The sequence below is a fragment of the Streptomyces sp. NPDC001599 genome (assembly GCF_042893535.1).
Classification (GTDB): Bacteria; Actinomycetota; Actinomycetes; order Streptomycetales; family Streptomycetaceae; genus Streptomyces.
In genome coordinates this window covers 281,006-393,998 of sequence record NZ_JBIAVA010000007.1, presented here as the reverse complement: position 1 = coordinate 393,998, position 112,993 = coordinate 281,006, and the positions used below count along the sequence as shown (strand labels likewise).

Sequence of the window (112,993 nt, the reverse complement as noted above, 5' to 3'; positions counted from 1 at the left end):
CGGTGGACCAGACGCGCTGGGTGATGAGGAGACACGGTGCGTGCACGGCGAGTATCGGCATGCGGTGGTAGTCGCTGAGCCTGCGCAGCGCCTCGATGTCCTGGCTGACCGGGTCCGTCCAGACCATCACCTCCACGCCGTCGTAACCGAGGCGGGCGGCGATCTCGAAGGCCGTCGCCGTCGACTCCGGGTAGACGGAAGCCGTCGACAGGGCGACCTTCGTGTCCGGGGTGCGGACGGCGTCGCTTGGTTTTGCCACGGGGGTCAGGTTACGGGGTGGGCTCGGGTGGGTGCGGGGTGCCCGTTCGGCGTTGTGGTGAGTGCCATAGGTGCGGGGCCGGGGGGTGAGTGCCATAGGTGTGGGGCCGAGGGGTGGGGTCGGGGGTGGGGGTGGGGGCGGGTCGCGTTGTGGTTGCTCGCGCGTCATCCCTGGCCCATGTGATCCAGCCTGCGCAGGATCACGCCCTCCCGGAGCGCCCACGGGCAGATCTCCAGGCTCTCCACGCGGAAGAGGTCCATCGCGGCCTCGGCCACCAGGGCGCCGGCCAGGAGCTGGTGCGCCCGGCCCTCGGAGACGCCGGGGAGCTCGGCGCGCTCGGTGCTGGTCATGGCGGCCAGGCGGGGAACCCAGGCCTCCAGCGAGGCACGCTTCAGCTCGCGCTGGACGTAGAGGCCCTCGGCGGAGCGGGCGGCGCCGGTGATGCGGGCCAGCTGCCGGAAGGTCTTCGAGGTGGCGACCACGTGGTCGGGGGCACCGAGGCGGCTGAACTCGCCGACCGTCCGGGCGATCTCCGTACGGACGTGGCGGCGCAGCGCCCTGACGTCGTCCGGGTGGGGCGGGTCGTCGGGCAGCCGGGCCGCGGTCAGCCGGCCCGCGCCGAGCGGCAGCGACACGGCGGCGTCCGGTTCCTCGTCCATGCCGTACGCGATCTCCAGGGAGCCGCCGCCGATGTCCAGGACCAGCAGCCTGCCCGCGGACCAGCCGAACCAGCGGCGGGCGGCGAGGAAGGTGAGCCGGGCCTCCTCGGCGCCGGTGAGTACGGTCAGCTCGACGCCGGTCTCGGCACGCACGCGCGCGAGGACGTCGTCGGCGTTGCTCGCCTCGCGCACGGCCGAGGTGGCGAACGGCAGGAGGTCCTCGACGCCCTTGTCCTCGGCCGCCTGGAGCGCCTCGCGGACGACCGCGGCCAGCTGGTCGACACCGTCGGGGCCGATCGCCCCGTGCTCGTCCAGGAGCTGGGCGAGGCGCAGTTCCACCTTGTGCGAGTGGGCGGGCAGCGGGCGGGCGCCGGGGTGCGCGTCGACCACCAGCAGATGCACCGTGTTCGAACCCACGTCGAGGACACCGAGTCTCATGTACGGAACGCTACTGCGGGCGGGGCCCGCCGTGGTCCCGTCCTTCCGCTCCGGCGACTTACCCTGGAGCCGTGCCAAAGACGAAAAAGGCGAAGGACGAAAAGTCGGCCAAGAAGGACAAGAAGCACATCGCGGGCGACGAGAAGGGGCTCGACTTCGCGCGCGCGTGGGTGGAGTTTCCGGATCCGGCGGACGACGAGCAGGTCTTCCGGTGCGATCTGACATGGCTGACCTCCCGCTGGAACTGCATCTTCGGCAGCGGCTGCCAGGGCATTCAGGCGGGCCGCGCGGACGACGGGTGCTGCTCGCTGGGCGCGCACTTCTCCGACGAGGACGACGAGAAGCGGGTCGCCGGGCACGTGGCGCGGCTCACGCCGGACATCTGGCAGCACCACGCCGAGGGCACGCGGAACGGCTGGACCTCCGAGGACGACGAAGGCTCCCGGCAGACCCGGCCCTTCCAGGGCTCGTGCATCTTCCAGAACCGGCCCGGATTCTCCGGGGGTGCGGGCTGCTCGCTGCACATCCTGGCGCTGAAGGAGGGCCGGGAGCCGCTGGAGACCAAGCCGGACGTGTGCTGGCAGCTGCCGGTCCGGCGGACGTACGAGTGGATCGACCGGCCCGACGACACGCGCGTGCTGCAGGTGTCGATCGGTGAGTACGACCGGCGGGGGTGGGGGCCCGGCGGGCACGACCTGCACTGGTGGTGCACGTCGGCGACCTCGGCGCACGGCGCGGGCGACCCGGTGTACGTCTCCTACCGGCCGGAGCTGGTCGAGCTGATGGGCAAGGCGGGGTACGACCGGCTGGTCGAGCTGTGCGAGGAGCGGCTGGCCTCGCAGCTGCCGTTGCTGGCTCCGCATCCGGCGGATCCCGCCGGTCGCTGAGGCCGGGGGCCGGTTCCGGCTCCGGTGCCGGGTCCAGTACCGGTGCCGGTTCCGTGCCGGTCTACGAGTCCGACGGGCTCGGGGCGCCGCTGTCACTGTTGCCCGGTGGTGGGGACGAGCCGTCCGTGCCGCCGGTCGGGGACGGTTCGTTCGTCGTCGGGTCCGGGTCGGGCGGCGTCGGCGACGGGTCGCCGGTCGGCGTGGGGTCGGGCGGCTGCGACGTGGACGGCGACGGGTCCGGGTCCGGGTCACCGCCCGGGTGGGACGGGGACGACGTGTCGTCCGGCGGGCCGGGGCGCGGCCCCGGGCGGGTCGGGGCGGGTGCGGTGCCGTAGCCCTCGATCGCCACGACGGCGCCGGCGGGCGAGACGGCCACCCGTGCGCTCCACCGGCCGGACGGCTCGCGCAGGTGGTCGACGTACACCCTGACCGTCACGGCCTCGCCGGGGCGCAGAGTCCCCGAGGACTGGCTCAGGTAGAGCCAGGAGGCGCCGACGGACGCGGACCAGTGCACCGGGGCGTCGCCGGTCGCGGTCAGGGTGACCAGCGTGGTGTCCCCGTCGTGGCCCGCCGTCACCTCCAGGTGACCGGCCCCCTTCCCGCCGGTGCCGGAGACGCCGACGACCTCCACGGAGACGTCGGCCTCGCCCTTCTCGCCGAAGCCGGTGCCCGGGGTGGTGCTCGCGTTGCCGGCGTTTTCGTACCCGTAGGCGCCGCCCGCCGACTCGCCTTCCAGGGCGTCCGGGTCCTGCGCCTCGCTGGCGCTGGCCGAGCGGCCCTCCTCGCCCTCGACGACGGGGGTGCCCCGGTAGGCCGCCCACAGGGCGAGCACTGGGGCGGCCACGACCGTGGCGACGACGGTGGTGGTGACGGCACGGGCGCGCAGACGGTCCCGCCGGGCCGCGCGATCCTTGGGGTCCATGGGGAAACCGCGCCGGTCGAAGCGGGGGGCGGCGCCCCGCGCGCGCGGGGTGTGGGCCAGGGCGACGTGCAGTGCGGTGCGGGGGGCCTCCAGGACGGGCAGTTCGGCGGGGGTGACGCTGGTGCCGGGCCAGCGGCCGGGGATCGCGCGCTCGGCGGTCCGGCGGCAGCGCGGGCAGTCGTCGACGTGCCGGACCAGCTCGCGGCGCAGGGCGCTGCTGAGGACGTAGCGGTTGTCGCCGGTGAGGCGGGCGACGCCCGTGCAGGTGCCGGTCTCCACGACGGCCAGGGCGGCTCGGGTGCGTTCCACCTCGCAGGCGGCCGAGGCGAGCAGTTCCCTGGTGGCGGCGAGGTCCATGCCGAGGACGGCGGCGACCTCGTGGGGGGCGAGGTGGTGGCGCACGGCGAGCTCGAGGGCCTCGCGCTGCTCGGGGCTGGTGCCGGCGGCCTCCGGCCAGGCGAGGAGGGCGAGTTCGCTGCGGTGGCGCTGGTGCGTCTCGTCGGTTGCGGGCGTGGTGGGGGCGCTGGGGTTGGTGGCGGTGGCGGGAGTGGCGGAAGGGGCGGGGCGGCCCGCCGCGTGGCTGCTCGGACGTTTCTGCTTGGCCTCGGCCAGCTTGCGCAGGCAGGCCCAGCGGGCCAGCGCGTACAGCCAGGCCCTGCGGTCGGCCGCGGGGCCGGGGCCGCGGTGGCCTCGGCGCTCGGCGATGGCGAGGACGTCGCCCAGGGCGGCGGTCGCGGTGTCGTGGTCGCAGAGCACGGACAGGCAGTACGTGAACAGGCCGTCCAGATACGCGTCGTACGCGGCGTAACGCGCGGGTGGGCGCTGCGCCGGCGGCTGCGCCAGGGCCCTGGCCGCGGTGCGGTCACGCGCTTCCCGGTGCGCCCGGTGTGCGCCGGTCGTGCGGGTCGTGGTTTCCGGACTGCTCCTCATCACTCGGCGACCGTAGGGGGCTATGGGTGGCGCGAACTGGCGCGTTGGGCACTTTTAATCCGTACGGGTGAAACGATCCCTCATAAGGGGACAGGAAGCCGTTCTTCCGTGGCCGGGGCGGGGCGGGAGTCGTCCGTTCGGGGTGCCTGCGGCGGCCTGTGCGGGTTCGGTGGGGGTGCGCGTAGCGCGGTGCGTGCGGTGGGTGGGTCGGGGCCGCGCCGGGGGGTGTCCGTCCTCGGAACGGCGCGAAATCGGTTCCTTGAAAAGGCTCGGGGCGTTGACGCGCCAACCGCTGCGGGCGGACACCCCCCGACACGCCCCCTCAGCGCCGTACGCGGCTTCCCCCGCCAACGCCCCGCGTCCCGCCCCTCGCCGTACGCGGCTTTCCCCGATCCTGCCGCCGGTCCTGTTACGCCGCCGCAGCTGCGGGCAGTCGTGCCGCTGGGGCGGCACGGGTGGGCGCAGCGGCACCCCGCAACGCCGGGCCGCGTCACCCCGCGCCCGCACCCACCCCGGGGCCCCGGTAACACCGGGCCGCCCCCCCGGTGCCGGAGCGCGGACCGCGGGGTCGGTTGTCAGTGGGGGCGGTTACCGTTCGTGCATGGCTGCCCGTACGAAGTCCGCCAAGGAACGGCCCTCCTACCGCTGCACCGAGTGCGGCTGGCAGACGGCCAAGTGGCTCGGCCGCTGCCCCGAATGCCAGGCCTGGGGCACGGTCGAGGAGTACGGCACGCCCGCCGTGCGTACGACCACGCCGGGGCGAGTGACCACGTCCGCGGTGCCGATCGGTCAGGTGGACGGGCGTCAGGCGACCGCCCGCTCCACCGGCGTGCCCGAGCTGGACCGGGTGCTCGGCGGCGGTCTGGTGCCCGGCGCCGTGGTGCTCGTCGCGGGTGAGCCGGGCGTCGGGAAGTCCACGCTGCTGCTTGACGTTGCGGCCAAGTCCGCGAGCGACGAGCACCGGACGTTGTATGTCACCGGTGAGGAGTCGGCCAGCCAGGTGCGGCTGCGGGCCGACCGGATCCACGCCATCGACGACCATCTCTATCTCGCCGCAGAGACCGACCTCGCGGCGGTGCTCGGGCACCTCGACGCCGTCAAGCCGTCGCTGTTGATTCTGGACTCGGTGCAGACCGTCGCCTCGCCCGAGATCGACGGCGCCCCGGGTGGCATGGCGCAGGTGCGGGAGGTGGCGGGGGCGCTGATCCGGGCCTCCAAGGAACGCGGCATGTCCACGCTGCTGGTGGGCCACGTCACCAAGGACGGGGCCATCGCGGGCCCGCGGCTGCTCGAGCACCTCGTGGACGTCGTGCTGCATTTCGAGGGCGACCGGCATGCGCGGCTGAGGCTGGTGCGGGGGGTCAAGAACCGGTACGGGACGACCGATGAAGTCGGCTGTTTCGAGCTGCATGACGAGGGGATCACGGGGCTCGCCGATCCCAGCGGGCTCTTTCTCACGCGGCGGGCCGAGCCCGTGCCCGGGACCTGTCTGACCGTCACCCTGGAGGGACGCCGGCCGCTGGTCGCCGAGGTGCAGGCGCTGACCGTGGACTCGCAGATCCCGTCGCCGCGGCGTACGACCTCGGGGCTCGAGACCTCGCGGGTGTCGATGATGCTGGCCGTGCTGGAGCAGCGCGGGCGCATCAGCGCGCTGGGGAAGAGGGACATCTACAGCGCGACGGTGGGCGGGGTGAAGCTCTCCGAGCCGGCCGCCGACCTCGCCGTCGCGCTGGCGTTGGCGAGTGCGGCCAGTGACACTCCGCTGCCCAAGAACCTCGTCGCGATCGGCGAAGTCGGGCTCGCGGGAGAGGTGAGACGGGTCACGGGGGTGCAGCGCAGGCTCTCCGAAGCGCATCGGCTGGGGTTCACGCACGCCCTGGTCCCGGCCGATCCGGGCCGGGTCCCCGACGGCATGAAGGTCCTGGAAGTCGCGGACATGGGGGACGCCCTGCGGGTGCTTCCGCGCTCGCGTCGGCGAGAGGCCACACGGGAGGAGGAGGACCGCCGGTAGACTTTGCCCTGGTCTCGCCCGTCCGTACGACCGAGTGTGCGACACGGGAGCGCCAGAAGAACCTGCGACCGGAGGAGTGCAGTGGCAGCCAACGACCGGGCAGCAGCTCCCGGAAAGTCCGGTGGGAGTGCCGGTGCCGATGGCCTGATGCGCGCCTCACTCAGCGCCGTGGCGCCCGGCACCTCGCTGCGCGACGGCCTGGAGCGGGTCCTGCGCGGCAACACCGGCGGTCTGATCGTGCTGGGTTCCGACAAGACCGTCGAGTCGATGTGCACGGGCGGTTTCGTGCTGGATGTCGAGTTCACCGCGACCCGGCTGCGCGAGCTGTGCAAGCTCGACGGCGGCATCGTGCTGTCCTCGGACCTGTCGAAGATCCTGCGGGCGGGGGTGCAGCTCCTTCCGGATCCGACCATTCCGACGGAGGAGACCGGTACCCGGCACCGGACCGCCGACCGGGTCAGCAAGCAGGTCGGGTTCCCCGTCGTGTCGGTGTCGCAGTCGATGCGGCTGATCGCCCTGTACGTGGACGGGCAGCGGCGGGTGCTGGAGGACTCGGCCGCGATCCTGTCGCGGGCCAATCAGGCGCTGGCGACCCTGGAGCGGTACAAGCTGCGCCTCGACGAGGTCGCGGGCACGCTGTCGGCGTTGGAGATCGAGGACCTGGTGACGGTGCGGGACGTCTCGGCGGTCGCTCAGCGGCTCGAGATGGTGCGCCGGATCGCCACCGAGATCGCCGAGTACGTGGTGGAGCTGGGGACGGACGGGCGGCTGCTGGCGCTGCAGTTGGACGAGTTGATCGCCGGTGTGGAGCCGGAGCGCGAGCTGGTCGTGCGGGACTACGTGCCCGAGCCGACCGCCAAGCGGTCCCGCACGGTCGACGAGGCGCTCGCCGAGCTGGACAAGCTCAGCCATGCCGAGCTGTTGGAACTGTCCACGGTGGCGCGGGCCCTGGGGTACACCGGGTCGCCCGAAACGCTGGACTCCGCGGTGTCGCCGCGCGGTTTCCGGCTGCTGGCCAAGGTGCCGCGGCTGCCGGGCGCGATCATCGACCGGCTGGTGGAGCACTTCGGTGGTCTGCAGAAGCTGCTCGCGGCGAGTGTGGACGACCTCCAGACGGTGGACGGTGTCGGCGAGGCGCGGGCGCGCAGCGTGCGGGAGGGGCTGTCGCGGCTGGCGGAGTCGTCGATCCTGGAGCGTTACGTCTGACGCGCGGCGGTCCCGAGGGGGCGGCCGCGCGTCGTGTCAGTCGTTCTTGAGGACGAAGGACGTCTGGACCTTCTCGAAGCCGGGTGCCTTGGCCTCCACCAGGTAGGTGCCCGCCTTGGCCGAACCCGCCGGCGGCGTCCCGCACTCGGGGGCGCTGGGCTTGCGGTCCCACTTGGTGGTGTAGGTGATGCCGCTGCCTGCGGCGACCCGGTAGCGCAGGCTGCCCGTGCCCTTGACGCAGTCGTCCGAGGCCCAGTAGGCGTCGTCGCCGTCGGCCGGGGTGATGGTGAACACCGCGTTCTTCGGGCCGAGATCGACCTTGCAGTCGCTGCCGGACGTGTTCCGCGCGGTCAGTTCGAACGCGGGGGTCTGTCCGGGCGAGTAGCTGTTGCGGACGCTGCGCAGGCTCAACTTCACGGCGCCCGGCGTGCAGTTGGGCAGGCTCGACCCGGCCGGCAGCGCGTCGCCCGCGCCGACGCCGGTCACCGCGCCGCCCCCGCCGCCTCCGGCGCTTCCCGACCCGGCCGATCCACCGCCGGACGCTTCGTCGCCGGACCCGGAACCGTTGCCGGAGCCTTCGCCGCCGGAACTCGAGCCGGAACCCGAGCCGTTGGAGTCGCCGCTGCCCGACTCGTCGCGTCCGCCCGGCGCCTGGCTGATCGCCGGGCCGGACCCCGAGGGGCCCGGAGTGATCGACGGTGCGGGGTTCTTGCCGTTGGCCCCGTCCTCGCGGCCCTTGCCGCCGTCCCCGCCGCCGGAGACCACGATCCACGTGATCAATAGCGCCAACAGGGCGAAAAGAGACAGCAGTACGGCCCTCCGTCGCCAGTAGATGGTGGAGGGAAGCGGCCCGACCGGATTGCGCAGAGATCCCACGGCGCAAACTGTACGAGAGATCGACGCGTTCCCTTGTCCCACCCGCCGTTTGGGCCCGCAACTTTTACGGATCATCATTCCGGAGACCGTCCAGAAGCCCCTTTCGGCGGCCGGATGACGTCCGCGACGGTCTCCGGGTGGCGGTGTTCCCGTGCGGCGGTCCTCCCGTGGCAGGATCGGAGGGACATGACTGCGCCCACGAAGCCCTCGCCAGGCGGACCCTCCGACCCCGCCGCGTCCGGTGTGCCGCTGCACGCCCCCGTCATCGACTGGTTCGACGAGCACGCCCGCGATCTGCCGTGGCGGCGCCCCGAGGCCGGGGCCTGGGGCGTGATGGTCAGCGAGTTCATGCTCCAGCAGACGCCGGTCAGCCGCGTCCAGCCCGTCTACGAGCAGTGGCTGGCCCGCTGGCCGCGCCCCGCCGACCTCGCCGCCGAGGCGCCCGGCGAGGCCGTGCGCGCCTGGGGCCGGCTCGGCTACCCGCGCCGCGCCCTGCGCCTGCACGGCGCGGCGGCGGCCATAACGGAACGGCACGGCGGCGACGTACCCGCCGACCACGCCCAGCTGCTGGCACTGCCCGGCATCGGCGAGTACACGGCCGCCGCGGTCGCCTCCTTCGCCTACGGCCAGCGGCATGCCGTGCTGGACACCAACGTCCGCCGGGTCCTCGCCCGCGCGGTCACCGGTGTGCAGTACCCGCCGAACGCCACCACCGCCGCCGAGCGGAAGCTGGCGCGGGCGCTGCTGCCCGAGGAGCAGGCGAGTGCCGCCCGCTGGGCCGCCGCCTCCATGGAGCTGGGCGCGCTGGTCTGCACGGCGAAGAACGAGTCGTGCCACCGCTGCCCGATCGCGGCCCAGTGCGCCTGGCGGCTGGCCGGCAAGCCCGCCCACGACGGTCCGCCACGGCGCGGGCAGACGTACGCGGGCACCGACCGGCAGGTACGCGGACGGCTGCTGGCGGTGCTGCGGGACGCGGCCGGGCCGGTGCCGCAGGCGGCCCTCGACCAGGTCTGGCAGGAGCCGGTCCAGCGGGCCCGTGCCCTGGACGGTCTGGTGGCCGACGGTCTGGTGGAGCCGCTGGCGGACGGTCTGTACCGGCTGCCGCTGAGCTGACGCACAGCCCGCTTGTTCTCGTGACAGCTCCGGCGGCATCTCCGTGACAGCCGCCCCGCCGGACAAATCGCCCAATGTCGCCATCAAGTGGGCTGCCGGTTTACCCGGTTCCTACTTCCGTTACACAACCGACGGACAGCCGAGGGTTTGCCGCAGGCTGCATCGCACAGCGCCGTGACAACGCTTCCCTACCTTCGTTTGTGTGCCCCCCGGGCACAGCACGACTACGGACCACAGGCAGTGGGCCGGCGGTGACCACCGTCGGAGTACGGGGATCGGAAGGCGGTTGACATGGGCGAGGTGCTCGAGTTCGAGGAGTACGTCCGCACCCGGCAGGACGCGCTGCTGCGCAGCGCCAGGCGCCTGGTCCCCGACCCCGTCGACGCCCAGGACCTGTTGCAGACCGCGCTGGCGCGGACGTACGGGCGCTGGGAGACCATCGAGGACAAGCGGCTCGCGGACGCCTACCTGCGCCGGGTGATGATCAACACCCGGACCGAGTGGTGGCGGGCGCGGAAGCTGGAGGAGGTGCCGACCGAGCAGCTCCCCGAGTCCCCCATGGACGACGCCACCGAGCAGCACGCGGACCGCGCCCTGCTGATGGACGTCCTGAAGGTGCTCGCCCCGAAGCAGCGCAGCGTCGTCGTGCTGCGACACTGGGAGCAGATGTCAACGGAGGAGACCGCCGCCGCCCTCGGCATGTCGGCGGGAACGGTCAAGAGCACGCTGCACCGGGCGCTCGCCCGGCTCCGCGAGGAGCTGGTCGCCCGCGATCTGGACGCACGGGCGCTGGAGCGTGAGGAGCGGGAGCGTTGCGCGGCCTGACCGACGGTCGGACACCCGGGGGGACCCGGAGAACCACGCAGGCGGCGAGTACGGCGGTGGCCGTGTTCGTCGCCCTCGGCGTTTCCCTGGCCGGCTGCGGGACCGGGGGCACCGGCGCCCGGGACGAGGGGCCGGCCCACGCGGACACGGTGGGCGGCGGGGCCTCGTCGTCCCCCGCGCCCGCGGCGAAGGCGTCCCCCTCGCCCTCGAAGGCCCCCGACCGCGTCGACGCGGTGCGGCTCGTCAAGGCCGACCCCAAGGTGTCCCCGGAGGTCAAGCGCGAGCTGAAGCCGTGCGTCGCCGACGAGTACCCGGTCGACGTGTCGTACGGGAAGGTGACGGGCGGCTCGGCGGACGACGTCGTCGTCAACGTGCTGACGTGCGGTGACGCGGTGGGTGTGGGCAGTTACGTGTACCGCGAGGAGGACGGCGCGTACCAGAATGTGTTCAAGGCCGAGGAGCCCCCGGTCTACGCGGAGATCGACCGCGGCGACCTGGTGGTGACCAAGCAGGTGTACGACAAGGGCGACCCGGTGTCGAGTCCGTCCGGCGAGAACGTGATCACTTACCGCTGGGCGTCGGACCGGTTCACCGAGGAGTACCGCACGCACAACGACTACAGCAAGGCCGCGGGCAACGCGCCCACCCCGGCTCCGGAGCCGGACAGCTGAACCGTCGGCCGCCCCGACCGCCGTGAACCGACCGGGCCGCTCGCACCGATGACCCAGTGAGCGCGGTACGCGTAGCGGCGGCCCGTTCGACCGTTCGACCCGACCACACCCTGAGGACTGAGAGCACCGGGATGGCAGATCAGACCCACGTCCTGTTCGTCGAGGACGACGATGTCATCCGCGAGGCCACCCAGCTCGCCCTCGAGCGGGACGGCTTCGCGGTCACCGCGATGCCCGACGGACTCTCCGGCCTGGAGTCCTTCCGGGCCGACCGTCCCGACATCGCCCTCCTCGACGTCATGCTCCCCGGCCTCGACGGCGTCAGCCTGTGCCGCCGGATCCGGGACGAGTCCACGGTGCCGGTGATCATGCTGTCGGCGCGGGCGGACTCCATCGACGTGGTGCTCGGCCTGGAGGCGGGCGCCGACGACTACGTCACCAAGCCGTTCGACGGGGCCGTGCTGGTCGCCCGGATCCGGGCGGTGCTGCGCCGCTTCGGGCACGCCGGGGGCAGCGACCGGTCGGAGGCGGCCGACGCCGCGGGCAACGGGGGCGTGCTCACCTTCGGCGACCTGGAGGTGGACACCGACGGCATGGAGGTGCGCCGGGCCGGGCGGCCGGTGGGTCTCACGCCGACCGAGATGCGGCTGCTGCTGGAGTTCTCCTCCGCGCCGGGCACCGTCCTCTCGCGCGACAAGCTGTTGGAACGGGTGTGGGACTACGGCTGGGGCGGGGACACCCGGGTCGTCGACGTGCACGTGCAGCGGCTGCGGACCAAGATCGGCCAGGACCGGATCGAGACGGTCCGCGGCTTCGGCTACAAGTTGAAGGCCTGAGCGGGGATACAGGGATATGCGGGGGTTCTTCCGACAACGCCGGAGCGTCTCACCGCCGGGGCACCCGTACGACCGCACGGGGCCGGGCGGTCATGCGGGGCCCGGCGAGCACGCAGGACCGGGCGAGCACGCCGGACCGGACGGGCGTGGGCGGGTCTTCGGTGTGCGCGGGCTGCGTGCCCGGGGTATCCGCACCGGGCTGCGCTGGAAGCTGAGCGCGGCCATCGCGCTGGTCGGCGCTCTGGTGGCGGTCGCGCTGAGCCTGGTCGTGCACAACGCCGCCCGGGTGTCGATGCTCGACAACGCCCGCGACCTCGCCGACGACCGGGTCCTGATCGCCCAGCGCAACTACGAGCTGTCCGGGCGGCAGAACTTCCCCAACGCCCAGATCGACGACCCCGCCCTGCCGCCGGAGCTGCGCCGCAAGATCGACGCGGGGCGGCGGGCCACCTACGTCTCCGAGCGGCCGGACGGTGTGACGGACATCTGGGCGGCCGTGCCGCTCAAGGACGGGCACGTGATGTCCCTGCACTCCGGTTTCACCGACCGCAGCGCGGACATCCTCAGCGACCTGGACCAGGCCCTGGTCATCGGTTCCATCGCGGTCGTCCTCGGCGGCAGCGCGCTGGGCGTGCTCATCGGCGGTCAGCTGTCGCGCCGGCTGCGCGAGGCCGCCGCCGCGGCGAACCGGGTCGCGGGTGGTGAGGCGGACGTCCGGGTGCGGGACGCCATCGGCGGCGTCGTGCGGGACGAGACGGACGACGTCGCGCGTGCCGTGGACGCGATGGCTGACGCCTTGCAGCAGCGCATCGAGGCCGAGCGCCGGGTCACCGCGGACATCGCGCACGAGCTGCGCACCCCGGTCACCGGTCTGCTCACGGCCGCCGAGCTGCTGCCGCCGGGCCGGCCGACCGAGCTGGTCCTCGACCGGGCGAAGGCGATGCGCACCCTCGTCGAGGACGTCCTGGAGGTGGCCCGGCTCGACGGGGCCTCGGAGCGGGCCGAGTTGCAGGACATCATGCTGGGCGACTTCGTGTCCCGGCGGGTCGCCGCCAAGGACCCCGGCGTCGAGGTGCGGGTGATCCACGAGTCGGAGGTCACCACCGACCCGCGCCGCCTGGAGCGCGTGCTGTTCAACCTGCTCGCCAACGCCGCCCGGCACGGCCGCTCGCCCGTCGAGGTCAGCGTCGAGGGCCGGGTGATCCGGGTCCGCGACCACGGGCCGGGCTTCCCCGAGGACCTGCTGGCCGAGGGCCCGAGCCGGTTCCGCACCGGCAGCACGGACCGGGCCGGCCGCGGGCACGGGCTCGGCCTGACCATCGCGGCCGGTCAGGCCCGCGTCCTGGGCGCCCGGCTCACCTTCCGCAACGTACGCCCGGCCGGCGCCCCCGCGCACGTACCGGCCGAGGGTGCGGTCGCCGTCCTGTGGCTCCCGGAGCACGCACCGACCAACACGGGGAGCTACCCGATGCTGCCGGACCGGTCGAAGGGCGGGGCGTCGTCGTCGGCCCGGGACATGTCCCGGGAGGCCTCCCAGGGGGCTGCCCGGAAGCCGTGACGCCGGGCTCGGCGCTCAGGTCCCAGGTCCCAGATCTCAGGTCTCAGATTCGGTCGAGTGCGGCTCGGACCCGGTCGAGCCCTTCCGCCCGCCAGTGGTCCCGGTCGGGCATCTGGTCGTCCCGGCGCCAGCGCCAGGCGGAGAACAGCGCCCAGTTCAGCGCGCGGCACCGGAGTGTCAGCGTGTGATCGGCGCCCGCGTAGTGCTCCGCCACTTCCTCGGGCCCATGGGCGAGGTCGAACTCGACCGGCCCGCGGCAGCACGTGGCGAGGTCGACGAAGAGCGGGCCTTGGCGTGTGTTCAGGAGGTTTCCCGGGTGCGGCTCGCCGTGCAGCAGTTGGTCGCCTGCTCGGTCGGCGCCGATCTCGGCACTCAGGCCGCCGAGTGTGTCGCGGAGGAATCCCCGGTCGGAGTCGGACAGCTCCGGTGACCGCTCCGGGTCGTCCACGCCTGCCAGTGCCACGGCCACTCGACCGGTGAAGTGCGGTGCGTCCACGTCGATCCGGCGCAGGGCGGCGTGGTGCCGCATGAGCGCGTCCGCGTAGTCGGCCGGCGCGATGTCCCGCCCCACGGGGGCGTAGTAGGTCCAGAGCGAGACGGCGAAGGTGTCCCGCACCTGGACCTTGGGGTCGGTCCGCGGGTGGAGCGCGCCCACTGGAGCGTCGGCGTCGGCGAGCCGGTGGGCGACCTCCACTTCGAAGGCGGAGTCGGTCAGATGCCCCGAGGGCGCGACCCGGGCGAGAACGTCGCAGGGCAGCAGGCGCAGGACGACGCGGTCCGAGTTGTGGACGACGACCACGTCGTCGGCCCGGAGCCCCTGGTCCGAAGCGGCCGTCCGTCCGGCCTCGACTGCGCGGCGGAGTTCAGCCGGCTCCACACCATCCTCCTTCGTGGGGTCGGTGCCCATGATTCCGGCGCGGGTCGTACCGGTCGAGTGGTTTTACTCCCGGGGCCCGTCCCTAGCAGGCGAAGTCCTGGTCCATGTCGAGGCCGCCCTCGCGGGGCTGCGTGAAGGAGAACCAGTTGCCCGAGTCGTCGCGGAACAGGGCCTCCGTGCCGTACGGGCGTTCCTGGGGCTCCTGGAGGAACTCGACGCCGCGGTCCTTGAGCTTCTTGTAGTCGCCGTGGATGTCGTCGGTGGTCAGGACGCCGGCGCCGAGGGCGCCCTTGGACACCAGCTTCTTGATCATCTCGGCGGACTCGGGGTCCATCGCGGGGCCGCTCGGCAGCATCAGCGTCAACTCGACATCGGGCTGGCCCGGGGAGCCGACGGTGAGCCAGCGCATGCCGCCCTCGCCCATGGTCATGTCGGTGCGGACCTCCAGGCCCAGCTTCCGCGTGTAGAACTCCTTGGCCCGGTCCTGGTCGAGGACCCAGACGGTCGAGATGGCGAGGCCCTTGATCATGACGTACTCCCGTCGTCCGCGTTTCCGCTCTTTCCGCGGCCCTTGCGGCCCGCTCTGCCACGGTAGGCAGCGGCGGCGTCAGTCCGCTTCTCCGGAATTGCGGCGCACCCCGCCCGCCCAGTGCATGACGTAACAGCCCGGGATGAGGGCGGTGCCCCGGCCCACGTGCTTGGTCCGGTACTCGCTCGGGGTCAGGCCGGTGCGGGCCTTGAACCGGGTGGAGAAGGTGCCCAGGCTGCTGAAGCCGACCAGGTGGCAGATCTCGGTGACGGACAGGTCGGCGGTGCGCAGCATGTCCTCGGCGCGCTCGATGCGGCGGCGGGTGAGGTACTGGCCGGGGGTCTCGCCGTACGTCTCCTTGAAAGCCCGTAGGAAGTGGTACCGGGAGTACCCGGCGTGCGCGGCCACCGCGCCCAGGTCGAGCGCCGGGTCGGCCCAGTCGCGGTCCATGGCGTCCTTCGCCAGCCGCAACTGCCGCAGCTTGTCCATGTGCCGATGGTGGCACGGGGCACCGACAGCGAACCGACGCCGGAGGTCACAGGGGCAGCGGGCGGGCCTCGACCAGGTTGGCCATGACGAGGGTGGAGCTGAGGCGCTGGACGCCGGGGAGGGAGGCGAGGCGTTCGTCGTAGAGCCGTCGGTACGCCTCCAGGTCGCGGGTGACGACGCGCAGGAGGTAGTCGGGGTCGCCGAACAGCCGCTGGGCCTGGAGGACGTGGGGGTTCTCGGCCACGGCCGCTTCGAAGGCGGCCACGGTCTGGCGGTCCTCGTACCGCATGGTGACGAAGACCAGCGCCTCGAAGCCCAGGCCGAGCGCGGGGGCGTTCAGTGCGGCGTGGTAGCCGGTGATCGCCCCGGAGCGCTCCAGCGCACGCAGGCGCCGGTGGCAGGGGGAGACGCTGAGGCGGACCCGCTCGGCGAGTTCGGTCAGGGTCAGCCGGCCGTCCTTCTGCAACTCCGCAAGAATCTGCCGGTCCACGTCGTCCATGGAGCAGATCTTTCCACGGGCGGGGCACGACGAGGGAAAAGTTGAAAGCACCTTTCGGACAATCTTTCCTAATCTTCCTCGGGAGAGCCGGAAGAAGTGTCCGGAAGAAGTGTGAGGTGGAGACGGTGGAGATGGCCGGCATCGGGGCCTTCTGGTCGGTGTCCTTCCTGCTGGTGCTCGTGCCGGGAGCGGACTGGGCCTACGCGATCACGGCGGGGCTGCGCCACCGGTCGGTGCTGCCCGCGGTCGGCGGCATGCTGGGCGGGTACGTGCTGCTGACCGCCGTGGTCGCCGCGGGCCTGGCGACCGCGGTCGCCGGTTCGCCGACGGTGCTGACCGCGCTGACGGCCGCCGGCGCGGCCTATCTGATCTGGCTCGGCGCCACGACCCTGGCCCGCCCCGCGGCGCCCCGGGCCGAGGAGGGCGGCGACGGAGGCGGCTCCGCCTCCTGGGTGGGCCGTGCGGCCAGGGGGGCGGGCATCAGCGGCCTCAACCCCAAGGCGCTGCTGCTGTTCCTCGCCCTGCTGCCGCAGTTCGCCGCCCGGGACGCGGACTGGCCCTTCGCCGCGCAGATCGTCGCGCTCGGCCTGGTGCACACGGCCAACTGCGCCGTGGTCTACACGGGCGTCGGCGCCACGGCACGCCGGATCCTGGGCGCCCGCCCGGCCGTCGCCACGGCGGTGTCCCGCTGCTCGGGCGCGGCGATGATCCTGGTCGGCGCCCTGCTGCTGGTGGAGCGACTGCTCGCCCAGGGGCCGACACATTAGTCTGACGATCATGGCGGACTGGGGAGTGCGACCGGCCTCGGCGGGGGACGTCGAGGCGGTGGCCGAGTTGCGCGCCCTGGTGCTGCGGGCGGACCTGGAGCGGCTCGGGCGGTACGACGCGCGGCGGGTGCGGCAGCGGCTGCGGGACGGGTTCGTCCCGGCGCACACCCGGGTGATCGAGGTGGGCGGCGCGTTCGCCGGGTGCGTGGCACTGCGGCCGGCCGGGGACGCCCACTGGCTGGAGCACTTCTACCTGGACCCGCGGGTGCAGGGCGGCGGCATCGGTACGGCCGTGCTGCGCGGGCTGCTGGAGCGGTGCGACCGCGAGGGCACGGTGGTCCGGCTGAACGTGCTGCGGGGCAGTCCGGCCCGGCGGCTGTACGAACGGCACGGGTTCGCCGTGGAGAGCGAGGATCCGGTGGACGTGTTCATGGTGCGCCCCGCACGGCCGTAGCCTGACGCGCCATGGGGTGTACGGATCCAGGCAGAGGTCGGCTTCCCGGTCAACGGCCCAGTCGCCGGTACCGGGCGACCGCCGCCGCGGCCTCGGCGACGCGGAGCTTGGGGATGACGTCCTCGTCCATGACGTCCTCTCCATGACGCCCTCTGCATGACGTCCTCGTCGCACCGGGGCTCGGCCGGGCCACGGCCCCGCCGCCACGACGAGGCCCCCGGGTGGTCGGAACCATCCGGGGGCCTGGTCAGGAGGAAGGCGGTGGTCCGCCGCGAGGTCACACGGTCTCGGTCACCGGTGTCTTCGCCGCGGCCGGGTCGCCGTCACCGTCGGCCGGGGCGTCGGCCGCCTTCGGGCCCGCGCCCTTGAGCGGGACCTCCTTCACGAAGACCGACGCGACCAGCGCGAGGACGGCCACCGCGGAGCCCAGCAGGAACGCGGTGTGGGTGCCGGCGGACACCGCGTGCTGGTAGGCGTCGCGGATCGCCGCCGGCAGCGCGTTCAGCGCGTCCGCCGTCAGCGTCGCCGACTGCTCCGTCGCCTTGGCGCCCGAGCCCGCGGCCCGCTCGGCCATGACGTCCTGGACGCGGTTGTTGAACAGCGCGCCCATGATCGCCACTCCGAAGGACGAGCCGAGGGTGCGGAAGAGGGTGGTGGAGGAGGACGCGACGCCCATGTCCTTCATCTCCACGCTGTTCTGCGCCACCAGCATGGTGATCTGCATCAGGCAGCCCATGCCGAGACCGACGACGGCCATGTACAGGCCGGAGGTGAAGCGGGTGGTGTCGGTGTCCATGGTCGACAGCAGGTACAGGCCGACCGTCATCAGCGCGCCGCCCGCCACCGGGAAGATCTTGTAGCGGCCGGTGCTGGTGGTGACGCGACCGGCGACCATCGACGTGACGAGCATCGCGCCCAGCATGGGCAGGAGCAGCAGCCCGGAGTTGGTGGCGGACGCGCCCTGCACCGACTGCTGGTACAGCGGCAGGAAGAGGGTGGCGCCGAACATCACGAAGCCGACGATGAAGCCGATGACGGACATCAGCGTGAAGTTGCGGCTGCGGAAGATGTGCAGCGGCAGGATCGGCTCGGCGGCCCTGGTCTGCCAGAACACGAACCCGACCAGGGCGGCGACGCCGATACCGATCAGCTCCATGATCCGCGCGGAGGTCCAGGCGTACTCGGTGCCGCCCCAGGTGGTGACGAGCACGATGGCGGTGATGCCGATGGTCAGCAGTGCGGCGCCCAGGTAGTCGATCCGGGCCTCGCTGCGCTTCTTCGGCAGGTGCAGTACGGCGCTGATGGCGATCAGCGCGATCACGCCGAGCGGAATGTTGATGTAGAAGGACCAGCGCCAGCCCCAGTGGTCGGTGATGGTGCCGCCGACCAGCGGTCCGCCGATCATCGAAAGCGCCATGACACCGGCGATCATGCCCTGGTACTTGCCGCGCTCCCTGGGCGGTATCAGGTCGCCGATGATGGCCATGACGCCGACCATCAGACCGCCGGCGCCCAGGCCCTGGATCGCCCGGAAGCCGATGAGCTGGCCCATGTCCTGGGCCATGCCGCTGAGCGCCGAGCCGACCAGGAAGATCACGATCGACGTCATGAACGAGCCCTTGCGCCCGTACATGTCGCCGAGCTTGCCCCACAACGGCGTGGAGGCCGCGGTGGCCAGGGTGTAGGCGGTGACGACCCAGGACAGGTGCTCCAGGCCGCCCAGTTCGCCCACGATCGTCGGCATCGCGGTGCCGATGATCATGTTGTCGAGCATCGCGAGCATCATCGCGATCATGAGGGCGAGCAGGACGACCCGCACGCTCCTCGGCTGCTTTCCGGCGTCGGCCCCGGCCGCCGCCTCCGTTTTCTCGGCCATCTCTCCTACTCCCCCAGCTACCGCTGTGCCGCTTCCCACTTACTTGCCGCCCGGCAAGTTGTCTACACTGGGAAAGGTAGGCGCGTAACTAGCCGGGCGTCAAGTAAGTTTTTCGGAAAGTGCGCGGGGCAGGAGGTGCGTAGGAGGATGGGCGGCACAATGAACGGCACCAAGCAGCAGCGACGCCGCGGGGACACCCGCCAGCGCATCCAGGACGTGGCGCTCGGGCTCTTCGCGGAGCAGGGGTACGAGAAGACCTCTCTGCGCGAGATCGCCGAGCGCCTGGACGTCACCAAGGCCGCGCTCTACTACCACTTCAAGACCAAGGAAGAGATCCTCGTCAGCATCTTCGAGGACCTCTCCCGGCCGCTGGAGGACCTGATCGAGTGGGGGCGGGAGCAGCCGCACACCCTGGAGACGAAGCAGGAGATCATCCGGCGCTACAGCGAGGCGCTGGCCGGCGCGGCGCCGCTGTTCCGCTTCATGCAGGAGAACCAGGCCACCGTGCGTGACCTGCGGATCGGCGAGCTGTTCAAGCATCGGATGTTCGGCCTGCGCGACATCCTCATGGACCCCGAGGCGGACCTGGTCGACCAGGTCCGCTGCATCACCGCGCTGTTCACGCTGCACGCCGGGATGTTCGTGCTCCGGGACCTCGAAGGCGACCCCGAGGAACAGCGTGCTGCCGTTCTCGAGGTCGCCATCGATCTGGTGACCCAGGCCCACCGGGGAGCCGAGGGCGCGTAGGGGTGCCGTCACGGCACCCCCTGGCCCCGTCCGTCAGACGGTCACGCCCTTGCCGCGCAGGAAGGCGACCGGGTCCACGGCCGAGCCGTAGTTCGGGGTGGTGCGGATCTCGAAGTGCAGGTGCGGACCGCTGGAGTTGCCGGTGTTGCCGGACTTGGCGATCGACTGGCCCGTCTTCACGATCTGGCCGATCTTCACGTTGATCTTGGACAGGTGCGCGTACTGGGAGTACGTGCCGTTGCCGTGCTTGATGACGATGGCGTTGCCGTAGGCGGGGCCGTCGCCGGCGCCGTTGCCGCCGGCCTTGACCACGGTGCCGCCGTGGGCGGCGACGACGTTGGTGCCGATCGGCACGGCGAAGTCCTGACCGCTGTGCTTGTGCGCCCACATGCCGCCGTTCTGGGCGAAGCTGGCGCTCAGCTCGTACTTCTTGACCGGGTCGACCCAGGAGGCGGCCTTCTTCTTGGTGGCCGTCTTCTTGGCGGTGGTGCTCTTCTTGGCGCTCGCGGCGGCCTTCTCGGCCTTCGCCGCCTTGGCCTGCGCCGCGGCCTGGGCCTCTACGGCGCTCGCGGCGGCGGTGGTGCTGGAGGCCGCCGTGGTGCCGGTGGCGGCCGCGACCCCGGCTCCCAGTGCGACCGAGGCTCCGAGGCCTGCGGCCATCACCGCGGCGCGGGTGCGGATGGTCGTACGGGAAGAACGGGACGTGACACGCGGAAACATTCGAACCTCATGGGGACGGGTGCAGAGGAATGCCCACCGGCGGGACGCACAAGGCGCTCACCGGGCGGGCTCAACCTTGGTAACCCGGCGACCCCGAACCGCACAAAGGTGTGACCTACGACCCTATTTAGTACTTCAGGCTGAAACTTCACCACTCCCACCAGAGCGGCCATTTTGGACAAAACCAGCTCAGAGCCCCGGAAAGCCCCCTGCCGGGTGCTCCGGTATGTCCGTTTTCGTAGTTCTTGTGGCGGCCACTATTCCCCGTAGTACACGGCAATCGGCCTGTGCGGCACATCACCGGCGGCCATGATCGAAGAGCCGGTGATTGTGACGGGGGCTACTCCCGTCCCGGCTAACCCGCCCCCCGCACAAGGGGGTTCACCTAGGCTCGGAGCATGGTCGACGTCACAGCACTCGGGGCCCGTGTCGCCTCCAGCGCGGTCGCACCGCTCGTCCGCCGGCTCTTCGTCCGGGACGGGCCGGGAGCGGGGCTCGTGGACCGGCCGGTGCGGATATCGGCGCTGGTGTCCTTCCGGGGCGAGAAGCGGAACGTCACCCCCAAGGACGTCGACAAGATCGCCTCGGAGCTGGTCCGCAGGGCGCTGACCTCGGCCGGACCCGGCGAGGAGCCCGTGGACGCCGCGGAGGCGGCGGCCGTCAAGGACGCCCTGGCCCGCACGCTCTCCCGGCTCGGCGAGATCACCGTCGAGGACTACGAGGCCGTCGGCCTCGGCCCCGAGCGCTTCGCCCGCGAGCTGGGCGCCGGCGTGTCCCTGGCCCCGTACGGGCTCGGCGAGGGCGGCACCCTGCTGTACGAGCGGCTGCTGCACACCGCCTCGCTGCACATCCTGAACTTCCTCACCCAGCGCTCCACCTACGTCGCCCGCCGGCAGACCGTCCAGACGCAGCAGCTGGCCCGGCTGGTCCAGGCCGTCGACGTCCTGCTGGAACGGCTGCCGTCCCAGTCGGCCGAGGACGCCGGGTTCGAGGAGCGCTACGCGGACCACGTCGCCGCCCGGTACGGCACGCTCACCATCTACGGGCTGGACGCCGGGACCCGGGAGTGGCCGCTGGACACGGCGTACCTGAGCCTGGAGGCGACCCGGCCGCGGGCGGGGCGGAACGGGCGCCGGGACCCGGAGTCCGCGGTCGTGGCCGCCGAGCAGGTGCTCGCCGGTCACGACCAGGTGTTCCTGCGCGGCGTCGCCGGGTCCGGCAAGACGACGCTCGTGCAATGGCTCGCGGTCACGGCGGCCGGCCGGGTCTACGACCACGGGCTGACCCACCTCATCGGGCGGGTGCCGTTCGTGCTGCCGATGCGCCGGATCGTACGGCCGGGTGCCGAGCTGCCCGTTCCCGGCGACTTCCTGCGCGCGGTCGGCTGCCCCGTCGCCGGGGAGCAGCCGCCTGGGTGGGTGGAGCGCGTCCTGCGGGCCCGGCGCGGGGTACTGCTGGTCGACGGCATCGACGAGATCGCCGGGGACCGCCGTGCCGCCGCCCGGCGCTGGCTGCGCGAGCTGGTGCGGGCCTTCCCCGGGAACCTGTGGCTGGTCACCTCGCGGCCCTCGGCCGTACCGGAGGACTGGCTGGCCGCCGAGGGCTTCAGCGAACTCGTCCTCGCCCCGATGGGCCGTGACGGCGTCGCCACCTTCGTACGGCGCTGGCACCGGGCGGCCGAGGTGACCGAGTCCGTCGGCGAGTCCCTGCTGGCCTCCGTGCGCAGCACCTCGGAGCTGAACGGGCTCGCCACCAATCCGCTCATGTGCGGCATGCTGTGCGCCCTGCACCGCGACCGGCGGGGTTTCCTGCCCCAGGACCGCAGGTCGCTCTACGAGGCCGCCCTGACCATGCTCCTGGAACGCCGGGACCGGGAAAGGGAACTGCACGGCTCCGACGGCGTGCGCCTCGCGTACGCCACGCAGGTGCAGCTGCTGCAGAAGCTGGCGTGGTGGCTGATCCGCAACAGCCGGCAGGAGATGGACCGGGACGAGGCGCTCGGCATCGTGGACCGGGCGCTGCCCGCGCTGAACCTGGCCGACGCCGGTGGGGAGGAGGTCTACCGCGCGCTGCTGCTGCGCTCCGGGCTGCTGCGCGAGCCCGCCGAGGGCCGGGTGGACTTCCTGCACCGCACCTTCCAGGACTATCTGGGGGCCCGGCTCGCCGTGCAGGAGATGGACTTCGACCTGCTGGTCAACCACGCCCACCTGGACGAGTGGGACGACGTGATCCTGCTCGCCCTCGCCCATGCCCGGCCGAAGGAGGCGGAGCAGATGCTGCGCCGGCTCACGGAGCTGGGAACCCCGCGCGGGACCCTGCTGGCGGCGGCCGGGCTGCGGTACGCGGCCGAGGTCGCGCCGACGGTGCGGGGGCGGGTGGAGGACGGGCTGGCCACCCATGTTCCGCCGACCACCTTCGAGGCGGCGCGGGAAGTGGCGCGGGCCGGTGGTGATCTGGTGCTGGGGCTGCTGCCCGGGCCGGAGGACGGCATCGACGACAGCACCGCGGCCAGGGTGGTGCACACGGCGGTCAGCGTGGGCAGCGAGGCGGCGCTGCAGTTCCTGTCCCGGTTCCGGGAGCACACCGGCGCCGACGTCCAGGAGTTCCTCGCCACGTCCTGGAACCGATTCGACCGGGAACAGTACGCCAGGGAGATCCTCGCGCACCTGCCCCGGCAGAGGGCCGTCGAGGTGACCACGACCGACGACCTCCACGTGCTGCGCTCGCTCGGCGGCTGGGAGCACATATTCGTCCGCGGCGCGTACCGGGTGGACGACCTGACGGAACTGGTCGTCCCCGAGCGCCTCACGCACCTGACGCTCGAGGCTCCGCACCCCGTCGAGGGGCTGGCCTGGCTCACGGCCTTCCCCCGGCTGCGAACGGTGTCGGTGCTCGCGGACCTGGACGAGGCCGTGGCCCGGCAGGTGCCGGACGGAGTGGAGCTCCAGGGCCCGTTCGCCTCTTTGTCCTCCCAACCCCAGGGGTAACCCACCTTCATGGATGCCGTCGTCCGCACGCCCTCCCGTCTCGCCGCCCCCCTCGTCCACCGGCTCTTCCGCGACCCCGCCCGCCCACCGGTCTTCTCCGAACCGGTCCCCGGCCTCGTCTCCTGGCGCGGTGCCAGGGCCGCGGCCACCCCGGACGACGTCCACCGCACCGCCGCCGACCTGGTGCACCTCGCCGCCGAGCGGCATGCCGCGCCCACCGCCGAACTGGCCCCGGTCGTCGACGTCCTGGCCCGCACCCTGCTCGCCATCGCCGAGGTCGACGTCACCGACGCCGACGCCGTACGGCTGGGTCCGCAGGACTACGCGCGGCGGCTGCGGGGCGCGGTGCAGGGCGCCGACCGGGAACTGTCGCCGGACGCGGCCTGGTTCCACGACGCGCTGCTGGTGTCGGTGTGCCTGCACGTCCTGCACCACCTGGTGCGGCGCTCCGCCTACCTCCAGCGGCAACTGCCGGGGCGGGCGAGCCGGATCGCCCAGCTGGTCGACCTGGGGGACGCCGAGGCGGCGGCCCGGCACGCCGAACGACCGGAGGAGGACGTGGCGTTCGAGGCCGAGTACGCCGAGTGGGTGGCCCGGCGGCACGGCTGGCTGACCATCGTCGGCGTGGACTTCCCCAACGCGCCCGACCGTTGGCCGCTGGAGGAGACCTACCTGAGCCTGGAGGCGGAGGAGCGCAGCGGCGGGGTGGGCGGAACCGAGGACGAGCAGCGCACCGTGCTGCTCGCGGACCGCGCCCTGGAGGACCACGACCGGGTGCTGCTGCGCGGCGGCGCGGGTTCGGGCAAGACGACCCTGGTGCAGTGGCTGGCCGTGGCCGCCGCCCGGGAGGGCTCCCGGATCCCCTTCGTGCTGCCCGTGCGCCGCTTCGCCCGCGAGGGCTTCCCGGCCCCGGACGACTTCCTGCACGCGGTCCGGCACCCGCTCGCCGACCGGGCCCCGGAGGGGTGGGTGGTGCGCACCCTGCTCGCGGGCCGGGCCCTGCTGCTGGTCGACGGCATCGACGAGGCGCCGGAGAAGACCCGCGGCGAGCTGCGCGACCGGCTCCGCCGGCTGCTGCGCGTCTTCTCCGGCAACGGCTGCCTGGTCACCTCCCGGCCGTCCGCCGTCGCCGACGGCTGGCTGTCGGGCGGCGGGCTGGCCGAGGAGGACTTCGTCGAGCTGTCGCTGGCGCCCATGTCCCGGGACCGGGTGACCCGGTTCATCCGGGACTGGCACTCGGCGGCCCGCCTCGACGAGCAGAGCCGCTCCCCCGGCCCGCGGGAACGCGAGCGGGAGCGCCGCACGCTGGACGAGTACGAGCAGCGGCTGCTGCACTCCGTACGGATCTACCGCGAACTGCGCCAGCTCGCCACCAACCCCTTGATGTGCGGCCTGATATGCGCCCTCAACCGGGACCGGGCGGGCTCCCTGCCCAGCGGCCGCAAGGAGCTGTACGACGCCGCCCTGGAGATGCTGCTCCAGCGCCGCGACCCCGAACGGGACGTCCTGTACGCCGACGACGTGCGGCTCCAGCAGAGCACCAGGGAACGGCTGTTGCAGAAGCTGGCCCACGCCATGCTGGAGGAGGACGCCTCCGAGCTGACCCGGGAGCGGGCGGTCGGCATCCTGGACGCCGCGCTGCCCGCGATGCCCGCCGCCCGCGCACAGGGGGACGGTGCGGAGATCTTCCGGCATCTGCTGCACCGTACGGGCCTGTTGCGCGAACGGTCGGGCGAGTCGGTCGACTTCGTCCACCGCACCTTCCAGGACTACCTGGCCGCCAAGGAGATCGTGGCCCGCGGCCGCTTCCCCACGCTGGTGGACCACGCCCACCAGTCCGAGTGGGAGGAGGTCATCCGCATGGCCGCCGCCCACGCCCGCCCCGAGGAGTGCGCCCAGTTCCTGGAACGGCTGCTGGCGCCCGCGCCGGGACTGCGCCGCCCGCAGATCAACCACCGCAGGCTGATGGCCGCGGCCTGCCTGGACCACGTCACCGAGCTCGACCCGGCCGTCCAGCGGCTCGTCCACGACCGCACCAAGAACCTGGTGCGCCCGACGACGGAGCTGGCCGCCCGGGGGCTCGGCTGGGTCGGCCCGATCGTGCTCGAGCTGCTGCCCGACCCGGGTCAGGTGCCCGACGACCGGCAGGCCCTGCTGCTCGCCTCCACCGCGACCCGCGTCCAGGACGACGCGGCCATCGACTACCTGGTCCGGCTGCGCACCCGTGCCGCCCTGCCGGTGCGCACCGAACTGGCCCGGGGCTGGCGGCACTTCGACACCGAGCGGTACGCCCAGGAGATCATCGCCCACCTGGACCCGGACGGCCTCTACTTCCCGGTCGCCGACACCGCCGAGCTGGCGGCGCTGCGCGAACTCGGCGGGCGTCCGCGCATCCAGGTGGCCGGGGTGATGCGGGCCGAGGAGCTGCTGGCGGGACTGCTGCCCGACCAGCTGACCCACCTGTGGCTCAACGCGGAGCTGCCCGACACGGACGTCTCGTGGCTCTCCGGCTTCCCCCGGCTGCGGGTGCTGCGGGTCAATCCCCGGCTGCCGCGGGTGCGGAACGTGCCGGACGGGGTGGAGATCACGGCGTAGGCGCAGGCGCGGACGCAGGTGCGGACGCGCAGGTCGGACGGCTGACTACTGCTCAGTAACCCAATCGTTGCCGTCCGGCCACTTGCTGGGGCAAGCATGCACGCGACAACTTTGCCGTCAGGCATCCGCGCAGGCAGGCATGAGAGGACCCCACCCCCCATGACCGTTCAGAACGGACAGACCAGACAGACCCGGCGCCGCACCTGGACCCGGGCCGCCGGCACGGCCGCCGTGGTCGCGGCGGCGCTCACCGCGACCGTCACGCCGTCCGTCGCCGCCCCGGCCGAGACCCCGCCCGCGGCGGTGACGGCGGCCGCCGCCGACGTCGACTACGCCACCTGGCAGCGGGACTGCCGGGCCGTCATGGACGCGGCGCTGCCGTACCTGAAGGAGCGGATCGCCGACTCCGTCCCCGGTGAGAAGCAGGCCGTCGTCCTCGACATCGACAACACCTCCCTGGAGACGGACTTCGGCTTCAGCTACCCCCAGCCCGCCAACCGGCCGGTCCTGGAGGTCGCCGAGTACGCCCAGGAGCACGGCGTCGCCCTGTTCTTCGTGACCGCCCGCCCCGGCATCATCGAGGCGCCCACCGAGTGGAACCTCGCCCACGCCGGGTACGAGTCCTCGGGGCTGTACGTCCGGGGCTTCCTGGACCTGTTCAAGGACGTCGCCGAGTACAAGACCGAACAGCGCGCCGAGATCGAGTCGAAGGGCTACACGATCATCGCGAACATCGGCAACAGCGCCACCGACCTGTCGGGCGGCCACGCCGAGAAGACGTTCAAGCTCCCGGACTACGACGGCCAGTTGTCCTGACGCTCGACGGCCGACGGCCGACGGCCGACGCGGAAAGGGGCTGCTCCGGGACCGAAGTCCCGGAGCAGCCCCTTTCCCGGCTCACCCCGGAGGGCTACGCCTCCTTGCTCAGGTTCGGACCCGCGCCGCCCCCGGCCGCCTGCTCGATCGGCGGGACGTCGGGGAGGGTCGACTTCTCCTCGCCCCGGAAGGTGAAGGTCGCCGTGTCGCCCTCGCCCTCGGTGTCCACCACCACGATGTGACCGGGACGCAGCTCGCCGAAGAGGATCTTCTCCGACAGCGAGTCCTCGACCTCGCGCTGGATCGTGCGGCGCAGCGGACGCGCACCCAGCACCGGGTCGTAGCCCCGCTTGGACAGCAGCTCCTTGGCGGACTGGGAGAGCTCGATGCCCATGTCCCGGTCCTTGAGGCGCTCGTCCACCTTGTCGATCATCAGGTCGACGATCTTCAGGATGTCGTCCTGGCTGAGCTGCGGGAAGACGACCACGTCGTCGACACGGTTGAGGAACTCGGGCCGGAAGTGCTGCTTCAGCTCGTCCTGGACCTTGTTCTTCATGCGCTCGTAGTTGGACTTCGTGTCACCCGCGGCGGCGAAGCCGAGGTTGAAGCCCTTGGAGATGTCCCGGGTGCCGAGGTTGGTCGTCATGATGATGACCGTGTTCTTGAAGTCCACGACCCGGCCCTGGGAGTCGGTCAGGCGACCGTCCTCCAGGATCTGCAGAAGGCTGTTGAAGATGTCCGGGTGGGCCTTCTCGACCTCGTCGAAGAGGACGACCGAGAACGGCTTGCGGCGGACCTTCTCCGTCAGCTGGCCGCCCTCCTCGTAGCCCACGTAGCCGGGGGGCGAACCGAAGAGACGCGAGACCGTGTGCTTCTCGCTGAACTCCGACATGTCGAGGGAGATCAGCGCGTCCTCGTCACCGAAGAGGAACTCGGCGAGCGCCTTGGACAGCTCGGTCTTACCGACACCGGACGGGCCGGCGAAGATGAACGAGCCACCGGGACGCTTCGGGTCCTTCAGGCCGGCACGGGTACGGCGGATCGCCTTGGAGAGCGCCTTGACGGCGTCCTTCTGACCGATGACCCGCTTGTGGAGCTCGTCCTCCATGCGCAGCAGGCGGGACGACTCCTCCTCCGTGAGCTTGAAGACCGGGATGCCCGTCGCCGTGGCGAGGACCTCGGCGATCAGCTCGCCGTCGACCTCGGCCACGACGTCCATGTCGCCGGCCTTCCACTCCTTCTCCCGCTTGGCCTTGGCGGCCAGGAGCTGCTTCTCCTTGTCACGCAGGGAGGCGGCCTTCTCGAAGTCCTGCGAGTCGATCGCGGACTCCTTGTCGCGGCGGACGCCGGCGATCTTCTCGTCGAACTCGCGGAGGTCCGGCGGCGCGGTCATCCGGCGGATGCGCATCCGGGAACCGGCCTCGTCGATCAGGTCGATCGCCTTGTCCGGCAGGAAGCGGTCCGAGATGTAGCGGTCGGCGAGCGTCGCCGCCTGGACGAGGGCCTCGTCCGTGATGGAGACGCGGTGGTGGGCCTCGTAGCGGTCGCGCAGGCCCTTGAGGATCTCGATCGTGTGCGGCAGCGACGGCTCCGCGACCTGGATCGGCTGGAAACGGCGCTCGAGGGCCGCGTCCTTCTCCAGGTGCTTGCGGTACTCGTCCAGCGTGGTCGCACCGATGGTCTGCAGCTCACCGCGGGCCAGCATCGGCTTGAGGATCGACGCGGCGTCGATGGCGCCCTCGGCGGCACCCGCACCGACCAGCGTGTGCAGCTCGTCGATGAACAGGATGATGTCGCCGCGGGTGCGGATCTCCTTGAGCACCTTCTTCAGGCGCTCCTCGAAGTCACCGCGGTAGCGGGAGCCGGCGACCAGGGCGCCGAGGTCCAGGGTGTAGAGGTGCTTGTCCTTGAGGGTCTCGGGCACCTCGCCCTTGACGATGGCCTGCGCGAGGCCCTCGACGACGGCGGTCTTGCCGACGCCGGGCTCACCGATCAGCACCGGGTTGTTCTTCGTACGGCGGGACAGCACCTGCATGACCCGCTCGATCTCCTTCTCGCGCCCGATGACCGGGTCGAGCTTGGACTCACGAGCGGCCTGGGTGAGGTTCCGGCCGAACTGGTCGAGGACCAGGGACGTGGAGGGGGTGCCCTCCGCAGGACCGCCGGCGGTGGCGGTCTCCTTGCCCTGGTAACCGGAGAGCAGCTGGATGACCTGCTGCCGCACCCGGTTCAGATCTGCGCCCAGCTTGACCAGGACCTGGGCGGCGACGCCCTCGCCCTCGCGGATCAGGCCGAGCAGGATGTGCTCCGTGCCGATGTAGTTGTGGCCCAGCTGGAGGGCCTCGCGGAGCGACAGCTCCAGAACCTTCTTGGCACGGGGGGTGAAGGGGATGTGGCCGGACGGGGCCTGCTGGCCCTGGCCGATGATCTCCTCCACCTGCTGGCGGACCGCCTCGAGCGAAATCCCGAGGCTCTCAAGGGCCTTGGCGGCGACACCCTCACCCTCGTGGATCAGGCCCAGGAGGATGTGCTCGGTGCCGATGTAGTTGTGGTTGAGCATCCGGGCTTCTTCCTGAGCCAGGACGACAACCCGCCGCGCGCGGTCGGTGAACCTCTCGAACATCGTTAATCGCTCCTCAGAGCGGTCAGGCAGTGGGGGGAACTTCCCCTCCCTGTCCTTCCGCAGCTTAGTCCCGCAAGCGGGGACCGCTCATTCCAACTGCCGACACCGTCGATGGCCTCCTGACCCCTGACGCCGACATCTGCCACAACCCGATGGTGCGAGACGATGTTCCCGCAGGCCAGGCACTTACCCCACTCGCCAGTACGCCGATGGCGAACGCGAGACGGCCCGATCTGCATGTCGCCCCCTCCCACTAGGGATGTCTTACCCGCGGGGACTGACACTCCATGCCGCGCGCACCGGTTCCCTCCGCTACGGGCGAACAACCTTGCGCCTCCCCGCACCCCCGCACGCCCCCTTTTGACGCCCTCCTCCGACACTCTGTGCACTCATGTCACCACCCAGCGTAACCCGAGTGCTCTTTCGACTGTTGCACTTGGCATGGTTGGCGCCTCGCACCCGGTCCCCCTCGCTCCCGCGTCCGCCGTCGTGCCGTCGCCCCGCCGGCCCACCGGGGACGGCGGATCGGCGTGGGAGCGGACACGGTGGTGGTACGAGAGCGTGCTCGGGTGGCCGACGGCGCCCGGGGAGCCGGTGCGGCTGCGCACGGGCGTCCGCTTCGACGTCCTGGACGTGCCGGCCGCCGCGGGGTACGCGACGCTGGAGCGGCTCCGCCGGCCCGGACGGGGCCCGCTGGGGTTCCCGGTGGCCGTCCGGGGCGAGCGGATGCAGCTGCTCGTGGCGGCGGGCGGCGCGGAGGAGCTGCCCGGGCTGCTGGAGTGGCTGGAGTGGGGCTCGCTGGCGCTCGACCTGACGGCGGTCGGAGCGGGCGGCCTCGTGGAGGCGCCCCTTGTCCCGGTCGTCACGGTCGTCCCGGAGCCCGGCCCGGCCGGGCCGCCGCCGCGTCCCCCGGAGCGCGACGGCGTGCGGGGGGCCGCCGTCTGGCTGCGACCCCCGGAGCCGGGGTGCGAGGCGGGGTCCTCGCTGCCGGCGCTGTCGGCCCTCGGCCGCGCCGGAACCGTCCTGGATCTCGCCCGGCTGGTCCGCACACTGGCCACGCAGTGCCACCGGGTCCGGCTCACCGCCGGCCGCCCGCCGCCGGCGCGGCCGGTGGCGTAGCCCGTGGCGTGGGTCATGGCGCGGGGCGTGGCGCGGGGCGGGTGATCAGCCGTTGGCCTGCTCGTACGCCTCGCGGACCTTCGCCGGGACGCGGCCCCGGTCGTTGACGTCCCAGCCGTTCTCCTTGGCCCAGGCGCGGATCGCCGCGGTGTCCTGGCTGCCCCCGGAAGCGGCGCGCGCCTTGCCGCGGCCGCCCGAGGCACGGCCCCCGGTACGACGGCCACCCTTCAAGTACGGATCGAGAAGACCGCGGAGCTTGTCCGCGTTGGCGGTGGTGAGGTCGATCTCGTAGGTCTTGCCGTCCAGTGCGAACGTCACGGTCTCGTCTGCCTCGCCGCCGTCGAGGTCGTCGACAAGAAGGACCTGAACCTTCTGTGCCACCGGATTTCCTTTCATCGATAACGTGAGGGCCGGGGGTCCGTCGGCGTCCGCCGTATCGCCGTCCCTTGTTATATGCAGTACTGCAGTACGCCGGAAAGCAAACCGCTTTTGCCGGAAAAACACAAACCCCCGGCAGAGACCGGTAGCTCGACTCCGGGCCGGAAACATGCGCGTTTCGGACATAGGGAACCCATGAAGGGCACGTCGGTGGAATAAACCTCGAACGACTGCGAAGGGCTGCCCAGGGGCGTGGATGCCTACCGCCGGGCGGCGATCACAGATGCAGAAGCATCCGGCTGTTGCCCAAGGTGTTCGGTTTCACTCGTTCGAGCCCCAGGAACTCCGCAACGCCCTCGTCATAGGAACGCAGCAGCTCCGCGTACACATCGGGGTCAACAGGTGTCTCCCCGATCTCCACGAAGCCGTGCTTGACGAAGAAGTCCACTTCGAAGGTCAGACAGAAAACGCGGCGAACACCGAGCAGGCGGGCCGTGTCCAGCAACTTCTCCAGCAGCTTGTGGCCGACGCCCGCGCCCTTCAGGCCGGGCTTCACCGCGAGAGTCCGCACTTCCGCCAGGTCTTCCCACATCACGTGCAGCGCGCCGCAGCCGACCACCTCGGCGTTGTCGTCCCGTTCCGCGACCCAGAACTCCTGGATGCTCTCGTAAAGCGTCACCATCGCTTTGTCGAGCAGGATGCGGTCACCGACGTACGTGTCGAGGAGTCGGCGTACGTCCGGGACATCCCTGGTGCGGGCCCGCCGGACGCTGATGGCATTTGGCATGTGGGGACGCTATCGCTCGCCGCCGTCCGCTACCGCGCCGGGTCCCGGCGCGGGGGTTTCCGGTCCCTGCACGATGCGGATGGCGTCTCCGAGCGCCTGGCGCTGTTCCTCGCTCATCATGCCGAAGAAGGCGACGAGGGCGGCGGCGGGGTTGTCGCTCTGGGACCAGGCGTCGTTCATGAGGGCGGCGGCGTAGGCGGCGCGAGTGGAGACCGCCTCATATCGATAGGCCCGGCCTTCGGACTCGCGGCGCACCCAGCCCTTCTGATGGAGATTGTCCAAAACGGTCATCACGGTGGTGTACGCGATGGACCGTTCCTGTTGCAGGTCTTCCAGGACTTCTCGAACGGTCACGGGGCGGTTCCACTTCCACACCCTCGTCATGACCGAGTCTTCGAGTTCTCCCAATGGGCGAGGCACGCTTCGAACGATAGTGGGAGATCGGAGCGATCGCGTGCCGGACGTGCGCCTTCGCCGGAAAACGGGCACAAAAGGGGCGTACGGCTCCTCGGGAGAGTGAGCCGTACGCGGGAGCCGTACGCCGGGTTCGCCGGCCGGTCAGGCCTCGGGGTGGGGCGACTGCTGTCGGGCGCCCTCCGCCCGTGCGAGGGCGGCGTCGACGACCGCGTCCTCCTTGGCCTTGTTGGCGCCGCCCTGGGTCTTCACGATCACCCGGATCAAGCCGATGAAGAAGACGGCCATGACGGCCGGGGGCAGGAGCGCGGAGACGTAGTCCATGGGACCAGGGTAGCCAGGCGCCGTCAGCCGGCGGCCAGGTGGTACCGGGTGTCCGGGGCGGGCGGGGCCGGCGGGGCGGGCTTGCGGGGCGGGAAGACCTCGCCTGGGGTGGGGACGGGGCGCTTGGGGGCGGCGGGGGCGGGGGTGGGACGGGGGGCCGGTTTCGCGGCGGGCTTCTGCGGGGGCTCCTTGCCGGACTGGCGGCCGCCGGGGACGGCGTGGAGGTGGGTGCGGGCGGCGGGGAGGGTGACGGTGGACACGACGGACGGGGTGGACGTCTCGGGGGCGCAGCGGGCCAGGAGGGCGGCTGCGGCGGGGTTGCCGCGCAGGGCCCCCAGGGCGGCCAGGTCGTCCGCCCCGGGGCGGTGGCCCGCGCCCAGCGCCTCGTCCAGGAGTGCGAGGTAGCCGCTTGCGGTGCCGGGGAGGGCGGCGCGGTACCGGGCCAGGTCGGCCGTCAGGAAGGCGTTCAGCCGGGCGCCCTCCCGCATCGCCTCGTCGAGCGAGTCTGCGAGGTGGAGGCAGTCCTGGGCCTCCTGGGCCGAGACCGGGCTGGGGTTCAGGGCGAGGGCGAGGGCTCGCCGGAGCACGCGAAGCTCCTGAGCACCGAACGCCATGCCGCCGCGGGGTCCGTAGGGCGTGGGCATGCGGCGACGATACGCGCTAATCAGACAAACCCCGCATAGGGTGCGCGGGTGTGGCGCATACCCCCACCCGGATGCGGGTGCCTGCGGCGGCCTGCGCGGGTGTGGTGGAGGTGCGGGTAGCGGCAGTCGCCGCGGGCAGTCGCCGCGCCCCGCCGCCGCTGCGGGCAGTCGTGCCGCTGGGGCGGCACGGGTGGGCGGTGGGGGTACCTCCCAGGCCGTTCAGGCACTGGGGGAGGCACCCCGCTACGCCGGGCCGCGTCACCCTCGCGCCCGCACCCACCCCGGGGTGCCTACATGCGCGACACGTTGCGCTCGTACACCAGCCGCAGACCCATCAGCGTCAGCCACGGCTCGTGCTCGTCGATGACCGAGGACTCGCCCAGCACCATCGGCGCCAGCCCTCCCGTCGCGATGACCGTCACGTCGTCCGGGTCGTCGGCCAGCTCCCGCGCCATGCGGTTGACGACACCGTCGACCTGGCCTGCGAAGCCGTACACGATGCCGGACTGCATCGCCTCGACCGTGTTCTTGCCGATCACGCTGCGGGGGCGCGCCACCTCGATCTTGCGGAGCTGGGCGCCCTTGACGCCGAGCGCCTCGACCGAGATCTCGATGCCGGGGGCGATGACGCCGCCGATGTACTCCCCGCGCGCGCTGACCGCGTCGAACGTCGTCGCCGTGCCGAAGTCCACGACGATCGCCGGGCCGCCGTAGAGCTCGACGGCCGCGACCGCGTTGATGATGCGGTCCGCGCCGACCTCCTTGGGGTGGTCGGTGAGGATCGGGACGCCGGTCTTGACGCCCGGTTCGACGAGGACCGCGGGGACGTCGCCGTAGTAGCGGCGGGTGACCTCGCGGAGTTCGTGGAGGACGGAGGGGACCGTCGCGCAGATGGCGATGCCGTCGATGCCGTCGCCCAGCTCGTCGCCGAGGAGGGGGTGCATGCCCATGAGGCCCTGGAGGAGGACCGCCAGTTCGTCGGCCGTGCGGCGCGAGTCCGTGGAGATGCGCCAGTGCTCGACGATGTCCTCGCCGTCGAAGAGGCCGAGGACGGTGTGCGTGTTGCCTACGTCGATCGTCAGCAGCATGGCGTCTACTCCGCCGCTCGCAGGTCCAGGCCGATGTCCAGGATCGGGGAGCTGTGGGTGAGAGCGCCCACGGCCAGGTAGTCGACGCCCGTGGCCGCGTACGCCTTGGCGTTGGTGAGGGTCAGGCGGCCCGAGGCCTCCAGCGCGGCGCGGCCGGCGACCAGGGCGACCGCCTCCTCGCACTCGTCCGGGGTGAAGTTGTCCAGGAGGATGAGGTCGGCGCCCGCGTCCACCACCTCGCGCAGCTGGTGCAGGGTGTCGACCTCGACCTCGATGGGCACCTCGGGGAAGCTCTCGCGCACGGCGTTGAAGGCCTCGGCGACGCCGCCCGCGGCGACCACGTGGTTGTCCTTGACCAGGGCCGCGTCCGAGAGGGACATGCGGTGGTTGACCCCGCCGCCGCAGCGGACCGCGAACTTCTCCAGACCGCGCAGGCCCGGCGTCGTCTTGCGGGTGTCGCGGACCTTGGTCTTCGTGCCGTCCAGGGCGTCCGCCCACGCGCGCGTGGCCGACGCGATGCCGGACATGCGGCACAGGAGGTTCAGCGCGCTGCGCTCCGCGGTCAGGATGTCGCGGGTGCGGGTGGTGACGGAGAGGAGCTTCTGGCCCTCCTCCACGCGGTCGCCGTCCTCGACGTGGCGCTCCACCTCGAACTCGTCCGTGCAGACGACCGACAGCACCGCCTCGGCGACCCTGAGGCCCGCCACGACGCCCGCCTCGCGGGCGGTGAAGTCGGCCGTGGCCACGGCGTCCTCGGGGATGGTCGCCACCGTCGTCACGTCCACGCCGCCGGCCAGGTCCTCCTGGATGGCGACGTTCGCGATGTCCTCGACCTCGACGGGGTCGAGTCCGGAGTCCAGCAGGAGTGCCGCGAGGGCGGGGTCGAGGCCGCACTCCATGAAGGTTTCTTCTTCGGTCTCCGCGCCGCAGGCGCAGCCGTCGCCGCAGCCTCCGTCGGAGGCGAGGGGGAGTTCGGTGGGGTCGGAGGGGTTCACTGCTGTCACTGCTCCTGGGGACGGTGCGTCGGCTGGGCGCCGTGGACGGTCGGGGGGAATTCTGGCGTGTCCGTGGTATGCACGGCGAGGGTGCGATCCGGGTTCAGCCGTACGACGACGTGGCGGCGCCACGTGGTGTCGTCGCGGTCCGCGTGGTCCTCGCGCCAGTGGCAGCCGCGGGTCTCCTCACGCCGTGCCGCCGCGGCGACCAGGACGCGGGCCACGCACAGGAGGTTGGTGGCCTCCCAGGTGTCGACACCGGGCTCGGAGGTCTTGCCGTGCTCGTGCAGGGCCTCGCGGGCCTCGGTGTGGAGGCCGTGCAGCCGGTCGGCCGCGCGCGCGAGGGAGTCCGCCGAGCGCAGGACCCCGGCGCCCTCCGTCATGATCCGCTGGATGGTGAGGCGCGTCTCGGGAGGGAGGAGGGGGTGTCGCGGGTGGTCCGAGTGCGGGACGGGGGCCGGTACGCGCGCGTGGAGGGTGCCGGCCGTGTGGGCGGCCGCTATGTCGGCCGCGATGCGTTCGGCGTAGACCAGGCCCTCGAGGAGGGAGTTGGAGGCCAGTCGGTTGGCGCCGTGCACGCCCGTGCAGGCGACCTCGCCGCAGGCGTACAGGCCGGGGACCGTCGTACGGCCGTGGGCGTCGGTGCGGACGCCGCCCGAGGCGTAGTGGGCGGCCGGGGCGACGGGGACCGGTTCGGTGACCGGGTCGATGCCGTGGGCGCGGCAGGCGGCGAGGATCGTGGGGAAGCGCTGCTCCCACATCGTCCTGCCGAAGTGGCGGGCGTCCAGGTACATGTGGTCGGCGCCGTGCTCCTGCATGCGGCGTGTGATGGCCTTCGCGACGATGTCCCGCGGGGCGAGTTCCGCCAGTTCGTGCTGCCCCTGCATGAAGCGCACGCCGTCCGCGTCGACCAGGTGGGCGCCCTCGCCGCGTACCGCCTCGGAGACCAGGGGCTGCTGGCCCTCGGCGTCCGCGCCCAGGAAGAGGACGGTGGGGTGGAACTGGACGAATTCGAGATCGCTCACCTCGGCGCCGGCGCGCAGGGCGAGGGCCACTCCGTCGCCCGTGGAGACGGAGGGGTTCGTCGTCGCCGAGAAGACCTGGCCCATGCCGCCGGTGGCGAGGACGACCGCGGGGGCGTGGACCGCCCCGACGCCGTCGTGCTGACCCTCGCCCATGACGTGCAGGGTGACGCCCGCGGTGCGGCCCTCGGCGTCCGTGAGGAGGTCCAGTACGAGGGCGTTCTCGACGGTGCGGATGCTTCGCGCGCGTACCGCCTCGACCAGGGCGCGGGAGATCTCGGCGCCCGTGGCGTCGCCGCCCGCGTGGGCGATGCGGCGGCGGTGGTGGCCGCCCTCGCGGGTGAGGGCCAGGCCGCCCTCGGTGGACTCGTCGAAGTGCGCGCCGGTCGCGATGAGCCGGCGTACGGCGTCGGGGCCCTCGGTGACCAGGATGCGGACCGCTTCCTCGTCGCACAGGCCGGCACCGGCGACCAGGGTGTCGTCCAGGTGCTGCTCGGGGGTGTCGCCCTCGCCGAGGGCCGCGGCGACGCCGCCCTGGGCCCAGCGGGTGGAGCCGTCGTCCAGGCGGGCCTTGGTGACGACGACGGTCCGCAGACCGGCGGACTCGCAGCGCAGGGCCGCGGTCAGGCCCGCGACGCCGGAGCCGACGACCACCACGTCCGCGGCGATGGCCCAGCCGGGCGCGGGGGCGTGCAGTCGTATGCCTGTGCTGGTCACGAGGCGGCTCCGAGGGGTCCGAAGGTGAGGTGGACGTTGTCGATCAGGCGGGTCGCGCCGACCCGGGCGGCGACGGCGAGGACGGCCTCGCCGGTGTGGTCGTCGCCGATCTCGGTGAAGTCGGACGGGTCGACCAGGGCGAGGTAGTCCAGCTCCAGGGGCGGGGTGGCCCGGGCGGCGTCGTCCAGCACCAGGCGCGCGGCGTCCCGGACGGCCGTGGCGCTGCCGGGGGCGGAGGTGGCGACGGCGTGGGCGTCGGCCGCCGCGCGGGACTCGCCCAGGGCGCTGAGCGCCTCGGCGCGGGCCTGGGTGGCGGGCACCTCGCGGGCCCGGGCGCACAGCGCCTCCTGGGCGGCATGCCGGTCCAGCCCTGCGAAGAGGGCCTGCGAGAGTGCCAGGGCGGTGCGGCGCTCCGGCGTCGAGAGGTAGCGGTTGCGGCTGGACAGGGCGAGGCCGTCCTCCTCCCGCACGGTGGGGACGCCGACGATCTCCATGCCGAAGTTCAGGTCGCGGACCATGCGGCGGATCAGCGCCAGCTGCTGGGCGTCCTTCTGTCCGTAGAGGGCGAGGTCGGGGCGGGTGAGGTGGAGGAGCTTGGCGACGACGGTGAGCATGCCGTCGAAGTGGCCGGGCCGGGAGGCGCCCTCCAGGCGTTCGCCCATGGGGCCCGCGGTGATGCGCACCTGGGGTTCGCCGCCCGGGTAGACCTCGTCGACCGCGGGGGCGAAGACGGCGTCGGCACCCGCGCCTCCGGCGATCTCCAGGTCGGCGTCCAGGGTGCGCGGGTAGCGGTCGAGGTCCTCGCCTGCGCCGAACTGGAGCGGGTTCACGAAGACCGTGACGACGACCTCGCCGTCCGGTCCGGCGAGGTCGCGCGCCGTGCGGATCAGGGTGGCGTGGCCCTCGTGCAGGGCACCCATGGTCATCACGACGGCCCGGCGGCCGCGGCGCACGCGCGCGTGCAGCTCGTCGGCGGTGCGCAGGAGGACGGGAGCGGTGGGGATCGTCATCGGGCGTCTCCGTCGTCGGTGCCGGTGGGGCCGTCGGGCCTCGGGGGGTCCTCCGGACCGGGGGTGCCCTCGGCGTCGGAGACCGTGTTTCCGCCGGGCGTGCGTTCCGGGCCGGGGGGTCCGTCCGCGACCGGGCCTCCCGTGACGTCGGCGGGGCCGCCGGTGCTGTCGGGGCCGGTGGGGTCCGTGCCCGTGGAGCCCTCGGCGAGGACACCGAGCAGGTCCTCGGCGAGTTCGGCCTTCAGCAGGCCGTGGTCCAGGGCGCGGTCGGCGGTCGCGCGGGCCATCGCCAGGTAGCCGGCGACGGCCTGCGGGGCGTGTTCGCGCAGCTCCACGATGTGCGCGGCGACCGTGCCCGCGTCGCCGCGCGCGACGGGGCCGGTGAGGGCCGCGTCGCCGGAGCGCAGCGCGTTGTCGAGGGAGGCGCCGAGCAGCGGGCCGAGCATCCGGTCGGGGGCCGCCACGCCGGCCGTGCGCAGCAGCTCCATGGACTGGGCGACCAGGGTGATCAGGTGGTTGGAGCCCAGGGCCAGCGCCGCGTGGTACAGCGGGCGCCTGTCCTCGGCGATCCACTCCGGCTCGCCACCCATCTCGATGACCAGGGCCTCGGCGGCCAGCCGCAGCTCCTCGGGCGCGGTGACGCCGAACGAGCAGCCGGCCAGGCGCTGGACGTCCACCGGGGTGCCGGTGAAGGTCATCGCCGGGTGCAGGGCCAGCGGCAGGGCGCCGGCGCGCAGCGCGGGGTCCAGGACCCTCGCTCCGTACCGCCCGGAGGTGTGCACCAGCAGTTGGCCCGGACGCACCGCCCCCGTCTCGGCGAGCCCGGTCACCAGCCCGGGCAGGGCGTCGTCGGGAACGGTCAGCAGGACCAGCTCGGCGTGCCGGAGGACCTCCGCGGGCGTCATGAGCGGCACGTCGGGGAGGAGGGCGGCGGCACGCCTTCTGGAGGCGTCGGAGACCCCGGAGACGGCCACCGGACGGTGGCCGGCGAGTTGGAGGGACGCGGCCAGCGCGGGGCCCACCCGCCCGGCGCCGACGACGCCTACGGTGAGCCGCGCGGGGCGGTCCTTGGGGTCTGCCTGTGGGGTTGTGTTCACGCGACGACGGCCTTCCCGTTCCAGTCCGCTCGGGGTACCGGACGATTTCTCGTCATGTTAACGCGATCGGTCCGGGCGACGTCCGGTTGTCCACAGGCTGTGGGTTTCCGTGCGGCGCCGGAGCACACACCCCGCGCGCGTGTCGGAAAGTGAGCGGAAACCGGGTGCCCCGCGCGCGGAACGCGCGACATGATCCCTGCATGAGCGACACGGCAGAACAGGAAGAGCCGGCGGCACTGGCCGGACCGGAAGCGTCGGCAGCACAGGACGAGTCGGAGGAGCAGCGGAACAGGCGCAGCCGGGCGCGACGCGTGGCCGCCCTCAGCGGCGCGCGGCGCGTACTCGCCCGCCCTGGCTTCATCACGACCCTGCGCGAGCGCATCGCCCTGCTCGACGGGGCCGAGGAGCTGTACGACCTCGACGAGCCCTCCGACATGTACGGCAACGGCGTCGTGGCGGCCCTGGAGGAGAGGACCGCCGCCCTGCTCGGCACGGAGGCCGCCGCCTTCTTCCCGACCGGGACCATGGCCCAGCAGGTGGCCCTGCGCTGCTGGGCGGGCCGCACCGGCAACCCGGTCGTCGCCCTGCACGGGCTCGCCCATCCCGAAGTGCACGAGCGCGACGCCCTCAGCCGGGTCAGCGGCCTGCGTCCCGTACGGCTGACCGACGCGCCACGGCCGCCGACCGCAGACGAGGTACGCGGTTTCGAGGAGCCGTTCGGCGCGCTCATGCTGGAACTGCCGCTCAGGGAGCCCGGATACCTGCTGCCCACCTGGGAGGAGCTCACCGAGGTCGTCGAGGCAGCCCGGGAGCGCGACGCGGTGGTCCACTTCGACGGGGCCCGCCTGTGGGAGTGCACCGTCCACTTCGGCCGCCCCCTGGCCGAGATCGCGGGCCTGGCGGACAGCGTGTACGTCTCGTTCTACAAGTCCCTCAAGGGCTACGGCGGCGCCGCCCTGGCCGGTCCCCGGACGCTGGTCGAGGAGGCGAAGGCCTGGCGCCACCGGTACGGCGGCCAGGTGTTCCAGCAGTTCCCCACGGCGCTGTCCGCCCTGGCCGGCCTGGAGCGCGAGCTGCCCCGGCTGCCCTCGTACGTGGCCCACGCGCGCGTGGTGGCGGCCGCGCTGCGCGAGGGACTCGCGGCGGCCGGGCTGCCGTGGGCGCGGGTGCACCCCGAGGTGCCGCACACGCACGAGTTCCAGGTCTGGCTGCCCTGCGACCCCGACGCCGCGAGCGAGGCGGCGCTCCGGCAGGCCGAGGAGACCGGAACGATGCTGTTCTCCCAGCCCTGGGACGCGAGGGGCCCCGGGATCGCCCTCACCGAGGTCGGGGTGGGCGAGTCGGGACTGGAGTGGACGGCCGAGGAGGTGCGGGCGGCGGTCGCCGACTTCGCCGCCCGGCTGACGGCCTGACGCGGGCCGCCCGGCCGGTCAGCCCAGGGTGCGCGGCCACCGGGACCACCACCGGCGCAGGGCCCGCCGTACCCGCCCGCGCGCCGGGCGGCCGGCGAGCACGGCCTGGAACCGGCGGCGGTCGTGCCACGCGCGCACGACGCGCCGGTCGTGGGTGCCGGGCGCGGGCGGCGGGGGCTCGCCGTGCTGCCGGGCCCGGTAGGTGTCCAGGAGGTACTGCTGCGTGATGCTCATGGCGGATCGCCTTCGACGTGGAGACGCGAACGTGAGGATGTGAGGAGGTCGGGGCGAGGACGCGGGACGGAAAGAGCCCCCCGGCTCCCCCGACGGTCCCGACGGTCCCGACGGTCCCGACGGGTCCAGCCTGCTCCCGTCCGCGTCCGCCGTCGCGACGATTGACGACGGCGGTCAATCGGCGGCGGCGTTGTCGGTGGCGGCGTGCACCATGGGGGCATGAGCGTGCGCATCGACATCACGGGGCTGCGGCCGGAGCGGGTCGCCGTCGTGCCCTCTCCGCTGGCCGAGCTGGGTATGGCGCTGCACGCGCTGTCCGAGCCGGGGCACCACCCCGGGCTTCAGGGCTGGGTGACGGGCGTGACCGCCCGGCTCGACTCGCACCTGGCGGACCGGATGTGCGAGGCCGACTTCCTGTGGCGGACGACGTTCTCGGACCTGTTCATGCCGTTCGCCGGGGTGCCGGGCCGCAGCACCCTGCCCGGTGCCACCCTCGCCGACGACCTGGACCTGCTCGACAAGCTGTCCGACGAGCAGTTCGTCGACGCGGCCCTGGAGTTCACCTGCGCGCTGCCGTACAGCACCGGTGGGGTCTCGGCGCTCGACGACCCCGAGGTGCGCCGGCGCGCGCTGGACCTGGCCGCCGCGCGGGGACCGCAGCAGCTGCGTTTCAGCGAGCGGCTGCTGGCCGATCCGCCGCGGATCCGGGACTGGCTGCGGCAGTTCGCCCGGGACTGCGACGAGGCGTTCTTCGCCGAGGCCTGGTCCCGGCTGCGCCACCAGCTCGCGGCCGACGCCCGCCGCAAGACGGACCTGCTGCGCCACAAGGGCCTCGCCGAGGCGCTGACCGCCGTGTCCCCGGCGGTGGCCCTGGACGAGGGCGCCGCCCGCATCACCGTCGACAAGCTGGGCGACGGGCGTTCCGCGACGGCGGACGGCGGCCTGCTGCTGGTCCCGACCAGCCTGGGCTGGCCGCACCTGATGGTCCTGCACCGGCACGACTGGCAGCCCGTGCTGCACTACCCGGTCGGCTCCCCCGAGTTGGCCTCGCCGCCGTCGGTCGAGCAGCTCACGATGCGGATGACGGCGCTGTCCCACCCCGTCCGGATGCGCATCTGCCGGTACCTGGCCCGCAGTGCGTACACCACGGGCGAGCTGGCGCAGGTGCACGGCATGACGGCGCCCGAGATATCCCGGCACCTGGGCGTGCTGAAGAAGGCCGGACTGGTCACCACCCGCCGCCGCGGCCGGTACGTCCTGCACCAGCTGGACGTCACGGTGGTGGCCCGGCTGGGCAGCGACTTCCTGGAGGGGATACTGCGCTAGGGCCGCCCGCTCCAGGGGGCGGTGTCAGTCGACCCGGATGTGCCGGATCCCGACGCCCGCCTGCCGCATCCGGGTGCGCAGCGCGCCCTCGTTGTTGGGCCTCAGGGTGAGCCCCGCGAGGACGGCGATGCGGTCGGCGGTCTTCGGGACGGTCGTGTGGTCCGTCCACAGGTGCTCGGCGAACTCCGGCTCGGCCAGCCGCTCCAGGCAGTGGTCGAGCTGTCGCACGGCCCAGCTCTCCCGGCGCGGCCCGCTCCCCTGCCCCGTCCTCCCCGTCACGTACCGCAGGGCGTGCCCGAGGCCGCGCTCGCGCAGCCGCCGCAGGACGGTCTCGCGTTCGGCGAGGAGGCTGAAGTGGTGGACGTCGTGGCCCAGTTCGCGCAGTCGCCCGACGGTCTCGGCGAAGTACCCGGGGTCGGTGACCGTCATGGGCGCGATCACCACGCCGTCGTGCTTGGTCAGCGCCAGGTCCAGCACCTCCACGACACCCTGCCGCCAGGAGACCAGGTCCTGGAAGTTGTCGATCAGCGGCCTCCGGCCGCGGGCGTCCCGCAGCTCGGGCGGCAGCATGCGGCGCAGCCCGAAGCCCGCGTGCTCGGGGTCGCAGACGACGCTGCCGGGGAGCCGACGCCGTATCTCGTGCGCGGTCTGTGTTTTTCCGCCCCCGAAGGGGCCGTTGATCCACAGGAGCATGCGCAGACCCTATCGACGCGCGGCCCGACGCGGAGCCCTCCGCACAGGCCCGTCAGTGTCCGCCGCCGGCCCGCACCAGCCCGGTCTCGTAGGCGAGGACCACCACCTGTACGCGGTCGCGCAGGCCCAGCTTGGTCAGGATGCGGCCCACATGGGTCTTGACGGTCGCCTCGGACAGCACGAGCCGCGCCGCGATCTCGCCGTTGGACATGCCCTGCGCCACCAGCACCATCACCTCGCGCTCCCGCTCGGTGAGCCGCTGGAGCTCCTTCTGCCGGGGCTCCTGCCCGGTGGCCGGCAGCATCGGCGCGAACCGGTCCAGGAGCCGCCGGGTGGTGGACGGGGCGACCACCGCGTCGCCGCTGTGCACGGAGCGGATCGCGGCGAGCAGCTCGCCGGGCGGCACGTCCTTGAGCATGAAGCCGGAGGCGCCCGCCTTCAGCGCCGAGAACGCGTACTCGTCGAGGTCGAAGGTGGTCAGGATCAGCACCTTCGGCGCGTTCGGGTCCACACAGATCCGGCTGGTGGTCTCCACGCCGTCGAGCTTGGGCATACGGACGTCCATCAGGACGACGTCCACGGCGGTCGAGCGCAGCACCTGGAGCGCCTCGACGCCGTCGCCCGCCTCGGCGACGACCTCCATGTCCGGCTGGGCCGCCAGCACCATCCGGAACCCGGTGCGCAGCAGCACCTGGTCGTCGACGAGCATCACGCGGATCGCCATCGGGGCCTCTTCTTCCTTCTCTTCCTTACAGGTGTCAATGCGGTACGTGCGTGGGGGCCCGGTGGTCAGGGCGCGGGTTTCAGCGGCAGCAGCGCACTGATGCGGAATCCTCCGCCCGGACGCGGGCCCGCGTCCAGGGTTCCGCCGACCATGCCGATCCGCTCGCGCATGCCGATCAGCCCGTGGCCCTGGCCGTCGAAGCCGCCCTCCTCGTACAGCTCGTGCGGGGCGCCCTTGCCGTCGTCCTCGATGAGCAGTCCGAGTCCGTCGTCGAAGTAGACCAGGCGTACGCTCGCGCCCGCGTTCTCGCCGCCGTGCTTGCGCGTGTTGGTCAGCGCCTCCTGCACGATGCGGTACGCGGTCAGCTCCACGCCGCTGGGCAGCTGCCGGGGGGTGCCCTCGATCTTGAAGTCGACCGGCAGCCCGGAGGTGCGGCACTGCTCGACGAGGTCCTCGATCTGCTCGACGTCGGGCTGCGGCACGTACTCCCCGGCCTCCTTGTGCTCGCCGGTGCGCAGCACGCCGAGCAGGCGGCGCATCTCCGCGAGCGCCTGCCGGCCGGTGGAGGAGATGGTCTCCAGCGCCTTCTTCGCCTGGTCGGGCGCCGCGTCCAGGACGTAGGCGGCGCCGTCGGCCTGCACCACCATGACGGAGACGTTGTGCGCGACCACGTCGTGCAGCTCGCGCGCGATCCGGGCGCGTTCGGCGGCGACCGCGACCTTGGCCTGGGCCTCGCGCTCCTTCTCCAGCCGGGTCGCGCGCTCCTCCAGCTGCGCGAAGTAGGCGCGCCGGGTGCGGATGGAGTCGCCGAGCACCCAGGCGAGGGCGAAGGGGACCGCCTGGAAGACCGTCACCGCGATGGTGGTGCCCATGCCCAGCTCGCTGTCGGACCAGCGCAGCGCGGCAAGGGGCGCCGCGCACAGGCCCGTGGCCAGCGCGGTCCGGGAGGCCCAGCGGGCGCCGATCGCCGCGACGGTGTAGATGATCACCAGGAAGGCGAAGTCGGCCGGCATCGTCGAGACGTCGAAGACCAGTTGGCCCACGCCCAGCGCGACGGCGAGCAGCAGCATCCGCTCCGGCATCCGCTGGCGCTGCGCGATCACGACGCTGAGCAGCACCACGAAGGGGATGATCAGCGCCAGGCTGTCCGTGCCGTCCGCCCGCGTCCCCGGGGTCGCCGCGGAGACCAGGGAGACTCCGAGCACGACGAAGGCCCAGAACGAGTCGACACCGGTCGGGTGTCGGCGGAGGAAGTCGTAGAGGCGCTGCACGTAACCCAGCGTAGGGAAGCGGAATAGGTGCAGGGGTCAACCGGAGGGCCGATCCGCATCGCCCGCGCATACTCCGCAAGGTGGAGGGACCGCTCTTCTGTGCCCCTAGCCTGGGCCTGTGACACCAGGAACGGCAGGGCTCAGAGGGGCTCCCGAGACGCGGGGGGACTGGCGGGGCTGGCGGGAGGCCACCCACGAGGCCCTCTACGGACCGGAGGGGTTCTACCGCGCGGCGACGGCGGGCCCCGCGGGGCACTTTCGCACGTCCGTGCACGCGTCGCCCCTGTTCGCGGGGGCCGTGGCGCGGCTGCTGTGCCGGGTCGACGAGGCGCTGGGGCGCCCTGCCTCGCTGGACTTCGTGGACATGGCGGCCGGCCGGGGCGAGCTGGTCGCCGGGGTGCTGGCGGCCCTGCCCGCCGACGTGGCCGCCCGCACGCGCGCGTACGCCGTCGAGGTCGCCGCCCGCCCCGAAGGCCTCGACCGGCGGGTACGGTGGCTCGCTCGGCCGCCGGACGGCGTCACCGGGCTGCTGTTCGCCAACGAGTGGCTGGACAACGTACCGGTGGACGTGGCGGAGGTGGACGCCGCGGGCGTGGTGCGCCGGGTGCTCGTGCGGGGCGACGGGGCCGAGCGGCTCGGGGAGCCGGTGGCCGGGGCGGAGGCCGAGTGGCTGGCCCGGTGGTGGCCGCTGCCCGCCGAGGAGGGGCGGCGCGCGGAGATCGGGCTCCCCCGCGACGAGGCCTGGGCGTCGGCCGTGGCGGCGCTGGATGCCGGGCTCGCGGTGGCCGCCGACTACGCGCACACCTCGGCCGCCCGCCCCCCGTTCGGAACGCTCACGGGCTTCCGGGAGGGGCGGGAGACGGAGCCGGTGCCGGACGGGTCGTGCGACATCACCGCACACGTGGCTCTGGACGCGTGCGCGGCCGCCCACACCGCGAGGTGCACTCCGGAGCACGCGCCCCCGAATGCGCTCACGCGCCCCCAGCGCGAGGCCCTGCACGCGCTCGGTGTCACCGGCGCACGCCCCCCGCTCGCGCTGGCCTCCACCGATCCGGCTGCCTACGTGCGCGCCCTCGCGAGCGCGTCCCAGGCCGCCGAGCTGACCGCGCGCGGCGGCCTGGGCGACTTCTGGTGGCTGCTCCAGCCGGTGGGGCCGGTCGACGCCGAGGCGCTACTTGTCGATGTCGCCGACCACGAAGAACAGTGACCCGAGGATCGCCACCATGTCCGCGACCAGCGTCCCGGGCAACAGCTCGGCGAGCGCCTGGATGTTGTTGTACGACGCCGAGCGCAGCTTCAGCCGGTACGGGGTCTTCTCGCCCTTGCTGACCAGGTAGTACCCGTTGATGCCGAGCGGGTTCTCGGTCCAGGCGTACGTGTGGCCCTCGGGCGCCTTCAGCACCTTCGGGAGCCGCTGGTTCACCGGCCCCGGCGCCAGCTCGGCCAGGCGGTCCAGGCAGGCGTCGGCGAGGTCGAGGGCGTTGTGCGTCTGCTCCAGGAGGCACTCGAAGCGCGCCAGGCAGTCGCCCTCGGTGCGGGTGACGACCCTGAGGGTGTCCTGGAGTTCGCCGTAGGCGAGGTACGGCTCGTCGCGGCGCAGGTCGAAGTCGACGCCGGAGGCGCGCGCGATGGGACCGCTGACGCCGTAGGCGTGCACGGCCTCGGCGGACAGGGCGCCCACGCCCCGCGTACGCCCGCGGAAGATCTCGTTGCCCAGGACCAGGTCGTCGAAGACGTCCATGCGCGAGCGCACGGCGGCGACGGCGGCACGCGCGCGCGTGGTCCAGCCCGCCGGGAGGTCCTCCTTGAGACCGCCGACGCGGTTGAACATGTAGTGCATGCGCCCGCCGGAGACCTCCTCCATCACGTTCTGGAGGACCTCCCGCTCCCGGAAGGCGTAGAAGACCGGGGTGATGCCGCCCAGCTCCAGCGGATACGAACCGAGGAACATCAGGTGGTTGAGCACCCGGTTCAGCTCGGCGAGGAGCGTCCGCGTCCACACCGCGCGCGTGGGGACCTCCATGCCGAGCATCCGCTCGACGGCGAGGACGACGCCCAGCTCGTTGGAGAACGCCGACAGCCAGTCGTGGCGGTTGGCGAGCATGATGATCTGACGGTAGTCACGGGCCTCGAACAGCTTCTCCGCGCCGCGGTGCATGTAGCCGATCACCGGCTCCGCGCTCGTGATGCGCTCGCCGTCCAGAACCAGCTTGAGCCGCAGCACGCCGTGGGTGGACGGGTGCTGGGGCCCGATGTTGAGCACCATGTCGGTGCTCTCCGCGGCACCGCCGATTCCGACCGTGGTCTCCGTCGTAGGAGTCATGAACACAGTCTCCCCTACGTACGCTGGCCCCATGGAGACGGGGAGCCCGGACGACGCGGGCACGGCGGGCACAGCGGGCACGGCGGAAGCGACCGGGCGGGCGGCTCCGTCCGACCCGTCGGCCGCGCCGAGGGACGAGCCGGTGTGGACCGGCCTGCCGCCGGGGCTGCTGCACCTGCGCCGCCTGTTGCTGGTGGTGTGGCTGGGACTGCTGGCGGTCGCCGCCGGTGTGCTGCCCGCCCTGTTCCTCGACCCGGCCTGGGCCGCCCCGGCCCTCCTGCCGCTGGCGCTGCTGGCCTGGGGCTGGGTGATGCTGGAGCGCAACTGGCGCTCCTGGAGGTACGCCGAGCGCGCCGACGACCTGCTGATCAGCCGGGGTGTGCTGTGGCGGGAGGAGACCGTCGTCCCGTACGGGCGCATGCAGCTGGTGGAGGTGACCTCCGGGCCGGTCGAGCGCCACTTCGGCCTGGCCAGCGTGCAGCTGCACACGGCCGCCGCCGCGACCGACGCGACCATCCCCGGCCTCGACCCGGCCGAGGCGGAACGCCTCCGCGACCGCCTCACCGAGCTGGGCGAGGCCCGATCGGCGGGCCTGTGACCGGGCCCGGGGCAGGGAGGGGTGCGACCGAGGGCGGTACCGCGGGGCGCGCGGGCGGCGCAGGCGGACCGGCGGAGTACACGAGCGAGCCCCGCCGGGCGGCCCCCGACCGAGACGGGGACGCCCCCCTGCGCGATCCGAACCACGACCCGGCCGAGCCCGCGAACCACACGGCAGCCCCCGCTCCCGAGACCCCCGACGCCGGCGGCACGCCGACGAACAGCACAAGCGAACCCGACCGGACCGACCTCGACGGCCCAAACGGGGACAGCCCACTGAGGAAGCCACGTCACGACGACGCGGCCGAGCCCTCGGGCCACACGGCAGCCCCCGCACCCGAAGCGACCGGCTCCGACCGCGAGACCCCCGGCGCGGGCGCCGGCGGAACGCCGGCGAGGGGAGACGGCGCGAGCCGGGACCGGGGCGGCGACGTCGTGGAGCGGCGCCTGCACCCCGTCACGCCCCTGCGGCGGGCGTGGGCGCCGGTCGCGGTGCTCGTCGGGTGGGCCGTGCACGACCCCGACCAGGCGCAGCGCCAGCTGACCCGGCTGACCACCACCCACCTGCTGATCGGCTTCGCCGTACTGATCCCGGCCGCCGCCCTGTACGGCTTCCTCACCTGGTGGTTCACGCACTACGCGGTGACCGACACCGAACTGCGGATCCGCACCGGCCTGCTGTTCCGCCGCACCGCGCACATCCGCCTCGAACGCATCCAGGCGATCGACGTCACCCAGCCCCTGCTGGCCCGGGTCGCGGGCGTAGCCAAGCTCAAGCTCGACGTCATAGGCACCGGCAAGAAGGACGAGCTGGCCTTCCTCGGCGCCGACGAGGCGCGGACGCTGCGGGCCGAGCTCCTCGCGCGCGCGGCGGGCTTCGCGCCCGAGACCGCGCACGAGGTCGGCGAGGCCCCCGCGCGGCAGCTGCTGCGGGTGCCGCCCGGCGTCCTCGCTGTCTCCCTCCTGCTGACCGGCGCGACCTGGGGCACACTGCTCGCCGCCGCCGTCGTACCGACGCTGCTGTGGCTGGCCACCCACAACCTGTGGACAGTGCTGGCGACCGCCCTGCCGCTGGTGGGCGCCGCTGGCGCGAGCAGCGCCGGCCGGTTCGTCGGGGAGTACGACTGGACGGTGGCCGAGTCCCCGGACGGGCTCCGCATCGACCACGGCCTGCTCGACCGCGCCCACGAGACGGTGCCGCCGGGCCGGGTGCAGACCGTGCGCCTCGTGGAGCCGCTGCTGTGGCGGCGCCGCCGCTGGGTGCGGGTGGAGCTGGACGTGGCCGGGTCGTCGAACTCCGTGCTGCTGCCGGTCGCCCCGCGCGAGATCGCCGAGTCGGTCGTCGCGCGCGTGCTGCCCGGCGTGACCGTGCCGGCGGGACCCGAGCTGTCGCGCCCGCCGCGCCGGGCGGCACGGTGCAGACCGCTGTGGTGGCGCGGCCACGGGCTCGCCGTCACCGACGCGGTCTTCGCCGCCCGGTACGGCCTGCTGCGCCGCAGCCTGGCGCTCGTGCCGCACGCCAAGGTCCAGAGCGTCCGCCTGACGCAGGGCCCCTGGCGGCGCGCCCTGCGGCTGGCGGACGTCCACGTGGACACGGGGGCGAACAAGACCGTGACCGCCCGCCTGCGCGACGCCGAAGAGGCCGCGGAACTGCTGCGGAGCCAGGCGGAACGCTCCCGGACCGGCCGCCGCGACGCCCCGCCGGACCGCTGGATGGCCTGAGACCCCCCCCGCCCCACGGCGTCCGGAGGAGACGGTCAGGCGGTCAGGAGACCGCGCTGCGCAGCCCCTGTACGTCGATCTGCTCGGTCTCGTCGTGGGCCGTCAGGTCGATCACCTGGCCCACGCCCCGGGACTCCTCGCCGGCCGCCTTGAAGGAGACCTCGGCCTCCGCCTTGTGCAGGGCGAGCGCCTCCTGGCCGACCACGTCGGCCAGGTCCTCGTTCTGCACGGTCTCCAGAGCGGCGTCGGACGCACCCGCCCCGCCCGTCGCGCCCGTCGTGTTTTCGACGGGCTTGGTGCCGAAGAAGTCGAAGCCGCCCTCGACCACCGGACGCCGCGCCGGGGCCGCCGGTACGACGGCCACCGCGGTCGGCACCGTGAAGTGCCCGTCGGCCCGCCGGGTGGACTGGGTGGGCTGCGCGGGCCGCTCGTCGGACGTCGTGGTCGGGGAGGCGGCGGCGGTGCGCTCATGGCCGTCGGCCGCCTCGGGCTGCCCCTGCGCCTCGTCCTCCTGCCCCGCGTCGGTCGCGGGCACGCCCTCGCCGCCGCCGTCGTCGTCACCGTCGGAGCCGTCCGGGGCGTCGGCGGCCACAGCCCGGTCGCCACCGTCCGGGTCGGCGGGCGCGCCGCCGTCGAAGCGGGCCAGGGCCGCGTTCGCGCGCAGGAACAGCCGGGACCCCTCGGGCGAGAAGACCGCGGGAGCGGAGGCCTCTTCGGCCCCCGTGTCCTCGTCGCCGGGCACCTCATCGGCCCCCGCGTCCGACCCCGGCGCTTCCACTCCGGGCGTCTCCTGCTCCCGCGACTCCTGCTCCCGGGTCTCCTGCACCGGCGTCTCCTCCGCCGGGGCGGTGCGGGCCGCCGGCAGCGCGGGTGCCTGCGGCGCGGCCTCTATCTCCAGCAGCCGGCGGCCCTCCAGCGCGCTGGCACGCTCGGTCTCCGCCGTGGCGTAGCGCCGCAGCAGCGAGGCGTGCTCGTTGCGCAGCCCCGCCAGCTCGGTGCGCTTGGCCCGCAGCCGGTGCTCCAGCTTCTGCCGCAGCTCGCGCGACTCCTCCAGGTCGGACTCCAGTTCGGCGACCCGTTCCTCGAAGCGCCACTCGTCGCTCGCACGCGCGCGTGTGAGGTCGGCGACCTGCCGGCCCGCCTGCGCGTCCCAGTGCCGCATGACGACCGCGCCGACCACAGCCGTCACCGCGGCGGCCGCGGCCAGCACGCGAAGGATCATGGTCTCGCTGAACAACCAGGGCCCGAGGGCGCAGACGACCGAAACACCTGCGATCGCCGACGGAGGAAGCAGCCTGTGCAGAGGCGGGGAATGGCGATGACGTCCACGTGGCATGGCCAGAAACTTACCGCGCGTAGGCGAATCTTGGCGCCCCGCCCCGTAAAAACAGGGCCATCTCCGACGTGTTCACAGGGAACGGGGAATCCACACCCCCGACGACGGACGAATTACCCCCGGATTCCAAGATCATTCAAGAGTCCCGTCCTCCACCCAGCCGCTCATCCAGCCACCGCAGCGTCGCGGGAATCTCCCGCCGCCAGGTATTGAAGTTGTGCCCGCCGCTTTCCAGGATGATCGACGAGATCCGGGTCGGCCTCTTGCCCTTCACCAGATCAATGAACTTCAGCGTGTCCTTGTAGTTCGTCTCGCCGGTCCTGCTGCTGGTGACGAGCAGTGAAGTGTCGGGCGCGGGCGCGTTCTTGAGATACCACCACAGACTGGCCCGCTTCTCGAGCCCCTCGTCCCCCTGGAAGAGGTCGCCCGTGGTGGGGTCGTTCGGCGCGTCGTAGTACGGCGACAGCCCCGCCCCGGCGGCGTACACCTCCGGATGGTGCGCGGCGAGTTTCAGGGCGCAGTAGCCGCCGGTCGAGTTGCCGACGACGCCCCAGCTCCGCGGCCCCTTGGCCACCCGGTAGTGGGCACCCACGGCCTCGGGCAGGTCCTTGGCGAAGAACGTCTCCGTCCGCGGCCCGCCCGGTACGTCCACGCACTCCGTGTCGCGCGGCGGTGCCACCGTGGGCCGCAGCATCACCAGGATCATCGGCCGCATCCGACCGGCCTTCGCCAGCTCCAGCGCCGTACGCGGGTAGTGAAGTTTCTCCACCAGCGCCTCCGCCGTCCCCGGATAACCGGTCAGGACCACGGCCGCGGGAAACGTACGGCCACGGTGCCGCACCTGAAAGTACTCCGGCGGCAAATAGACATACGCCGGTGACGCGATCCGCGACGTACGCCCGACGACCCGTATCTCCTCCACTCGCCCCGAGACGTCCGGCCGCGCCCCGCCCGCCTGCGTCACCCGCCGGTCCCCGACGACCCGCAGCGGCCCGCCGCCCGCGCCGGCCGAGTGGTCCACGACCACGCCCTGCCCGTCCTCCCGCCCGAACAGGTCGGCCCAACTGCCGTAGAACCCGAAGGACTGATTGGCGACCAGTCCCACCGCCGCGAAGACCGCCACCTGGGTGGCGAGCAGCAGACCGACCCTCCCCAGAACGGCCCGCACACCCCGCCCGGCCAGCCGCGGCCACAACCACACCGTCCCGGCGAACAGCAGCACGCCGGCCACCACCGCCAACACCAGCACCTTGTTGCTCGTGAGACCCATGCCTTGCTACCCGCCCGCGCTTTCCGTTGATCAGGGGAGTGAACCTCTCCCTCCGAGACACCGTCCTAGAGGGCGCAATGTCGCCGGATGCCCGGAACGGGCCCGGGATCCACGATCTCTCGCAGAACCACAGGTGCGATGTCTGTCAGGACAGATGAGGAAATGTCGGGCGAGGTTCCGACGAGGCCCACCCGCATACCCCGCGCCCTGCGCGGCCCCCGCCCGGACCGGATCCCCCTCCTCGTCGGCCGCGCCTGCGTGCTCGTCGGCCTGCTGGACATCGCGGCCGGGTCCTTCCCGCGCTTCCGCCACAGCCGGATGCACGCGCTCGCCGAGGTCCTGCCCGGCGCCTTCGGCCCCTTCGCCGCCGCCCTCTCGCTCAGCGCGGGCGTCCTGCTCCTCCTGCTCGCCCACGGCCTCAAACGCCGCAAGCGCCGGGCCTGGCGGGCGGCGGTCGCCCTGCTGCCACTGGGAGCCGTCGCCCAGTTCACATACCGCCACTCCCTCCTCGGGGCAGTGATCTCCGTGGCCCTGCTGATCCCCCTCCTCCGCCACCGCGACGAGTTCGCCGCCCTCCCCGACCCCCGCAGCCGCTGGCGGGCCCTGGCCAACTTCGTCCTCATGAGCGCCGGTTCCGTCCTGCTGGGCCTGCTCGTCGTCAACGCCCACCCGCACCGCATGCTCGGCGACCCGAGTCTGGCCGACCGCCTCACCCACGTCCTCTACGGCCTGTTCGGCGTCGAGGGCCCGGTGGACTACCGCGGCAACACCTCCTGGACGGTCGCGTTCTCCCTCGGCGCCCTCGGCCTCCTGACCGCCGTCACCACCATCTACCTGGCCTTCCGCCCCGAACACCCCGCGGCCCGCCTCACCGAGGACGACGAGACCCGCCTGCGCGCCCTCCTCGCCCGGCACGGCGGCCGCGACTCCCTCGGCCACTTCGCGCTGCGCCGCGACAAGGCCGTCGTCTTCTCCCCCAGCGGCAAGGCCGCCGTCACCTACCGGGTCGTCTCCGGCGTGATGCTGGCCAGCGGCGACCCGATCGGCGACGTCGAGGCCTGGCCGGGCGCCATCGAACGCTTCATGGACGAGGCCCGGGCCCACTCCTGGACCCCGGCCGTCATGGGCTGCTCGGAGACCGGCGGCGAGGTCTGGACCCGCGAAACGGGTCTCGACGCCCTCGAACTGGGCGACGAGGCGGTGGTGGACGTGGCGGATTTCTCCCTCGCCGGCCGCGCGATGCGCAACGTACGCCAGATGGTCAAGCGCATCGAGCGCGCCGGTTACGAGACCCGGGTACGGCGCGTGGCTGACCTGTCCGACGCCGAACTGAACCGGGTGCGCCGCGCCGCCGACGCGTGGCGCGGCACGGACACCGAGCGCGGCTTCTCCATGGCCCTGGGCCGCGTCGGCGACCCGGCCGACGGCGACTGCCTGATCGCGACGGCGCACAAGCAGGACGCCGAGCCGGGCGAGTACGGCGACCTGAAGGCGATCCTGCACTTCGTGCCCTGGGGCACGGACGGCGTGTCCCTGGACCTCATGCGCCGCGACCGCACGGCCGACCCCGGCATGAACGAACTCCTGATCGTGGCCGCGCTCCAGGCGGCCCCGAAACTGGGCATCGCCCGCGTGTCCCTGAACTTCGCGATGTTCCGCGCGGCGCTCGCGCGCGGCGAGAAGATCGGCGCGGGCCCGGTCCTCCGCGCGTGGCGCGGACTGCTGGTCTTCCTCTCCCGCTGGTTCCAGATCGAGTCGTTGTACAAGTTCAACGCGAAGTTCCGGCCCCGGTGGGAGCCGCGCTTCGTCGTGTACCGCCGCTCGGCCGACCTCCCGCGCATCGGCTTCGCCGCGATGCAGGCGGAGGGCTTCGTCACGATTTCCCTCCCCCGCTTCCTCCAGCGCCGGACGCCCTCGCGCCGCCCCTGCGCCCACCAGGCGCCGGCGCGGGCGGCGTAACGGTCACTGGGCCGGCGTCCTTTTCGGCACCCGGGGTGGGTGCGGGCGCGAGGGTGACGCGGCCCGGCGTTGCGGGGTGCCGCTGCGCCCACCCGTGCCGCCCCAGCGGCACGACTGCCCGCAGCGGCGGCGGGGCGCGGCGACTGCCCGCAGCGGCGGTGGCGGCGCGGCGACTGGCCACAGCGGCGGTGGCGGCGTAGCGACTGCCGACAGCGACGGCGGGGGAAGCCGCGTACGGCGAGGGGTGGGACGCGGAGCGTTGGCGGGGAAAGCCGCGTACGGCGGTGAGGGGGCGTGTCGGGGGGTGTCCGCCCGCAGCGGTTGGCGCGTCAACGCCCCGAGCCTTTTCAAGGAACCGATTTCGCGCCGTTCCGAGGACGGACACCCCCCGGCGCGGCCCCGACCCACCCACCGCACGCACCGCGCAACGCGCACCCCCACCGAACCCGCACAGGCCGCCGCAGGCACCCGCAGGCACCCGGTACAGCCGCCGCAGGCACCCCGCGCACCCGCCGCAGCCCACCGCCTACGCTGAACACATGAGCAAGCAGACCGGCCGCCGCCGACGCCATCTCGCGGGACTGACCGCATGGGACCGCTGCGCGGTCATGGGAGTCGTCAACGTGACCCCCGACTCCTTCTCCGACGGCGGCCGCTTCTTCGACACCACGGCAGCCATCAAGCACGGCCTGGACCTGGTCGCCCAGGGCGCCGACCTCGTGGACGTCGGCGGCGAGTCCACCCGCCCCGGCGCCACCCGCGTGGACGAGGACGAGGAACTCAGGCGCGTCGTCCCGGTCGTGCGCGGCCTCGCCTCCGAGGGCGTGACCGTCTCCGTCGACACCATGCGCGCCTCCGTCGCCGAGCAGGCCCTCGCCGCCGGCGCCGCCCTGGTCAACGACGTCAGCGGCGGCCTCGCCGACCCCCGGATGATCCCGGTCGTCGCCGACACGGGCGCCCCCTTCGTCGTCATGCACTGGCGCGGCCTCCTGAAGGACGGCAACGTCAAAGGCACCTACACCGACGTCGTGAAAGAGGTCGTCGACGAACTGCACGCGCGCGTGGAGGCCGTCCTCGACGGCGGCATCGCCCCCGACCGCGTGATCGTCGACCCCGGCCTCGGCTTCTCCAAGGACGCCGAGCACGACCTCGTCCTCCTCGCCCACCTCGACCGCCTCCTCGCCCTCGGCCACCCCCTCCTCGTCGCCGCCTCCCGCAAACGCTTCCTCGGCCGCGTCCTCGCCGGCCCCGACGCCGCCCCGCCCCCCGCGCGCGAGCGCGACGCCGCCACCGCCGCGGTCTCCGCGCTCGCCGCGCAGGCCGGCGCGTGGGCGGTCCGCGTCCACGAGGTCCGCGCCACGGCCGACGCCGTCCGCGTCGCCCGCGCCGTCGAAGGCGCCCGGTGAACGCGCCGCACCTCGACGTCGAACAGGTCGAGGCCGCGAACACCGCCTTCTACGAGGCACTGGAGGAGGGCGACTTCGAGAAGGTCTCCGAGTTCTGGCTCACCCCCTCCGACCTGGGCATCGACGAGTCGTACCACGACCCGGCCGACGCCGGCGTCGTCTCCTGCGTACACCCGGGCTGGCCGGTACTCACCGGCCGCGGCGAGGTCCTCCGCTCGTACGCCCTGATCATGGCGAACACCGACTACATCCAGTTTTTCCTCACCGACGTGCACGTCTCCGTCACCGGCGACACCGCCCTGGTCACCTGCACCGAGAACATCCTCAGCGGCGGCCCCGCCCCCGACGGCGGCGAGGAGCTCGGCCCGCTGGTCGGCCAGCTCGTCGTCGCCACCAACACCTTCCGGCGCACGCCCGCCGGCTGGAAGCTCTGGTCCCACCACGCCTCCCCCGTACTCGCGGAAACCGAGGACGAGGACGGCGAGGACACACCGCCCTGACCCGGCCGGCGGCCACCGGCACCCGGGAAGTGGTTGGAATCACGGACCGGCGGGTAGGGGCGGCTACCAACCCGTGATCCACCGGGACCGCCAGGGAGAACGCACGGTGAAAACCTGCCCGCTCCCCACCCAGCCCCGCCCCCCGCGGCCCGGCACTGTCGGTGCACGCGGGTAGATTCGACTGGGGCCGCCGTACCACCCGCACGTGGTACGACCGGCCGAGACCGACGACTGCAGGAGTGATTCGCGTGGATCGTGTCGCGCTGCGCGGCCTGAAGGCCCGCGGGCACCACGGTGTGTTCCCCAAGGAGCGCGAGGACGGCCAGACCTTCCTCGTGGACATCGTCCTTGGCCTGGACACCCGCCCGGCCGCGGCCGACGACGACCTGGCGAAGACCGTGCACTACGGCATCGTGGCCGAGGAGGTCGTGGCCGTCGTCGAGGGCGAGCCGGTCAACCTCGTCGAGACCCTCGCCGAGCGCATCGCCCAGGTCTGTCTGAAGCACGAAGGGGTCGAGGAGGTCGAGGTCTGCGTCCACAAGCCGGACGCGCCGATCACCGTCCCCTTCGACGACGTGACCGTCACCATCATCCGGAGCCGTGTATGAGCGCCCCCTTCGCCAAGGGTCCGAGCGACCCGACCGTACAGCCCGTGCCCGCCTCCGTCATCGAGCAGGTCGACGCCGCGGACACCACCCTGTCCAACCCCAAGCGCGCGGTGGTCGCTCTCGGCGCCAACCTCGGCAACCGCCTGGAGACCCTCCAGGGCGCGATCGACGCCCTGGAGGACACCCCGGGCCTGCGCGTCAAAGGAGTCTCGCGCGTCTACGAGACAGAGCCGTGGGGGGTGGCCCCCGACAGCCAGCCCTCGTACTTCAACGCGGTCGTGATCGTGAAGACGACGCTGCCCCCGTCCTCGCTCCTGGAGCGGGCGCACGCGGTCGAGGAGGCCTTCCACCGGGTCCGCGACGAGCGCTGGGGCCCGCGCACCCTGGACGTCGACATCGTCGCCTACGCCGAGGTCGTCTCCGACGACCCGCACCTCACCCTCCCCCACCCGCGCGCCCACGAACGCGCCTTCGTGCTGGCCCCCTGGCTGGACGTCGAACCGGAGGCCGCCCTGCCCGGCCGGGGCAGGATCGCCGACCTCCTGGCCGCCGTCACCCGAGACGGCGTCGCGCCCCGCGCCGACCTGGAACTCCGGCTGCCCGAGTAGTCGTTAAGGTCGACGAGGACGACGAGGTCGGGACGACCGCGCCGGGGAGCCGAAGGGACACCGGAACACCGTGAAAGAGTTGCGCATCAGGGTGCTGGTCGGCGTGTTCGTCGTCGCCGGGATCCTGTCCTGGGCCGGCGCCCGCCTGTGGAACTCGGTGGGGACCCTCCCGAGCGTCCCCCTGGCCGCCCCCGTCGTCCTCGCCCTGATCGCGGTGATCCTGCTGGCCACGGCGCTCTCGATCCGCGCCCGCCTCAAGGCCCAGCGGGACCGCGTCCCCGGCGCCAAGGGCGTCGACCCGATGATGGCGGCCCGCGCGGTCGTCTTCGGCCAGGCCAGCGCCCTGGTGGCCGCCCTCGTCGCCGGCATGTACGGCGGCACGGGCGCCTTCCTGCTGGAGTACCTCGACATCCCGGCCCGCCGCGACCAGGCCATCTACGCGGGCGCCTCGGTCGTCGCGGGCATCGCCGTCATAGCGGCCGCCCTCTTCATGGAGCGAGTCTGCAGACTCCCGGAAGACGAGGACGACGACCACCCGGGCGCCGCCTCAGCGGCGTGACCCGCACCCGCGAACTCAGCGAGCCATGATCAGACTCATGGCCTCGTTGCGCGTGGCGACATCCCGCAGCTGACCCCGCACGGCCGAGGTGAGGGTCTTCGCCCCGGGCTTGCGGATGCCCCGCATGGACATGCACATGTGCTCGCACTCGACCACGACGATCACCCCGCGCGGTTCGAGGATCTCCATCAGCGAGTCCGCGATCTGCGTGGTGAGACGTTCCTGCACCTGCGGGCGGCGCGCATAGACGTCCACGAGCCGGGCCAGCTTCGACAGACCGGTGATCTTCCCACTGGTGGACGGGATGTATCCGACGTGCGCCACCCCGCGGAACGGCACCAGATGATGCTCACAGGTGGAGAACACTTCAATGTCCTTCACCAGGACCATCTCGTCGTGCCCTAGGTCGAACGTCGTTGTCAGGACATCCTCCGGCTCCTGCCACAAGCCGGCGAATATCTCCTTGTACGCCCGTGCCACGCGCGCCGGAGTCTCCTTCAGGCCCTCGCGGTCCGGGTCCTCGCCGACCGCGATCAGCAGTTCGCGTACGGCGTTCTCGGCCCGCTTCTCGTCGAACTCGCCGATCTGGCCCTCGCCGTCCAGCGTCACGGGGTCGGTCATGTGATGCCTCGTTCCTGATCCGTCCTGCGACGGCATACGAAAATGCCGCACCCCCCAAGGCTAGAACCTGGGGGGCGCGGCATACATTCCGGGCCTGGTCGGGCCGCCGGGGCGGTCCGAGGCGACCGGGGTCAGCTCTCCGGGCGGTCCTCCGGTGCTCGCTCCGGTGCCGGAGCGGGCTCCACCGTGGTGCTCTTGGCGGTGGAGATCGCCGCCGTAGCGCCGTTCGCCCCGTTCGTCAGTGCGAGCTCCTTCGGGGAGAGCACCGGCGGACGCGTCGAGGGCGTACGGCGGGAGGAACCGGTCCAGGCGGGCCGGGCCGGACGCTTGACGATCTGGGCGAAGACCTCGGCGATCTCCTCCTTGCCCAGCGTCTCCTTCTCCAGCAGCGCGAGGACGAGGTTGTCGAGGACGTCGCGGTTCTCGACCAGGATCTCCCAGGCCTCGTTGTGCGCCGTCTCGATGAGCTTCTTGACCTCTTCGTCGACCAGCGCGGCGACCTCTTCCGAGTAGTCGCGCTGGTGCGCCATCTCACGTCCGAGGAACGGCTCGCTGTTGTCGCCGCCGAACTTGATGGCGCCGAGGCGCTCGGTCATGCCGTACTGCGTGACCATCGCCCGGGCCAGGCCGGTGGCCTTCTCGATGTCGTTGGCCGCGCCGGTCGTCGGGTCGTGGAAGACCAGCTCCTCGGCCGCGCGGCCGCCCAGCATGTAGGCGAGCTGGTCGAGCATCTCGTTGCGCGTGGTCGAGTACTTGTCCTCGTCCGGGAGCACCATCGTGTAGCCGAGGGCCCGGCCTCTGGACAGGATCGTGATCTTGTGGACCGGGTCGGAGTTCGGTGAGGCCGCCGCGACCAGGGCGTGTCCGCCCTCGTGGTACGCGGTGATCTTCTTCTCCTTGTCCGACATGATCCGGGTCCGCTTCTGCGGGCCCGCGACCACGCGGTCGATCGCCTCGTCCAGCATGTGGTTGTCGATCAGCTTCTGGTCGCTGCGGGCCGTCAGCAGGGCGGCTTCGTTCAGCACGTTGGCCAGGTCGGCACCGGTCATGCCGGGCGTACGGCGGGCGACGGCCGACAGGTCGACGTCGGGCGCGACCGGCTTGCCCTTCTGGTGGACCTTGAGGATCTCCAGACGGCCCTGCATGTCCGGGCGGTCGACGGCGATCTGCCGGTCGAAGCGGCCGGGGCGCAGCAGCGCCGGGTCGAGGATGTCGGGCCGGTTCGTCGCGGCGATGAGGATCACGCCGCCCTTGACGTCGAAGCCGTCCATCTCGACGAGCAGCTGGTTCAGGGTCTGCTCGCGCTCGTCGTGACCGCCGCCGAGGCCGGCGCCGCGGTGGCGGCCGACCGCGTCGATCTCGTCGACGAAGACGATGGCCGGGGCGTTCGCCTTGGCCTGCTCGAACAGGTCGCGCACTCGGGAGGCACCGACACCGACGAACATCTCGACGAAGTCGGAACCGGAGATCGAGTAGAACGGCACGCCCGCCTCGCCCGCGACGGCACGCGCGAGCAGGGTCTTGCCGGTGCCGGGCGGGCCGTACAGCAGCACGCCCTTGGGGATCTTGGCACCGACGGCCTGGAACTTGGCCGGCTCCTGGAGGAACTCCTTGATCTCGTGGAGCTCCTCGACGGCCTCGTCCGACCCGGCGACGTCGGAGAACGTCGTCTTCGGGGTGTCCTTGGTGATGAGCTTCGCCTTGGACTTGCCGAAGTTCATGACCCGGGAGCCGCCACCCTGCATCTGATTCATCAGGAACAGGAAGACGACCACGATGAGGACGAACGGGAGCAGGGAGAGCAGAATCCCGACGAACGGGTTCTGCTTCGACGGCGACACGGTGTAGCCGTCGGAGATCTGCTTGTCCTGGTACTTGTTCTGAAGTGTGTTGGCGAGGGTCACGCCCTGGTCGCCGATGTAGCTCGCCTGGATCTTCGAGCTGCCCTCGACCTTTTCGCCGTCCTTGAGCTGGACCTTGATGGTCTGCTCGTCACCGGTGGTCAGCTTGGCCGACTCGACCCGGTTGTCGTTGATCGCCTGGACGACCTGGCCCGTGTCCACCGTCTTGTAGCCACCGGACGAGCCCACGACCTGCATCAACACGACCACGGCAAGGACGGCCAGCACGATCCACATGATTGGCCCACGGAAGTATCGCTTCACGTCCATCCACACGGAGCGGTGTCGCCCCGTCCCTCCTGCCATAGTGAGTTTGATAAGACAGTTCTTCTGACGGTACCCCAGCGTGGCGGCCCTCAGCCGCACGGGCGGGCCGACGTCCCGTCTGCATGCTCCAACGGCGCGGCGGCCCGAGGGGTTCCCGGGTGACCCGCCCAAACACCGTGAAGCCCGTTACAGGGGTGCGTCAGCCGCCGTACACGTGGGGCGCGAGCGTACCGACGAACGGGAGGTTGCGGTACTTCTCGGCGTAGTCGAGGCCGTAGCCGACGACGAACTCGTTGGGGATGTCGAAGCCGACCCACTCCACGTCGATGGCGACCTTCGCGGCGTCCGGCTTGCGCAGCAGGGTGCACACCTTGAGGGAGGCGGGCTCGCGCGAGCCGAGGTTGGAGATCAGCCAGGACAGGGTCAGGCCGGAGTCGATGATGTCCTCGACGATCAGGACGTGGCGCCCCTTGATGTCGGTGTCGAGGTCCTTGAGGATCCGCACCACACCGGAGGACTGGGTGCCCGCGCCGTACGAGGACACCGCCATCCAGTCCATCGTGACGGGGGTGGACAGCGTGCGCGCCAGGTCGGCCATGACCATCACGGCGCCCTTGAGCACGCCGACGATGAGCAGGTCCTTGCCCGCGTACTCCGCGTCGATCTTCGCGGCCAGCTCGGCCAGCTTCGCGTCGATCTCTTCCTTGGTGATGAGTACCTTCTCGAGGTCGGCACCCATGTCGTTCGCGTCCACCCGCATCACTTTCGGTCGTCCCACCGGCCAGTCCGAAGCGTCCGTCGATCCGTGTGCGGATCGGTGGAGGGTCCGGATTCAGCCTTGCCGAATCACCAGTCTGCCACCCTGCCGCCGGGCGACGACTTTGCCGGGGAGGTTGATGGCCCCCTGACCGCGCCAGCCGGTGATGAGCCGGTCGACTTCCTCGATGTGGCGGGCGAACAGGGCACCGCCCGGGGCACCGGCCTCCAGGGCGGCGCGGCGCAGGATCCGGCGGCGTACGGCGGGCGGCAGGGCGTACAGCTTGGCGCACTCCAGTCCGCCGGTGGCGTCGCGGACGCCGGCCTCGGCCTGGCGGGCCCAGGTGTCGAGGGCGTCGGCGTCGTCCCGGGAGAGTTGGGCCGTACGGGCGAGGGCCTCGACGACGCCCTTGCCGAGGGCCTTCTCCAGGGCGGGCAGGCCCTCGTGGCGCAGCCGGGAGCGGGTGTAGGCGGGGTCGGTGTTGTGGGGGTCGTCCCAGACGGGGAGGGACTGGACCATGCAGGCCTTGCGGGCGGTCTGGCGGTCGACCTGGAGGAAGGGGCGCCGGTAACGGCCGCCGGCCCCCGAGACCGCGGCCATGCCCGACAGGGAGCGGATGCCGGAGCCGCGGGCGAGGCCCAGCAGGACGGTCTCGGCCTGGTCGTCGCGGGTGTGGCCGAGCAGGACGGCGGCGGCGCCGTGGCGGGCGGCGGCGGCGTCGAGCGCGGCGTAGCGTGCGTCGCGGGCGGCGGCTTCGGGGCCGCCGCCGCGGCCGACGGTCACGGCGGTGGCCTCCACAGGGTCGAGGCCCAGTTCGCGCAGGCGCAGGACGACCTCTTCGGCGCGCAGGTCGGAGCCGCTCTGCAGGCCGTGGTCGACGGTGACACCGCCGGCCCGGACGCCGAGCCGGGGTGCCTCGAAGGCGAGGGCGGAGGCGAGCGCCATGGAGTCGGCACCGCCGGAGCACGCCACGAGCACGAGCGGTGCCGTCGGGAGTCCGGGCGCACTCTCGGGCGTACGTTCGACGGCCGTCGCGGCGGGGACGCCGGCCGGGGTGTTCAGTTCGGTGAGGATGTCGTGGAGGACGCGGCGGACCGCCAGGCGTATCGCCGCGACCGCAGGATGGGGACCCATGTCCGGTGCCCTTCATGAAGTTGTCGGGGGTGAGCCCGAGGTTCGGTCACGCAGAGTGTGTAGATGGTGACAGAAACGGGCCGTTCCCCGAGCATCGCACGCCTGCCGAAGGCTCACGGTCCCTCGGACGGGTGATTGAAGGGTCGTTCGCCTGCCGTAGGCCGGAATCGTTTCACGCCCCGCCCGCGCGGCTCACGCCTCCGGCTTGCGGTGCACCCGCGCGATCCAGTCCGCCGGTTTGGCGATCTCCGACTTGGTGGGGAGCGTGTTGGGCGAGGTCCAGACGCGGTTGAAGCCGTCCATGCCGCACTCCTCGACGACGGCCCGTACGAACCGTTCGCCGTCCCGGTACTGACGGAGCTTGGCGTCGAGGCCGAGCAGCTTGCGCAGCGCCATGTCGAGGCGGGAGGCGCCCTTGGCGCGGCGCTGCTGGAACTTCTCCCGGATCTCCCCGACGCTCGGCACGACCGCCGGTCCGACGCCGTCCATCACGAAGTCGGCGTGGCCCTCCAGGAGGGACATCACGGCGGTGAGGCGGCCGAGGACCTCCCGTTGGGACGGGGTCTGCACCAGCTCCACCAGCGAGCGGCCGCCGTCGTCCTCCTCCGCCTCGGGACGGCCCCCGGCCAGCGACTGGGCGGCCTCGCGGACCCGTTCGAGCACGGTCATGGGGTCCACGTCGGTCTCGGCCAGGAACGACTGGATTTCGCCCTCGAGGTGGTCGCGCAGCCAGGGCACGGCGGTGAACTGCGTGCGGTGCGTCTCCTCGTGCAGGGTCACCCACAGGCGGAAGTCGTGCGGCTCGACGTCGAGTTCGCGCTCCACGTGGACGATGTTCGGCGCGACCAGGAGCAGCCGGCCGCCGCCGTTCGCGCCGGCGGGCAGCTCCCGGGTGGCGGGGGCGAACGTCTCGTACTGGCCGAGGACGCGGGAGGACAGGAACGACAGCAGCATGCCCAGCTCCACGCCGGTGACCTTGCCGCCGACGGCGCCGAGGACCGCGTTGCCCGCGCCGCCGCCGCGCCGCTCCTGCATCTTCTCCAGCAGGGGCTTGAGCAGCTCCCGGAACCCGGCGACGTTGGCCCGGACCCAGCCGGGCCGGTCGACCACCAGGACGGGGGTGTCGTGGGTCTCCTCGGTGCCCATCCGGGTGAAGCCGCGGACGTGCTCCTCCGAGGACTTGGCATGGCGGCGGAGCTCGGCGACGACGGCCCTGGCCTCGTCGCGGCTCACCTCGGGGCCCGGCCGTACGAGCCGGGTCGCGGTCGCCACCGCGAGGTTCCAGTCGACCATGCCGGAATTTGCGCCGATGCTCGTCATGCGTCAACGGTACGGGAGCGCTGCCGCTGGGGGGCAGTCGTGCGGGGCACCAGGTCGGCCCGGGGTGAGGTCCGTTGCCTGGGCACCCGGCGTTGCGGTGCCTCCCCCAGTGGCTGAACGGCCTGGGAGGTACCCCCACCGCCCACCCGTGCCGCCCCAGCGGCACGACTGCCCGCGGCTAGGGCGGCCGGCGACTGTCCGCGGCTACGGCGTCTGCGACGCCAGCGCTGTTGCCGCTCGGTCCAGGGTCGTCTGGGCCGTCCAGGGGTCCGTCGTGGCGTTGGCCAGGAAGGCGAAGCCGAGGAGGCGGCCGTCGGGGGTGGTGACCGTGCCGGCGAGGGTGTTGACGCCCGTGAGGGTGCCGGTCTTGGCTCGGACGAGGCCCGCTGCGCCGTCCGTGTAACGGCCGGCCAGGGTGCCGGTGAAGTGGGCGACGGGCAGGCCGGTAAGGACGGGGCGCAGTTGGGGGCGGGCCGGGTCGGCCGCCTCGGTCAGCAGTGCGGTGAGGAGGTCGGCGCTGATCAGGTCGGTGCGGTCCAGGCCGCTTCCGTCGTGGAACCGCGCGCCGCCCACCGGCAGGCCGAGCTGCTTCAGACGGGCCGTGACGGCGGCGCCCGCCCCCTCGAAGTCGGCGCGCTTGCCGGTCGCCACGGCGGTGTGGCGGGCCAGGGCCTCGGCGAGGTCGTTGTCGCTGTTGGTCAGCATCCGCTCGACCAGGGCCGACAGCGGGGGCGAGGAGACCGTGGCGAGGGTGTCGGCGCGGCCGGTGGCCTTGGAGGGGCCGGGGGCGGACGCGGTGATGCCGTGCTCCTTCAGGAGGCCGGCGAAGGTGCGGGCGGCGTCGGCGGCCGGGTCGGGCACGCGCGGGGCGGGGCCGCTGGTGGAGTCGTCGGTGCGGCCCTCGTCGGTCATCAGGGCGGTGACGCGGGCGAGGTTCTCGTTGACCCCGATCGGGTGCATTTCCGTACCGGCGTAGAGCGTCGTGTCGTACGACAGCGTCACCTCGCGCACGCCCCGCTTCTTCAGCGCGGCGGCGGTCTTCTCGGCGAGGGTGCGCAGGCCGGCCAGGTCCCGGGCGTCCTTGCGTGCGGTGAGGGTGGGGTCGCCGCCGCCGACCAGGACGACCTCGCCGGTGTCGGCCTCCAGGGCGGTGCGGGTGGTGAGGCGGTGGTCGGGGCCGAGGGCGGTGAGGGCGGCGACGGCCGTGGCGATCTTGGTGGTGGAGGCGGGGGTGAGCGGGGTGCCGTCGCCGAGGCCGTACAGGCGCTTGCCGGTGGTGAGGTCGACGACGGTCGCCGCGCGGCGCTCGCCGAGCCCGGGGGCGTCCCTGAGCAGGGGGTCGAGGAGGTCCGCGAGGTCCTGGTCGGCGGGTGCCGCCTTGACGCCGCCGGGGGCGGAGGTGCCGCCGAGACCGGCCAGTACGGCGCCGGCGCTGGGCGCGGGGCGGGGCGATCCGGACGACGTACCGGAGGCCCCGGATCCGCGGCCGTGATCTGCGCCACCCGCGTGCTCCAGGGCGACGGCCCGGTCCCGCTCGGCCGTACGCTGACCCGTGGAGTCCCAGGGGCCGGCGACGGTCACCACCCCGGCGGCCAGTGCCAGCCCGGCGGTGGCGGCACCGGCGGTGTACTGCCAGGTCTTCGGCCTCGTGATCCGCGTGAGCCGCGGCGCCGTGGCCCGTGCCAACCGTGCGACCCGCGGTCCGGCGGCCCGGACGAAGCGGGCCAGACGGGGACGTACGGCATCCGCGGCCCGCGCGACATGCGGTCGCGCGGTCCGCCAAGGCCTCAGCTCTGGCACTGTCACCAGCCCCTTTCGCGATCACACACCTGCGTGAGGGACACTTAACCACCAGAACTATGTGCTGATCATGGAGGAGCGTCCGGTGGAGTTCGACGTCACGATCGAGATCCCGAAGGGTTCGCGGAACAAGTACGAGGTGGACCACGAGACCGGTCGTATCCGCCTGGACCGCCGCCTGTTCACCTCGACCGCCTACCCGACCGACTACGGCTTCGTCGAGAACACCCTCGGCGAGGACGGCGACCCGCTGGACGCGCTGGTCATCCTGGACGAGCCGACCTTCCCGGGCTGCCTCATCCGCTGCCGCGCGATCGGCATGTTCCGGATGACGGACGAGGCCGGCGGCGACGACAAGCTGCTGTGCGTGCCGTCGACCGACCCGCGCGTGGAGCACCTGCGTGACATCCACCACGTCTCGGAGTTCGACCGCCTGGAGATCCAGCACTTCTTCGAGGTCTACAAGGACCTGGAGCCCGGCAAGTCCGTCGAGGGCGCCGACTGGGTGGGCCGCACCGAGGCCGAGGCCGAGATCGAGCGGTCCTACAAGCGCTTCAAGGACCAGGGCGGCCACTGATCAGGCGCCTCTCCCGTAACGGGCCGCACGCACACGCGTGCGGCCCGTTCGTGTTTGAGTGACCATACTGAGGTCAACAGGAGGGTGTGTCGGTACCAGGGAGCGTTGCGCAGGTGACGGAGGCGGAGGAGCCCAAACCGCAGTCGGACGAGGCCCGCAGTGCCTTCCGGCAGCCCAGTGGGATCGGGGCGTCGATCGACGGCGAGTCGTCGACGACGTCCGAGTTCGAGATCCCGCAGGGGCTGGCCGTTTCCCGGCCCACCGGCAGCGAGTCCGAGACGACCTCGGAGTTCTCGCTCCCCGACGGTCTGGAGGTGCCGCAGACCCCGCCCGCGGACGCCGAGGGCTCGGCGTTCACCATGCCGAGTACGCACAGCGCGTGGACCGCCCCGGCCGCGTTCACTCCGGCGAGCGGCTTCCCCGCGGTGAGCCTGACGGACGTGCCCTGGCAGGACCGGATGCGCGCCATGCTGCGGATGCCGGTGGCCGAGCGGCCCGCGCCCGAGCCCTCGCAGAAGCACGACGACGAGACCGGCCCGGCCGTGCCCCGCGTGCTGGACCTGACGCTGCGTATCGGGGAGCTGCTGCTGGCGGGCGGTGAGGGCGCCGAGGACGTGGAGGCGGCCATGTTCGCCGTCTGCCGCTCCTACGGCCTGGACCGCTGCGAGCCGAACGTCACCTTCACCCTGCTGTCGATCTCCCACCAGCCGTCCCTGGTCGAGGACCCGGTGACGGCGTCGCGCACGGTACGCCGCCGGGGCACCGACTACACGCGGCTCGCGGCCGTGTTCCACCTGGTGGACGACCTCAGCGACCCCGACACGAACATCTCCCTGGAGGAGGCCTACCGGCGCCTCGCGGAGATCCGCCGCAACCGGCACCCGTACCCCACCTGGGTGCTGACGGTGGCCAGCGGTCTGCTCGCGGGCGGTGCCTCGCTGCTCGTCGGCGGCGGGGCGACCGTGTTCTTCGCCGCGATGTTCGGCTCGATGCTCGGCGACCGGCTGGCGTGGCTGTGCGCCGGGCGCGGGCTGCCGGAGTTCTACCAGTTCGCGGTGGCCGCGATGCCGCCCGCCGCGATGGGCGTCGTGCTGACGGTGACGCACGTCGACGTGAAGGCGTCCGCGGTCATCACCGGTGGGCTGTTCGCGCTGCTGCCCGGGCGGGCGCTGGTCGCGGGGGTGCAGGACGGTCTGACCGGCTTCTACATCACCGCCGCGGCCCGTCTGCTGGAGGTCATGTACTTCTTCGTCAGCATCGTCGCCGGGGTGCTGGTGGTGCTGTACTTCGGGGTCCAGCTGGGCGCCGAGCTGAATCCGGACGCCAAGCTCGGCACCGGTGACGAACCGTTCGTGCAGATCTTCGCCTCGATGCTGCTGTCGCTGGCCTTCGCGATCCTGCTCCAGCAGGAACGGGCCACCGTCCTCGCGGTGACCCTGAACGGCGGCATCGCCTGGTGCGTGTACGGCGCCATGCACTACGCCGGCGACATCTCGCCGGTGGCCTCCACGGCCGCCGCGGCGGGGCTCGTGGGCCTGTTCGGGCAGCTGATGTCCCGGTACCGGTTCGCGTCGGCGCTGCCGTACACGACGGCCGCGATCGGGCCGCTGCTGCCCGGTTCGGCGACGTACTTCGGTCTGCTGGGCATCGCGCAGGGCGAGGTCGACTCGGGGCTGCTGTCGCTGTCCAACGCGGTGGCCCTGGCGATGGCCATCGCGATCGGGGTGAACCTCGGTGGGGAGATCTCCCGGCTGTTCCTGAAGGTGCCCGGCGCCGCGAGTGCCGCCGGCAGGCGGGCGGCGAAGCGGACCCGGGGTTTCTAGAGCGCCCAAGGGGGCGGGGAATGCGGTACGACGGCGGGTGCGGGCACGTCGTGGTTGATCGCGCCCACACGGCGGAGCCGCACATCGATACAGCCCCGCGCCCCTTGGGACGCTTTCAGCGGCCCTGGTTGTACGGGTACTGGTCGCCGTACTGCGGGGGCTGGTCGCCGTAGCCCTGCGGGTACTGCTGGGCGTACGGCTGCTGCGGGGGCTGCTGGCCGCCGTAGGGCGGCTGGGTGCCGTAGCCCTGGTCGTACTGCGGGTCGTACTGCTGCTGCGGCTGGTCGTACGGGTCGACCCGGCGGAGCTGGGTCGTGGCGTCGTCCATCACCGGGTACGCGGGCTGGTGCTGCTGGGGCGCCGGGGTCGCGGGTGCGGCCGCGGCGGCGCGCTGCTTCTTCTTGCGTTCCCGCAGGTACTCGATGGCGATCGGGACGACCGAGACCAGGATGATCAGGACGAGGATGCCCTCGACGTGGGCCCGGATGAACTCGATCTGGCCGAGCCAGTAGCCCGCGAGGGTGACGCCGGTGCCCCAGGCGACGCCGCCGATCACGTTGTACGTGAGGAAGGTGCGGTACTTCATGCGGCCGGCGCCCGCCACGATGGGGGCGAAGGTGCGCACGATGGGCACGAAGCGGGCCAGGACGATCGCCTTGGGGCCGTACTTCTCCATGAACTCGTGCGCCTTCTCCAGATTCTCCTGTTTGAAGAGCTTGGAGTTGGGGCGGCTGAAGAGCTTCGGGCCGAAGAACTTGCCGATCATGTAGCCGACTTGGTCGCCGAGGACGGCGGCGGCCACGATCAGGGTGCACACCAGCCACAGCGGCTGGCTGATGTACTGGCCCTGGGCGACGAACAGGCCCGCGGTGAACAGCAGCGAGTCGCCGGGCAGGAACGCGAAGAGTCCCGACTCGGCGAAGACGATGAGCAGGATGCCGGGCAGACTGAACGTCTCGATCAGGTAGTCCGGGCTGATCCACTCGGGACCGAGCGCAAGGGTGGTCACGGGATTGTGGCTCCTGCTGCTGGGGGGATGCGGGCTGGACCTGGCTGCCCAAACGTACAACGCAGCCGCGGTGCCCCAGGTTCCACGGGGCGTCTTGGGGTGCGCTGTGACGTTCCCCGGGGAAACCTGAGAACCATGGGTATTGAAGAATACGGCGGCGGCCAGGGCCCGCAGCCCGACGTGCTCGTCGTGACCACCAATGATCTGCCGGGCCACCGGGTGCAGGAGGTGCTCGGGGAGGTCTTCGGGCTGACCGTGCGCTCCCGGCACCTGGGGAGCCAGATCGGTGCCGGGCTGAAGTCGCTGGTCGGCGGTGAGCTGCGCGGTCTCACCAAGACGCTGGTCGAGACCCGCAACCAGGCGATGGAGCGGCTGGTCGAGCAGGCACGCGCGCGCGGGGCCAACGCGGTGCTGTCCTTCCGCTTCGACGTGACGGAGGCGGCGGACGTGGGCACCGAGGTGTGCGCGTACGGGACGGCGGTGGTCGTGGCCCGGGAGTGAGCCCCGGAGTGGGACCCGGGAGCGGGACCCGGGAGCGGGATCCGGGAGCGGGACCCGGGAGTGGGGGGGGGGGGGGGGGGGGGGGGGGGGGGGGGCCCCCCCCCGCCGCCCCGGGGCGGGGGGGGGGGGGGGGGGGGGGGGGGGGGGGGGGGGGGGGGGCCGGGGGGGGGGGGGGGGGGGGGGGCCCCCCCCCCCCCCCCACCACCGCTCAGGAGGTGTGCCGGACGGCGTTGGCGAGGATCGCGTCGCGCATGTAGGCGGCCAGGCCCGGCTTGGCGGCGTCGATGTTCCTCGTGAAACGTTCGTCCGAGACGTACATCTCGCCCAGGCAGGTGTGCATCTCGTACCCGCAGTCGTAGTGGTTGCGGGCGATCCCCTGCCGGTGGTCCTCGGCGGCGTCCATGGCCCCCTCGGAGTCGGCGGGCTCACCGGCCTCCATCAGGGCGACGAAGCGCCGGGTGAGTTCGTCGGCCTCGTCCTGGATGCGCTGCCAGTCCTCCTTGGTGTACGAGGCGGTCTTCTCCTTGGACTGGCGGTAGGCGTCGGTGTCGCCCCAGCGTTCCTGGACCTCCTCCTCGTACTGGTCGGGGTCGAAGTCGCCGAAGACCTCGAACTTCTCCTCCGGCGTCAGGTTGATTCCCATGCTGCGTGCCTCCATGGCCTGCTCCACGGCCGCCGCCATCTTCTGCAGCTTCTCGATCCGGGCGGACAGCAGCTCGTGCTGGCGGCGCAGGTGCGCGCGCGGGTCCGCGGCCGGGTCGTCGAGCAGGGCGGCGACCTCGTCGAGCGGGAAGCCCAGCTCCCGGTAGAACAGGATCTGCTGCAGCCGGTCGAGGTCGGCGTCGCTGTAGCGCCGGTGGCCCGCGTGGCTGCGCTCGCTGGGTACGAGCAGGCCGATGTCGTCGTAGTGGTGCAGCGTACGCACCGTCACTCCGGCGAAGCCGGCCACCTGTCCCACGGAGTAGCTCACTTCCGCTCCTTTCTCTGACGCCGTCCACGCTGCCTCCTCACGTGACGTGAGGTGCAAGCCCGCGCGCGGTACGTCCCCGGGTGCGGGGCCCGGGGCCCCGGCCTACCGTCGGTTGCATGTCACTGCACAAGGGTCCCCGCCCGCCCCACGACGACGACCGCGACCGGCGCCGGCTCGCCGTGAACCCGTTCCACGCGGCGGCGAACCCGCTCGGCGGCATGACCGAGGCCCCGCCCTCGCACCGGCTGCCCGACTCCCCGCTGCCGCCGGAGACCGCGTACCGGCTGGTCCACGACGAGCTGATGCTGGACGGCAACGCGCGGCTCAACCTGGCCACCTTCGTCACCACCTGGATGGAGCCGCAGGCCGGGGTGCTGATGAGCGAGTGCCGGGACAAGAACATGATCGACAAGGACGAGTACCCGCGCACCGCCGAGCTGGAGCGGCGCTGCGTGGCGATGCTCGCCGACCTGTGGCACGCGCCCGACCCGGAGGCGGCCGTGGGCTGCTCGACGACCGGGTCGAGCGAGGCGTGCATGCTGGCCGGGATGGCGCTGAAGCGGCGCTGGGCGCTGCGCAACGCCGACCGGTACCCGGCGAAGGACGTGCGGCCCAATCTGGTGATGGGCGTGAACGTGCAGGTCTGCTGGGACAAGTTCTGCAACTTCTGGGAGGTGGAGGCCCGCCAGGTCCCGATGGAGGGCGACCGCTTCCACCTGGACCCGCAGGCCGCCGCCGAGCTGTGCGACGAGAACACCATCGGGGTCGTCGGCATCCTCGGCTCCACCTTCGACGGTTCCTACGAGCCGATTGCCGAGCTGTGCGCCGCCCTGGACGCCCTCCAGGAGCGCACCGGCCTCCACATCCCGGTGCACGTCGACGGGGCGTCCGGCGGCATGGTCGCGCCCTTCCTGGACGAGGACCTGGTGTGGGACTTCCGGCTGCCGAGGGTCGCCTCGATCAACACCTCGGGGCACAAGTACGGGCTGGTCTACCCCGGGGTCGGCTGGGCGCTGTGGCGGGACGCCGAGGCCCTGCCGGAGGAGCTGGTGTTCCGGGTCAACTACCTGGGCGGCGACATGCCGACCTTCGCGCTGAACTTCTCCCGGCCCGGCGCGCAGGTGGTGGCGCAGTACTACACGTTCCTGCGGCTGGGCCGCGAGGGCTACCGGGCCGTGCAGCAGTCCGCGCGGGACATCGCGGGCTCGATCGCCGGGCGGGTCGAGGCGCTCGGCGACTTCCGGCTGCTGACGCGCGGCGACCAGCTGCCCGTGTTCGCCTTCACGACGGCCGACGAGGTGACGGCGTACGACGTCTTCGACGTGTCCCGGCGGCTGCGCGAGGGCGGGTGGCTGGTGCCGGCGTACACCTTCCCCCCGCACCGCGAGGATCTCTCCGTGCTGCGGGTGGTGTGCCGCAACGGCTTCTCGGCCGACATGGCGGACCTGCTCCTGGACGACCTGGAGCGGCTGCTTCCGGAGCTGCGGCGCCAGTCGGGCCCGCTGACGCGGGACAAGGGGGCGACCACCGGCTTCCACCACTGACCCACCCCGGCCCCTCGTCAGCCGGGGCTGCCGCGGGAGCCCGCCTCCAGGTTCGCGCGGAGGGTGGCGAGGGTCGCGGCGACGCGGCTCAGGTCGCCGGGAGCGATCCCCGCGGTCAGCGAGACCAGTGCGTTCTCGACGACGGGGCGGGAAGCCGCAAGCCGTTCCCGGCCTTCGGGCGTGAGGCTGAGCACGGACGAGCGGCGGTCCTGGGGGTGCGCGCCCCGCACACACCAGCCGGCGGCCACCAACCGGTCGACCGCCTTGCTGACCGCCCCCACGGTGATCGCCAGTTCGCCGACGATGTCGAGCACGCGACAGCCCGGCACCCGGTCGATGATCTCCAGGAACTCGAACTGCCCGAGACCCAGCCCCTGTTCGTCGCGCAGCCGGGCACTCACGGCGTTGTAGAGCCGGGTCTCGACGCGGACCAGGTCGACGAAGCCCTGAGTGATGTGGCTCACATGATCTCCAATGGATTCCCGGGAATCTACTTCCTCGGAATCCGGTTGGCGCACACAGATGGATTCCCAGGAATCAATTCTCGCACGCCGACCCGTGGAGGCCCCTCATGTCCCGACAGCAGCGCGACGCCCTGGACGCCATGCTCCGTTCCGCCCCTCACTCCGAGACGCCGCCCACGATCGACGAACAGCGCGACGGTTTCGCCACGGCCATGACCCGGCCCGTGCCGGACGGGGTGGTCATCCGCAGGACCGTCCTGGGCGGGCGGCCGGCCCTGGAGCTGGAGCCGGACACGGCGGCCGACCGCGGCCGGCTGCTCTACCTGCACGGCGGCGGCTACGTCATCGGCTCCCCGGACACCCACGCGGGACTGGTCGGCGAACTGGCCCTCCGCGCCGGTCTGCGCGCGACGTCGGTGGACTACCGGCTGGCTCCCGAGCACCCCTTCCCCGCGGCCGTCGACGACGGACTCGCCGCCTACCGGGAGCTGCTGGCGACGGGTTCCGACCCGCGGGATATCGTGGTGGCCGGCGACTCCGCCGGTGGCGGACTGAGCATCGCCACCCTGCTCGCGGCCAGGGCGGCCGGACTGCCCCAGCCCGCCGCCGCGGTCCTCTTCTCCCCCTGGGTCGACCTCACCCTCTCCGGCGGCAGCATCCGCTCCAAGGAGGACGCCGACCCCATATTCACCGAGGCCGACGTGCGCGCGTACGCGGATCTCTACGTCGGCGCGGGCGACCGGGCGTTCCCGCTGGCCAGCCCGGTCTTCGGCGACCTCTCCGGGCTGCCCCCGCTGCTCGTGCAGGCCGGCGCGAACGAGGTGCTGCTCGACGACGCGGTGCGGCTGGCCGGGCGGGCGGGCGCCGACGACGTCGAGGTCACGCTCGAAGTGGGGCCCGGGCTCCCCCACGTCTACCAGTTCCACCACGGCCGCCTGGAGGAGGCGGACGCCGCACTCGACCGCGCCGCCCGCTTCCTCACCGCCCACCTCGATGCCTGGCGCCTCGCACCGGTCCACTGACGCGGACGCCGCCGGCCCGCGTCGCCGCACCTCAACGGCTCAGCCGCGCGAACCGCCCCACCGCCAGCGGGAAGAACACCGCGAGCAGCGCCAGCGGCCAGGCGAGGGCCGCCCAGATGTGGCCGGACTCGCCGCCGGGGCCGCCGAAGAGGTCGCGGACGGCCATGGCGGTCTGGGACATCGGGTTCCACTGGACGACGGTGCCCAGCCAGCCCGGCATGGAGTCGGGCTCGGCGAAGGCGTTGGACAGGAAGCCGACCGGCCAGACCAGGATCTGCACCGCCTGCACCAGCTCGGGCTTCCCGGCCACCAGGGCCAGGAAGATGCCGATCCACAGCATGGCGAAGCGGAAGAGCAGGAGCAGGCCGACCGCGCCGAGGAAGGCGCCGGGGCCGCCGTGGGTCCGCCAGCCCAGCGCGTGGCCGACGCCGATCAGTACGGCGAGGCCGAGCACCGACTGGAGCATGTCGGCTGCGGAACGGCCCACCAGGACCGCGCCGTTGGCCATCGGCAGGGAGCGGAAGCGGTCGACGACGCCCTTGTCGAGGTCCCGGGTGACGGCGATCATGGTGCCCTCCAGGCCGAAGGCCATGGTGAGGGCCAGCATGCCGGGGACGAGGTAGTCGACGTACTCGCCGCTCACTCCCCGGCCGCCGCCGACCAGATAGCCGAACATCAGCAGCAGCATGACCGGGAAGACCAGGTTGACGACGACCGCCACCGGCTGCCGTCCCCAGCGGGACAGCTCGCGGCGGGTCATGGTCCAGGAGTCGGACAGGGCGTGGGACGCGGGACCCACCGCGGTCGTCCGCACGGCGGTCGTACTCACGCGGCCTCCTTCGTACGGTCGGTGAGGTGCAGGAACACCTCGTCCAGGGTCGGCCGGCGCAGCGCCACGTCCTCGGCCTCGATCCCGGCCTCCTCCAGCGCCCGTACGACACCGGAGAGCGCGGCCATGCGGTCGGTGACGGGGGCGCTGAGCAGCCGTCGGTCGGCGTCGACGCGGGCGCCGGTGAGTGGCAGCAGGGCGACGGCGGCGCCCAGTTGGCCGGCGTCGCGCAGGACGACGTCGACGCGGTCGCCGCCGGTGGCGGCCTTGAGTTCGTCCGCCGTGCCGTCGGCGACGACCCGACCCGCGTCGACGACCGAGATGCGGTCGGCGAGCTGGTCGGCCTCCTCCAGGTACTGGGTGGTGAGCAGGACCGTCGTACCGGCGCCGGCCAGGGAGCGGACCGAGGCCCACACCTCGGCGCGGCCGCGCGGGTCGAGGCCGGTGGTCGGTTCGTCCAGGAAGAGGACCTCCGGTTCGGTGATGAGGGACGCGGCCAGGTCCAGGCGGCGCCGCATGCCGCCGCTGTAGGCGCTGACCGGCTTGCGTCCGGTGTCGGTGAGGTCGAAGCGCGCGAGCAGTTCACCGGCACGCGCGCGTGCCCGCCGGGCGCCCAGGTGGTGGAGGCGGCCGAACATCTCCAGGTTCTGCCGGCCGCCCAACTCCTCGTCGAGCGCCGCGTGCTGGCCTAGCAGGCCGATGCGCAGCCGTACCGCGTACGCCTCGGCGACGACGTCGCATCCCGCCACCTCGACGCGGCCCGCGTCGGGCCGCAGCAGGGTGGACAGGATCCGGACCAGCGTCGTCTTGCCCGCTCCGTTCGGTCCCAGCACGCCGTGCACCGTGCCGCGGGTGACGGTCAGGTCGAGTCCGTCCAGTGCGTCCTTGCCGCCGTACCTCTTGCGTGCGCCTTCGACGGTGATCGCCGTGTCGGCCACTGCCACTCCCCATTCCTCTTCGAGAGGCCCAAGCTAGCCAAATTTGACTACTGCCCCAGAAGATAGTGCCCGATCTCCGGTTGGTCAAACTTGATTAGCGGGCATCCCTGTAGTGCGGCCGCCCCGCCGCGAAGGGATTCTCCTCGCCCTCCGCCAGCACTCCGACGAACGGCTCGCCCTCGCCGGCGAAGGTGTACGCGCCGCCCCGGACGCGTTCGATGAGACCGCGGGTCCACTCGGCGCCCGAGTCGGCCGAGTGGACCCAGTAGTTCATGATCTCGCCGATGTGCCCGTACTGCCCGGGGCCCTTGGCGGGCATGTAGTACTCGGTGACGGAGGCACGCCACTCCTCGATCTTCCGCACCCGCTCCTCCAGGAGCGCGAGCGCCTCCTCGCGCGGGAGGTCGACCATGAAGCCGAGCGCCGCGGTGAGCACGTCCGGCCGCTGGTCGTAGGCCGTGAGGTAGGCGCGGAGCAGGGTGAGGTACTCCTCGGTGCCCTGCTCCGTGATCTCGTACTCCACCCGCGGCGGCCCGCCCGCCGTGGACGGCGCGATCTCGTGCGCGAGGAGCAGTCCCTGTTTCGCCATCTGCTTCAGCGCATGGTAGATCGAGCCGGGCTTGGCGTTGGACCACTCGTGCGCGCCCCAGTACTCCAGGTCGTTGCGCACCTGGTAGCCGTGGGCCCGCCCGTGCTGGCGGACGGCGCCGAGCACGAGGAGACGGATCGCTGACATGGGATCCAGACTAGATCCGGCGCCGCGGTGCGCCCGCCGCGCCCCTCTAGAAGGGGAACCCGCTGCGCCCGTGCTGCACGGAGATCCACTTCTGGGTGGTGAAGGCGTCCAGCATGGTGTCGCCGTTGAGACGGCCGAGGCCGGAGTGCTTCTCGCCGCCGAAGGGCACGATCGGCTCGTCGTGCACGGTGCCGTCGTTCACGTGGAACATGCCGGTGTCGATCTGCTTGGCGAAGTTGACACCGCGCTCGACGTCCCCGGTGTGCACGGCACCGCTCAGCCCGTAGGGCGTGTCGTTGACGAGCCGTACGGCCTCCTCCTCCCCGTCGAAGGGGACGAGGAAGGCGACCGGGCCGAAGACCTCCTGCCGGAGCAGCGCCGAGTCGGCGGGCAGGCCGGTCAGGACCGACGGCTCGACCAGGTTGTCGGTGACCGAGCCGCGCACCAGGGCGGTGGCGCCCTCGGCGAGCGCCTGCTCGACCACGCCGGTGAGCGCGTCGGCCTGCGAGGAGTTGATCACCGGGCCGATGACGGTGGCCGGGTCGCGCGGGTCGCCGGCCTTGAGGGACGTCACCTTGGCGACGAACTTCTCGGTGAACTCGTCGGCCACCGCGCGGTCGACCAGCACGCGGTTGGCGGCCATGCAGACCTGGCCCTGGTGGACGAAGCGGCTGAAGACGGCGGCGTCGACCGCGTAGTCGACGTCGGCGTCGTCGAGGACCACCAGCGCGCTGTTTCCGCCCAGTTCGAGGACCGAGCGCTTGAAGTTCGCGGCGCAGACCGTGGCCACGTGGCGGCCGACCTTGTCGGAGCCGGTGAAGGAGATCACCTTCGGCACCGGGTGCTCGATGAAGGCGTCGCCGATCTCCGCGATGTCGGTGACCACGACGTTGAGCAGCCCGCCCGGCAGCCCGGCGTCCTCGAGGATCTTCGCGACCAGCGTGCCGCCGACGACCGGTGTGTTCTGGTGCGGCTTGAGGACGACGCCGTTGCCCAGGGCGAGGGCCGGGGCGACCGACTTCAGGGAGAGCAGGAAGGGGAAGTTGAAGGGGCTGATGACGCCCACGACGCCGACCGGCACCCGGTAGACGCGGTTCTCCTTGCCGTCGACCGGGGACGGGATGATCCGGCCCTCGGGACGCAGCGCCAGGTGGACCGCCTCGCGCAGGAACTCCTTGGCGAGGTGCAGTTCGAAGGCGGCCTTCAGCCGGGTGCCGCCCAGCTCGGCGACGATCGCCTCGCCGATCTCCGCCTCGCGCTCCTCCACCAGGCGCAGCGCCTTCTCGAACACCGCGCGGCGCGCGTACGGGTTCGTCGCGGCCCACTGCTTCTGGGCGCGCTCGGCGGCGCGGTAGGCGGCGTCGACCTCGTCGACGGTGGCTATCGTGATCGAGGCGAGCTTCTCGTTGTCGTACGGGTTGAAGTCGATGATGTCCCAGGAGCCGGTGCCGGGACGCCACTCGCCGTCGATGTACTGCTGGGCGAGGTCGGTGAAGTACGACGACATGTGTTCCCTCAATCCCCTTAGCTGCCGCAGCCGCCGCGAGCGAGCCGCCTGACCGAGCGTCATCGTACTTATGTTTCAGGAGAGTTGGAGGAGTCCCCGCAGAAGGTCCCGGCTCTCGTCCGGCCCCGGGCTGTCCTGCTGGAGTTCCTTCAGCGCCGTCTCGTACTGGGTGACGTCCTCCTGCTTGTCCAGGTACAGCGCGCTGGTGAGCTGCTCCAGGTAGACGACGTCCGAGAGGTCGGACTCGGGGAAGCTGAGGAGCGTGAACGCGCCACTCTCGCCGGAGTGCCCGCCGAAGCCGAAGGGCATGACCTGGAGGCGCACATTGGGGCGTTCGGACACCTCGATCAGGTGCTGGAGCTGGCCGCGCATCACCTCGCGGTCGCCGTAAGGACGGCGCAGGGCGGCCTCGTCGAGCACGATGTGGAACTCCGGGGCGTTCTCCGCGACCAGGTGCTTCTGCCGCTCCAGGCGCAGCGCCACCCGGCGCTCGACGTCCGCCTCGCCGGCGCCCTTCATGCCGCGCCGGACGACCGCGCGGGCGTACTCCTCGGTCTGCAGGAGGCCGTGCACGAACTGCACCTCGTACGCCCGGATCAGCGAGGCGGCGCCCTCAAGACCCACGTAGGTGGGGAACCAGCTGGGCAGCACGTCCGAGTAACTGTGCCACCAGCCCGCGACATTGGCCTCCTTGGCCAGGGAGAGCAGGGAGGCGCGCTCCTGCTCGTCCGTGATGCCGTACAGCGTCAGCAGGTCCTCGACGTCCCTCGTCTTGAAGCTCACCCGGCCCAGCTCCATCCGGCTGATCTTCGACTCCGAGGCGCGGATCGAGTAGCCCGCGGCCTCGCGCGTGATCCCCCGCGTCTCACGCAGTCGCCTGAGTTGTGATCCGAGCAGCATGCGCCGCACCACCGATCCGGGCTCTCCCGCGCTCACGTTCGCCAGCCTCCCCAACCGTCTTCAGGGGCCGCAGTCTGCCACTAAAACACTCCGAGCAGTACTCGTCCGGTTACGGAAACGGAATCGAGCCAAAGGAAATGTGCAGGATCATGCACGCGGCGGGCCAGAACCGGCCGTCGCGGGAGATGAAAGGGAGGCGAAGATGACGGAAAAATTGGCCAACAAGCGGTACGGGCAGGTCCATTTCGGTCACGTGCACGTGCATCTGCCCTTGCATCTGCGGTACGCATCCGAAACCATGGTCCCGCACCACCGCGCCGCATCGCTACGACCGCGAATTCCCGGGAGTGCCTCGCATGGGGACGAATGGATCGACCATGCTCGAGCCGTTACGGCAGGGCCTTCCGCCACTCGACCCCGCGGCAGTGTCCAACGCCGCCTCCTGCGCCCTGCCGCCCCGGTACGAAGCGGTGCGCGAGGCCCGGAGGTTCACCCGCAGGACGCTCGACGGCTGGGACACCGGCGACCGCTTCGACGACGTCTGCCTGGTGGTCTCGGAACTCGTCACCAACGCCCTGCGGCACGCCCTGCCCGCCGACACCCCGCGCCACGACGAGCAGCACGGCCCGGTACGGCTGCACCTTATGCGCTGGACCGAGCGGCTGGTGTGCGCGGTGCGCGACCCCAGCCACGACAGCCCGGTGGCCCGCGAGACGGACGACTTCTCGGCGGAGTCGGGCCGGGGCCTGTTCCTCGTCGACTCCTTCAGCGACAGCTGGGGCTGGCACCCGCTGGCCGGAACGCTCAACGGCAAGGTGGTCTGGGCGCTGTTCCGCCTCTAGGGCCCGTCCTGGGCGCCGCCCGGCCGGCCGGGCGGTCCGGGGTCAGCTCGCGATCAGGTGGTCGAACTCGCCGTCCTTGACGCCCAGGAGCATGGCCTCGATCTCGGCGCGCGTGTACACGAGCGCGGGGCCGTCGGGGAAGCGGGAGTTGCGCACCGCCACCGCGCCGTCGGGCAGGCGCGCGAACTCCACGCACGATCCCTGCGAGTTGCTGCGCCGGCTCTTCTGCCAGGCCGCATCGTGCAGCTGCGTGGCGGCCATGCCGTTGTACACGTCGTACACGTCGTGGTCCACAGGTCGCTCCCCGGTGTGCACTGGCTGATGTGGCCATTGATGCAGTGGTCAACTGATCCGGATCATAACCTCGTTCACGTGCAGATGCATGAGCAAATGCACGTGCACGGGCGGTGTTCCCGTGGTTACAGCTTTGACGACCGCTTTACCGAGCCCTGCCCTCTACGACGCCGGGGCCCGGGAAGTCGTTCCCGCATGTGCCCCCGAATTCGAAGAATATGCAACAACATGCGACAACACCGGGGCCCGAACGGTACGAGCGTCCCCGGTGTTGTCGCTGGTGCGTGAGGTACGGCGGGCGGGTCAGCGCGTGCCGTAGGGCAGCAGTGCCATCTCGCGCGCGTTCTTGATCGCCCTGGCCAGCTGCCGCTGCTGCTGGGACGTCACCCGGGTGACGCGGCGGCTGCGGATCTTGCCGCGGTCGGAGATGAACTTCCGCAGCAGCTCGGTGTCCTTGTAGTCGATGTACGTCACCCCCGCCCGGTCCAGCGGGTTGGGGCGCTGCCGGTTGGGCGTGCGGTCGGTCTTGCGGGGTCGGGGCACGGGGTCAGACCTCCAGGAGGGTGTCGAAGGCGGGCGGCAGCCGGTCCCAGGCGGCCTGCCCCGCGGCGTACTCGGCGTCGGTCAGCAGGCAGGACTCCAGGAGCCGTTCCAGGCCGTCGCGGTCGAGGCCGGGGGACGTGAAGACCAGGTGCTGGCAGCGGTCGCCGTGCTCGGGGTGCCAGTCCAGCGCGGCGGCGGCACGGCGCACGGGCGGCACCAGTTCCCAGGCGGCGTCGGGCAGCGAGGCGAGCCACGGCCCCGCGCTCTCCACGCACAGGGCACCGCCCGCGGCGTCCCAGTGCAGCAGCGTGTCCCCCTTGCCGGCCAGCCAGAACCGACCCCGGCTGCGGGCCGCGGCGCAGGTCAGATCCTCCAGCGCCGCGTACAGCCGCTCCGGGTGGAAGGGGCGGCGGCGGTGCCAGACCAGGGTGGCGACGCCGTGCGCGTCGGCCTCCGCGGGCAGCAGCGCGCAGGCCGGGTGCTGGGCGGCGGCCGCCGCCTCCACGTCGAACCCGGCGAGGGCGGCCCGCGCCAGGTCCGGGACCGTGGACGGTGCGCCCGCCGGGTTCCCGTGGCCGATCGGGACCCGGCGGGCCGTCGGGTGCAGCTGGGCCAGCAGCTCGCGGTCCTCGTCGTCGGCCTCCGGCGAGCCGGGGAGGGACTCGGCGAGCGCGAGGACGGAGGCGTACTCCAGCTGCCGCGCGAAGGTGTCGGCGACGGTGCGCTGGTCGGTGGCCGCCGCGGCGAGGCCGCCCTCGGCGAGGTCGTCGCCGTTGCCGAGGTACGGCAGCACCAGCGCGGGGTCGACGGCGGTGATCACACCGGCGACGGTGAAGCCGCCGGCCGTCACCACCTCCGCCATCGCCTTGGGCTCGACGGAGTCCCACAGCTCGACCACCGCCAGCGGGGTACCCCCGGCCTCCGCGAGCCGGACCAGCTCGGGGACGAGGTCCTCGCGCAGCGCGCAGCACGCGCAGTCGTTGACCAGGGGTGCCTCACCGGCGGAGAGCAGGCCGGTGGCGTCCCGCACGGTCCTTGCGACCGTGCCCGCGGCGGCCGTCGCCAGGTCGTGGTGGAGGACGACGCTGCCGGGCACGTCCGCGAGCAGCCGGGCCACGGCCGCCCTGCGCGCGTCGGCGTGCAGCCCGCCGACGATCACCACCGGTGGTTCGGGGAAGCGGCCCGGCCCGCTCATGCCCCGTCCTGCTTCCCGTACCGGCGCTCGAAGCGCTCCACGCGTCCGGCGGTGTCCAGGACGCGGGCGGTGCCGGTGTAGAAGGGGTGGCTGACGTTCGAGATCTCGACGTCGACGACCGGGTAGGTGTGGCCGTCCTCCCACTCGACCGTGCGCTCGCTCGTCATGGTCGAGCGGGTGAGGAAGGCGTAGTCCGCGGCTCGGTCGCGGAAGACGACGGGGCGGTACTCGGGGTGGATTCCCTTGCGCACGGCGGCTCAGCGCTCCTCTCGGAAGTCGACGTGGCGGCCGGCCGCCGGGTCGTACTTGCGCAGGACCAGCCGGTCCGGGTCGTTGCGGCGGTTCTTGCGGGTCACGTAGGTGTAGCCGGTCCCGGCGGTGGACCGGAGCTTGATGACCGGACGGAGTTCGTTGCGTGCCATGCTGCTATCTTACTGAAAATGAATTCCATTAACAGCTAGGACCCGTCCGGTCCGGAGGAGAGGTACGTCACCGTGTCCGCCCACTGCATGCTGACCGGGGCCCGGCCCGGCTTCGGCAACCGCATCTCCCACTCCCACCGGCGCACTTCGCGCCGCTTCGACCCCAACATCCAGACCAAGCGCTACTGGCTGCCGAGCGAGAACCGGCACGTGCGGCTGCGGCTGAGCACGAAGGGGATCAGGACGGTCGACTCGATCGGCGTCGAGGCGGCCGTGGCGCGCATCCGTGCCCGGGGAGTGAGGATCTGATGGCGAAGAAGAGCAAGATCGCGAAGAACGAGCAGCGCCGGGCCGTCGTCGCGCGCCACGCCGAGCGCCGGGCCGAGCTGAAGGAGATCCTCCGCCGGCCCTCGTCGACGGAGGCCGAACGGCTCGCCGCCCAGCGGGAACTGCGCAGGCAGCCGCGCGACGCGAGCCCCACTCGGGTGCGCAACCGCGATCAGATCGACGGACGCCCGCGCGGATACCTCCGGGTCTTCGGGCTCTCCAGGGTGAACCTGCGCGAGCAGGCGCACGCCGGGCATCTTCCCGGGGTGCGCAAGTCGTCCTGGTAGCTTGCGGCTGTTCGGGGCCGAACGGCCGTCCGGCTACAGCTTGGAGCTTCCGGTGACGTGGGTGACTGCGGGGAACACGGCGAGCACGGAGAACACGGCAGGTGCGGGGGGTACGGCGGGCACGGCGACCGTGCCGGGTACGGATGTCCGGTCCGGCGAGGCCGCACTCCGGCGGGCGCGGCGGACAGGGCGGACACGGCGGTCCGTGCGGGCCGCGCTGCTGGCCCTCGGGCTGGCGGGGACGCTGGCCCTGACCGCGTGCACCGACGGCGGTGACTCCGACGGCGGCGGTTCGGACGAGGGCTCCGGCGGCGGCGACAGGTCCTCGACGGCGCCCGGCGCGTCCGCGAGTACGGACCCGGGCGGCGAGGCGGGCGGATCGCCGTCCGCCGGTGCCGCGGGCGAGCTGGAAGGCAGCTGGCTGGCGACCACCGACGGCCAGGCCGTCGCCCTGATGGTCACCGGCGACAAGGCGGCCCTGTTCGCGACCGGCGGGACCGTGTGCAGCGGTACGACGCAGGAGGCCTCAGGCACCCGGACGATCCGCCTCAAGTGCGCCGACGGCAACGCCGACCGCGCGACCGGCAAGGTCGGCGCGGTCGACGCCGACTCGCTCACGGTGGCCTGGGAGGGCGAGTTGGGCGAGGAGACGTACACCAGGTCGGAGGGCGGCTCACTGCCGCCGGGACTGCCGACCACCGGCATCGGTTCCTGAGCGGGGCTTCGGCCCCCGGGCCCCCGGGGTCTGCTCCAGCGGTCGGTGGCGGCCGACCCGGGCGGCGTCGGCCGCGCGGGTGCCCTCCGTCCAGCCGGCCGCGTCCACGGAGCCGCGCAGACGGGTCGTGGTCGTCTCCGGGAACATGTGCTCCATCCGGTCGGTGACCGCGGCCTCCCGGGAGGCGAGCACCGGCAGGAGGTCCGCGTCCGCCGCCCCCGTCGTGGCCGCTTCCGTCGCTGCTTCCGCGACCGCTTGCGTGGCTGCTTCCGCCGCGGCCCGCAGCCTGGTGCCCGCGCGGTGGGCGTAGGCGGCGAGGAACGACTGCCGGAAGGTCTTGGTGCGCTTGCGCCCGCCGGCCCGCTGACCGGCCTCCGCCTTCGTCATCGCGGCCTCGGCCTGCACCAGCAGGGAGGTGTAGAGGAGTTCGACCGCCTCCAGGTCGGACTCGAAACCGACGACGGTGGAGAAGCCGAAGGGCTCGTTCCACACGGCCCCGCAGTGGTTGGCGTCGGCCACCGCGTCCAGCAGCACGGCCTTGGCCTGCTCGTAGGGCGGCTCCACCCCGATTCGGCAGGCCCCCGGCGTGTCGGGCGAGGACGCGTGTCCGTGCGCCTGCGCGGCCAGCAGCGCCTCGTCGATGCTGTGCCGCGCCATCAGCTCCTGCGCCTTCGCGCTCAGCGCCTCCGCCTCCTCCGGATACCCGGTCGCCTCCGCCTTGGCGAGCAGCGCGCGGATGCGGGCGAGGGCACGGGACTCCGGCCGGTTCTCCCGGCCCCGGCGGGGGCCCTCCCCCGCCTCCAGCGGCTCCAGACCGGGCAGCCGCAGCAGCAGGCGGTACAGCTCCAGTACGGCGGTGGCGTGCGAGAAGCGGTCGGTGCGGGGCGGCGCCGCCCCGTCCCCGCCCGGCAGGTCGTCGAGCTGCGCGGCCCAGCGGGGACCTCGCGCCCGGTCGTGCGGCGCCTGGGCGCGGACCAGTGCGGCCACCAGCCGTACGTGCACGTCGTCCAGTTCGCGGCGCACGACCCGTACGAGGTCGGCGGGCTGCCAGCCGCGCCGCCAGGCCGTGGCCACGAACTCCTCTCCGCGGCGGGCCAGTTCCGCGTCCGCCGCCGGATCGGCCGCGAGCAGCGAGGCGGCGGTGTCCAGGGCGTCGGCGGTGTCGTACAGGGCGGTCTCGAAGGCGCGGTCGACGGTGCGGGGCGTACTCACCCGGCGATGGTGCCACGGCCACCGGGCCCGTCTCACTCCGCGGAATTCGGCCGGGCCCGCGCCCGCCTGCGCCGACCATGACCCGCATGATGGACACGACTCTCTACCTGGCGTTCCTCGTCGCCGCCTTCGCCCTGTGCATCACACCGGGCCCCGACATGATGTTCATCGTGGCGATGGGCGGCCGGGGCGGGCCCACGGCCGGTGTGATGGCCGCGTTCGGAGTGGCCTGCGCGATGCTGGTGCACGCGGTCGCCGCGGCTCTCGGGCTGTCGGCCCTCTTCACGACGCTGCCCACGCTGTACCACGTGCTGCGCTGGGCGGGCGCGGCCTATCTGCTGTATCTGGCGGTGAAGGCCTTCCGGGACCGGTCGGTGCCGGGCGGGGACGATGCGGCACCGCGGGCGGGGATGCGGCGGGCCTTCTGGCAGGGCGCGATCACCAACCTGCTCAATCCCAAGGTGATCCTCTTCAATGTGGCGTTCCTGCCGCAGTTCGTCGACCCCTCGCTCGGGCACGTCCCGGGGCAGCTGCTGGTGCTCGGCGGAACGCTGGTGGTGATGGGTTTCCTGTGGGACGGATTCGTCGGGCTGCTCTCGGGGCGGCTGGCGAGCCTCCTCAGGCGCAGTGCCCGGGTGAATCGCTGGCTCAACATCGTCTCCGGGACGGTGTTCACGGGGCTGGCGGTGCGTCTGGTGGTGGCATCGCCGAAGTGACGGCGGGCCGGGGGGGGCCCGGGTGTCAACCGACAGTTGACACCCCGGAGGGCGCAACCTACGGTTGACACATGACGACGAACCCGAGCATCACGTCATCCGTACGCCTCGACGAACTCATCACCGCGATCAAGAAGGTCCATCCGGAGCCGCTGGAACAGCTCCAGGACGCCGTCATCGCCGGCGAGCACCTCGGAGAGGTGGCCGACCACCTCATCGGCCACTTCGTGGACCAGGCCCGGCGTTCGGGCGCGTCCTGGACGGACATCGGCAAGAGCATGGGGGTCACCCGCCAGGCGGCGCAGAAGCGCTTCGTGACCAAGGAATCGGCCGATCTGGACGCGAGCCAGGGCTTCAGCCGCTACACACCCCGCGCGCGCAACGTCGTGATGACCGCCCACAACGCGGCCAAGACCGCCGGCAACGCCGAGGGCCTGCCCGAGCACCTCGTCCTCGGCCTGGTCACCGAGCGCGAGAGCCTCTCCGCCAAGGCGATCGCCGCGCAGGGCGTGACCCTGGACGCGATCCGCGAGGCGGCGACCGCGGCGCTCCCGCCGGCCGCCGCGGAGGTCCCGGAGCTGGTGCCCTACGGCTCCGCGGCCAAGAAGGTCCTCGAACTCACCTTCCGCGAGGCCCTGCGCCTCGGCCACAACTACATCGGCACGGAGCACATCCTGCTCGCCCTGCTGGAGCACGAGCACGGCGAGGGTGTGCTGAGCGGGCTCGGCCTCGACAAGGAGGCGACGGAGCGGTACGTCGTCGACGCGGTGGCGGAGTTCATCCACCTCACCGAGAAGGCCGAGAAGGCCGAGAAGACCGAGGCGGGCGCGGAGGGCGGGGGCGGGTCGACCGGGGAAGCCTGAGCGAGCCACCGGCGACGGCCGTGGCGACGACCGTCGCCACGGCCGTTGTCAGACCCGCCTGCGACACTCGCGACATGGCCGAGAGGTGGGCGCTCGCGGTGGCCGAGGGGGGTGGCGTGGAGGTCGCCCCCCTCGGCCCCGACGGGCTGCCCGCCGGACCGGTGCGGCGGGAGGCCGGTCTCGCCGAGGCCGTCCGGGACAGGCCGGACGTCGCGCGCTGGGTGTGGCGGTCCACCGCCGAGACCGCGCCGCGCCTGCTCGCCGCGGGAGTGCGAGTGGAGCGGTGCTACGACGTGGAGGCCGCCGAGACCCTCCTGCTCGGCCACGAGGGGCGGTACGGGGAGCCGCGCTCGGCCGCGGCCGCCCTGGCCCGGATGCGCGGCGGCCCCGTACCGCCCGACCCGCCGCAGCGCTCCGCCGAGCCGGGAGCCCAGTCCCCGCTGTTCGAGCCCGAGGCCGTCCACCTCCCCCTGTCCGACCTGCTCGCCGTCTACGCCGAGCAGCAGCGCCGGCACGACCGCTCGGCCCACCCCGACCGGCTGCGGCTGCTGACGGCGGCCGAGTCGGCGGGCATGCTGGTGGCCGCCGAGATGAACCGCGCGGGACTGCCCTGGCGGGCCGACGTGCACCGCGAGGTCCTGCACGGACTGCTGGGCGAGCGGTATGCGGGCGGGGGCGAGCCGCGCCGCCTGGCCGAGCTGGCGGAGGAGGTGTCGGCGGCGTTCGGGCGCCGGGTGCGGCCCGACCTCCCCGCGGACGTGGTCAAGGCGTTCGGGCAGGCGGGCGTGAAGGTCGGCTCCACCCGCCGGTGGGAGCTGGAGTCGCTGGACCACCCGGCCGTGAAGCCGCTGATCGAGTACAAGAAGCTGTACCGGATCTGGGTCGCCCACGGCTGGTCCTGGCTCCAGGACTGGGTGCGCGACGGCCGGTTCCGCCCCGAGTTCCTGGCCGGCGGCACCGTCACCGGACGCTGGGTGACCAACGGCGGGGGCGGGCTGCAGATCCCCAAGGTGATCCGGCGGGCCGTCGTCGCCGACCCGGGCTGGCGGCTGGTCGTCGCCGACGCCGACCAGATGGAGCCGCGCGTACTCGCGGCGATCTCCCGCGACCCCGGTCTGATGGAGGTGGCCGGCCGCGAGAGCGACCTCTACCAGTCCGTCTCCGACCGCGCCTTCTCCGGCGACCGCGCCCAGGCCAAGCTCGCCGTGCTCGGCGCGGTCTACGGCCAGACGTCCGGCGACGGCCTGAAGAACCTCGCCGCGCTCAGACGCCGCTTCCCCAGGGCTGTGGCGTACGTCGACGACGCGGCGCGCGCGGGCGAGGAGGGGCGGCTCGTGCGCACCTGGCTGGGCCGCACCTGCCCGCCCGCGGCCGGCGCGGCCGACGGCACCGAGGAGGCGGGCCTGCCGCAGGACGACCCCGCCGACGCCGGGGACCGCGCCCAGGAGTGGGTGCCGGGGTACGCCTCCACCAACGCCCGCGCGCGGGGCCGCTTCGCCCGCAACTTCGTCGTCCAGGGCAGCGCCGCCGACTGGGCCCTGCTCCTGCTCGCAGCCCTGCGGCAGACCTGCGCGGACATGGCGGCCGAGCTGGTCTTCTTCCAGCACGACGAGGTGATCGTGCACTGTCCCGAGGAGGAGGCCGACACCGTCGTCGCGGCGATCCGGGAGGCGGCGGAGCTGGCGGGGCGGCTGACGTTCGGGACGACGCCGGTGCGATTCCCGTTCACGACGGCGGTGGTGGAGTGCTACGCGGACGCGAAGTGAGGGTGGTGCGGCGTGCCGCGGCCCGCCCACGGGGATCCGGGACGCGACGGAGCGGCGGCGCAACACCGCTCACTCAGTGCTTCCGGTACATGTCCAGCTCCTTCCAGGAATTCTCCGTCTCCTCGGCGACGGGAAGAGGCTGCCGCCGGGCGGTGGACACGTCGAGGTCCGGTGCGGAACGCCGCAACCGTTCCGCCGTGGCCCGCGCGTCGCCCCGGACCGAGACGGCCAGGAATGCGAAGGGAGCCGAGGACCGCAGTTCGACGCACACCACGGGCCTGCCGGGCCGTAGAGCCACGAAGTCCTGTCCGCCGGCGTGGCCCCGCGTGCCGGCGCTCAGCACGCCGGGAATCCAGACGCCGTGCAGCGCCACTCCGCGCAGGGCACGCCACCAGTCGGATTCCACCGTCACCCGGCGTACAGCCGTCAGCGGCACGCGCACGGTCGCGCGGTGCGCGGGGGCCTTCTCCCACCAGGAGAGGCGCACTACGAGGTCGTCGTCCTTCACGAGGACCCGTGCCACGTTCGCTCCCTCCCGTCACTCGTCCGCCGCCCAGGCCTCCGGCCCGCCGCCACGCCACTCGATCAGCTCGGGGTCGTCGAGCGTCGTGTCGGACTCCGGCAGACCCGCTCGGCGCAGGAACTCGACCACGTCGAGCAGGTGATACGCGATACCGGCGTACTCACCGCCGATCGCGACCCGCCTGCCACCGTCGGGGCTCGGCGGCTGCACGACCACAGGCGCCTCTTCCATGTCTACGGTGTGCCCCTCACCGAGTGGCCCATGCAGGCACGGTCCGCCGTTCGGGGCGGTGGCGGGTCAGCCTCCGGGGCGCTGCTGCTCCTCGCGGGCGAGGGCCGCGATCGTTCCTCCGGCGAGTACGGTGCGGCGGCGGCCGTCGGAGAGGTGGTGGCGGACCTGGTAGGTCTCGTCCTTGCTGGTGTTGCGCAGCCGCAGGCGCGGTTCGGCTCCGGGGGCGAGCGCGGTGTGCAGGTCCTCCAGCCGCAGCCGGTCGCCGGCGTCGATGCGGTCGTAGTCGGCCGCCTGCTCGAACTCGAGCGGCAGAACGCCGAAGTTGGCCAGGTTCTGCCAGTGGATACGGGCGTAGGACTTGGCGATCACGGCGCGCAGCCCCAGGTGACGCGGGGTGATGGCGGCGTGCTCGCGGGAGGAGCCCTGGCCGTAGTTCTCCCCGCCGACGACGAAGTGCCGGCCCGGCCCGCCGTCGTTCCCGCCGTCGTTCCCGCTGTCGTCGGCCAGTTCGGCGGCGCGCCGCGGGTAGTCCGGGTCGATCCTGGTGAAGGTGAACTCGGCGAGCCTCGGGATGTTCGAACGGTACGGCAGTGCCTTCGCGCCGGCCGGGGAGATCTCGTCGGTCGAGACGTCGTCTCCGCACTTGAGCAGGACCGGACCCGCCAGCAGGTCGGGCAGCGGGTCGAACTCGGGGAGGCCGGAGATGTTGGGACCCCGTTCGAGTTCGACGCGCGCGGCCCGCTCGGGCGGCAGCGGGGGCTCGAGCATCGAGCGGTTGACCGACGCGTGCTCGGGCAGACGAAGCCGCGGATACGGCACGCTCTCGCGGGCCGCCCAGTCCCGGGGGTCGGTGATCTCGCCGGTGAGTGCGGAGACGGCGGCGGTCTCCGGGGAGCACAGCCACACCGCGTCGTCCTCGGTGCCGGAGCGGCCGGGGAAGTTGCGCGGGAAGGTGCGCAGGCTGTTGCGGCCGGCCGCCGGGGCCTGGCCCATTCCGATGCAGCCCAGGCAGCCGGCCTGGTGGATACGGGCCCCGGCGGTGATCAGGTCGAAGGTCGAGCCCGTCTTGGTCAGATCGGCGAGGATCTCGCGGGAGGTGGGGTTGATGTCGAAGCTGACGGCGGGGTGGGTCTGGCGGCGGGCGACGATGGCGGCGGCGACGGCGAAGTCGCGCAGTCCCGGGTTGGCGGAGGAGCCGATGACGGCCTGCCCGATGGGTTCGCCCGCCACCGTGCGCACCGGCACGACGTTGCCGGGCGAGGTGGGACGTGCGATGAGCGGCTCGAGCGTGGAGAGGTCGATCTCGTCGGTGCGGTCGTAGACGGCGTCCGGCTCGGCGGCCAGTTCGCGGAAGTCGGCCTCGCGGTCCTCGGCGCGCAGGAAGGCGCGTACGGCTGCGTCGGAGGGGAAGACGGAGGTGGTCGCGCCGAGCTCGGCACCCATGTTGGCGATGACGTGCCGGTCCATGGCCGTCAGCCCCTCGAGTCCCGGACCGTGGTACTCCAGGATCCGGTTGACCGCTCCCTTGACGCCGTGCCGCCGCAGCAGCTCCAGCACCACGTCCTTGGCGCTCACCCACTCCGGCAGCCTGCCGGTCAGGTGGATGCCCCAGATCTCCGGCATGGTCACGTGCAGGGGCCGTCCGGCCATCGCGAGCGCCACCTCCAGGCCGCCGGTGCCCAGGGCGAGCATGCCGAGTGCCCCTGCGGCACAGGTGTGCGAGTCGGACCCGGCCAACGTCCTGCCGGGGACACCGAAGTACTGCATGTGGCTGGGGTGAGAGACGCCGTTGCCCGGCTTGGAGTACCAGATGCCGAAGCGGCGGCAGGCGGAGCGCAGGAAGGCGTGGTCCTCGGCGTTGCGCTCGTCCGCCTGGAGCAGATTGTGGTCGACGTACTGGACGCTGACCTCGGTACGGACCCGGTCCAGGCCGAGGGCGTCGAGTTCCTGCATCACCAGGGTGCCGGTCGCGTCCTGGGTGAGGGTCTGGTCGATCCGCAGTCCGATCTCGCCGCCCGGCTCCATCCTCCCGTCGACGAGATGACCGGCGATGAGCCGGTGCGCCAGGGTGCCGTGGGAGAGGGTCACAACGCCCAGGCTGCGCGCTCCACCCCCGAGCGGCAAGCCGGCGCACACTGCTCCCCGGACTGCCGCCACCCGCCCCGAAATACAAAAGGTCAGGTCAGAAACATCTGACCTGACCCTTCTCTGAGCCGCCTTCGGGATTCGAACCCGAGACCTACGCATTACGAGGGCCTGCAAGATCGTGACGGATGGTGCCGTGGCGTGACGCTGGATGACGTTTCAGCTGGTCATGGACTTGTGACCACGACCGGCGTGACCGCTGATCCGCCCTCGTGCCGCCCAGTCCGCTCACGCAGCGCTCACGCACATCGGCACACCGCTCGGTGGTGCGAAGCTCAGACCCGGCCGAGGTCGACCTCGGCCGGCAAGGAGGTCGAGGCCACGGCTGGCATGGTCACGTGCAGCCGGGAAGCAACACCTCATGAAGTCGACCCGAGCCGATGGCTACTTCGGTGAGTCCGGGGATCAGCGTAGTGGCCGCGACTCCGCGAACGGGTCCGAAGTTCATTGCCCACTGCACATGAAAGTCCCGGAACACCGGCCCGAACAGGTAACGGCTCACGTACTATCAGTGTTTAGGGCGGGAACTCACATCTGCGGAGGGCTGCCCCCTGTTGAGAGGTGCTCGCCCGCTTCGTTCCAGTGCATCTCCGGGACAGTCTCCACTTCGAGAAGCGGCCGTAACGGGGAAGCAGTGGAAACACCCATCGCGTACGACATCGCAGCTCCCGAGCCGGCAGGCATGGTGGCCTCGCTCAGCTCCCTTGGCTACTCGCTCCCCGCGGCCGTCGCGGACCTCGTGGACAACAGCATCTCCGTCGAGGCCAAGAACATCGATGTCGAGTTCACCTGGGCCGGAGCCGACTCGTGGATCGCCGTCGTGGACGACGGCTGGGGTATGACGGCCGAGGAGCTCGTCACGGCCATGACCGTGGCAGCCCGAGGGCCTGCGACCGCACGCTCCTCCACCGACCTGGGCCGTTTCGGCGTCGGGCTCAAGTCCGCCTCGTTCTCCCAGGCCAGACAGCTCACGGTCACGACGGCCAAGAACGGCGAGTGGCACACCCGGACGTGGGATCTCGATGTCGTCGAGGGCGCCGGCCAGTGGCGGCTGCTTCACGGGGCCGATGACGACACGATGGACGTGCTCGGCAGACTCCGAGGTTCTTCCGATCACGGCACCATCGTGCTCTGGAGACGGCTCAACGGCTATCGCACGGACAGCGCCAGCCTGGACGACGAAGGCACGCAGAAGCAGTTCTACGCCGAGGCAACCCGCACGGAATCCCATCTCGGCATGGTCTTCGCTCGCTTCCTCACCGGAACCCGCCGCCGCAACCTGCAGGTCCGAGGAACCCTGGTGGAGCCCTGGGACCCGTTCATGAGCAACCACCCCTCGGTACAGCGCCTGCCCTCCGAGGAACTCCCCCTCAACGGCAGCTTCGTGAAAGTTGAGGCGTTCGTCCTCCCCAGTGCCCAGAGGCTGACTTCCGAGGAGTACCACCGGGCCGCCGGTCCGGAGGGCTGGCTCGACCAGCAGGGCTTCTACGTCTACCGCCGCAACCGGCTGATCCTCGCAGGTGACTGGCTCGGGCAACGCGGCATGCGGCGCGAGGAGAAGTACAACCTGGCGCGCATCGCCATCGACATCCCCCCCGAGACGGACGCCGAGTGGGGTGTTGACGTGAGGAAGTCGAGCGTCGTCCCTCCGGTCAGCCTCCGCTCGCACCTCAACCGCCACGCACGCAATGCGCGGGCCACCGCCGCGGAGGTCCTGAAACGTCGGGGCCAGATCGCCGCACGTACCCACGGCGACCCACTGGCGTACGCATGGCTCGTACGTCGGCCCGACGACAGGGTCGTCTGCAAAATCAACCGAAGCCATCCACTGGTGCAGGCAGCACTGCGTCCCGGAGGAAACAGCACCGCGGACGTGCGCGCGCTGCTGCTTCTCCTTGAAGAGACCATCCCGGTCACCGCCCTCCGAGTGATGCATGAGACGGACAGCAGCGACGATCCCGAGCCGTTCGGCGGTCCGGGCGTCGCCGACGGCGCAGCGGTCGAGGTCGCACAGCGAATCTTCGAGTCGCTCGTCTCGGGAGGACGTTCACCGGCGTCCGCGCGAGATCGCCTCCGAACCATGTCTCCTTTCGACCAGCTCCAGGGTTTCTGGAGCAGGTGACCCCTCGTCAGTGGTCACCTTTAGGCTCCACACATACCGACCGTGTCCAGCTGGAGGTCTCCTGTGAGTGACGTTTCCGACGACTCGATGGCCAAGGCCAAGCGTCTTGTTCTCGGCTTCCTGCCACAGGATCGGCAGCCGAAGGCGGAAGAGGTCCAGACCGCGGTCAACGCCATCTTCGGTCTGCTGGCCGGGCAGGGCGAGGACCTCGACCGTGAGCTGTTGGTCAAGGAGATCGAGGCGATGACCGCGGTCTTCCAGGAGCGGTCTCTCGCGCTCACGGACTCCAAGGGGCACGAGCCGTGGCTTCCAGAGGCGAAGATCGACCGCGACTGGGAGTTCTGGGAGCGGTACCGCAGGTATCTCGAGGACGTGGTGAGCCTGCCGCCGTGGGTGGTGCGTCGCCTGGACCAGACCTCGGACGACGTGCTGAGTCAGCTGGAGGATCCTCGACGGTCCGGGCCCTGGCGTCGTAAGGGCCTTGTGATCGGTCAGGTGCAGTCCGGGAAGACGGGCCAGTACATCGGCCTAGCCGCCAAGGCGGTCGACGCCGGCTACCGGTTCGTCGTGGTTCTCGCAGGTATCCACAACGACCTTCGCAGCCAGACCCAGCTCCGGATCGACGAAGGACTCCTGGGTTTCGACACCCAGAACCAGAGCCGCTCGGACGAGGACGGACGTTCCCGGGCCATAGGCGTGGGCAAGATGCCACTAGCCAAGAAGCTGAAGATCGCCTCACCGACCAACAGCGGCGAGAAGGGTGACTTCGGGCTCGCCACGGCCAAGGCGATCAACTTCCCCCTGGGCAGTTTCCCCGTCGTCCTTGTGGTCAAGAAGCACTACAAGATCCTTGAGTACGTCCGGAAGTGGGTGCTGGACGTCCACGGGACCGAGGACGAGAACGGCGAGAAGATCGTCAAAGATCTTCCCCTGTTCGTCATCGACGACGAGGCCGACAACGCCTCGATCAACACAGTTCGCGACCCCGAGGCGGACCCGACCAAGACGAACGCGGCAATCCGCAAGCTCATGAAGAGCTTCGACAAGTCCGCTTACGTCGGTTACACGGCGACTCCCTTTGCCAACATCTACATCGACCCCGACGCCGAGCACACCGAAGCTGGCGAGGACCTGTTCCCCGCCAGCTTCATCCGCAGCCTTCCCTCGCCCACGAACTACCTCGGTCCTGAGAGGGTCTTCGGGCTCCGGGTGGACGACGAGTACGAGGCCGACGTGGAGCCCCTGCCTCTCGTCCGGCACGTGAGCGACGCAGACGCCTGGCTGCCGGCCAAGCACAAGGCCAGCGACGTTCCTGCGAACACCCTCCCTGGGTCTCTGCGCGAGGCGATCTTCTCGTTCGTGCTCTCCTGCGCGGCTCGACGTGCTCGCGGACAGACGAAGGTCCACAACTCGATGTTGGTGCACGTCACCCGCTTCACCTCGGTGCAGACCCTCGTCCGCGACCAGGTCGACGACCATCTGCGACTCACCGTCGACATGATCCGGGACCGATACGGGAAGGCACCCGAGATGCGGGCGGAGTTCCGGGCCCTCTGGGAAAGGGACTTCGAGCCGACCACGGACTGTTTCATTCCTGACCAGGCCGAGCGTCTGACCTGGGAGCAGGTCTCGGAGCAGCTCCTGCCCGCCCTCAGGAAGATCCAGGTCAAGACCGTCAACGGCACCTCGAAGGACGCCCTCGACTACTACGAGAACCGGAGGAACGGGCTCTCCGTGATCGCCATCGGCGGGCAGAAGCTCTCCCGCGGCCTCACGCTCGAAGGACTGACGGTCAGCTACTACCTGCGGACCTCGAAGACGTACGACACCCTCCTGCAGATGGGCCGGTGGTTCGGCTACCGCCCCCGTTACGAGGACCTGTGCCGCCTGTACACCACCTCTGCCCTTGAGGACGCGTACGTGGAGGTCACCGCCGCCACGGACGAGCTACGCCGGGAGGTGGAGGAGATGGCCACACGCGGGCTCACCCCGACGGAGTTCGGCCTGAAGGTCCGGGCGTCCTCGCTGGGCCTCACCGTGACTGCGGCGAACAAGATGCGTCAGGGCACGAAGATCCTGCTCAGCTATTCCGGTGAAGGGCCGGAGACCGTGATCTTCACGCTCGCCGACAAAGCCGTCGAGCACAACTTCGGGGCGCTTGAAACCCTTGTCCGCCGTGCGGAGGAGAGCAGCGACGCCACCCAGCCCGTCGAGTACGGCAACGTCCGGTGGGACAGCGTGCCCGCTGATGCGGTGACCGAGTTCCTGCATTCCTACGAGGCCGACCGCATGGCGCAGCGTGTACGTCCTCGGCTTATCGCCAAGTACATCGAGCAGTGCACGAAGGTCGACGAACTCGGCAACTGGACGGTCGTCCTGGTCGGCAGCACGACATCGACGAAGCCGGAGAAGATCGGGGATCACACCGTCGGTCTGGTGAAGCGCAAGGCTCTCAACGAGCGCTTCAGGGACGAGGGGCGGTACACGATCCGGCGCGTGCTCAGCCCGCCGGACGAGCTGATCGGCCTCGACGACAACCAGCTGGAGGCAGCGAACAGGGCTGCAGCACGGGCAGCGAAACTCCAGGACAAGCAGTCTGTGCCGAAGACGCCGGCCGGTCCTCACATCCGGCGGCAGCGCCGCACCGACCAGGGACTGCTGCTGATCTATCCCCTCGCGGTCCCGGACGCCGACAAGGCAGGTACGAAGGCGCCCCTCGTCGGTTTCCAGCTGAGCTTCCCGCACTCCGACTACCAGACCAAGACCGAGTACGTCGCCAACTCCGTCTGGTTCCAGGAGGACATCTACACGATCGACGAGGAGGAGGACGACGCGTGACCGTCTCCGAGGACGAGTGGCACAAGCTGGAGAGCCCGCAGGGTGTCCCAGGGCGGTCCAGCCTCCGCTTGCACCCGGAGTCGCAGCTCGACATCTTCCTCGCCGTCTCCCACCCCTCTCGGCAGCGCATGCTGGTCCTTCGGGCTGATGCGCGCTCTGCGGACCCGATCGTGCGCTCCGTCGGGCGTCTGCCCAGGGCTGCCGGGATCGAGATGAACCTGAGTGCCGTGTCACGCCTTGAGTACGAACTCCAGGTGATCCTGACCGCCAACGACCTCAGCGAGGTGTTCAACCCGCTTGTCGCTGACGTCGCCGATGTCGCGAAGGCTGCCCCTGACGCCACCGAGGCCCTGTCCGCAGCCGTGGAGCGGTTCGGAAGATGGCAGGACCTCCTCCGTGCAGTCAGCAGGGACGGGCTGAGCGTCGAGGCGCGTCGTGGCCTCTACGGGGAGCTGTTGATGCTGGGCGACGTCCTGTTCGCCGAGCTGTCCCAGCCCGAGGCCGTCGAGGCGTGGACCGGCCCCACGGGAACCAACCAGGACTTCGAGCTCCCCGACGTGGCCATAGAGACGAAGGCCAGCACGGCGAAACGCCCCCGGAGCATCCGGATCGCCAGCGAACGACAACTCGACGGAACCGGCACGTCCGCGCTGCTGCTCACCCTCGTCCAGCTCGACGAGCGGCGCGGTGGCACGGGCGAGAGCCTGAACCGACGGGTGGAACACGTGCGTCAGCAGCTCAGCGACCCCACTGCGCGTGCCCGGTTCGACGGCTTACTGATCCAGGCCGGGTACCTGCCGGGGCACCGGGACCTGTACGACGAACCCCGGTACACCCTCCGCGACCTGAGGTTCTGGCACGTACGGGACGAGTTCCCGAGGCTGGTCGAGGCCGACCTCCCCGACGGGGTCGGCGACTGCTCTTACCACCTGGATGTGTCGGCACTGGGGGCGTACCGCGCCGAAGTCGACGAAGTGAAGGAACTGATCGGGGGATCAAATGGCTGAGCTCGACCTCACGGAGTTCTCCAGAAGCCTGGTGGCCGACGTCCAGGCGACGGCCGACGCCGAGGGGACGACCACCCCGGAGACGTTCACGCGACGCGTCTTCGAGGACTTGGAGCAGGCAGGCGTGGTGTCCAACACCTTCACCGCCTTCCACAAGGCGCACGGTCACGAGGTGCACGGCTACGGCATCGGCGAGTCGGGCGAGTCCCTGGACCTGTTCGTGACTGACTTCCAGCTCACTCCACTGGACACCAAACTCACCAAGGGGCAGACGGAGACGCGCTTCCGGCGCCTCCTGACGTTTGCCGTGCGGTGCCGGGATGGACTGCAGCAGCACATCGACGAGTCCTTTGACGTGTATGACATGTGCGCGGCGGTCGAGAAGGCACTCACCGAAGTCCAGCGGATCAGGCTCTTCCTGCTGAGCAACCGGGTCGCCACCTTCACCGAGGTGCCGGCCTCGGACCTCGACGGCCTGCCGGTGACCTACGAGGTGTGGGACCTCGCGCGACTGCACCGCCACGCCACGTCGGGTGCTCTTGGCGAGCCCATCGTGGTTCCCTTCTCCCCGCCCCTCCCCTGTGTCTCGGCTCCCAGCTCGGAGGAGGACCACTCGGTGGTCCTGGCCGTCATACCCGGGCAGATGCTCGCTGAGCTGTACGCGGAGTACGACACCCGGCTCCTGGAACTGAACGTGCGTTCCTTCCTCCAGACCCGGGGCGCGGTCAACCGGGGCATCCGGGAGACCCTGCTCCACGCGCCCGGCCGGTTCCTGGCCTACAACAACGGGATCACAGCTACGGCGTCGCAGGTCGACTTCGTGAGAGGGCCGGACGGAGTGCCCACCCACATCTCCGGGGTGCACGGTCTCCAGATCGTGAACGGAGGACAGACCACAGCCTCGCTCCACCACACACTCACGCGCGACAAGGCCGACCTGTCCGAGGTGCGGGTCCAGATGAAGCTGACGGAGGTCGCTCCCGACCGGCTCGCGGAGATCGTTCCGAAGATCTCGGAGTACTCCAACACCCAGAACAGGGTGACCCAGGTCGACTTCAGCTCGAACCACGAGTACCACGTGGAGATCCAGCGGATCACCCGCTCCCTGTGGGCGCCCGCGACGGACGGCAGTAGCCAGGAGACTCACTGGTTCTACGAGCGGGCCCGCGGCCAGTACACGGACGCCTTGGCGAAGGCTCGGACTCCCGCCCGGCAGCGGCAGTTCAAGAAGCTGAACCCGGCAAAGAGAAAGTTCACGAAAGCAGACCTGGCCAAGTACGTCCACTCGTGGCATCGGCTGCCCCACTTGGTCAGCCGGGGTGCTCAGAAGAACTTCGTAGAGTTCATGCTGCGCGTAGAGGAGGCACCACCGCGCGTAGACCTCCAGTACTGCCAACGAGTGATCGGCATGGCCATCCTGTTCAAGGCCGTGGACCGCATCGCTGCGATCCACGGTGCCGGCAGCCACAAGAGCATGATCACCACATACACCGTGGCACGTCTCTCCCTGGCGACCGACCGTCGGATCGACCTCGACCGGATCTGGCGGGAGCAGTCGCTGTCTCCGGTTCTGGAGTCAGCGGTCCATGACCTCTGTCCCAGGGTCATGCGGGCAGTGACCGCACCTCTGGCGGGAAATCACGTCGGTGAGTGGGCCAAGAAGGTCGCCTGCTGGGACGCCGTGTCGGAGGTGCCCTGGACCGTCCCGCGCGCTCTCTCGTCGGAGCTGCTCGACCAACCGCTGGACGAGACCGCGCTCGCGGGCGGTACCGGCGACGAGACGGGAGCGGGCGAGCAGGCTGCTCAGTTCCCTGCCGACGAGTGGTACGCGATCGAGGACTGGGCCAAGGAGACACGCGTCCTCGAGCCGTGGCAGCGGCAGCTGGCTCACTTCGTGGGCAAACGCCTCGAGCTCGGCGAGGAGGTTCCCGAAGCGCAGGCCGTGCAGGCACTTCACACACGGACCGAGGCACTACGCCTGGGGTTTACTCCGGCCCCGTAGGCGATCGAGAGGAAGCCCCAGCGGGGTTCGCACATCAGCCGCGAACCCGTCCGGCGCGTCAGAGGTACCCCTTCTCGATCAGATCCCTCATCGCGTCCTCTGCCCGCCTCAGCACGATGCGACCGTCCGCGTCACTGAAGGCGACGAGCCTGGCGCCCGGTGAGAGGCCGGCCTCCGCCAGCAGCCCGAGCGGCAACTCGACTCGGCCATGGTCATCAACGCTGAGTTCGACTGGTTCCCGGAGCGTAGGGAGAGTGTGGCACCCTCCCTTACCCACCACGTCGACAGGCTCGGGTTCTGATCATGACCGAAGGTGACAGCAGACCGGGACAGCAGTGGGTCCCCACTGCCGAAGGAGAACACCTGCGCGGCCGCCGTGCGCGGAACACCAGGCCGGAGATCCTTCTCAGGAAAGCGGTACACCGCCTGGGACTCAGGTTCCGTCTCCAGCAGCAGGTGGCCCCTCGCTGCACCGCCGACTTCGTACTGCCCCGCCATCACGTCGCCGTGTTCGTGGACGGCTGCTTCTGGCACGACTACCCTGATCACGGTCCCAAGAGGTTCCGAGGCCCCAACGCCTCCCTCTGGCGGGACAAGATCAATGCCAACAAGGCCCGGGATCGACGGAACACCGAGCAGGCCACAGCTGCCGGGTGGACCGTGGTCCGGATCTGGGAGTGCGAGGTCCGTCGAGACGCGATGGAAGCCGCAGAAAGTGGTGAAGGCCGCAGACCGGGGTACCTCGACACCGCGTTGCCCGTCGGCTACTCCTGCACAGCAGCCAGGGTCAGCAGATCGTCCGGATGCGCCTTCCGGCGGGGGCAGTACACGATCAGCGGACAGTCAGAGCAGACCGGCCCCTCGTCCCGGCACAAATCGGCTCCTATGAGCCGGATCGCCCCCATTCGCAGAGGGGCGTCCTTCCCTGCGCCGACGAGCTTCACAAGGTTGACACGCCCCTCGCTGAGCCGGTTCGGGTGATCCGTCTCCTGGCCGTTCATCCGCGCCGCGACCCTCAGAGTTGCCTGTCCGACGAGCATCAGGTCCTCGCCGATCAGCAGAAGGTAGAGGGACCGTTCGGCCGGCTTCATACCCAGCTTCTCGGGAACGTCGAGCCGTTTGTCCCAACGCCAAGCGTATGGCTTGTCCACTAGCGGGGTCAGGCGGTCGAGACGGGACCGGGCTGGCACCGTGGGCGCCGCCTCGAGCAGCTTCAGGAACAACGTCGTCGTCAGCGTCTTGGAACGCCGGACGGTGTCCATGAGCTCAGCCATCGCGGCCGGTTTGATCTTCGCCCCGGAAAGTATGGCGACGACCGCTGCATGGAGAGAGAATCGCTCTCCGTCACGCTCACGCGGAAGCTGATACCAGTCCACTCCGTCGCGGCGTCGCTCCGCCCACTCCGTGAGGGCACTCCGGACCTCCCGCCAGTGAGGCTGAAGTCCCTCAGTCCCACCGGAGGTACCATCGAGTGGCCTGAGCACCTCAGCAGCAGCTTCCCCCAGCAGAGGAGGAACAGCGTTGCCGATCTGCCGGAACGCGTCACTCCGAGTGCCTGCGAACCGGAACTTGTCAGGGAAGGTCTGGACGCGTGCGGCCTCCCGCACGGTGAGGGTGCGCAGCTGCTCGGGGTGGATGTACCAGTAGCCGTCCTTGGCGATGTGAGCCGTGATCGTGCGGCTCAGCTCTCCCCAGTCCAGTTTCTTGTACTTGTCCGTGTACTTGTCCGCGCTGTAGCGCTGATACGTCTTCTCTTCATCGGTCTTCAGCAGCTTGTGCAGATCCGAGTACTTGGTGTCGGACTCCATAAGCTCGAAGATCCGGTGGTCGTCCTTCCGGACCCTACGCGTCATGTGATCCCAGACGCGTCCACGTGGCGCGTCCTCGCGCATCATCTCGGCGAAGGGCGGCAGGCTACGCGGCTTGCGGTAGGACATCTCCCGCTCGCCGACCCGCTCCGTGGGCACGACATCCAACACTGGGAGATCGCCGATCGCGTCGCGCAGGGTGGTGTGCTTCTGGTCGCGTTCGCGCCAGCTGAAGTCGGCGACATCCCTCCTCGCCAGGAGAATGAGCCGCTTCCGGTGCTGTGGAACGCCGTAGTTCCACGCGTCGACAAGCCGCACCTGTGTCGCGTACCCGAGCTCCTCCAACTCCTCCTCGATCGTCCGGATCACGAAGAAATCGTCGTGCAGCCCCATGTCTGGCACGTTCTCCATGAGGACCACGCGCGGCCGGATCCGCTTGACGATGTCGAGATAGGCGCTCCAGAGCTCCTTCCGACGGTCCTCCGGATCACGCCCGTGGTTCTTGACCAGGTCACGAATCTTGTTTCGCCCGGCTCGGCTGAAGGGCTGGCACGGCGGCCCTCCTGCCACGAGATCGATATCGGCAGGCTCGAGGATCTCTACGAGCCTGTCGCGCTCGTCGGGATCACCAAGGTCCATGTGCAGGCTGAGCCCGGGAAAGTTCGCCCGGTGGGTCTCCAGCGCGCGTTCGTCGAAGTCCACCGCCGCCGCAGTGGTCCACCCCGCCCGCTCGACGCCGAAACTGAGCCCCCCGGCGCCGGAGAAGAGGTCGACGGCCAGCCGCTTGCCCTTACCGAAGCCTTCCAGCCAGTCCTGGAAACCCTCTGATTCGCAACTGTCGTCGTGTGGGGCAAGCTCAAGGTAGTCACTGCGTTCAAGAGGTACGCCGTAGCCGCTCCCCTTCACAGCACAACCCTCCGTACGCATGACATGAATGAGCACCAGGAGATCACAGACCTCCTGGTGGAAGCAAGGATTCCGACACCTTGGGCATCGGGAACAGCTGGACCGCCGACCAGTTCCCAGCTCGGCTGACCCACCCCCGCCAGCAGCGGGCTCGAACCAGTGTTCCACGCCTCAAGATGATCGATCATAGTGGAGTCCAGCGCCGAGTTCCGCTCACTCGCCAGGAGTGATGCACCACTCCGCTTGGCTAACGACACCAGGGCGCAGAAGACACGTTCGAGCCGTCGGGAGAACGTCGAACATTACCGGCCACCAGCGCCCTTGGGTCAGATGGTGCACACGTGAACCAGCTGTAGAATTCAGCCAGTTCACTACGATCCGTGGTGCAACAAGCTGAAGGTCACCAGGAGCGGGGGCGCGGGTGGACTCCGAGAACGCCAAGGCTTATCTCCGGCCTCGGGCTCGCCTCATGAGCACCCTGGGCGAGGAGCTGATCAGTAACGAGCGTGTCGCGCTCACCGAGCTGGTGAAGAACGCGTACGACGCCGACGCGAGCCTCGTCGTCGTCCGATTCAACGCGCCCCTCGTGACAGGCAGCGGTTCCATCGAGGTGTGGGACGACGGCCATGGCATGTCGCCGGAGACCGTGCGTGGCACCTGGCTGGAGATCGCCACGCCCCATCGCCACCGATCACCTCAGAGCGAAAGGCTTGGCCGACGGGTCCTCGGAGCCAAGGGCATCGGCCGCTTCTCCGCAGCCCGCCTCGCTCAGGTGACGTCCCTGACGACTCACCGAAGGAACGAGCAAGAGGTCACCGTACGAGTCGACTGGGGAAGGTTCACGAAGGACGACGACGCCTACCTCGACCAAGTGCCGGTCGACTGGGGCTCCAGGGCTCCACGCACCTTCGGCGCGAACAGCCCGGCGCAGCAGCTGTTCGACAGGATCACGCAGGACTTTCGCGACCAAGGGCGCCCCGACGACCTCGGGCATCACGGCACCTTGGTGAGGCTGGAGGGGCTTCGGCAACAGTGGGACGAGGAGTCCGTCACCCTGCTCAAGCAGTCCCTGAGCAGGCTCCTGCCGCCAGCACCGCCTTCCGAGCTGGACGTACCGGACCGACCGGACTTCTCGGTGTACATCGAGACCCCCGCCGGCGAGCTGGAGCATCACACGGGCTTTGTCGGCGCCAGCGAGGCGCTGGCGCATCCCCACTACCGCCTCATGGGCACGGTGGACGCCGACGGACAGGCCCACCTCCAGCTGCGCACGAGTCACAGCGACGCCGAGACCACCATCGACGACAGCCTCGTCGGTGACTCCTCTAGGCCGAGTTGCGGCGCGCTGACGCTCGACATCCGGACGTGGGACCTCGAAGGCACCTCCCTCCGACAGCTGCTCAACATCGACGTGGGTGCACGCAGCATTCCCGAGATCAGACAGCTGATCCGCAGGAGCAGCGGCGTGGCCCTCTACCGGGATGGCTTCCGGGTGCAGCCCTTCGGCGAGCCCGGGTTCGACTGGCTCGGCTTCGACCTCCGTCGTGTGAACAACCCGACCCTGCGCTTCTCCAACAACCAGGTTGCCGGGTTCGTGTACATCTCGGCTGACGGAAACCCGGGGCTCAAGGACCGTTCACACCGTGAGGGACTCATCGACTCTCCGGAGTACGAGGAGCTCAAGGCCCGGATACTCCAGGCCGTCAGTCGCCTGGAGAGCTGGCGTTACAAGCTGCGACGTCCCGAGCAGCCGGGCGAGAAGCTCCTTTCCCCCGGACCCCCCGGACACGGGCTCTTCTCCGGGTTCAGCCTGGATCCGCTGCGCCAGGTCGTCGAGCAGCGCCATCCCGACGACGTGGTGCTTGGCCGTGCCGTTGAGGAAGCGTCCGAGACGATCACTGAGGGCGTCAGGAAGGTCCAGGAGGTCCTCTCCCAGTTCCAACGTCTGGCCACCCTCGGCACTCTCGTGGACGTGGTGCTCCACGACGGAAGGGCCGCTCTCACCCGGATCGCCTTCGTTCTCGAGGACCTGCAGGAGCTGGTCGAGAACCTGCGCAGGGAGCACGCTGAGGTGGCCGAGGAGTTGGTGAGGGTCCACACGGGTTTCAGCACCCAGCAGGCCGCCTTGGACCATCTCTTCGCCCGGATCCAACCACTCAGTGGGCGTCGGCGGGGGCGGCCTCGCTCGCTCTCCCTTCACGACGAGATCAAGGCAGCCGTCGAGGTGCACGAGGCGGACCTCGCCAAGCTGGGCATCGCCCTAGAGGTCGGTGGCGAGGACGTAACCGTCACCGTCGCCCCTGGCGACGTGAACACTCTCGTCCTCAACCTCGTGGGGAACGCCATTTACTGGCTCTCCACCACCCCCGACACCCACGACCGGGCCATCCTCATCGAGACCGGACGTACGCCGACGGGAGAGGTCGAAATCACCTTCAGCGACAGCGGCCCCGGGGTCCGCGCGGAGATACGAGACGTCATCTTCGACACGTATTTCAGCGACAAACCCGACGGGATCGGCCTCGGGCTGACCATCGCGGGAAGCGTCGTCAAGGACTTCTACGACGGTGATCTCTCCCTGCTCCCGTCGGGCCCCCTCCCGGGGGCGTGTTTCCAGGCAGTGCTGCGAAGGAGAGTTGGGTGACCGTGTCGGAACCGGGATTCCGTGTACTCATCGTCGACGACGAACCGGACATCGCCGAAAGTCTCCAGCGCCTGCTCACGCGGAGGCTCGCAGATCTGGGCACCGTCACCATCGAGACCGAGGACGACTTCACCGAAGCCGAACGACGCCTTGGGAGTGAGCAGTTCGACCTTGCCATCCTGGACGTCAAGGACGGCGGAGGCGCGCTGGGCGACGACGATGCGGACGAGCGCGGACGGGACATGTACGAACGTGTCTCCCAGAAGTGCTGGATCCCGGTGATCTTCTGCACCGGATTCCCGCAGCGGGTGGAGAGCCTCAGGCGCCCGCCGCTCGTGAACGTCGTGACCAAGAACCGCCTGCCCGACTTGGTCGAGGCCGTGCGCGCAGCTCTCCAGTCCGGCGTCCCCTCACTCACACGCCAGCTCGGAGCGATCACCGACCGCTACATGCGTTCCTTCCTCCGGGACACTATCGCCCCGAACTGGGAGGAGATGGCGGAGTCGGACCAGCACGAGATCCCTCTCGTACTGATCAACCAGCTGGCCGCGTGGCTGAAGGAGAACGCGGTTCGCGAGCTCGACTCCGTGATCTCGGCCAACGGCGGACACCTCGTGGGGCACTCCTCCGCCGCGAGGGTCTATCTCAAGCCGCCGGTGACCCATCACGTCACTGCGGCCGACATCCTGACGTCGCCCGCCGGGGACTGGTGGCTCGTCCTCACGCCCGCATGCGACCTCTATGAGGACCCGCCGACGGCTGAAGTGGCCAAGAAGCGCCGCGCCAAAGCCGAGTTCGTCCGACTGGCACGCGCCCATGTGCTGCACACGTCCCCGCCCGTCGCCGACTGGCAGGCCAATGGAGGCAACAAGCAGCGCGTCTCCGATCTCTTCCGGACCGATCACAACCGCTACCGGGTGCTTCCGAAGTACCTCGACGTGCCAGATCTGCTGGTGGACTTCGAGGACGTCACGTCCCTTCCGCTGGACGAGGCCCGTGGCCTGCGCCGCGTCGCCACGCTCGACAGCCCATTCGCGGAGGCGATGTTGACGGGGCACAGTCGGGCTGTGGGCCGTATCGGAACTCCGGACATCGACTTCGAGAGGCAGAAGGAGGAGCTCGGCCTCAAGGGCAACAAGCGGCACGTCGTGCAACCGTCCGTGCCGGCTGCGCGCGGTACGGAGCCCACGCCTATCAACGACTGACCTCGGCCCTCGACCTCGCGTGACAGGTTCCCCGCTCATTGGAGGCGGGCACCGCACCCTCGGGCTCAGACATTCTGGCCAACCCGGCGATCCGCCTCTCGATCGCCCGAGGCCGTGAAGGCAGGGCACCAAACAATTGCCGAAGTCGACGCGATGACGGGGACGGAGTTCGAGGACTTTGTCGTGGGCCTTCGCTGGCGCGATGGGTGCACCCATGTGCGGAGGGGCGGACGCTCTCACAGCAACGGGGCTGACGTCCGGGGATCACGGAGTCCGGACGCCGCTCCAACTTGCCTTTGGTCGACGTCATCGACTTGGCCGAAGCGCTGAACACCCCGCCCATCTGCCTCGTCTATGCGGTCGGATACGTCGAAGACGTGCAGCGACTCCCGCTTCAGCACCCCACTCCTTCGCTGCACGCGCTGCGCCGGTTCACCAGGGCGGAGACCGATCTCGGCACGGACGACGACGTGCTCCGCTGCTTCCGCGCCCACCACGCTGCCGAAGAGCGGCTACGGAAGGCGCGCCGCGACGAGGACTACGCGCGCTATCACGCCGAGACCGCTCCGAACGCCGACCGTAAAGCCGAGGCCCTCCGCTCTCAGGCCCGTGCCGCCGAGACGGCGACGACGCTGCCAACCATCTGCGGCGTCACGCCCGTCCCTGTGGCCCGATGTGGCCACCGCGATCGACTCATCCGGGAGCGATCCCGATACGACCGAGGAGAATGACCCTTGAAGGGTTCCACCTATCGCCGCTGATCCTGCCGCGCCCCGAAGACCGGCAAGGAGCTCTCGCCCCGCGAGGACGGCAGCCGGCGCTCCGCACCCGGGGCGGGTACGGCAGCCTCAAATCGGCCAGGCCGACCTCGACCATGTACGCGCCCTCCTCGGGCTCGCCGAGTCGGACGACCCCGAGGGCACCGAGCTCATCCCCGAGATGCTGGCCGAGGTCAGCCGCGAAAGGTCACCTCTGCCCGCAGTCGAGGAGACGAGGCGGCGTCTCAACTCCGGCCAGGACCTCATCGGCAGCCTGACCGTGGCCGAATGGCTCGACTGGTGGCTGGCCGGCAAGCGCATACACAGGTCCGGTCTCAACTGCTACGAGACCGACATCCGCGTACACCTGAAGCCTCGCATCGGAAACCGCCGCCTGGACCGGCTCCCCGTGAGCCACCTCAGCGAGATGTTCACCGGCATCCGCGACGCGAACGCCCAGATCCTGGAGGACAATGCCCAACGGCGCGCCGCACTCGACGAACTGGCGACCATACCGTGGAAGGGCGGAGAGAATCGCGCCCGCCGCGAGGCGATGAAGACCGCGATCGATGAAATGCCGCCCTTCCGCCGCATCACCGGTCCCGCCACGCGCCAGCACGTCAAGGCCACCCTCCGCGCGGCCCTGAACGACGCGACCGGGCAGCAGATCATCACCTTCATCCCCGCCGCCCACGTCGAGATCGATCCCGTACGCAAGCCGAAGGCGCTCGTGTGGATGGACGAGCGGGTGGCCAAGTGGAAACAGACGGGCGAGAAGCCGTAGCCAGTGGTGGTCTGGACGCCGCAGCAGACCGGAGCGTTCCTCGACTTCGTCGCCGAAGACTGCTGTACGCGATGTGGCACCTGATCGCCTTCCGCGGCCTTCGCTGTGGCGAGGCGTGCGGGCAGCCGTGGTTGGAGACGAAACTCGACACGCACGTCCTGACCGTCTCCTCCCAACTCGTGCAGGACGGTTGGGAGGTCGAGGCGTCCGACCCCAGGACGGACAGCGGGTATCGCGTGGTCGCACTCGACAACGACACCGTCAACGTCCCCAAGCGGCACCGCGAACGGCAGAACGCGGACCGCAACGAGTGGGGCCGGCAGGGGTCGAGACCGGCCACGTCCTCACCCAGGAGGACGGCTCATGGCTCCACCCCAGCAAGGTGACCCACCTCTTCGAACGGCTCGTCGCCGCCTCCGGCCTCCCACTGATCCGGCTGCATGACCTGCGCCACGGCGCAGCCACCCTCATGCTAGCCGCCGACATAGACATCCAGATCCTGTCGGACACCCTCGGGCACAGCGACACCCGCATCACCCGGGATATTTACCAGAGCGTCCTGCCTAAGGTCGGCACGAGCGCCGCCGAGGCTGTGCTGATGCCCCGCACGGTCTTTTCCCCTGCCCGTCCGATGGCGGCGTGGGGTACGGCGACGGCCCTCCTGAGACTTCCGGCATGGGCCTTGCGGGCGCACGCCAGCAACGGACGCGCTCCGTGAAGTGTTGTAGCACTATGTGTTATTCAGCGTACGTCGAATCCGCAAAGTGAAGGCCGTCTCTGACACTCCCCCGCACAGCGACGCCCGGATCAGGCGCGACATATCAGAGCGTCCTCCTCCCTACGTCGGCACGAACGCCGCCGGGGCCACCGCCAAGCCGGTCCGCCTCCGGTGCAAAGCCGAGGAAGAAGAGGGCGCGAAACTCCTCCGCTCACGCATCGCTCACGCGAGCCGTTCCTACGGCGTCCCCATCATGCGACGCGCACTCCACGAGCAATACAAAACCCCAGGTCACGAACTATGTGACCCGGGGTTCAAGAGAGCCGCCTTCGGGATTCGAACCCGAGACCTACGCATTACGAGTGCGTTGCTCTGGCCATCTGAGCTAAGGCGGCGCGCTGCGCACCATGGTGCGATCAGCAACGTCGGTAAGTCTACACAGTTTCCCGGGGTGCTCCGAACCCGCCCCGGAGGCGTGGACTCCGGGGCGGAGCGGGGGTTACGAGCAGCGCTTGCCGTCCTGCGGGGCGGTGCCGGTCAGCAGGTACGTGTTGATCGCGGAGTCGATGCAGGAGCTGCCGCGGCCGTACGCGGTGTGGCCGTCGCCCTCGTAGGTGAGGAGGTGACCGGAGGCGAGCTGGTCGGAGAGGGCCTCGGCCCAGCGGTACGGGGTGGCCGGGTCACGGGTGGTGCCGACCACGACGATCGGGGTGGCACCGGCCGCCTCGATGCGGTGCGGCTCCCCCGTGGGCTTCACCGGCCAGTACGCGCAGTTCAGGGAGGACCAGGCGAGTCCCTCGCCGAAGACCGGGGACGCCTTCTCGAAGTCGGGGAGGGCGTCGCGCACCTCGTCCGGGGAGGAGAAGGCGGCGGGGAGGTCGAGGCAGTTCACGGCGGCGTTGGCGAACATCAGGTTGCTGTAGCCGCCGTCGGCCTCGCGCTCGTAGTAGCTGTCGGACAGGATCAGCAGACCGGCGCCGTCCTTCTCCTTGATCGCCGAGGTCAGGGACTCGCGCAGTTGCTGCCAGGCGCCCTCGTCGTACATCGCCGCGATCACGCCGGTGGTGGCGAGGGACTCGGTGAGCTTGCGGCCGTCGGCGTCCCCGGCGGACAGGGGCTTCGCGTCCAGGTCGTCGAAGAAGGACTTCAGGTTCTTGCCGACCTGGTCGGGGGTGGTGTTCTTGTCGCCGAGGGGGCAGTCCGGCTGCCGTACGCAGTCCTTCGCGAAGGACTGGAACGCCGTCTCGAAGCCCTGCGTCTGCTCCAGGTTCAGGCGGCGGGCGGGCAGGGAGGGGTCCATCGCGCCGTCCAGGACCAGGCGGCCCGTCCGGTCGGGGAACAGGCCGGCGTAGGTCGCGCCCAGGAAGGTGCCGTAGGACGCTCCGACGTAGGTCAGCTTCTCGTCGCCCAGCACCGCGCGCAGTACGTCCATGTCGCGCGCCGCCTCGACCGTGGAGACGTGGCGCAGCAGCTTCGGCGCGTCCGCCCCGCAGCCCTCGGCGAACTCCTTGTAGGCGTCGACCAGCTCGTCCGTCTCGCCCGCGTCGTCCGGGGTGACGTCGGTCCGCGTGTACGCGTCCATCTCGCGGCCGTCCAGGCACTCGACGGGTTCGCTGCGGGCCACGCCCCGGGGATCGACCGCGACCATGTCGTACTGGGCGCGGACCTTCGCCGGGTAGCCGATGCCCGCGTACTGCTGGAGGTAGCCGATCGCCGAGCCGCCCGGTCCGCCCGGGTTGACCAGGAGCGAGCCGAGGCGCTTGCCCGGTCCCGTGGCCTTCTTGCGGGCCACCGCGAGCCGGACGTCGCCCTCGGTGGGCTTCGCGTAGTCGAGCGGGGCCTTCATGGTGGCGCACTGGAAGCCGGGGACGCCGCAGTCGCGCCAGCCGAGCTTCTGCTCGTAGTACGGCGACAGCCCGGCGGGCGTGGCCTTCGGCAGGGGGGTAAGCGTCGCCGTGGCCGCCTCCGTCGAGCCTGCCGCCTCGGCCGCGGGGGATCCGGCGGACGTCGACGCGCCCCCGGCCGAGCAGGCGGTGGCGAGCAGCGCGGCGGCGAGCAGCGTGGCCCGTAGACGGGTGCCGCCGGTGCGGGTCCTGCGGTGAGTGCGCCTTGTGTGCATTCAGCGAGCGTAACTCTCCGCGACAGCGCCATCGCGGTGCGTGGTACGCGTGGCCCCGTACGTGTTACGGCGTCAACCGGTCGTGCCTCCGGCGCGGGTCCGGCGGCGCGGGCTCAGCCCGATCTGAGCGCCATCGTCATCGCCTCCACCGCCAGCAGCGGGGGCACATTGCGGTCCAGGGCCTGACCGCAGGCGGCGACCGCCTCGATCCGGCGCAGCGTGGACTCGGGTGTGCTGCCGCGGGCGAGCCGCTCCAGGGCGTCCTCCGCGTCAGCGTTGGCGATGGCCACGCGGGAGCCGAGCTGGAGTGCGAGGACGTCGCGGTAGAAGCCGGTCAGCTCGCTGAGGGCGAGGTCGAGGCTGTTGCGCTGGGTGCGTGCCCTGCGGCGTTTCTGGTCGGCCTCCAGGTCCTTCATCACACCTGCCGTGCCGCGCGGGAGCCGGCCGCCCTGCGCGGCGCCCAGGGCCGCCTTCAGTTCCTCGGTCTCCTTGGCGTCCATCTCCTCGGCGAGCTGCTTGGCGTCCTCCGCCGCGGCGTCGACCAGCTCCTGGGCGGCCTTGAGGGCGCCGCCGACGTCCTCGACCCGCAGCGGCAGCTTCAGCACGGCGGCCCGGCGGTCCCGGGCGGCCTTGTCGGTGGCCAGGCGGCGGGCGCGGTCGATGTGGCCCTGGGTGGCGCGGGCCGCCGCGGCGGCGACGTCCGGTTCGACGCCCTCGCGCCGTACGAGCATGTCGGCGACCGCGTCGACCGACGGGGTGCGGAGGTTCAGGTGGCGGCAGCGGGAGCGGATCGTGGGCAGGACGTCCTCGACGGAGGGGGCGCACAGCAGCCACACGGTCCGCGGCGCCGGTTCCTCCACGGCCTTCAGGACGGCGTTGGCCGACTTCTCGTTCAGCCGCTCGGCCTCCTCGACGAGGATGATCTGCCAGCGGCCGTTCGCGGGTGAGGTGAACGACTTGCGGACGGTGTCCCGCATGTCCTGGGCGCGGATCTCGGCGCCCATGGCGACCACGGTGCTCACGTCCGCGTGGGTGCCGACCAGTGCCGTGTGGCATCCGTCGCAGAAGCCGCAGCCGGGGACGCCGCCGAGGGCGCGGTCGGGGCTCACGCACTGCAGCGCGGCGGCGAAGGCCCGGGCCGTCTGTGCCACGCCGGAGCCGGGCGGGCCGGTGAACAGCCAGGCGTGGGTCATGCTCGTCGACTGCGGCAGCGGGCCCTCGGTCGCGGCGGCGGTGACGAAGGCGTCGGCGTCCCGGGCAGCGGCGGCGAGCGGCTCGCACACCTTCTCCTGCCCGACGAGGTCGTCCCACACGGTCATGGGTCACGCCGTCCTTCCCTCACACCGAGCCCTCACACCGAGCGCTCACACCGAGCCGTCACACCGAGCCGTGACACCCGGCCGCCGCGCTGATCCGCGTCGCGCCTCCATTGTGCGGGGCGGCACCGACAACGCGGCGGTCCCGGTGCTCAGCGTCGTCCCCGGCCCCTGCCCCGGCCGCCGCGGCCCTCGTCGTCCCGGCCGCCCTCCTCGTCGTGCGGCCCGAGCAGTTCGTCCGCCAGCGTCGGCAGGTCGTCCAGCGGGGTCTCCTCGGCCCAGTCGGAGCGGCGCCTGCGGGACGGCGGTGCCTGGTCGGGGTCGATCTGGGGCAGCTCACGGGTGCGGTCCTGGGCCTCCTCGGCCGGGCTCTCCTCCCGGAAGTAGCCCGGCGGGACCCGGTCGGCGGGGTCGTCCCCGCGTACGGGCGGCAGGACGGCCGTCTCGTCGGCGGCCCCGGGCGGCGGCACGGGCGGCAGGACCGCCGTCTCGTCGGCGTCCCGCGGCTGCACCGCCGGAAGCACCGCCGTCTCGTCCGCCGCGCCGGACGGCACCGGCGGCTTGGGCAGCTCGGTCGTCACCTCGGACTCGGACTCGCCGGACGCCCGGCCGCCGGCGCCGCGAGCGTCCCGGGCGTCGGTGCCGTCCTCGGCGTCGTCGGCACGGTCGTCGTCGGGCGTGTCCCGCACCGGCCGCAGGACCGCCGTGTCCTCCACCGGCCCGCCGGAGGCGTTGGTCGGGGTGACGATCGGGGTGGGCACGGTCGCCGCGTCGTTGGGGGCCGGGGCGGCCGGCTTCGGGCGGGGCGCGTCCGCAGCCGCGGGCGCCGCCGACCTGGGTCCGGCCGCGGCCGCCGCCGCCGCCTGCTCCGCCGCCCGGCGCGCCTCCTCGGCGCGCAGCAGGGCCTCCTCGGCCTTGCGCTGCTTCTCCAGGCGCCGGGCCTCGGCCTCGGCCCGCAGCCGCTCCTCCTCCTCGGCCTGCTTGCGGCGCCGCTCCTCCTCGGCCCGCAGCCGTGCTTCTTCCTCGGCGCGCGCCTTCTCCTCGGCCAGGAGCCGGGCCCGCTCCTCCTCGGCCTTGCGGCGCGCTTCCTCGGCCCGCTGCCTGGCCTCCTCGGCCTGCCGCTCGGCCTCGCGCCGCTGCGCCTCCTCCAGCTCGCGCCGCTTGCGCTCCTCCTCCTCGGCGCGCACCCGCGCCTCCTCCTCGAGGCGCTCGCGCTCCAGGCGCTCCTCCTCGGCCTTGCGCGCGGCCTCTTCCTCGGCCTTGCGGCGGGCCTCCTCCTCGGCCTTGCGGCGCGCCTCCTCCTGGGCCTTGATCTCGGCCTCGGACAGCGGCAGCACCTGGTCGAGCCGGTGGCGTACGACGGTGGTGACGGCCTCCGGCTCCTGACCGGCGTCCACGACGAGGTAGCGCCCGGGGTCGGCGGCGGCCAGGGTGAGGAATCCGGAGCGCACGCGCGCGTGGAACTCGGCGGGCTCCGACTCGAGACGGTCCGGCGCCTCGGTGAACCGCTCGCGGGCGGCCTCCGGCGCCACGTCAAGGAGGACGGTCAGATGCGGTACGAGCCCGTTGGTGGCCCAGCGGTTGATGCGGGCGATCTCGGTCGGCGACAGGTCGCGGCCGGCGCCCTGGTAGGCGACCGAGGAGTCGATGTAGCGGTCGGAGACGACCACGGCGCCGCGCTCCAGGGCGGGCCGCACCACGGTGTCGACGTGCTCCGCGCGGTCGGCGGCGTACAGCAGCGCCTCCGCGCGGTGCGACAGTCCGGCGCTGGAGACGTCCAGCAGGATGGAGCGCAGGCGCTTGCCGACCGGGGTCGCGCCGGGCTCGCGCGTGAGCACGACCTCGTGCCCCTTGCCGCGGATCCACTCGGCGAGGGCCTCGGCCTGGGTGGACTTTCCGGCGCCGTCGCCGCCCTCCAGGGCGATGAAGAAGCCGGTCGCCGCCGACGTCGGCACCGGGTCGTCGCCGCCGAGCAGCGCGTCCCGCAGGTCGTGGCGCAGCGGCACGCCGGAGCGGTCGTCGGCCTTGGCCAGGACCAGCGCGGCCAGCGGCAGCAGCAGCGCGCCGAGCAGCATGAGGACGAAGGCGGCGCCGCCGTGGGCGAAGACGAACCTGCCGTTCTCCAGCCGGTGCGGCCCGATCGCCGCGGCCAGCACGGGCCCGACGACCGCGCCCAGCGCCACGTAGACCCGGACGACCGCGTGCAGGTGCTCGGTCGTCCGTGCCCGGCGGTGGTCCTCGGTCTCCTGGTCGAGCAGGGCGTGCCCGGTGTTCGCGGCCACGCCCGCGCCGACGCCGGACAGCGTGAGGAGCAGCAGCACGGTGGTGTCGTCCGGGACGAGGCCGGCGGCCAGCAGGGTGACGCCGACGAAGGCGATGGCCAGGGCGAGCAGCCGTCGGCGGGACAGGGAGGGCAGCAGGGCGGGGGCGGTGCGGATGCCGACGACGACGCCGCCGGTCAGCGCGCCCACGGCCAGGCCGTAGAGCACCGGGCCGCCGCCCAGGTCCTTGGCGTGCAGCACCGCCACGGCGACCGTGGCGGCCACCACCGCGGCGACCGCGGCGCAGGCGAACACCAGCAGCGGGAGCGCTCCGGTGCGGCCCTTGTCGACGCCGCCGCCGCTCTTGGGGCGGCGCATGCCCTCCAGCGGAGACCGCGCCCGCGGGGTGCGCACCGCGGGCAGCTCCAGGAGGCTCACCACGGACAGGGACGCGGCGAACAGGCCGGCCGCCACGTACGAGCCGAGCGCCG

The 112,993-nt window shown here is 71.7% G+C and carries 101 protein-coding genes, 1 tRNA gene and 2 pseudogenes (2 of these 104 cut by a window edge); 48 read left to right on the top strand and 56 right to left on the bottom strand.

All coding sequences use genetic code 11. The features are described from left to right. Together ACFYZ3_RS20705 and ACFYZ3_RS20700 are read right to left on the bottom strand one after the other, a co-directional pair. On the bottom strand, positions 1–259 hold the 5' end (the start) of the coding sequence (locus tag ACFYZ3_RS20705) for a sugar phosphate isomerase/epimerase family protein (RefSeq protein ID WP_388519557.1). 602 nt of this gene lie to the left of the window's left edge; the window shows 259 of its 861 coding nt (coding positions 1–259); the start codon lies at positions 257–259; its stop codon lies off the left edge, out of view. Positions 260–423: 164 nt separating this feature from the next. Further along, complete coding sequence (locus tag ACFYZ3_RS20700; RefSeq protein WP_388519554.1) at positions 424–1,356, bottom strand: Ppx/GppA family phosphatase; 933 nt, start codon at positions 1,354–1,356, stop codon at positions 424–426. 71 nt (positions 1,357–1,427) lie between these two features. Here ACFYZ3_RS20700 and ACFYZ3_RS20695 point away from each other — a divergent pair, with 71 nt between their 5' ends. After that, positions 1,428–2,243 (top strand): hypothetical protein, encoded by an 816-nt coding sequence (locus tag ACFYZ3_RS20695; protein ID WP_361012345.1) that lies wholly within the window; start codon positions 1,428–1,430, stop codon positions 2,241–2,243. Between the two features lie 61 nt (positions 2,244–2,304). On the opposite strand, the gene ACFYZ3_RS20690 is transcribed toward ACFYZ3_RS20695, so the two are convergent. Continuing rightward, positions 2,305–4,095 carry a hypothetical protein gene (locus tag ACFYZ3_RS20690; protein ID WP_388519551.1) on the bottom strand — a complete coding sequence of 597 codons (1,791 nt, stop codon included), beginning with the start codon at positions 4,093–4,095 and terminating at the stop codon, positions 2,305–2,307. 601 nt (positions 4,096–4,696) lie between these two features. Here ACFYZ3_RS20690 and radA point away from each other — a divergent pair. Both radA and disA read left to right on the top strand, forming a co-directional pair. Next, positions 4,697–6,106 carry a DNA repair protein RadA gene (gene radA, locus ACFYZ3_RS20685; RefSeq protein WP_388519549.1) on the top strand — a complete coding sequence of 470 codons (1,410 nt, stop codon included), beginning with the start codon at positions 4,697–4,699 and terminating at the stop codon, positions 6,104–6,106. Between the two features lie 81 nt (positions 6,107–6,187). Continuing rightward, positions 6,188–7,312, top strand: a complete 1,125-nt coding sequence (gene disA / locus ACFYZ3_RS20680) for a DNA integrity scanning diadenylate cyclase DisA (protein WP_003975482.1) — start codon at positions 6,188–6,190, stop codon at positions 7,310–7,312. A gap of 36 nt (positions 7,313–7,348) precedes the next feature. Here the strand turns inward: disA and ACFYZ3_RS20675 are convergent, their stop codons facing one another. Beyond that, the gene (locus ACFYZ3_RS20675) at positions 7,349–8,188 is read right to left on the bottom strand and encodes a hypothetical protein (protein WP_388519546.1); all 840 of its coding nucleotides are present in this window, start codon (positions 8,186–8,188) and stop codon (positions 7,349–7,351) included. 186 nt (positions 8,189–8,374) lie between these two features. Here ACFYZ3_RS20675 and ACFYZ3_RS20670 point away from each other — a divergent pair, with 186 nt between their 5' ends. The 5 genes from ACFYZ3_RS20670 to cseC all read left to right on the top strand — a co-directional run bounded on the left by ACFYZ3_RS20670 (position 8,375) and on the right by cseC (position 13,191). After that, positions 8,375–9,301, top strand: a complete 927-nt coding sequence (locus ACFYZ3_RS20670) for an A/G-specific adenine glycosylase (protein WP_115742725.1) — start codon at positions 8,375–8,377, stop codon at positions 9,299–9,301. Positions 9,302–9,592: 291 nt separating this feature from the next. Continuing rightward, positions 9,593–10,126: a SigE family RNA polymerase sigma factor gene (locus ACFYZ3_RS20665; RefSeq protein ID WP_003975479.1), complete on the top strand. Its 534-nt coding sequence runs from the start codon at positions 9,593–9,595 to the stop codon at positions 10,124–10,126. Beyond that, positions 10,114–10,797, top strand: a complete 684-nt coding sequence (locus tag ACFYZ3_RS20660; RefSeq protein WP_388519543.1) for a hypothetical protein — start codon at positions 10,114–10,116, stop codon at positions 10,795–10,797. Before ACFYZ3_RS20665 ends, ACFYZ3_RS20660 begins: the two co-directional genes overlap by 13 nt. A 131-nt stretch (positions 10,798–10,928) precedes the next feature. Beyond that, positions 10,929–11,633, top strand: a complete 705-nt coding sequence (gene cseB / locus ACFYZ3_RS20655) for a two-component system response regulator CseB (RefSeq protein ID WP_361012331.1) — start codon at positions 10,929–10,931, stop codon at positions 11,631–11,633. Between the two features lie 16 nt (positions 11,634–11,649). Then, complete coding sequence (gene cseC / locus ACFYZ3_RS20650) at positions 11,650–13,191, top strand: two-component system sensor histidine kinase CseC (protein WP_388519540.1); 1,542 nt, start codon at positions 11,650–11,652, stop codon at positions 13,189–13,191. Between the two features lie 43 nt (positions 13,192–13,234). Here the strand turns inward: cseC and ACFYZ3_RS20645 are convergent, their stop codons facing one another. From ACFYZ3_RS20645 to ACFYZ3_RS20630, 4 genes are all read right to left on the bottom strand, one after another. Beyond that, positions 13,235–14,068 carry a phosphotransferase family protein gene (locus tag ACFYZ3_RS20645; protein ID WP_388519537.1) on the bottom strand — a complete coding sequence of 278 codons (834 nt, stop codon included), beginning with the start codon at positions 14,066–14,068 and terminating at the stop codon, positions 13,235–13,237. An 82-nt stretch (positions 14,069–14,150) separates the two neighbouring features. Further along, complete coding sequence (locus tag ACFYZ3_RS20640) at positions 14,151–14,597, bottom strand: VOC family protein (RefSeq protein ID WP_388519534.1); 447 nt, start codon at positions 14,595–14,597, stop codon at positions 14,151–14,153. 78 nt (positions 14,598–14,675) lie between these two features. Next, a complete protein-coding gene (locus ACFYZ3_RS20635; protein WP_388519531.1) occupies positions 14,676–15,086 on the bottom strand; it encodes a helix-turn-helix transcriptional regulator in 411 nt (136 codons plus the stop codon). Between the two features lie 46 nt (positions 15,087–15,132). After that, positions 15,133–15,585 (bottom strand): Lrp/AsnC family transcriptional regulator, encoded by a 453-nt coding sequence (locus ACFYZ3_RS20630; protein ID WP_388519528.1) that lies wholly within the window; start codon positions 15,583–15,585, stop codon positions 15,133–15,135. 131 nt (positions 15,586–15,716) lie between these two features. Here ACFYZ3_RS20630 and ACFYZ3_RS20625 point away from each other — a divergent pair, with 131 nt between their 5' ends. Together ACFYZ3_RS20625 and ACFYZ3_RS20620 are read left to right on the top strand one after the other, a co-directional pair. Beyond that, on the top strand, positions 15,717–16,352 hold the full coding sequence (locus ACFYZ3_RS20625) for a LysE family translocator (protein ID WP_388519638.1): 636 nt from the start codon (positions 15,717–15,719) through the stop codon (positions 16,350–16,352). Between the two features lie 10 nt (positions 16,353–16,362). Beyond that, complete coding sequence (locus tag ACFYZ3_RS20620; protein WP_388519525.1) at positions 16,363–16,806, top strand: GNAT family N-acetyltransferase; 444 nt, start codon at positions 16,363–16,365, stop codon at positions 16,804–16,806. A gap of 277 nt (positions 16,807–17,083) precedes the next feature. Here ACFYZ3_RS20620 and ACFYZ3_RS20615 read toward each other — a convergent pair whose 3' ends face one another. Next, positions 17,084–18,682, bottom strand: coding sequence for an MDR family MFS transporter (locus ACFYZ3_RS20615; RefSeq protein WP_388519522.1), 1,599 nt, complete (start codon positions 18,680–18,682; stop codon positions 17,084–17,086). Positions 18,683–18,829: 147 nt separating this feature from the next. Here ACFYZ3_RS20615 and ACFYZ3_RS20610 point away from each other — a divergent pair, with 147 nt between their 5' ends. Beyond that, entirely contained in the window at positions 18,830–19,429 is a 600-nt protein-coding gene (locus ACFYZ3_RS20610) for a TetR/AcrR family transcriptional regulator (protein ID WP_388519516.1), read from the top strand. 33 nt (positions 19,430–19,462) lie between these two features. Here ACFYZ3_RS20610 and ACFYZ3_RS20605 read toward each other — a convergent pair whose 3' ends face one another. After that, positions 19,463–20,149: a M23 family metallopeptidase gene (locus tag ACFYZ3_RS20605; RefSeq protein ID WP_109029464.1), complete on the bottom strand. Its 687-nt coding sequence runs from the start codon at positions 20,147–20,149 to the stop codon at positions 19,463–19,465. Between the two features lie 398 nt (positions 20,150–20,547). On the opposite strand from ACFYZ3_RS20605, the gene ACFYZ3_RS20600 reads away from it, so the two are divergent. The 3 genes from ACFYZ3_RS20600 to ACFYZ3_RS20590 all read left to right on the top strand — a co-directional run bounded on the left by ACFYZ3_RS20600 (position 20,548) and on the right by ACFYZ3_RS20590 (position 26,547). After that, positions 20,548–23,136 carry an NACHT domain-containing protein gene (locus tag ACFYZ3_RS20600; RefSeq protein ID WP_388519513.1) on the top strand — a complete coding sequence of 863 codons (2,589 nt, stop codon included), beginning with the start codon at positions 20,548–20,550 and terminating at the stop codon, positions 23,134–23,136. A gap of 9 nt (positions 23,137–23,145) precedes the next feature. After that, positions 23,146–25,731 carry an NACHT domain-containing protein gene (locus ACFYZ3_RS20595; RefSeq protein ID WP_388519510.1) on the top strand — a complete coding sequence of 862 codons (2,586 nt, stop codon included), beginning with the start codon at positions 23,146–23,148 and terminating at the stop codon, positions 25,729–25,731. A gap of 159 nt (positions 25,732–25,890) precedes the next feature. Continuing rightward, on the top strand, positions 25,891–26,547 hold the full coding sequence (locus ACFYZ3_RS20590) for an HAD family acid phosphatase (RefSeq protein WP_388519507.1): 657 nt from the start codon (positions 25,891–25,893) through the stop codon (positions 26,545–26,547). A gap of 94 nt (positions 26,548–26,641) precedes the next feature. On the opposite strand, the gene ACFYZ3_RS20585 is transcribed toward ACFYZ3_RS20590, so the two are convergent. Next, on the bottom strand, positions 26,642–29,170 hold the full coding sequence (locus ACFYZ3_RS20585; RefSeq protein WP_115742736.1) for an ATP-dependent Clp protease ATP-binding subunit: 2,529 nt from the start codon (positions 29,168–29,170) through the stop codon (positions 26,642–26,644). A gap of 441 nt (positions 29,171–29,611) precedes the next feature. Here ACFYZ3_RS20585 and ACFYZ3_RS20580 point away from each other — a divergent pair, with 441 nt between their 5' ends. Beyond that, on the top strand, positions 29,612–30,289 hold the full coding sequence (locus ACFYZ3_RS20580; protein WP_388519504.1) for an SCO3374 family protein: 678 nt from the start codon (positions 29,612–29,614) through the stop codon (positions 30,287–30,289). 45 nt (positions 30,290–30,334) lie between these two features. Here the strand turns inward: ACFYZ3_RS20580 and ACFYZ3_RS20575 are convergent, their stop codons facing one another. From ACFYZ3_RS20575 to ACFYZ3_RS20530, 10 genes are all read right to left on the bottom strand, one after another. Then, a complete protein-coding gene (locus tag ACFYZ3_RS20575; protein ID WP_003975458.1) occupies positions 30,335–30,670 on the bottom strand; it encodes an Lsr2 family protein in 336 nt (111 codons plus the stop codon). A 274-nt stretch (positions 30,671–30,944) separates the two neighbouring features. Beyond that, a complete protein-coding gene (locus ACFYZ3_RS20570; RefSeq protein ID WP_388519501.1) occupies positions 30,945–31,454 on the bottom strand; it encodes an amino-acid N-acetyltransferase in 510 nt (169 codons plus the stop codon). Between the two features lie 9 nt (positions 31,455–31,463). After that, entirely contained in the window at positions 31,464–31,862 is a 399-nt protein-coding gene (locus ACFYZ3_RS20565; RefSeq protein WP_361012408.1) for a BlaI/MecI/CopY family transcriptional regulator, read from the bottom strand. A gap of 150 nt (positions 31,863–32,012) precedes the next feature. Next, the gene (locus ACFYZ3_RS20560; protein ID WP_011028944.1) at positions 32,013–32,192 is read right to left on the bottom strand and encodes a membrane protein; all 180 of its coding nucleotides are present in this window, start codon (positions 32,190–32,192) and stop codon (positions 32,013–32,015) included. 23 nt (positions 32,193–32,215) lie between these two features. After that, positions 32,216–32,836 (bottom strand): hypothetical protein, encoded by a 621-nt coding sequence (locus tag ACFYZ3_RS20555; RefSeq protein ID WP_388519498.1) that lies wholly within the window; start codon positions 32,834–32,836, stop codon positions 32,216–32,218. A gap of 290 nt (positions 32,837–33,126) precedes the next feature. Further along, complete coding sequence (locus ACFYZ3_RS20550) at positions 33,127–33,924, bottom strand: type III pantothenate kinase (protein ID WP_003975453.1); 798 nt, start codon at positions 33,922–33,924, stop codon at positions 33,127–33,129. A 5-nt stretch (positions 33,925–33,929) separates the two neighbouring features. Then, positions 33,930–34,919 carry a carboxylating nicotinate-nucleotide diphosphorylase gene (nadC, locus tag ACFYZ3_RS20545; protein WP_388519635.1) on the bottom strand — a complete coding sequence of 330 codons (990 nt, stop codon included), beginning with the start codon at positions 34,917–34,919 and terminating at the stop codon, positions 33,930–33,932. Positions 34,920–34,924: 5 nt separating this feature from the next. After that, complete coding sequence (locus ACFYZ3_RS20540) at positions 34,925–36,658, bottom strand: L-aspartate oxidase (RefSeq protein WP_388519495.1); 1,734 nt, start codon at positions 36,656–36,658, stop codon at positions 34,925–34,927. Further along, positions 36,655–37,668: a pantoate--beta-alanine ligase gene (panC, locus tag ACFYZ3_RS20535; RefSeq protein WP_388519492.1), complete on the bottom strand. Its 1,014-nt coding sequence runs from the start codon at positions 37,666–37,668 to the stop codon at positions 36,655–36,657. The genes ACFYZ3_RS20540 and panC overlap by 4 nt, the downstream gene beginning before the upstream one ends. Further along, complete coding sequence (locus ACFYZ3_RS20530; RefSeq protein ID WP_388519489.1) at positions 37,665–38,765, bottom strand: DUF2520 domain-containing protein; 1,101 nt, start codon at positions 38,763–38,765, stop codon at positions 37,665–37,667. The genes panC and ACFYZ3_RS20530 overlap by 4 nt, the downstream gene beginning before the upstream one ends. 200 nt (positions 38,766–38,965) lie before the next feature. On the opposite strand from ACFYZ3_RS20530, the gene ACFYZ3_RS20525 reads away from it, so the two are divergent. Next, the gene (locus ACFYZ3_RS20525; RefSeq protein ID WP_388519486.1) at positions 38,966–40,177 is read left to right on the top strand and encodes a threonine aldolase family protein; all 1,212 of its coding nucleotides are present in this window, start codon (positions 38,966–38,968) and stop codon (positions 40,175–40,177) included. Between the two features lie 18 nt (positions 40,178–40,195). Here the strand turns inward: ACFYZ3_RS20525 and ACFYZ3_RS20520 are convergent, their stop codons facing one another. After that, positions 40,196–40,411, bottom strand: coding sequence for a hypothetical protein (locus ACFYZ3_RS20520; protein WP_388519484.1), 216 nt, complete (start codon positions 40,409–40,411; stop codon positions 40,196–40,198). Positions 40,412–40,630: 219 nt separating this feature from the next. Between ACFYZ3_RS20520 and ACFYZ3_RS20515 the strand changes: the two genes are divergently transcribed. Then, positions 40,631–41,737 carry a DUF5937 family protein gene (locus tag ACFYZ3_RS20515; RefSeq protein ID WP_388519481.1) on the top strand — a complete coding sequence of 369 codons (1,107 nt, stop codon included), beginning with the start codon at positions 40,631–40,633 and terminating at the stop codon, positions 41,735–41,737. Between the two features lie 24 nt (positions 41,738–41,761). Here ACFYZ3_RS20515 and ACFYZ3_RS20510 read toward each other — a convergent pair whose 3' ends face one another. From ACFYZ3_RS20510 to ACFYZ3_RS20500, 3 genes are all read right to left on the bottom strand, one after another. Continuing rightward, positions 41,762–42,430 carry an AAA family ATPase gene (locus tag ACFYZ3_RS20510; protein ID WP_388519478.1) on the bottom strand — a complete coding sequence of 223 codons (669 nt, stop codon included), beginning with the start codon at positions 42,428–42,430 and terminating at the stop codon, positions 41,762–41,764. Between the two features lie 52 nt (positions 42,431–42,482). After that, complete coding sequence (locus tag ACFYZ3_RS20505) at positions 42,483–43,154, bottom strand: response regulator (protein ID WP_388519476.1); 672 nt, start codon at positions 43,152–43,154, stop codon at positions 42,483–42,485. Positions 43,155–43,219: 65 nt separating this feature from the next. Continuing rightward, complete coding sequence (locus tag ACFYZ3_RS20500) at positions 43,220–44,425, bottom strand: sensor histidine kinase (protein ID WP_388519473.1); 1,206 nt, start codon at positions 44,423–44,425, stop codon at positions 43,220–43,222. 118 nt (positions 44,426–44,543) lie between these two features. Between ACFYZ3_RS20500 and ACFYZ3_RS20495 the strand changes: the two genes are divergently transcribed. Next, positions 44,544–45,632, top strand: a complete 1,089-nt coding sequence (locus tag ACFYZ3_RS20495) for an SAM-dependent methyltransferase (RefSeq protein ID WP_388519470.1) — start codon at positions 44,544–44,546, stop codon at positions 45,630–45,632. Here the strand turns inward: ACFYZ3_RS20495 and ACFYZ3_RS20490 are convergent. Then, on the bottom strand, positions 45,597–46,748 hold the full coding sequence (locus tag ACFYZ3_RS20490; protein WP_388519468.1) for an NADH-quinone oxidoreductase subunit D: 1,152 nt from the start codon (positions 46,746–46,748) through the stop codon (positions 45,597–45,599). The genes ACFYZ3_RS20495 and ACFYZ3_RS20490 overlap by 36 nt on opposite strands. 31 nt (positions 46,749–46,779) lie before the next feature. Here ACFYZ3_RS20490 and ACFYZ3_RS20485 point away from each other — a divergent pair, with 31 nt between their 5' ends. Together ACFYZ3_RS20485 and ACFYZ3_RS20480 are read left to right on the top strand one after the other, a co-directional pair. After that, complete coding sequence (locus tag ACFYZ3_RS20485; protein WP_388519466.1) at positions 46,780–47,346, top strand: PH domain-containing protein; 567 nt, start codon at positions 46,780–46,782, stop codon at positions 47,344–47,346. Positions 47,347–47,780: 434 nt separating this feature from the next. Next, positions 47,781–49,067 carry a PH domain-containing protein gene (locus ACFYZ3_RS20480; RefSeq protein WP_388519463.1) on the top strand — a complete coding sequence of 429 codons (1,287 nt, stop codon included), beginning with the start codon at positions 47,781–47,783 and terminating at the stop codon, positions 49,065–49,067. Positions 49,068–49,110: 43 nt separating this feature from the next. Here ACFYZ3_RS20480 and ACFYZ3_RS20475 read toward each other — a convergent pair whose 3' ends face one another. Together ACFYZ3_RS20475 and ACFYZ3_RS20470 are read right to left on the bottom strand one after the other, a co-directional pair. Then, positions 49,111–50,403 (bottom strand): hypothetical protein, encoded by a 1,293-nt coding sequence (locus ACFYZ3_RS20475; protein WP_388519460.1) that lies wholly within the window; start codon positions 50,401–50,403, stop codon positions 49,111–49,113. Positions 50,404–50,539: 136 nt separating this feature from the next. After that, the gene (locus tag ACFYZ3_RS20470) at positions 50,540–51,673 is read right to left on the bottom strand and encodes an alpha/beta hydrolase (RefSeq protein ID WP_388519457.1); all 1,134 of its coding nucleotides are present in this window, start codon (positions 51,671–51,673) and stop codon (positions 50,540–50,542) included. A 162-nt stretch (positions 51,674–51,835) separates the two neighbouring features. On the opposite strand from ACFYZ3_RS20470, the gene ACFYZ3_RS20465 reads away from it, so the two are divergent. From ACFYZ3_RS20465 to ACFYZ3_RS20440, 6 genes are all read left to right on the top strand, one after another. Further along, positions 51,836–53,632, top strand: a complete 1,797-nt coding sequence (locus tag ACFYZ3_RS20465; protein ID WP_388519454.1) for a phosphatidylglycerol lysyltransferase domain-containing protein — start codon at positions 51,836–51,838, stop codon at positions 53,630–53,632. 539 nt (positions 53,633–54,171) lie between these two features. After that, a complete protein-coding gene (folP, locus tag ACFYZ3_RS20460) occupies positions 54,172–55,038 on the top strand; it encodes a dihydropteroate synthase (protein WP_388519451.1) in 867 nt (288 codons plus the stop codon). Further along, positions 55,035–55,538, top strand: coding sequence for a nuclear transport factor 2 family protein (locus ACFYZ3_RS20455; protein ID WP_115742755.1), 504 nt, complete (start codon positions 55,035–55,037; stop codon positions 55,536–55,538). The genes folP and ACFYZ3_RS20455 overlap by 4 nt, the downstream gene beginning before the upstream one ends. Before the next feature lie 248 nt (positions 55,539–55,786). After that, positions 55,787–56,146, top strand: a complete 360-nt coding sequence (folB, locus tag ACFYZ3_RS20450; protein ID WP_011028954.1) for a dihydroneopterin aldolase — start codon at positions 55,787–55,789, stop codon at positions 56,144–56,146. Continuing rightward, entirely contained in the window at positions 56,143–56,754 is a 612-nt protein-coding gene (gene folK / locus ACFYZ3_RS20445) for a 2-amino-4-hydroxy-6-hydroxymethyldihydropteridine diphosphokinase (protein ID WP_388519447.1), read from the top strand. The genes folB and folK overlap by 4 nt, the downstream gene beginning before the upstream one ends. Positions 56,755–56,824: 70 nt before the next feature. Further along, entirely contained in the window at positions 56,825–57,313 is a 489-nt protein-coding gene (locus ACFYZ3_RS20440; RefSeq protein ID WP_388519444.1) for a DUF3180 domain-containing protein, read from the top strand. Positions 57,314–57,328: 15 nt separating this feature from the next. Here the strand turns inward: ACFYZ3_RS20440 and folE are convergent, their stop codons facing one another. The 6 genes from folE to dacB form a co-directional block, all read right to left on the bottom strand. Beyond that, on the bottom strand, positions 57,329–57,934 hold the full coding sequence (folE, locus tag ACFYZ3_RS20435; RefSeq protein WP_361012252.1) for a GTP cyclohydrolase I FolE: 606 nt from the start codon (positions 57,932–57,934) through the stop codon (positions 57,329–57,331). A gap of 131 nt (positions 57,935–58,065) precedes the next feature. Next, positions 58,066–60,105 (bottom strand): ATP-dependent zinc metalloprotease FtsH, encoded by a 2,040-nt coding sequence (gene ftsH / locus ACFYZ3_RS20430; protein ID WP_115742758.1) that lies wholly within the window; start codon positions 60,103–60,105, stop codon positions 58,066–58,068. A gap of 196 nt (positions 60,106–60,301) precedes the next feature. Then, positions 60,302–60,862 carry a hypoxanthine phosphoribosyltransferase gene (hpt, locus tag ACFYZ3_RS20425; RefSeq protein WP_007452004.1) on the bottom strand — a complete coding sequence of 187 codons (561 nt, stop codon included), beginning with the start codon at positions 60,860–60,862 and terminating at the stop codon, positions 60,302–60,304. 72 nt (positions 60,863–60,934) lie between these two features. Next, a complete protein-coding gene (gene tilS / locus ACFYZ3_RS20420) occupies positions 60,935–61,993 on the bottom strand; it encodes a tRNA lysidine(34) synthetase TilS (protein ID WP_388519440.1) in 1,059 nt (352 codons plus the stop codon). Positions 61,994–62,185: 192 nt separating this feature from the next. Continuing rightward, positions 62,186–63,313 carry a zinc-dependent metalloprotease gene (locus ACFYZ3_RS20415; protein WP_361012245.1) on the bottom strand — a complete coding sequence of 376 codons (1,128 nt, stop codon included), beginning with the start codon at positions 63,311–63,313 and terminating at the stop codon, positions 62,186–62,188. Between the two features lie 204 nt (positions 63,314–63,517). Then, positions 63,518–65,119: a D-alanyl-D-alanine carboxypeptidase/D-alanyl-D-alanine-endopeptidase gene (gene dacB, locus ACFYZ3_RS20410; RefSeq protein ID WP_388519437.1), complete on the bottom strand. Its 1,602-nt coding sequence runs from the start codon at positions 65,117–65,119 to the stop codon at positions 63,518–63,520. Between the two features lie 79 nt (positions 65,120–65,198). Here dacB and ACFYZ3_RS20405 point away from each other — a divergent pair, with 79 nt between their 5' ends. Together ACFYZ3_RS20405 and ACFYZ3_RS20400 are read left to right on the top strand one after the other, a co-directional pair. Further along, the gene (locus ACFYZ3_RS20405) at positions 65,199–65,690 is read left to right on the top strand and encodes an inorganic diphosphatase (protein WP_003975424.1); all 492 of its coding nucleotides are present in this window, start codon (positions 65,199–65,201) and stop codon (positions 65,688–65,690) included. Between the two features lie 113 nt (positions 65,691–65,803). Further along, on the top strand, positions 65,804–67,513 hold the full coding sequence (locus ACFYZ3_RS20400) for a threonine/serine exporter ThrE family protein (protein WP_388519434.1): 1,710 nt from the start codon (positions 65,804–65,806) through the stop codon (positions 67,511–67,513). A 115-nt stretch (positions 67,514–67,628) separates the two neighbouring features. On the opposite strand, the gene ACFYZ3_RS20395 is transcribed toward ACFYZ3_RS20400, so the two are convergent. Further along, positions 67,629–68,522, bottom strand: a complete 894-nt coding sequence (locus ACFYZ3_RS20395) for a DedA family protein (protein ID WP_388519431.1) — start codon at positions 68,520–68,522, stop codon at positions 67,629–67,631. A 135-nt stretch (positions 68,523–68,657) separates the two neighbouring features. On the opposite strand from ACFYZ3_RS20395, the gene ACFYZ3_RS20390 reads away from it, so the two are divergent. After that, a complete protein-coding gene (locus ACFYZ3_RS20390) occupies positions 68,658–69,023 on the top strand; it encodes a YbjQ family protein (RefSeq protein WP_003975421.1) in 366 nt (121 codons plus the stop codon). A 208-nt stretch (positions 69,024–69,231) separates the two neighbouring features. On the opposite strand, the gene ACFYZ3_RS20385 is transcribed toward ACFYZ3_RS20390, so the two are convergent. Further along, positions 69,232–69,993 (bottom strand): MerR family transcriptional regulator, encoded by a 762-nt coding sequence (locus ACFYZ3_RS20385; RefSeq protein WP_388519428.1) that lies wholly within the window; start codon positions 69,991–69,993, stop codon positions 69,232–69,234. Positions 69,994–70,109: 116 nt separating this feature from the next. Here ACFYZ3_RS20385 and ACFYZ3_RS20380 point away from each other — a divergent pair, with 116 nt between their 5' ends. Continuing rightward, positions 70,110–71,537, top strand: coding sequence for a glutamate decarboxylase (locus ACFYZ3_RS20380; protein WP_388519426.1), 1,428 nt, complete (start codon positions 70,110–70,112; stop codon positions 71,535–71,537). A gap of 17 nt (positions 71,538–71,554) precedes the next feature. Here the strand turns inward: ACFYZ3_RS20380 and ACFYZ3_RS20375 are convergent, their stop codons facing one another. Then, positions 71,555–72,001 (bottom strand): MarR family winged helix-turn-helix transcriptional regulator, encoded by a 447-nt coding sequence (locus ACFYZ3_RS20375; protein WP_388519423.1) that lies wholly within the window; start codon positions 71,999–72,001, stop codon positions 71,555–71,557. Positions 72,002–72,108: 107 nt separating this feature from the next. On the opposite strand from ACFYZ3_RS20375, the gene ACFYZ3_RS20370 reads away from it, so the two are divergent. Further along, complete coding sequence (locus ACFYZ3_RS20370; RefSeq protein ID WP_388519420.1) at positions 72,109–73,023, top strand: alpha/beta hydrolase; 915 nt, start codon at positions 72,109–72,111, stop codon at positions 73,021–73,023. A gap of 31 nt (positions 73,024–73,054) precedes the next feature. Here ACFYZ3_RS20370 and ACFYZ3_RS20365 read toward each other — a convergent pair whose 3' ends face one another. The 5 genes from ACFYZ3_RS20365 to ACFYZ3_RS20345 all read right to left on the bottom strand — a co-directional run bounded on the left by ACFYZ3_RS20365 (position 73,055) and on the right by ACFYZ3_RS20345 (position 77,933). After that, a complete protein-coding gene (locus ACFYZ3_RS20365; protein WP_388519631.1) occupies positions 73,055–73,783 on the bottom strand; it encodes an ABC transporter permease in 729 nt (242 codons plus the stop codon). Positions 73,784–73,848: 65 nt separating this feature from the next. Then, entirely contained in the window at positions 73,849–74,790 is a 942-nt protein-coding gene (locus ACFYZ3_RS20360; protein ID WP_388519628.1) for an ATP-binding cassette domain-containing protein, read from the bottom strand. 94 nt (positions 74,791–74,884) lie between these two features. Continuing rightward, positions 74,885–75,526: a PadR family transcriptional regulator gene (locus tag ACFYZ3_RS20355; RefSeq protein ID WP_388519417.1), complete on the bottom strand. Its 642-nt coding sequence runs from the start codon at positions 75,524–75,526 to the stop codon at positions 74,885–74,887. A 46-nt stretch (positions 75,527–75,572) separates the two neighbouring features. Then, positions 75,573–77,033 carry an aldehyde dehydrogenase family protein gene (locus tag ACFYZ3_RS20350; protein WP_388519415.1) on the bottom strand — a complete coding sequence of 487 codons (1,461 nt, stop codon included), beginning with the start codon at positions 77,031–77,033 and terminating at the stop codon, positions 75,573–75,575. A gap of 75 nt (positions 77,034–77,108) precedes the next feature. Next, complete coding sequence (locus ACFYZ3_RS20345) at positions 77,109–77,933, bottom strand: helix-turn-helix transcriptional regulator (protein WP_003975412.1); 825 nt, start codon at positions 77,931–77,933, stop codon at positions 77,109–77,111. Between the two features lie 377 nt (positions 77,934–78,310). Here ACFYZ3_RS20345 and ACFYZ3_RS20340 point away from each other — a divergent pair, with 377 nt between their 5' ends. Continuing rightward, complete coding sequence (locus ACFYZ3_RS20340; RefSeq protein ID WP_042826635.1) at positions 78,311–78,775, top strand: ATP-binding protein; 465 nt, start codon at positions 78,311–78,313, stop codon at positions 78,773–78,775. Positions 78,776–78,817: 42 nt separating this feature from the next. On the opposite strand, the gene ACFYZ3_RS20335 is transcribed toward ACFYZ3_RS20340, so the two are convergent. The 5 genes from ACFYZ3_RS20335 to rpmG form a co-directional block, all read right to left on the bottom strand. Continuing rightward, positions 78,818–79,069 carry a DUF397 domain-containing protein gene (locus ACFYZ3_RS20335; RefSeq protein ID WP_011028968.1) on the bottom strand — a complete coding sequence of 84 codons (252 nt, stop codon included), beginning with the start codon at positions 79,067–79,069 and terminating at the stop codon, positions 78,818–78,820. A 303-nt stretch (positions 79,070–79,372) separates the two neighbouring features. Continuing rightward, on the bottom strand, positions 79,373–79,612 hold the full coding sequence (gene rpsR / locus ACFYZ3_RS20330) for a 30S ribosomal protein S18 (RefSeq protein WP_388519411.1): 240 nt from the start codon (positions 79,610–79,612) through the stop codon (positions 79,373–79,375). A 4-nt stretch (positions 79,613–79,616) separates the two neighbouring features. After that, positions 79,617–80,807: a CobW family GTP-binding protein gene (locus ACFYZ3_RS20325; RefSeq protein WP_388519408.1), complete on the bottom strand. Its 1,191-nt coding sequence runs from the start codon at positions 80,805–80,807 to the stop codon at positions 79,617–79,619. Then, a complete protein-coding gene (locus tag ACFYZ3_RS20320; RefSeq protein WP_388519406.1) occupies positions 80,804–81,058 on the bottom strand; it encodes a type B 50S ribosomal protein L31 in 255 nt (84 codons plus the stop codon). The genes ACFYZ3_RS20325 and ACFYZ3_RS20320 overlap by 4 nt, the downstream gene beginning before the upstream one ends. Positions 81,059–81,064: 6 nt before the next feature. Next, complete coding sequence (gene rpmG / locus ACFYZ3_RS20315) at positions 81,065–81,229, bottom strand: 50S ribosomal protein L33 (protein ID WP_003975405.1); 165 nt, start codon at positions 81,227–81,229, stop codon at positions 81,065–81,067. A gap of 72 nt (positions 81,230–81,301) precedes the next feature. Between rpmG and rpmB the strand changes: the two genes are divergently transcribed. The 3 genes from rpmB (at position 81,302) to ACFYZ3_RS20300 (ending at position 82,558) form a co-directional block, all read left to right on the top strand. Next, the gene (gene rpmB / locus ACFYZ3_RS20310) at positions 81,302–81,538 is read left to right on the top strand and encodes a 50S ribosomal protein L28 (RefSeq protein ID WP_011028971.1); all 237 of its coding nucleotides are present in this window, start codon (positions 81,302–81,304) and stop codon (positions 81,536–81,538) included. Continuing rightward, the gene (gene rpsN, locus ACFYZ3_RS20305) at positions 81,538–81,843 is read left to right on the top strand and encodes a 30S ribosomal protein S14 (RefSeq protein ID WP_388519402.1); all 306 of its coding nucleotides are present in this window, start codon (positions 81,538–81,540) and stop codon (positions 81,841–81,843) included. Before rpmB ends, rpsN begins: the two co-directional genes overlap by 1 nt. Before the next feature lie 205 nt (positions 81,844–82,048). Further along, positions 82,049–82,558 carry a hypothetical protein gene (locus ACFYZ3_RS20300; RefSeq protein ID WP_388519399.1) on the top strand — a complete coding sequence of 170 codons (510 nt, stop codon included), beginning with the start codon at positions 82,049–82,051 and terminating at the stop codon, positions 82,556–82,558. Here the strand turns inward: ACFYZ3_RS20300 and ACFYZ3_RS20295 are convergent. Beyond that, positions 82,517–83,770 carry a DUF2786 domain-containing protein gene (locus ACFYZ3_RS20295; protein WP_388519397.1) on the bottom strand — a complete coding sequence of 418 codons (1,254 nt, stop codon included), beginning with the start codon at positions 83,768–83,770 and terminating at the stop codon, positions 82,517–82,519. The genes ACFYZ3_RS20300 and ACFYZ3_RS20295 overlap by 42 nt on opposite strands. 86 nt (positions 83,771–83,856) lie before the next feature. Between ACFYZ3_RS20295 and ACFYZ3_RS20290 the strand changes: the two genes are divergently transcribed. The 3 genes from ACFYZ3_RS20290 to ACFYZ3_RS20280 all read left to right on the top strand — a co-directional run bounded on the left by ACFYZ3_RS20290 (position 83,857) and on the right by ACFYZ3_RS20280 (position 87,115). After that, a complete protein-coding gene (locus tag ACFYZ3_RS20290; protein ID WP_388519394.1) occupies positions 83,857–84,486 on the top strand; it encodes a LysE family translocator in 630 nt (209 codons plus the stop codon). A gap of 71 nt (positions 84,487–84,557) precedes the next feature. Continuing rightward, the gene (locus ACFYZ3_RS20285; protein WP_388519390.1) at positions 84,558–85,349 is read left to right on the top strand and encodes a Clp protease N-terminal domain-containing protein; all 792 of its coding nucleotides are present in this window, start codon (positions 84,558–84,560) and stop codon (positions 85,347–85,349) included. 74 nt (positions 85,350–85,423) lie between these two features. Then, positions 85,424–87,115 carry a bifunctional 3'-5' exonuclease/DNA polymerase gene (locus tag ACFYZ3_RS20280; RefSeq protein WP_388519387.1) on the top strand — a complete coding sequence of 564 codons (1,692 nt, stop codon included), beginning with the start codon at positions 85,424–85,426 and terminating at the stop codon, positions 87,113–87,115. A 73-nt stretch (positions 87,116–87,188) separates the two neighbouring features. Here the strand turns inward: ACFYZ3_RS20280 and ACFYZ3_RS20275 are convergent, their stop codons facing one another. From ACFYZ3_RS20275 to ACFYZ3_RS20265, 3 genes are all read right to left on the bottom strand, one after another. Then, entirely contained in the window at positions 87,189–87,638 is a 450-nt protein-coding gene (locus ACFYZ3_RS20275; protein ID WP_388519384.1) for a hypothetical protein, read from the bottom strand. Positions 87,639–87,653: 15 nt separating this feature from the next. After that, the gene (locus ACFYZ3_RS20270) at positions 87,654–87,869 is read right to left on the bottom strand and encodes a hypothetical protein (RefSeq protein ID WP_388519381.1); all 216 of its coding nucleotides are present in this window, start codon (positions 87,867–87,869) and stop codon (positions 87,654–87,656) included. A gap of 66 nt (positions 87,870–87,935) precedes the next feature. Further along, a complete protein-coding gene (locus ACFYZ3_RS20265) occupies positions 87,936–89,957 on the bottom strand; it encodes an aconitate hydratase (RefSeq protein WP_388519378.1) in 2,022 nt (673 codons plus the stop codon). A 691-nt stretch (positions 89,958–90,648) separates the two neighbouring features. Here ACFYZ3_RS20265 and ACFYZ3_RS20260 point away from each other — a divergent pair. The 5 genes and pseudogenes from ACFYZ3_RS20260 to ACFYZ3_RS20240 form a co-directional block, all read left to right on the top strand. Further along, entirely contained in the window at positions 90,649–92,136 is a 1,488-nt protein-coding gene (locus ACFYZ3_RS20260; RefSeq protein ID WP_388519375.1) for an ATP-binding protein, read from the top strand. A gap of 63 nt (positions 92,137–92,199) precedes the next feature. Continuing rightward, positions 92,200–94,974 carry a Z1 domain-containing protein gene (locus ACFYZ3_RS20255; RefSeq protein ID WP_388519372.1) on the top strand — a complete coding sequence of 925 codons (2,775 nt, stop codon included), beginning with the start codon at positions 92,200–92,202 and terminating at the stop codon, positions 94,972–94,974. Continuing rightward, positions 94,971–95,981: a PD-(D/E)XK motif protein gene (locus tag ACFYZ3_RS20250; RefSeq protein WP_388519369.1), complete on the top strand. Its 1,011-nt coding sequence runs from the start codon at positions 94,971–94,973 to the stop codon at positions 95,979–95,981. The genes ACFYZ3_RS20255 and ACFYZ3_RS20250 overlap by 4 nt, the downstream gene beginning before the upstream one ends. Continuing rightward, entirely contained in the window at positions 95,974–97,983 is a 2,010-nt protein-coding gene (locus tag ACFYZ3_RS20245; protein WP_388519366.1) for an AIPR family protein, read from the top strand. The genes ACFYZ3_RS20250 and ACFYZ3_RS20245 overlap by 8 nt, the downstream gene beginning before the upstream one ends. A 303-nt stretch (positions 97,984–98,286) precedes the next feature. After that, positions 98,287–98,655, top strand: a pseudogene (locus ACFYZ3_RS20240) (very short patch repair endonuclease); the annotation flags it as partial. Between the two features lie 92 nt (positions 98,656–98,747). Here the strand turns inward: ACFYZ3_RS20240 and ACFYZ3_RS20235 are convergent. Continuing rightward, on the bottom strand, positions 98,748–100,697 hold the full coding sequence (locus ACFYZ3_RS20235) for a DNA cytosine methyltransferase (protein WP_388519363.1): 1,950 nt from the start codon (positions 100,695–100,697) through the stop codon (positions 98,748–98,750). A gap of 421 nt (positions 100,698–101,118) precedes the next feature. Between ACFYZ3_RS20235 and ACFYZ3_RS20230 the strand changes: the two genes are divergently transcribed. From ACFYZ3_RS20230 to ACFYZ3_RS20210, 5 genes and pseudogenes are all read left to right on the top strand, one after another. Continuing rightward, a complete protein-coding gene (locus ACFYZ3_RS20230; RefSeq protein ID WP_388519360.1) occupies positions 101,119–103,341 on the top strand; it encodes an ATP-binding protein in 2,223 nt (740 codons plus the stop codon). Continuing rightward, positions 103,338–104,546, top strand: a complete 1,209-nt coding sequence (locus ACFYZ3_RS20225; RefSeq protein ID WP_388519357.1) for a hypothetical protein — start codon at positions 103,338–103,340, stop codon at positions 104,544–104,546. The genes ACFYZ3_RS20230 and ACFYZ3_RS20225 overlap by 4 nt, the downstream gene beginning before the upstream one ends. Before the next feature lie 153 nt (positions 104,547–104,699). Next, positions 104,700–104,876, top strand: coding sequence for a hypothetical protein (locus tag ACFYZ3_RS20220; RefSeq protein ID WP_388519625.1), 177 nt, complete (start codon positions 104,700–104,702; stop codon positions 104,874–104,876). Beyond that, positions 104,843–105,277: a hypothetical protein gene (locus ACFYZ3_RS20215; RefSeq protein WP_388519354.1), complete on the top strand. Its 435-nt coding sequence runs from the start codon at positions 104,843–104,845 to the stop codon at positions 105,275–105,277. The genes ACFYZ3_RS20220 and ACFYZ3_RS20215 overlap by 34 nt, the downstream gene beginning before the upstream one ends. A gap of 3 nt (positions 105,278–105,280) precedes the next feature. Next, positions 105,281–106,680 (top strand): annotated as a pseudogene (locus ACFYZ3_RS20210) (tyrosine-type recombinase/integrase); the annotation flags it as partial. Between the two features lie 447 nt (positions 106,681–107,127). Here the strand turns inward: ACFYZ3_RS20210 and ACFYZ3_RS20205 are convergent. The 4 genes from ACFYZ3_RS20205 to tmk all read right to left on the bottom strand — a co-directional run. Beyond that, positions 107,128–107,201, bottom strand: a tRNA-Thr gene (locus ACFYZ3_RS20205). 104 nt (positions 107,202–107,305) lie between these two features. Then, complete coding sequence (locus ACFYZ3_RS20200; protein WP_388519352.1) at positions 107,306–108,925, bottom strand: alpha/beta hydrolase; 1,620 nt, start codon at positions 108,923–108,925, stop codon at positions 107,306–107,308. Between the two features lie 113 nt (positions 108,926–109,038). Next, positions 109,039–110,244: a DNA polymerase III subunit delta' gene (locus ACFYZ3_RS20195; RefSeq protein ID WP_388519349.1), complete on the bottom strand. Its 1,206-nt coding sequence runs from the start codon at positions 110,242–110,244 to the stop codon at positions 109,039–109,041. A gap of 149 nt (positions 110,245–110,393) precedes the next feature. Next, on the bottom strand, positions 110,394–112,993 hold the 3' portion of the coding sequence (gene tmk, locus ACFYZ3_RS20190) for a dTMP kinase (RefSeq protein ID WP_388519346.1). 706 nt of this gene lie beyond the right edge of the window; the window shows 2,600 of its 3,306 coding nt (coding positions 707–3,306); the start codon falls outside the window, past its right edge — the gene reads right to left on this strand; it ends in the stop codon at positions 110,394–110,396.

What these genes read in the sequence shown, in the direction of transcription:
- ACFYZ3_RS20390 (WP_003975421.1), top strand. Translation starts at nt 68,658, where the DNA reads ATGGGTATTGAAGAATACGGCGGCGGCCAGGGCCCGCAGCCCGACGTG.
- tilS (WP_388519440.1), bottom strand. Translation starts at nt 61,993, where the DNA reads ATGGGTCCCCATCCTGCGGTCGCGGCGATACGCCTGGCGGTCCGCCGC.
- ACFYZ3_RS20625 (WP_388519638.1), top strand. Translation starts at nt 15,717, where the DNA reads ATGGCCGGCATCGGGGCCTTCTGGTCGGTGTCCTTCCTGCTGGTGCTC.
- ACFYZ3_RS20380 (WP_388519426.1), top strand. Translation starts at nt 70,110, where the DNA reads ATGTCACTGCACAAGGGTCCCCGCCCGCCCCACGACGACGACCGCGAC.
- ACFYZ3_RS20525 (WP_388519486.1), top strand. Translation starts at nt 38,966, where the DNA reads ATGAGCGACACGGCAGAACAGGAAGAGCCGGCGGCACTGGCCGGACCG.
- ACFYZ3_RS20370 (WP_388519420.1), top strand. Translation starts at nt 72,109, where the DNA reads ATGTCCCGACAGCAGCGCGACGCCCTGGACGCCATGCTCCGTTCCGCC.
- ACFYZ3_RS20505 (WP_388519476.1), bottom strand. Translation starts at nt 43,154, where the DNA reads ATGGCGATCCGCGTGATGCTCGTCGACGACCAGGTGCTGCTGCGCACC.
- ACFYZ3_RS20245 (WP_388519366.1), top strand. Translation starts at nt 95,974, where the DNA reads ATGGCTGAGCTCGACCTCACGGAGTTCTCCAGAAGCCTGGTGGCCGAC.
- ACFYZ3_RS20600 (WP_388519513.1), top strand. Translation starts at nt 20,548, where the DNA reads ATGGTCGACGTCACAGCACTCGGGGCCCGTGTCGCCTCCAGCGCGGTC.
- ACFYZ3_RS20595 (WP_388519510.1), top strand. Translation starts at nt 23,146, where the DNA reads ATGGATGCCGTCGTCCGCACGCCCTCCCGTCTCGCCGCCCCCCTCGTC.
- ACFYZ3_RS20200 (WP_388519352.1), bottom strand. Translation starts at nt 108,925, where the DNA reads ATGCACACAAGGCGCACTCACCGCAGGACCCGCACCGGCGGCACCCGT.
- ACFYZ3_RS20340 (WP_042826635.1), top strand. Translation starts at nt 78,311, where the DNA reads ATGCTCGAGCCGTTACGGCAGGGCCTTCCGCCACTCGACCCCGCGGCA.
- ACFYZ3_RS20350 (WP_388519415.1), bottom strand. Translation starts at nt 77,033, where the DNA reads ATGTCGTCGTACTTCACCGACCTCGCCCAGCAGTACATCGACGGCGAG.
- cseB (WP_361012331.1), top strand. Translation starts at nt 10,929, where the DNA reads ATGGCAGATCAGACCCACGTCCTGTTCGTCGAGGACGACGATGTCATC.
- ACFYZ3_RS20345 (WP_003975412.1), bottom strand. Translation starts at nt 77,933, where the DNA reads ATGCTGCTCGGATCACAACTCAGGCGACTGCGTGAGACGCGGGGGATC.
- ACFYZ3_RS20475 (WP_388519460.1), bottom strand. Translation starts at nt 50,403, where the DNA reads ATGCCACGTGGACGTCATCGCCATTCCCCGCCTCTGCACAGGCTGCTT.
- ftsH (WP_115742758.1), bottom strand. Translation starts at nt 60,105, where the DNA reads ATGGACGTGAAGCGATACTTCCGTGGGCCAATCATGTGGATCGTGCTG.
- folE (WP_361012252.1), bottom strand. Translation starts at nt 57,934, where the DNA reads ATGACCGACCCCGTGACGCTGGACGGCGAGGGCCAGATCGGCGAGTTC.
- ACFYZ3_RS20700 (WP_388519554.1), bottom strand. Translation starts at nt 1,356, where the DNA reads ATGAGACTCGGTGTCCTCGACGTGGGTTCGAACACGGTGCATCTGCTG.
- rpsN (WP_388519402.1), top strand. Translation starts at nt 81,538, where the DNA reads ATGGCGAAGAAGAGCAAGATCGCGAAGAACGAGCAGCGCCGGGCCGTC.
- ACFYZ3_RS20560 (WP_011028944.1), bottom strand. Translation starts at nt 32,192, where the DNA reads ATGGACTACGTCTCCGCGCTCCTGCCCCCGGCCGTCATGGCCGTCTTC.
- ACFYZ3_RS20515 (WP_388519481.1), top strand. Translation starts at nt 40,631, where the DNA reads ATGAGCGTGCGCATCGACATCACGGGGCTGCGGCCGGAGCGGGTCGCC.
- ACFYZ3_RS20585 (WP_115742736.1), bottom strand. Translation starts at nt 29,170, where the DNA reads ATGTTCGAGAGGTTCACCGACCGCGCGCGGCGGGTTGTCGTCCTGGCT.
- ACFYZ3_RS20630 (WP_388519528.1), bottom strand. Translation starts at nt 15,585, where the DNA reads ATGGACGACGTGGACCGGCAGATTCTTGCGGAGTTGCAGAAGGACGGC.
- ACFYZ3_RS20580 (WP_388519504.1), top strand. Translation starts at nt 29,612, where the DNA reads ATGGTTGGCGCCTCGCACCCGGTCCCCCTCGCTCCCGCGTCCGCCGTC.
- ACFYZ3_RS20570 (WP_388519501.1), bottom strand. Translation starts at nt 31,454, where the DNA reads ATGCCAAATGCCATCAGCGTCCGGCGGGCCCGCACCAGGGATGTCCCG.
- hpt (WP_007452004.1), bottom strand. Translation starts at nt 60,862, where the DNA reads ATGCGGGTGGACGCGAACGACATGGGTGCCGACCTCGAGAAGGTACTC.
- ACFYZ3_RS20485 (WP_388519466.1), top strand. Translation starts at nt 46,780, where the DNA reads ATGGAGACGGGGAGCCCGGACGACGCGGGCACGGCGGGCACAGCGGGC.
- ACFYZ3_RS20325 (WP_388519408.1), bottom strand. Translation starts at nt 80,807, where the DNA reads ATGAGCGGGCCGGGCCGCTTCCCCGAACCACCGGTGGTGATCGTCGGC.
- ACFYZ3_RS20555 (WP_388519498.1), bottom strand. Translation starts at nt 32,836, where the DNA reads ATGCCCACGCCCTACGGACCCCGCGGCGGCATGGCGTTCGGTGCTCAG.
- ACFYZ3_RS20610 (WP_388519516.1), top strand. Translation starts at nt 18,830, where the DNA reads ATGGGCGGCACAATGAACGGCACCAAGCAGCAGCGACGCCGCGGGGAC.
- ACFYZ3_RS20620 (WP_388519525.1), top strand. Translation starts at nt 16,363, where the DNA reads ATGGCGGACTGGGGAGTGCGACCGGCCTCGGCGGGGGACGTCGAGGCG.
- ACFYZ3_RS20690 (WP_388519551.1), bottom strand. Translation starts at nt 4,095, where the DNA reads ATGAGGAGCAGTCCGGAAACCACGACCCGCACGACCGGCGCACACCGG.
- rpmG (WP_003975405.1), bottom strand. Translation starts at nt 81,229, where the DNA reads ATGGCACGCAACGAACTCCGTCCGGTCATCAAGCTCCGGTCCACCGCC.
- ACFYZ3_RS20365 (WP_388519631.1), bottom strand. Translation starts at nt 73,783, where the DNA reads ATGACCCGCCGCGAGCTGTCCCGCTGGGGACGGCAGCCGGTGGCGGTC.
- ACFYZ3_RS20195 (WP_388519349.1), bottom strand. Translation starts at nt 110,244, where the DNA reads ATGACCGTGTGGGACGACCTCGTCGGGCAGGAGAAGGTGTGCGAGCCG.
- ACFYZ3_RS20270 (WP_388519381.1), bottom strand. Translation starts at nt 87,869, where the DNA reads ATGGAAGAGGCGCCTGTGGTCGTGCAGCCGCCGAGCCCCGACGGTGGC.
- ACFYZ3_RS20470 (WP_388519457.1), bottom strand. Translation starts at nt 51,673, where the DNA reads ATGGGTCTCACGAGCAACAAGGTGCTGGTGTTGGCGGTGGTGGCCGGC.
- ACFYZ3_RS20520 (WP_388519484.1), bottom strand. Translation starts at nt 40,411, where the DNA reads ATGAGCATCACGCAGCAGTACCTCCTGGACACCTACCGGGCCCGGCAG.
- ACFYZ3_RS20665 (WP_003975479.1), top strand. Translation starts at nt 9,593, where the DNA reads ATGGGCGAGGTGCTCGAGTTCGAGGAGTACGTCCGCACCCGGCAGGAC.
- ACFYZ3_RS20490 (WP_388519468.1), bottom strand. Translation starts at nt 46,748, where the DNA reads ATGACTCCTACGACGGAGACCACGGTCGGAATCGGCGGTGCCGCGGAG.
- ACFYZ3_RS20290 (WP_388519394.1), top strand. Translation starts at nt 83,857, where the DNA reads ATGATGGACACGACTCTCTACCTGGCGTTCCTCGTCGCCGCCTTCGCC.
- panC (WP_388519492.1), bottom strand. Translation starts at nt 37,668, where the DNA reads ATGACGATCCCCACCGCTCCCGTCCTCCTGCGCACCGCCGACGAGCTG.
- ACFYZ3_RS20510 (WP_388519478.1), bottom strand. Translation starts at nt 42,430, where the DNA reads ATGCTCCTGTGGATCAACGGCCCCTTCGGGGGCGGAAAAACACAGACC.
- ACFYZ3_RS20550 (WP_003975453.1), bottom strand. Translation starts at nt 33,924, where the DNA reads ATGCTGCTGACGATCGACGTAGGCAACACGCACACCGTCCTCGGCCTC.
- ACFYZ3_RS20355 (WP_388519417.1), bottom strand. Translation starts at nt 75,526, where the DNA reads ATGTCAGCGATCCGTCTCCTCGTGCTCGGCGCCGTCCGCCAGCACGGG.
- cseC (WP_388519540.1), top strand. Translation starts at nt 11,650, where the DNA reads ATGCGGGGGTTCTTCCGACAACGCCGGAGCGTCTCACCGCCGGGGCAC.
- ACFYZ3_RS20280 (WP_388519387.1), top strand. Translation starts at nt 85,424, where the DNA reads ATGGCCGAGAGGTGGGCGCTCGCGGTGGCCGAGGGGGGTGGCGTGGAG.
- ACFYZ3_RS20220 (WP_388519625.1), top strand. Translation starts at nt 104,700, where the DNA reads ATGACGGGGACGGAGTTCGAGGACTTTGTCGTGGGCCTTCGCTGGCGC.
- ACFYZ3_RS20640 (WP_388519534.1), bottom strand. Translation starts at nt 14,597, where the DNA reads ATGATCAAGGGCCTCGCCATCTCGACCGTCTGGGTCCTCGACCAGGAC.
- ACFYZ3_RS20415 (WP_361012245.1), bottom strand. Translation starts at nt 63,313, where the DNA reads ATGACGAGCATCGGCGCAAATTCCGGCATGGTCGACTGGAACCTCGCG.
- ACFYZ3_RS20465 (WP_388519454.1), top strand. Translation starts at nt 51,836, where the DNA reads ATGTCGGGCGAGGTTCCGACGAGGCCCACCCGCATACCCCGCGCCCTG.
- ACFYZ3_RS20670 (WP_115742725.1), top strand. Translation starts at nt 8,375, where the DNA reads ATGACTGCGCCCACGAAGCCCTCGCCAGGCGGACCCTCCGACCCCGCC.
- folK (WP_388519447.1), top strand. Translation starts at nt 56,143, where the DNA reads ATGAGCGCCCCCTTCGCCAAGGGTCCGAGCGACCCGACCGTACAGCCC.
- ACFYZ3_RS20615 (WP_388519522.1), bottom strand. Translation starts at nt 18,682, where the DNA reads ATGGCCGAGAAAACGGAGGCGGCGGCCGGGGCCGACGCCGGAAAGCAG.
- folP (WP_388519451.1), top strand. Translation starts at nt 54,172, where the DNA reads ATGAGCAAGCAGACCGGCCGCCGCCGACGCCATCTCGCGGGACTGACC.
- ACFYZ3_RS20635 (WP_388519531.1), bottom strand. Translation starts at nt 15,086, where the DNA reads ATGGACAAGCTGCGGCAGTTGCGGCTGGCGAAGGACGCCATGGACCGC.
- ACFYZ3_RS20605 (WP_109029464.1), bottom strand. Translation starts at nt 20,149, where the DNA reads ATGTTTCCGCGTGTCACGTCCCGTTCTTCCCGTACGACCATCCGCACC.
- ACFYZ3_RS20285 (WP_388519390.1), top strand. Translation starts at nt 84,558, where the DNA reads ATGACGACGAACCCGAGCATCACGTCATCCGTACGCCTCGACGAACTC.
- ACFYZ3_RS20590 (WP_388519507.1), top strand. Translation starts at nt 25,891, where the DNA reads ATGACCGTTCAGAACGGACAGACCAGACAGACCCGGCGCCGCACCTGG.
- radA (WP_388519549.1), top strand. Translation starts at nt 4,697, where the DNA reads ATGGCTGCCCGTACGAAGTCCGCCAAGGAACGGCCCTCCTACCGCTGC.